Origin of the sequence: Aeromicrobium sp. Root495 (assembly GCF_001426755.1) — a bacterium.
Classification (GTDB): Bacteria; Actinomycetota; Actinomycetes; order Propionibacteriales; family Nocardioidaceae; genus Aeromicrobium.
Genome location: NZ_LMFJ01000001.1, coordinates 1,269,079 through 1,382,117, shown reverse-complemented (window position 1 = coordinate 1,382,117; position 113,039 = coordinate 1,269,079). Strand labels below are relative to the sequence as shown.

114 protein-coding genes and 1 riboswitch (2 of these 115 only partly in view) are annotated in these 113,039 nt (G+C 70.7%); of the genes, 64 read left to right on the top strand and 50 right to left on the bottom strand.

Annotated features, from left to right (window positions below):
- The 5 genes in view from ASD11_RS07005 to ASD11_RS06985 are tightly spaced (at most 46 nt apart) and all read left to right on the top strand, a layout consistent with a single transcriptional unit that may run on beyond the window.
- Positions 1-41, top strand: partial view of an alpha-1,4-glucan--maltose-1-phosphate maltosyltransferase gene (locus tag ASD11_RS07005; protein ID WP_327019522.1) — the end only. The gene continues 1,960 nt to the left of window position 1, outside the view; 41 of the gene's 2,001 nt are visible here — the last part of the coding sequence; its start codon lies beyond the left edge, outside the window; it ends in the stop codon at positions 39-41.
- A gap of 4 nt (positions 42-45) precedes the next feature.
- Complete coding sequence (treS, locus tag ASD11_RS07000; RefSeq protein ID WP_056285076.1) at positions 46-1,893, top strand: maltose alpha-D-glucosyltransferase; 1,848 nt, start codon at positions 46-48, stop codon at positions 1,891-1,893.
- Complete coding sequence (locus tag ASD11_RS06995; protein ID WP_056285072.1) at positions 1,890-3,284, top strand: maltokinase N-terminal cap-like domain-containing protein; 1,395 nt, start codon at positions 1,890-1,892, stop codon at positions 3,282-3,284. Before treS ends, ASD11_RS06995 begins: the two co-directional genes overlap by 4 nt.
- Positions 3,281-5,203 (top strand): 1,4-alpha-glucan branching protein GlgB, encoded by a 1,923-nt coding sequence (gene glgB / locus ASD11_RS06990; RefSeq protein ID WP_082554213.1) that lies wholly within the window; start codon positions 3,281-3,283, stop codon positions 5,201-5,203. Before ASD11_RS06995 ends, glgB begins: the two co-directional genes overlap by 4 nt.
- 46 nt (positions 5,204-5,249) lie before the next feature.
- Positions 5,250-6,557, top strand: a complete 1,308-nt coding sequence (locus ASD11_RS06985; protein WP_056285071.1) for a cation:proton antiporter domain-containing protein — start codon at positions 5,250-5,252, stop codon at positions 6,555-6,557.
- Positions 6,558-6,566: 9 nt separating this feature from the next.
- On the opposite strand, the gene ASD11_RS06980 is transcribed toward ASD11_RS06985, so the two are convergent.
- Positions 6,567-7,052 carry a PGPGW domain-containing protein gene (locus ASD11_RS06980; protein WP_056285068.1) on the bottom strand — a complete coding sequence of 162 codons (486 nt, stop codon included), beginning with the start codon at positions 7,050-7,052 and terminating at the stop codon, positions 6,567-6,569.
- 38 nt (positions 7,053-7,090) lie between these two features.
- A complete protein-coding gene (locus ASD11_RS18800; protein WP_268750680.1) occupies positions 7,091-7,219 on the bottom strand; it encodes a hypothetical protein in 129 nt (42 codons plus the stop codon).
- A gap of 209 nt (positions 7,220-7,428) precedes the next feature.
- Here ASD11_RS18800 and ASD11_RS06975 point away from each other — a divergent pair, with 209 nt between their 5' ends.
- The 4 genes from ASD11_RS06975 to ASD11_RS06960 are packed head-to-tail and all read left to right on the top strand — an operon-like array spanning position 7,429 to position 11,443.
- Positions 7,429-8,517 carry a ferredoxin reductase gene (locus ASD11_RS06975; RefSeq protein ID WP_056285065.1) on the top strand — a complete coding sequence of 363 codons (1,089 nt, stop codon included), beginning with the start codon at positions 7,429-7,431 and terminating at the stop codon, positions 8,515-8,517.
- Positions 8,518-8,531: 14 nt separating this feature from the next.
- On the top strand, positions 8,532-9,719 hold the full coding sequence (locus tag ASD11_RS06970) for a fatty acid desaturase family protein (RefSeq protein ID WP_056285062.1): 1,188 nt from the start codon (positions 8,532-8,534) through the stop codon (positions 9,717-9,719).
- Positions 9,720-9,729: 10 nt separating this feature from the next.
- On the top strand, positions 9,730-10,167 hold the full coding sequence (locus ASD11_RS06965; protein ID WP_056285059.1) for a hypothetical protein: 438 nt from the start codon (positions 9,730-9,732) through the stop codon (positions 10,165-10,167).
- A 43-nt stretch (positions 10,168-10,210) separates the two neighbouring features.
- Positions 10,211-11,443, top strand: coding sequence for an AGE family epimerase/isomerase (locus ASD11_RS06960; RefSeq protein ID WP_056285057.1), 1,233 nt, complete (start codon positions 10,211-10,213; stop codon positions 11,441-11,443).
- Here the strand turns inward: ASD11_RS06960 and ASD11_RS06955 are convergent.
- The 4 genes from ASD11_RS06955 to ASD11_RS06940 all read right to left on the bottom strand — a co-directional run bounded on the left by ASD11_RS06955 (position 11,425) and on the right by ASD11_RS06940 (position 16,297).
- Positions 11,425-12,909: a glycoside hydrolase family 16 protein gene (locus tag ASD11_RS06955; RefSeq protein ID WP_056285055.1), complete on the bottom strand. Its 1,485-nt coding sequence runs from the start codon at positions 12,907-12,909 to the stop codon at positions 11,425-11,427. The genes ASD11_RS06960 and ASD11_RS06955 overlap by 19 nt on opposite strands.
- Positions 12,910-13,245: 336 nt before the next feature.
- Complete coding sequence (locus ASD11_RS06950) at positions 13,246-13,971, bottom strand: DUF4184 family protein (protein ID WP_056285054.1); 726 nt, start codon at positions 13,969-13,971, stop codon at positions 13,246-13,248.
- A gap of 2 nt (positions 13,972-13,973) precedes the next feature.
- Positions 13,974-15,422: a VWA domain-containing protein gene (locus ASD11_RS06945; protein ID WP_056285049.1), complete on the bottom strand. Its 1,449-nt coding sequence runs from the start codon at positions 15,420-15,422 to the stop codon at positions 13,974-13,976.
- Positions 15,419-16,297 carry an AAA family ATPase gene (locus ASD11_RS06940; RefSeq protein ID WP_056285046.1) on the bottom strand — a complete coding sequence of 293 codons (879 nt, stop codon included), beginning with the start codon at positions 16,295-16,297 and terminating at the stop codon, positions 15,419-15,421. The genes ASD11_RS06945 and ASD11_RS06940 overlap by 4 nt, the downstream gene beginning before the upstream one ends.
- A 57-nt stretch (positions 16,298-16,354) precedes the next feature.
- On the opposite strand from ASD11_RS06940, the gene ASD11_RS06935 reads away from it, so the two are divergent.
- On the top strand, positions 16,355-16,753 hold the full coding sequence (locus tag ASD11_RS06935; RefSeq protein ID WP_056285042.1) for an SRPBCC family protein: 399 nt from the start codon (positions 16,355-16,357) through the stop codon (positions 16,751-16,753).
- A 9-nt stretch (positions 16,754-16,762) separates the two neighbouring features.
- The gene (locus tag ASD11_RS06930; RefSeq protein WP_056285039.1) at positions 16,763-18,058 is read left to right on the top strand and encodes a M20/M25/M40 family metallo-hydrolase; all 1,296 of its coding nucleotides are present in this window, start codon (positions 16,763-16,765) and stop codon (positions 18,056-18,058) included.
- 82 nt (positions 18,059-18,140) lie between these two features.
- Here the strand turns inward: ASD11_RS06930 and ASD11_RS06925 are convergent, their stop codons facing one another.
- Positions 18,141-18,326 carry a DUF5703 family protein gene (locus ASD11_RS06925; RefSeq protein WP_056285036.1) on the bottom strand — a complete coding sequence of 62 codons (186 nt, stop codon included), beginning with the start codon at positions 18,324-18,326 and terminating at the stop codon, positions 18,141-18,143.
- A 2-nt stretch (positions 18,327-18,328) separates the two neighbouring features.
- Positions 18,329-19,300, bottom strand: a complete 972-nt coding sequence (locus ASD11_RS06920) for an aldo/keto reductase (protein WP_056285033.1) — start codon at positions 19,298-19,300, stop codon at positions 18,329-18,331.
- A gap of 49 nt (positions 19,301-19,349) precedes the next feature.
- Between ASD11_RS06920 and ASD11_RS06915 the strand changes: the two genes are divergently transcribed.
- A complete protein-coding gene (locus ASD11_RS06915) occupies positions 19,350-20,186 on the top strand; it encodes an undecaprenyl-diphosphate phosphatase (protein ID WP_056285030.1) in 837 nt (278 codons plus the stop codon).
- 3 nt (positions 20,187-20,189) lie between these two features.
- Here ASD11_RS06915 and corA read toward each other — a convergent pair whose 3' ends face one another.
- On the bottom strand, positions 20,190-21,149 hold the full coding sequence (gene corA, locus ASD11_RS06910) for a magnesium/cobalt transporter CorA (RefSeq protein ID WP_056285026.1): 960 nt from the start codon (positions 21,147-21,149) through the stop codon (positions 20,190-20,192).
- A gap of 31 nt (positions 21,150-21,180) precedes the next feature.
- Between corA and mshC the strand changes: the two genes are divergently transcribed.
- Positions 21,181-22,380 (top strand): cysteine--1-D-myo-inosityl 2-amino-2-deoxy-alpha-D-glucopyranoside ligase, encoded by a 1,200-nt coding sequence (gene mshC / locus ASD11_RS06905; protein ID WP_056285023.1) that lies wholly within the window; start codon positions 21,181-21,183, stop codon positions 22,378-22,380.
- Positions 22,381-22,453: 73 nt separating this feature from the next.
- Here the strand turns inward: mshC and ASD11_RS06900 are convergent, their stop codons facing one another.
- Together ASD11_RS06900 and metH are read right to left on the bottom strand one after the other, a co-directional pair.
- The gene (locus tag ASD11_RS06900; RefSeq protein WP_327019521.1) at positions 22,454-23,308 is read right to left on the bottom strand and encodes a PAC2 family protein; all 855 of its coding nucleotides are present in this window, start codon (positions 23,306-23,308) and stop codon (positions 22,454-22,456) included.
- Positions 23,309-23,376: 68 nt separating this feature from the next.
- Positions 23,377-27,117, bottom strand: coding sequence for a methionine synthase (metH, locus tag ASD11_RS06895; RefSeq protein WP_056285016.1), 3,741 nt, complete (start codon positions 27,115-27,117; stop codon positions 23,377-23,379).
- A 164-nt stretch (positions 27,118-27,281) separates the two neighbouring features.
- On the opposite strand from metH, the gene ASD11_RS06890 reads away from it, so the two are divergent.
- Positions 27,282-27,968, top strand: coding sequence for an HAD family hydrolase (locus ASD11_RS06890; RefSeq protein WP_056285012.1), 687 nt, complete (start codon positions 27,282-27,284; stop codon positions 27,966-27,968).
- Here ASD11_RS06890 and ASD11_RS06885 read toward each other — a convergent pair.
- A complete protein-coding gene (locus ASD11_RS06885; RefSeq protein ID WP_082554211.1) occupies positions 27,965-28,840 on the bottom strand; it encodes a RecB family exonuclease in 876 nt (291 codons plus the stop codon). The genes ASD11_RS06890 and ASD11_RS06885 overlap by 4 nt on opposite strands.
- 159 nt (positions 28,841-28,999) lie before the next feature.
- Between ASD11_RS06885 and ASD11_RS06880 the strand changes: the two genes are divergently transcribed.
- From ASD11_RS06880 to ASD11_RS06865, 4 genes are all read left to right on the top strand, one after another.
- Complete coding sequence (locus ASD11_RS06880) at positions 29,000-29,857, top strand: M50 family metallopeptidase (protein WP_156464625.1); 858 nt, start codon at positions 29,000-29,002, stop codon at positions 29,855-29,857.
- Entirely contained in the window at positions 29,854-30,753 is a 900-nt protein-coding gene (locus tag ASD11_RS06875) for a tRNA (adenine-N1)-methyltransferase (RefSeq protein ID WP_056285005.1), read from the top strand. Before ASD11_RS06880 ends, ASD11_RS06875 begins: the two co-directional genes overlap by 4 nt.
- 98 nt (positions 30,754-30,851) lie before the next feature.
- On the top strand, positions 30,852-32,576 hold the full coding sequence (gene arc / locus ASD11_RS06870; RefSeq protein WP_056285002.1) for a proteasome ATPase: 1,725 nt from the start codon (positions 30,852-30,854) through the stop codon (positions 32,574-32,576).
- 5 nt (positions 32,577-32,581) lie between these two features.
- Positions 32,582-33,070 carry a GNAT family N-acetyltransferase gene (locus ASD11_RS06865; RefSeq protein ID WP_235503262.1) on the top strand — a complete coding sequence of 163 codons (489 nt, stop codon included), beginning with the start codon at positions 32,582-32,584 and terminating at the stop codon, positions 33,068-33,070.
- 15 nt (positions 33,071-33,085) lie between these two features.
- Here the strand turns inward: ASD11_RS06865 and ASD11_RS06860 are convergent, their stop codons facing one another.
- The gene (locus ASD11_RS06860; RefSeq protein ID WP_056284998.1) at positions 33,086-34,261 is read right to left on the bottom strand and encodes a glycosyltransferase family 4 protein; all 1,176 of its coding nucleotides are present in this window, start codon (positions 34,259-34,261) and stop codon (positions 33,086-33,088) included.
- Between the two features lie 111 nt (positions 34,262-34,372).
- On the opposite strand from ASD11_RS06860, the gene dop reads away from it, so the two are divergent.
- Genes dop through ASD11_RS06790 form a run of 14 tightly spaced genes read left to right on the top strand, consistent with a single transcriptional unit; the run spans position 34,373 to position 48,608 of the window.
- Complete coding sequence (gene dop / locus ASD11_RS06855; RefSeq protein ID WP_056284995.1) at positions 34,373-35,875, top strand: depupylase/deamidase Dop; 1,503 nt, start codon at positions 34,373-34,375, stop codon at positions 35,873-35,875.
- Between the two features lie 60 nt (positions 35,876-35,935).
- A complete protein-coding gene (locus ASD11_RS06850; protein WP_056284994.1) occupies positions 35,936-36,130 on the top strand; it encodes a ubiquitin-like protein Pup in 195 nt (64 codons plus the stop codon).
- Positions 36,131-36,141: 11 nt separating this feature from the next.
- Positions 36,142-36,960, top strand: a complete 819-nt coding sequence (prcB, locus tag ASD11_RS06845) for a proteasome subunit beta (RefSeq protein ID WP_056288539.1) — start codon at positions 36,142-36,144, stop codon at positions 36,958-36,960.
- Positions 36,961-36,976: 16 nt separating this feature from the next.
- On the top strand, positions 36,977-37,687 hold the full coding sequence (gene prcA, locus ASD11_RS06840) for a proteasome subunit alpha (RefSeq protein WP_056284991.1): 711 nt from the start codon (positions 36,977-36,979) through the stop codon (positions 37,685-37,687).
- Between the two features lie 39 nt (positions 37,688-37,726).
- Positions 37,727-38,533: a fused MFS/spermidine synthase gene (locus ASD11_RS06835; RefSeq protein ID WP_156464624.1), complete on the top strand. Its 807-nt coding sequence runs from the start codon at positions 37,727-37,729 to the stop codon at positions 38,531-38,533.
- Positions 38,534-38,585: 52 nt separating this feature from the next.
- A complete protein-coding gene (pafA, locus tag ASD11_RS06830; RefSeq protein WP_056284986.1) occupies positions 38,586-39,947 on the top strand; it encodes a Pup--protein ligase in 1,362 nt (453 codons plus the stop codon).
- 42 nt (positions 39,948-39,989) lie between these two features.
- On the top strand, positions 39,990-40,946 hold the full coding sequence (locus ASD11_RS06825) for an FKBP-type peptidyl-prolyl cis-trans isomerase (RefSeq protein WP_156464623.1): 957 nt from the start codon (positions 39,990-39,992) through the stop codon (positions 40,944-40,946).
- A gap of 51 nt (positions 40,947-40,997) precedes the next feature.
- Positions 40,998-42,008, top strand: coding sequence for a helix-turn-helix transcriptional regulator (locus ASD11_RS06820; protein ID WP_082554210.1), 1,011 nt, complete (start codon positions 40,998-41,000; stop codon positions 42,006-42,008).
- Positions 42,005-42,976 (top strand): helix-turn-helix transcriptional regulator, encoded by a 972-nt coding sequence (locus tag ASD11_RS06815; RefSeq protein ID WP_056284980.1) that lies wholly within the window; start codon positions 42,005-42,007, stop codon positions 42,974-42,976. The genes ASD11_RS06820 and ASD11_RS06815 overlap by 4 nt, the downstream gene beginning before the upstream one ends.
- Before the next feature lie 26 nt (positions 42,977-43,002).
- Positions 43,003-43,257: a Sec-independent protein translocase subunit TatA gene (gene tatA / locus ASD11_RS06810; protein ID WP_056284978.1), complete on the top strand. Its 255-nt coding sequence runs from the start codon at positions 43,003-43,005 to the stop codon at positions 43,255-43,257.
- 57 nt (positions 43,258-43,314) lie between these two features.
- Entirely contained in the window at positions 43,315-44,076 is a 762-nt protein-coding gene (tatC, locus tag ASD11_RS06805) for a twin-arginine translocase subunit TatC (protein WP_235503260.1), read from the top strand.
- On the top strand, positions 44,073-44,993 hold the full coding sequence (locus ASD11_RS06800) for a diacylglycerol/lipid kinase family protein (protein WP_056284974.1): 921 nt from the start codon (positions 44,073-44,075) through the stop codon (positions 44,991-44,993). Before tatC ends, ASD11_RS06800 begins: the two co-directional genes overlap by 4 nt.
- A gap of 9 nt (positions 44,994-45,002) precedes the next feature.
- Positions 45,003-47,714 carry a DEAD/DEAH box helicase gene (locus ASD11_RS06795; protein ID WP_056284971.1) on the top strand — a complete coding sequence of 904 codons (2,712 nt, stop codon included), beginning with the start codon at positions 45,003-45,005 and terminating at the stop codon, positions 47,712-47,714.
- Positions 47,715-47,717: 3 nt separating this feature from the next.
- Complete coding sequence (locus ASD11_RS06790) at positions 47,718-48,608, top strand: DUF817 domain-containing protein (protein WP_056284968.1); 891 nt, start codon at positions 47,718-47,720, stop codon at positions 48,606-48,608.
- On the opposite strand, the gene ASD11_RS06785 is transcribed toward ASD11_RS06790, so the two are convergent.
- Positions 48,592-49,518: a 5'-3' exonuclease gene (locus tag ASD11_RS06785; RefSeq protein ID WP_056284965.1), complete on the bottom strand. Its 927-nt coding sequence runs from the start codon at positions 49,516-49,518 to the stop codon at positions 48,592-48,594. The two genes, ASD11_RS06790 and ASD11_RS06785, sit on opposite strands and share 17 nt — an antisense overlap.
- Before the next feature lie 65 nt (positions 49,519-49,583).
- Complete coding sequence (locus ASD11_RS06780) at positions 49,584-51,188, bottom strand: M20/M25/M40 family metallo-hydrolase (RefSeq protein WP_056284963.1); 1,605 nt, start codon at positions 51,186-51,188, stop codon at positions 49,584-49,586.
- Positions 51,189-51,330: 142 nt separating this feature from the next.
- Between ASD11_RS06780 and ASD11_RS06775 the strand changes: the two genes are divergently transcribed.
- The 3 genes from ASD11_RS06775 to ASD11_RS06765 are packed head-to-tail and all read left to right on the top strand — an operon-like array spanning position 51,331 to position 54,763.
- The gene (locus ASD11_RS06775) at positions 51,331-52,413 is read left to right on the top strand and encodes a M24 family metallopeptidase (RefSeq protein WP_056284962.1); all 1,083 of its coding nucleotides are present in this window, start codon (positions 51,331-51,333) and stop codon (positions 52,411-52,413) included.
- On the top strand, positions 52,410-53,990 hold the full coding sequence (gene lnt, locus ASD11_RS06770) for an apolipoprotein N-acyltransferase (protein ID WP_156464622.1): 1,581 nt from the start codon (positions 52,410-52,412) through the stop codon (positions 53,988-53,990). Before ASD11_RS06775 ends, lnt begins: the two co-directional genes overlap by 4 nt.
- Positions 53,987-54,763, top strand: a complete 777-nt coding sequence (locus ASD11_RS06765) for a polyprenol monophosphomannose synthase (protein WP_200940097.1) — start codon at positions 53,987-53,989, stop codon at positions 54,761-54,763. Before lnt ends, ASD11_RS06765 begins: the two co-directional genes overlap by 4 nt.
- A gap of 27 nt (positions 54,764-54,790) precedes the next feature.
- On the opposite strand, the gene ASD11_RS06760 is transcribed toward ASD11_RS06765, so the two are convergent.
- The 6 genes from ASD11_RS06760 to ASD11_RS18380 form a co-directional block, all read right to left on the bottom strand.
- Positions 54,791-55,168: an RNA polymerase-binding protein RbpA gene (locus tag ASD11_RS06760; protein WP_056284953.1), complete on the bottom strand. Its 378-nt coding sequence runs from the start codon at positions 55,166-55,168 to the stop codon at positions 54,791-54,793.
- A gap of 112 nt (positions 55,169-55,280) precedes the next feature.
- Positions 55,281-56,606, bottom strand: coding sequence for an MFS transporter (locus ASD11_RS06755; protein WP_056284950.1), 1,326 nt, complete (start codon positions 56,604-56,606; stop codon positions 55,281-55,283).
- Positions 56,607-56,610: 4 nt separating this feature from the next.
- Positions 56,611-57,396 carry a glycerophosphodiester phosphodiesterase family protein gene (locus tag ASD11_RS06750; RefSeq protein WP_056288532.1) on the bottom strand — a complete coding sequence of 262 codons (786 nt, stop codon included), beginning with the start codon at positions 57,394-57,396 and terminating at the stop codon, positions 56,611-56,613.
- Positions 57,396-58,931 (bottom strand): UDP-N-acetylglucosamine 1-carboxyvinyltransferase, encoded by a 1,536-nt coding sequence (locus ASD11_RS06745; protein ID WP_056284947.1) that lies wholly within the window; start codon positions 58,929-58,931, stop codon positions 57,396-57,398. The genes ASD11_RS06750 and ASD11_RS06745 overlap by 1 nt, the downstream gene beginning before the upstream one ends.
- 34 nt (positions 58,932-58,965) lie before the next feature.
- On the bottom strand, positions 58,966-59,943 hold the full coding sequence (locus ASD11_RS06740; protein WP_056284944.1) for a DMT family transporter: 978 nt from the start codon (positions 59,941-59,943) through the stop codon (positions 58,966-58,968).
- Positions 59,940-60,593, bottom strand: a complete 654-nt coding sequence (locus tag ASD11_RS18380) for an MBL fold metallo-hydrolase (RefSeq protein ID WP_056284941.1) — start codon at positions 60,591-60,593, stop codon at positions 59,940-59,942. Before ASD11_RS18380 ends, ASD11_RS06740 begins: the two co-directional genes overlap by 4 nt.
- A 38-nt stretch (positions 60,594-60,631) precedes the next feature.
- Between ASD11_RS18380 and ASD11_RS06730 the strand changes: the two genes are divergently transcribed.
- From ASD11_RS06730 to ASD11_RS06705, 6 genes are read left to right on the top strand one after another with little or no spacing between them, the layout of a single operon-like run.
- Entirely contained in the window at positions 60,632-61,555 is a 924-nt protein-coding gene (locus tag ASD11_RS06730) for an alpha/beta hydrolase (protein WP_156464621.1), read from the top strand.
- A 29-nt stretch (positions 61,556-61,584) separates the two neighbouring features.
- Positions 61,585-62,139: a maleylpyruvate isomerase family mycothiol-dependent enzyme gene (locus ASD11_RS06725; protein WP_056284934.1), complete on the top strand. Its 555-nt coding sequence runs from the start codon at positions 61,585-61,587 to the stop codon at positions 62,137-62,139.
- Positions 62,140-62,172: 33 nt separating this feature from the next.
- Positions 62,173-62,823 (top strand): 4a-hydroxytetrahydrobiopterin dehydratase, encoded by a 651-nt coding sequence (locus ASD11_RS06720; protein ID WP_056284931.1) that lies wholly within the window; start codon positions 62,173-62,175, stop codon positions 62,821-62,823.
- Positions 62,824-62,852: 29 nt separating this feature from the next.
- Entirely contained in the window at positions 62,853-63,653 is an 801-nt protein-coding gene (locus tag ASD11_RS06715; RefSeq protein ID WP_200940096.1) for an alpha/beta fold hydrolase, read from the top strand.
- The gene (locus ASD11_RS06710) at positions 63,650-64,012 is read left to right on the top strand and encodes a hypothetical protein (RefSeq protein ID WP_056284926.1); all 363 of its coding nucleotides are present in this window, start codon (positions 63,650-63,652) and stop codon (positions 64,010-64,012) included. Before ASD11_RS06715 ends, ASD11_RS06710 begins: the two co-directional genes overlap by 4 nt.
- Positions 63,997-64,809, top strand: a complete 813-nt coding sequence (locus ASD11_RS06705; protein WP_056284923.1) for a GNAT family N-acetyltransferase — start codon at positions 63,997-63,999, stop codon at positions 64,807-64,809. Before ASD11_RS06710 ends, ASD11_RS06705 begins: the two co-directional genes overlap by 16 nt.
- A gap of 83 nt (positions 64,810-64,892) precedes the next feature.
- Here ASD11_RS06705 and ASD11_RS06700 read toward each other — a convergent pair whose 3' ends face one another.
- A complete protein-coding gene (locus ASD11_RS06700) occupies positions 64,893-66,647 on the bottom strand; it encodes a GNAT family N-acetyltransferase (RefSeq protein WP_056284920.1) in 1,755 nt (584 codons plus the stop codon).
- Positions 66,648-66,694: 47 nt separating this feature from the next.
- On the opposite strand from ASD11_RS06700, the gene ASD11_RS06695 reads away from it, so the two are divergent.
- Genes ASD11_RS06695 through ASD11_RS06670 form a run of 6 tightly spaced genes read left to right on the top strand, consistent with a single transcriptional unit; the run spans position 66,695 to position 71,910 of the window.
- A complete protein-coding gene (locus tag ASD11_RS06695; RefSeq protein WP_056284917.1) occupies positions 66,695-67,471 on the top strand; it encodes an alpha/beta fold hydrolase in 777 nt (258 codons plus the stop codon).
- Between the two features lie 41 nt (positions 67,472-67,512).
- Positions 67,513-67,956, top strand: a complete 444-nt coding sequence (locus tag ASD11_RS06690) for a helix-turn-helix transcriptional regulator (protein ID WP_056284913.1) — start codon at positions 67,513-67,515, stop codon at positions 67,954-67,956.
- Between the two features lie 5 nt (positions 67,957-67,961).
- A complete protein-coding gene (locus ASD11_RS06685; RefSeq protein WP_056288529.1) occupies positions 67,962-68,372 on the top strand; it encodes a VOC family protein in 411 nt (136 codons plus the stop codon).
- A gap of 34 nt (positions 68,373-68,406) precedes the next feature.
- Positions 68,407-70,761, top strand: coding sequence for an ATP-binding cassette domain-containing protein (locus ASD11_RS06680; protein WP_056284910.1), 2,355 nt, complete (start codon positions 68,407-68,409; stop codon positions 70,759-70,761).
- Positions 70,754-71,263, top strand: a complete 510-nt coding sequence (locus tag ASD11_RS06675) for an AAA family ATPase (protein WP_200940094.1) — start codon at positions 70,754-70,756, stop codon at positions 71,261-71,263. The genes ASD11_RS06680 and ASD11_RS06675 overlap by 8 nt, the downstream gene beginning before the upstream one ends.
- Positions 71,260-71,910, top strand: a complete 651-nt coding sequence (locus ASD11_RS06670; protein WP_056284907.1) for a maleylpyruvate isomerase N-terminal domain-containing protein — start codon at positions 71,260-71,262, stop codon at positions 71,908-71,910. The genes ASD11_RS06675 and ASD11_RS06670 overlap by 4 nt, the downstream gene beginning before the upstream one ends.
- A 22-nt stretch (positions 71,911-71,932) precedes the next feature.
- On the opposite strand, the gene ASD11_RS06665 is transcribed toward ASD11_RS06670, so the two are convergent.
- From ASD11_RS06665 to ASD11_RS06655, 3 genes are all read right to left on the bottom strand, one after another.
- A complete protein-coding gene (locus ASD11_RS06665) occupies positions 71,933-72,640 on the bottom strand; it encodes a VOC family protein (RefSeq protein ID WP_056284904.1) in 708 nt (235 codons plus the stop codon).
- A gap of 18 nt (positions 72,641-72,658) precedes the next feature.
- The gene (locus tag ASD11_RS06660; protein WP_056284900.1) at positions 72,659-73,324 is read right to left on the bottom strand and encodes a DUF6989 domain-containing protein; all 666 of its coding nucleotides are present in this window, start codon (positions 73,322-73,324) and stop codon (positions 72,659-72,661) included.
- 160 nt (positions 73,325-73,484) lie between these two features.
- Positions 73,485-74,294 carry a DUF3626 domain-containing protein gene (locus ASD11_RS06655; protein ID WP_082554207.1) on the bottom strand — a complete coding sequence of 270 codons (810 nt, stop codon included), beginning with the start codon at positions 74,292-74,294 and terminating at the stop codon, positions 73,485-73,487.
- 122 nt (positions 74,295-74,416) lie between these two features.
- Between ASD11_RS06655 and ASD11_RS06650 the strand changes: the two genes are divergently transcribed.
- On the top strand, positions 74,417-74,860 hold the full coding sequence (locus ASD11_RS06650) for a hypothetical protein (protein WP_156464618.1): 444 nt from the start codon (positions 74,417-74,419) through the stop codon (positions 74,858-74,860).
- A 38-nt stretch (positions 74,861-74,898) separates the two neighbouring features.
- The gene (locus tag ASD11_RS06645; protein ID WP_082554206.1) at positions 74,899-75,675 is read left to right on the top strand and encodes a DUF4241 domain-containing protein; all 777 of its coding nucleotides are present in this window, start codon (positions 74,899-74,901) and stop codon (positions 75,673-75,675) included.
- A gap of 20 nt (positions 75,676-75,695) precedes the next feature.
- Here the strand turns inward: ASD11_RS06645 and ASD11_RS06640 are convergent, their stop codons facing one another.
- The gene (locus ASD11_RS06640) at positions 75,696-76,940 is read right to left on the bottom strand and encodes an FAD-binding protein (protein ID WP_156464617.1); all 1,245 of its coding nucleotides are present in this window, start codon (positions 76,938-76,940) and stop codon (positions 75,696-75,698) included.
- Between the two features lie 129 nt (positions 76,941-77,069).
- On the opposite strand from ASD11_RS06640, the gene ASD11_RS06635 reads away from it, so the two are divergent.
- Entirely contained in the window at positions 77,070-78,056 is a 987-nt protein-coding gene (locus ASD11_RS06635) for a hypothetical protein (protein ID WP_056284888.1), read from the top strand.
- Here the strand turns inward: ASD11_RS06635 and ASD11_RS06630 are convergent.
- Positions 78,037-78,681 (bottom strand): LysE/ArgO family amino acid transporter, encoded by a 645-nt coding sequence (locus ASD11_RS06630; RefSeq protein ID WP_056288521.1) that lies wholly within the window; start codon positions 78,679-78,681, stop codon positions 78,037-78,039. The genes ASD11_RS06635 and ASD11_RS06630 overlap by 20 nt on opposite strands.
- A 72-nt stretch (positions 78,682-78,753) precedes the next feature.
- Here ASD11_RS06630 and ASD11_RS06625 point away from each other — a divergent pair, with 72 nt between their 5' ends.
- The gene (locus tag ASD11_RS06625; protein WP_056284885.1) at positions 78,754-79,644 is read left to right on the top strand and encodes a LysR family transcriptional regulator ArgP; all 891 of its coding nucleotides are present in this window, start codon (positions 78,754-78,756) and stop codon (positions 79,642-79,644) included.
- Positions 79,645-79,647: 3 nt separating this feature from the next.
- Here ASD11_RS06625 and ASD11_RS06620 read toward each other — a convergent pair whose 3' ends face one another.
- Positions 79,648-82,134, bottom strand: a complete 2,487-nt coding sequence (locus tag ASD11_RS06620) for a penicillin acylase family protein (protein WP_056284880.1) — start codon at positions 82,132-82,134, stop codon at positions 79,648-79,650.
- Between the two features lie 55 nt (positions 82,135-82,189).
- Positions 82,190-83,824, bottom strand: a complete 1,635-nt coding sequence (locus tag ASD11_RS06615; protein WP_056284878.1) for an AMP-binding protein — start codon at positions 83,822-83,824, stop codon at positions 82,190-82,192.
- Between the two features lie 47 nt (positions 83,825-83,871).
- On the opposite strand from ASD11_RS06615, the gene ASD11_RS06610 reads away from it, so the two are divergent.
- Genes ASD11_RS06610 through ASD11_RS06600 form a run of 3 tightly spaced genes read left to right on the top strand, consistent with a single transcriptional unit; the run spans position 83,872 to position 86,496 of the window.
- On the top strand, positions 83,872-84,411 hold the full coding sequence (locus tag ASD11_RS06610) for a J-domain-containing protein (RefSeq protein ID WP_056288517.1): 540 nt from the start codon (positions 83,872-83,874) through the stop codon (positions 84,409-84,411).
- Positions 84,404-85,324 carry a DNA-3-methyladenine glycosylase family protein gene (locus ASD11_RS06605; RefSeq protein ID WP_056284874.1) on the top strand — a complete coding sequence of 307 codons (921 nt, stop codon included), beginning with the start codon at positions 84,404-84,406 and terminating at the stop codon, positions 85,322-85,324. The genes ASD11_RS06610 and ASD11_RS06605 overlap by 8 nt, the downstream gene beginning before the upstream one ends.
- Positions 85,325-85,353: 29 nt before the next feature.
- Entirely contained in the window at positions 85,354-86,496 is a 1,143-nt protein-coding gene (locus ASD11_RS06600) for an MFS transporter (RefSeq protein ID WP_162246466.1), read from the top strand.
- Here the strand turns inward: ASD11_RS06600 and ASD11_RS06595 are convergent.
- Positions 86,477-87,163: an alpha/beta fold hydrolase gene (locus tag ASD11_RS06595; protein WP_056284867.1), complete on the bottom strand. Its 687-nt coding sequence runs from the start codon at positions 87,161-87,163 to the stop codon at positions 86,477-86,479. The two genes, ASD11_RS06600 and ASD11_RS06595, sit on opposite strands and share 20 nt — an antisense overlap.
- A gap of 1 nt (position 87,164) precedes the next feature.
- Positions 87,165-87,785, bottom strand: a complete 621-nt coding sequence (locus ASD11_RS06590) for an L-threonylcarbamoyladenylate synthase (RefSeq protein ID WP_056284864.1) — start codon at positions 87,783-87,785, stop codon at positions 87,165-87,167.
- A 137-nt stretch (positions 87,786-87,922) separates the two neighbouring features.
- Here ASD11_RS06590 and ASD11_RS06585 point away from each other — a divergent pair, with 137 nt between their 5' ends.
- The 5 genes from ASD11_RS06585 to ASD11_RS06565 all read left to right on the top strand — a co-directional run bounded on the left by ASD11_RS06585 (position 87,923) and on the right by ASD11_RS06565 (position 93,130).
- The gene (locus ASD11_RS06585; protein ID WP_056284860.1) at positions 87,923-88,729 is read left to right on the top strand and encodes a phosphoadenylyl-sulfate reductase; all 807 of its coding nucleotides are present in this window, start codon (positions 87,923-87,925) and stop codon (positions 88,727-88,729) included.
- Positions 88,730-88,769: 40 nt separating this feature from the next.
- Positions 88,770-89,693 carry a sulfate adenylyltransferase subunit CysD gene (cysD, locus tag ASD11_RS06580; protein WP_056284858.1) on the top strand — a complete coding sequence of 308 codons (924 nt, stop codon included), beginning with the start codon at positions 88,770-88,772 and terminating at the stop codon, positions 89,691-89,693.
- Positions 89,693-90,994: a sulfate adenylyltransferase subunit 1 gene (locus tag ASD11_RS06575; RefSeq protein ID WP_056284855.1), complete on the top strand. Its 1,302-nt coding sequence runs from the start codon at positions 89,693-89,695 to the stop codon at positions 90,992-90,994. The genes cysD and ASD11_RS06575 overlap by 1 nt, the downstream gene beginning before the upstream one ends.
- 4 nt (positions 90,995-90,998) lie before the next feature.
- Positions 90,999-92,207 (top strand): uroporphyrinogen-III C-methyltransferase, encoded by a 1,209-nt coding sequence (cobA, locus tag ASD11_RS06570; protein WP_056284852.1) that lies wholly within the window; start codon positions 90,999-91,001, stop codon positions 92,205-92,207.
- 98 nt (positions 92,208-92,305) lie between these two features.
- Complete coding sequence (locus ASD11_RS06565) at positions 92,306-93,130, top strand: hypothetical protein (protein ID WP_056284848.1); 825 nt, start codon at positions 92,306-92,308, stop codon at positions 93,128-93,130.
- Between the two features lie 10 nt (positions 93,131-93,140).
- Here the strand turns inward: ASD11_RS06565 and ASD11_RS06560 are convergent, their stop codons facing one another.
- The 3 genes from ASD11_RS06560 to ASD11_RS06550 form a co-directional block, all read right to left on the bottom strand.
- Positions 93,141-94,334, bottom strand: a complete 1,194-nt coding sequence (locus ASD11_RS06560) for a fibronectin type III domain-containing protein (protein ID WP_056284845.1) — start codon at positions 94,332-94,334, stop codon at positions 93,141-93,143.
- Positions 94,335-94,395: 61 nt separating this feature from the next.
- Positions 94,396-94,788 (bottom strand): hypothetical protein, encoded by a 393-nt coding sequence (locus ASD11_RS06555; protein ID WP_056284842.1) that lies wholly within the window; start codon positions 94,786-94,788, stop codon positions 94,396-94,398.
- Positions 94,781-95,146: a hypothetical protein gene (locus tag ASD11_RS06550; RefSeq protein ID WP_056284838.1), complete on the bottom strand. Its 366-nt coding sequence runs from the start codon at positions 95,144-95,146 to the stop codon at positions 94,781-94,783. Before ASD11_RS06550 ends, ASD11_RS06555 begins: the two co-directional genes overlap by 8 nt.
- A 180-nt stretch (positions 95,147-95,326) precedes the next feature.
- Here ASD11_RS06550 and sigK point away from each other — a divergent pair, with 180 nt between their 5' ends.
- From sigK to ASD11_RS06535, 3 genes are read left to right on the top strand one after another with little or no spacing between them, the layout of a single operon-like run.
- Positions 95,327-95,926, top strand: a complete 600-nt coding sequence (sigK, locus tag ASD11_RS06545) for an ECF RNA polymerase sigma factor SigK (RefSeq protein WP_056284834.1) — start codon at positions 95,327-95,329, stop codon at positions 95,924-95,926.
- A complete protein-coding gene (locus tag ASD11_RS06540; RefSeq protein WP_056284831.1) occupies positions 95,923-96,630 on the top strand; it encodes an anti-sigma factor in 708 nt (235 codons plus the stop codon). Before sigK ends, ASD11_RS06540 begins: the two co-directional genes overlap by 4 nt.
- Before the next feature lie 18 nt (positions 96,631-96,648).
- Positions 96,649-97,956, top strand: a complete 1,308-nt coding sequence (locus tag ASD11_RS06535; RefSeq protein WP_056284824.1) for a hypothetical protein — start codon at positions 96,649-96,651, stop codon at positions 97,954-97,956.
- Here the strand turns inward: ASD11_RS06535 and ASD11_RS06530 are convergent.
- Genes ASD11_RS06530 through ASD11_RS06520 form a run of 3 tightly spaced genes read right to left on the bottom strand, consistent with a single transcriptional unit; the run spans position 97,899 to position 99,819 of the window.
- The gene (locus tag ASD11_RS06530; protein WP_056284821.1) at positions 97,899-98,555 is read right to left on the bottom strand and encodes a hypothetical protein; all 657 of its coding nucleotides are present in this window, start codon (positions 98,553-98,555) and stop codon (positions 97,899-97,901) included. The two genes, ASD11_RS06535 and ASD11_RS06530, sit on opposite strands and share 58 nt — an antisense overlap.
- Positions 98,552-99,196, bottom strand: a complete 645-nt coding sequence (locus tag ASD11_RS06525) for a hypothetical protein (RefSeq protein WP_156464616.1) — start codon at positions 99,194-99,196, stop codon at positions 98,552-98,554. Before ASD11_RS06525 ends, ASD11_RS06530 begins: the two co-directional genes overlap by 4 nt.
- Positions 99,193-99,819, bottom strand: a complete 627-nt coding sequence (locus tag ASD11_RS06520) for a hypothetical protein (RefSeq protein WP_056284813.1) — start codon at positions 99,817-99,819, stop codon at positions 99,193-99,195. Before ASD11_RS06520 ends, ASD11_RS06525 begins: the two co-directional genes overlap by 4 nt.
- A 62-nt stretch (positions 99,820-99,881) precedes the next feature.
- On the opposite strand from ASD11_RS06520, the gene ASD11_RS06515 reads away from it, so the two are divergent.
- Positions 99,882-100,631 (top strand): alpha/beta fold hydrolase, encoded by a 750-nt coding sequence (locus ASD11_RS06515; RefSeq protein ID WP_056288514.1) that lies wholly within the window; start codon positions 99,882-99,884, stop codon positions 100,629-100,631.
- 1 nt (position 100,632) lies between these two features.
- Here the strand turns inward: ASD11_RS06515 and gcvP are convergent, their stop codons facing one another.
- The 10 genes from gcvP to ASD11_RS06465 form a co-directional block, all read right to left on the bottom strand.
- Positions 100,633-103,509 carry an aminomethyl-transferring glycine dehydrogenase gene (gene gcvP / locus ASD11_RS06510; protein WP_082554201.1) on the bottom strand — a complete coding sequence of 959 codons (2,877 nt, stop codon included), beginning with the start codon at positions 103,507-103,509 and terminating at the stop codon, positions 100,633-100,635.
- Between the two features lie 75 nt (positions 103,510-103,584).
- A riboswitch (glycine riboswitch) is annotated at positions 103,585-103,672 on the bottom strand.
- 21 nt (positions 103,673-103,693) lie between these two features.
- Entirely contained in the window at positions 103,694-104,290 is a 597-nt protein-coding gene (locus tag ASD11_RS06505; protein ID WP_056284810.1) for a MerR family transcriptional regulator, read from the bottom strand.
- Positions 104,291-104,477: 187 nt separating this feature from the next.
- On the bottom strand, positions 104,478-104,945 hold the full coding sequence (locus ASD11_RS06500) for a bifunctional nuclease family protein (RefSeq protein ID WP_056284807.1): 468 nt from the start codon (positions 104,943-104,945) through the stop codon (positions 104,478-104,480).
- A 4-nt stretch (positions 104,946-104,949) separates the two neighbouring features.
- Positions 104,950-105,672, bottom strand: a complete 723-nt coding sequence (ftsR, locus tag ASD11_RS06495; protein WP_056284804.1) for a transcriptional regulator FtsR — start codon at positions 105,670-105,672, stop codon at positions 104,950-104,952.
- Positions 105,669-106,091: an FHA domain-containing protein gene (locus ASD11_RS06490; RefSeq protein WP_056284801.1), complete on the bottom strand. Its 423-nt coding sequence runs from the start codon at positions 106,089-106,091 to the stop codon at positions 105,669-105,671. The genes ftsR and ASD11_RS06490 overlap by 4 nt, the downstream gene beginning before the upstream one ends.
- 102 nt (positions 106,092-106,193) lie before the next feature.
- Positions 106,194-106,571, bottom strand: a complete 378-nt coding sequence (gcvH, locus tag ASD11_RS06485) for a glycine cleavage system protein GcvH (protein WP_200940093.1) — start codon at positions 106,569-106,571, stop codon at positions 106,194-106,196.
- A 24-nt stretch (positions 106,572-106,595) separates the two neighbouring features.
- Positions 106,596-107,291: a DUF881 domain-containing protein gene (locus tag ASD11_RS06480; protein WP_056284798.1), complete on the bottom strand. Its 696-nt coding sequence runs from the start codon at positions 107,289-107,291 to the stop codon at positions 106,596-106,598.
- The gene (locus tag ASD11_RS06475; protein ID WP_056284795.1) at positions 107,284-107,616 is read right to left on the bottom strand and encodes a small basic family protein; all 333 of its coding nucleotides are present in this window, start codon (positions 107,614-107,616) and stop codon (positions 107,284-107,286) included. Before ASD11_RS06475 ends, ASD11_RS06480 begins: the two co-directional genes overlap by 8 nt.
- Positions 107,613-108,428 carry a DUF881 domain-containing protein gene (locus tag ASD11_RS06470; protein ID WP_056284792.1) on the bottom strand — a complete coding sequence of 272 codons (816 nt, stop codon included), beginning with the start codon at positions 108,426-108,428 and terminating at the stop codon, positions 107,613-107,615. Before ASD11_RS06470 ends, ASD11_RS06475 begins: the two co-directional genes overlap by 4 nt.
- A gap of 2 nt (positions 108,429-108,430) precedes the next feature.
- The gene (locus ASD11_RS06465) at positions 108,431-109,009 is read right to left on the bottom strand and encodes a CDP-alcohol phosphatidyltransferase family protein (RefSeq protein WP_056284790.1); all 579 of its coding nucleotides are present in this window, start codon (positions 109,007-109,009) and stop codon (positions 108,431-108,433) included.
- Between the two features lie 211 nt (positions 109,010-109,220).
- On the opposite strand from ASD11_RS06465, the gene ASD11_RS06460 reads away from it, so the two are divergent.
- Positions 109,221-109,838, top strand: a complete 618-nt coding sequence (locus ASD11_RS06460) for a superoxide dismutase (protein WP_056284786.1) — start codon at positions 109,221-109,223, stop codon at positions 109,836-109,838.
- A 66-nt stretch (positions 109,839-109,904) separates the two neighbouring features.
- Here the strand turns inward: ASD11_RS06460 and ASD11_RS06455 are convergent, their stop codons facing one another.
- The 3 genes in view from ASD11_RS06455 to ASD11_RS06445 are tightly spaced (each overlapping or abutting the next) and all read right to left on the bottom strand, a layout consistent with a single transcriptional unit that may run on beyond the window.
- Positions 109,905-111,896 (bottom strand): cytochrome c oxidase assembly protein, encoded by a 1,992-nt coding sequence (locus ASD11_RS06455; protein ID WP_056284783.1) that lies wholly within the window; start codon positions 111,894-111,896, stop codon positions 109,905-109,907.
- Positions 111,893-112,405, bottom strand: a complete 513-nt coding sequence (locus ASD11_RS06450; RefSeq protein WP_056284780.1) for a copper resistance CopC family protein — start codon at positions 112,403-112,405, stop codon at positions 111,893-111,895. Before ASD11_RS06450 ends, ASD11_RS06455 begins: the two co-directional genes overlap by 4 nt.
- On the bottom strand, positions 112,398-113,039 hold the 3' portion of the coding sequence (locus tag ASD11_RS06445; RefSeq protein WP_056284777.1) for a YcnI family copper-binding membrane protein. Its footprint extends 54 nt past the window's final position; 642 of the gene's 696 nt are visible here — the last part of the coding sequence; its start codon lies beyond the right edge, outside the window; it ends in the stop codon at positions 112,398-112,400. Before ASD11_RS06445 ends, ASD11_RS06450 begins: the two co-directional genes overlap by 8 nt.

Below are 113,039 nucleotides of genomic sequence, written 5' to 3'. Positions count from 1 at the left end.
CGGTGGCGCACATCCTGACCATCCGACGCAGGGAGGACTGATCCCATGGACGACCCCACCACCCGGAGCAGCAACACCGAGAGCCCCGCTCCGGACCACGCGCTCGAGGGACTCGACGACACGCCTCACACCGGCGAGTCGGTCGAGGCCGACGGCACCCTCGTCGAGCCGCAGGCCGGGGACTTCGAGCACCACCAGCAGGACGCGCCCCAGCCGGACTGGTTCAAGAGTGCCGTGTTCTACGAGGTGCTCGTGCGCGCCTTCGCGGACTCCAACGGCGACGGGACGGGCGACCTCAAGGGACTCACGAGCCGGCTCGACTACCTCCAGTGGCTCGGTGTCGACTGCCTGTGGCTCCCGCCCTTCTACGCCTCACCCCTGCGCGACGGCGGCTACGACATCAGCGACTTCCGCGCCGTCCTGCCGGAGTTCGGGACGGTCGACGACTTCGTCGAGCTGCTCGACGAGGCGCACGCCCGCGGCATCCGCGTCATCACCGACCTGGTCCTCAACCACACCTCCGACGCCCATCCCTGGTTCCAGGCCTCCCGCAACGACCCCGACGGCCCGTACGGCGACTTCTACGTCTGGAGCGACGACGACTCCAAGTACCCGGACGCGCGCATCATCTTCGTCGACACCGAGACGTCCAACTGGACGTACGACCCCGTCCGCGGACAGTTCTTCTGGCACCGGTTCTTCAACCACCAGCCCGACCTGAACTTCGAGAACCCGGCCGTGCGCGAGGCCATGATCGACGTGCTGCGCTTCTGGCTCGACCTCGGCATCGACGGCTTCCGGCTCGACGCCGTGCCGTACCTCTTCGAGGAGGAGGGCACCAACGGCGAGAACCTGCCGCGCACCCACGAGTACCTCAAGGAGGTGCGCGCCACGGTCGATCGCGAGTACCCGGGCCGCATCCTGCTGGCTGAGGCCAACCAGTGGCCGTCCGACGTCGTCGAGTACTTCGGCGACCCCGCGGTGGGCGGCGACGAGTGCCACATGGCGTTCCACTTCCCGCTCATGCCGCGCATCTTCATGGCGGTGCGCCGCGAGTCCCGCTTCCCGATCTCGGAGATCCTGCAGCAGACGCCAGAGATCCCTGACGGCACCCAGTGGGGCATCTTCCTGCGCAACCACGACGAGCTGACGCTCGAGATGGTCTCCGACGAGGAGCGCGACTACATGTACGCGGAGTACGCCAAGGACCCGCGCATGAAGGCCAACATCGGCATCCGTCGTCGGCTCGCCCCGTTGCTGGAGAACGACCGCAACCAGCTGGAGCTCTTCACCGCGCTGCTGCTGAGCCTCCCGGGCTCACCGGTCCTGTACTACGGCGACGAGATCGGGATGGGCGACAACATCTGGCTCGGCGACCGCGACGCCGTCCGTACACCCATGCAGTGGTCACCGGACCGCAACGCCGGCTTCTCCCGGGCCGACCCGGGCCGGGTCTACCTGCCGCCGATCATGGACCCGACGTACGGCTACGAGGCCATCAACGTCGAGTCCCAGCAGGGCAGTCCCACGTCTCTCCTCAGCTGGACCCGTCGCATGCTCGCGGTGCGCAAGCAGCACGAGGCCTTCGCGCTGGGGGAGTTCGTCGACCTCGGTGGCTCCAACCCCAGTGTGCTGTCGTACAAGCGGGTCTGGACCCGGCCCAACGGCGACGAGGACGTGGTCCTGTGCGTCAACAACCTGTCCCGCTTCCCCCAGCCGGTCGAGCTGGAGCTCGCCGACCACGAGGGAGCCACGCCGGTGGAGCTCACCGGTCGGGTGCGGTTCCCGCGCATCGGTGAGCTGCCCTACCTGCTGACACTGCCCGGTCACGGCTTCTACTGGTTCCAGCTGAGCGAGCTCGGCGACCAGGGCGAGCGAAGGAGCATGTCATGAGCGAGCCCCTGACCACGAGTGCCGACGACGTCCTGACCGTCGTCGCCGAGGCCCTGCCCGCGTGGCTGCCTTCCCAACGATGGTTCGGAGGCAAGCACCGCGAGATCACGGGCGTCCGTCCCGTCGCGGCCACGACGCTGCTCGACGGAGACCCGTTGCTCGTCCACCTCGTGGTCGACGTCGAGCAGGGCGACCACAGCTCGGTCTACCAGCTGCTCGTCGGCAGCCGCCGGGACCAGCTCCCCGACGTCGCGGCGTCGGCGTCGATCGGCGCCCTGGGCGAGCACACGCTCTACGAGGCCAGCGGCGACGCCGACCTCACGGCCACGCTGCTCGACCTCGTGGTCGATGGCGCCGACCTGGGCGACCTCTCGTTCCGCACCGAGCCCGGTGCCGAGGTGGAGAAGGGACTGCGGGCCCACCCCATCACCTCGGAGCAGAGCAACACCTCCCTCGTCTACGGCCAGCAGTACATCCTCAAGCTCTTCCGCAAGCTGGTGACGGGCGACAACCCCGACCTCCGACTGCACCGGGCGTTGCGCGAGGTGGGCTGCACCCACATCGCCGAGCCGCTCGGCTCCGTGACCGGGACCCTCGACGGTGAGCCCGCCACGATCGCGCTCCTGCAGCGGTTCCTGCCCGACGCCGCCGACGGCTGGGTCATGGCCACCACGAGCGTGCGCGACTTCATGGCCGATCCCGGCTCCGACCCCGGCGAGCTCGGTGGCGACTTCGGCGGCGAGGCCGAACGGCTCGGCGCCGCGATCGCCACGGTGCACGCCGACCTGGACCGCGCCCTCGGCACCGAGAGCGTCGGACAGGACGACCTCGACGCCACGGTGTCGGCCATGGCCGAGCGACTCGCGCGCGTGGCCGCCGAGGTGCCCGAGCTCGCCGACCACGTCCCGGCGCTCGAGCAGATCTTCCAGCAGGTGGCGGACCTTCCCACGCCGCTCGACGTGCAGAACGTCCACGGCGACCTCCACCTGGGCCAGGTGCTGCGCACCCTCTCGGGCTGGATCGTCCTGGACTTCGAGGGCGAGCCCGCTGCGAGCATCACCGAGCGTCAGGAGCTGCGCTCCACCCTGCGCGACGTCGCAGGCGTGCTGCGCTCCTTCGACTACGCCGCGCAGCAGATGCTCGTCGGCGAGGAGCCCGACGAGAGCATGGCCGAGCGCGCCATGGTGTGGGCCGAGCACAACCGCTCCGCGTTCTGCGACGGCTACGCCGCCGTGGCCGGCTCCGACCCCCGGGACCAGGAGGTCCTGCTCCGTGCCCTGGAGCTCGACAAGGCCGTCTACGAGGTCGGCTACGAGCACGCCAACCGGCCGGACTGGCTCGGCGTGCCGCTCGCCTCCATCGCCCGACTCGTCAGCCAGGAGGACTCATGACCACCGCCACGACCAGCTGGCCCGTCGGCGAGCTCGACCTCCACCTCATCGCCGAAGGTCGCCACGAGCGGCTCTGGGACGTGCTGGGAGCCCATGTCACCTCCGTCGACGGCACCGAGGGCACCGCGTTCGCGGTGTGGGCGCCGAACGCCCGGACCGTCCAGGTCGTCGGTGACTTCAACGGCTGGGACGGCAGCGCCCACGCGCTCCAGTCCGTCGGGTCGGGCGTGTGGAGCATCTTCGTGCCCGGTGTCGAGGCCGGCGCCGTCTACAAGCTCAAGATCCAGGGCCCCGACGGCACGTGGACCGACAAGGCCGACCCCATGGCCTTCGGCACCGAGGTCCCGCCGGCGACCGGGTCCGTCGTCACGGCCCCCCGCCATGTCTGGAAGGACGACGCGTGGCTGGCCGAGCGTGCGCGCCGTTCTCCGCACCAGTCGCCCGTCAGCATCTACGAGGTCCACCTCGGCTCGTGGCGACCCGGGCTCGGGTACCGCGAGCTGGCCACGGAGCTGGCCGACTACCTCGAGCTCACGGGCTTCACCCACGTCGAGCTCATGCCGGTCGCCGAGCACCCCTTCGGCGGTTCGTGGGGCTACCAGGTCACGTCGTACTACGCCCCCACGTCGCGCTTCGGCTCGCCCGACGACTTCCGCTGGTTCGTCGACGAGCTGCACCAGCGTGGGTTCGGCGTCATCGTCGACTGGGTACCGGCCCACTTCCCACGGGACGCGTGGGCCCTGGCCCGCTTCGACGGCACGCCGCTCTACGAGCACCCCGACCCGCGCAAGGGCGAGCAGCCCGACTGGGGCACGTTCGTCTTCGACTTCGGCCGCCGCGAGGTGCGCAACTTCCTGGTGGCCAACGCGCTGTACTGGCTCGAGGAGTTCCACCTCGACGGTCTGCGCGTCGACGCCGTCGCATCGATGTTGTACCTCGACTACTCCCGCAACGACGGCGAGTGGGTGCCCAACGAGCACGGCGGGCGCGAGAACCTCGAGGCGGTGCAGCTGCTCCAGGAGCTCAACGCCACGGTCTACAAGCATCACCCGGACACCATGATGATCGCCGAGGAGTCCACCGCATGGCCCGGCGTGAGCCGGCCGACGAGCGAGGGCGGTCTGGGCTTCGGCTTCAAGTGGAACATGGGATGGATGCACGACACGTTGTCGTACCTGGGCAACGAGCCCGTGCACCGCTCGTACCACCACGGCGAGATGACCTTCGCGATCGACTACGCCTACACCGAGAGCTTCATCCTGCCGCTCTCCCACGACGAGGTCGTCCACGGCAAGGGCTCGCTCTGGGGTCGCATGCCCGGTGACGACTGGAACAAGGCGGCCGGCGTGCGGTCGCTGCTGGCCTTCATGTGGGCCCACCCGGGCAAGCAGATGCTCTTCATGGGCGGCGAGTTCGGCCAGGAGGGGGAGTGGGCGGAGTCCCGCGGCCTCGACTGGCACGAGCTCGAGCAACCTCTCCACCGCGGCGTGCAGGACCTCGTGGCGACCCTGAACGGCATCTACCGGGAGACCCCTGCGCTCTGGACCGCCGACCACGAGCCGGCGGGCTTCCGCTGGATCGACGCGAGCGACACCGCCGGCAACGTCATCGGCTTCCTGCGCATCGGCACGGACGGCTCCCAGGTGGCGTGCCTCGCCAACTTCTCCGGCGCCCCGCACCACGACTACCGCATCGGTCTGCCGGTGGGAGGCACGTGGCGCGAGGTGCTGAACACCGACGCCGAGGTCTACGGCGGATCGGGCGTGGGCAACCTGGGGTCGGTCGACGCAGAGCCCGTGCCCCACCACGGTCTCGAGCACTCGGCGCTCGTGCAGCTCCCGCCCGCAGGCGTGCTGTGGCTCGTCCCCGACACCTCGCGGCACCGCGCCCCGCTCGATCCGTCCGGTTCGACGCACTGACGAGGGGTACTTCCTCCGCAGACCTTCCCCCACCCCCAGGAGCACCATGAACGCCGCTGGCGTCTACGCGCTGGCGGGAGCAGCGCTGCTGCTCGCCGTCGTGCTGCCGCACGCCCTGCGCAGCGTCGCCCTGTCGGCGCCCGCCGTGCTGCTCGGTGTCGGCGCGCTGGCCGGGTTCCTCCCGCTTCCCGACGCGCTCATGATCGACCCGGTCCGCGACCGGGAGGCCGTGCAGCACCTCACCGAGTTCACGGTCCTCGTGGCGCTCATGGGTGTCGGGCTGTCCCTCGACCGGCCGCTCAGCCTGCGCTCGTGGCGCGCCTGGCGGCGTTGGGGGACCACCTGGCGTCTGCTCCTCGTCGCCATGCCGCTCACCATCGCAGCCACGGCGGCGCTCGGGGTCGTCGCAGGTCTGGCGCCGGCCTCGGCCCTCCTGCTCGCGGCCGTCCTGGCGCCCACCGACCCCGTGCTCGCCTCCGACGTCCAGGTCGACGGGCCGACCACGGAGCAGGACGAGCCCGACGAGATCGACGAGGCCGACGAGGTGCGGTTCGCGCTCACCTCCGAGGCGGGTCTCAACGACGGCCTGGGGTTCCCTTTCGTGCACCTCGCCGTGCTGGCCGCGGGGGGCTTCGCCCTCCACGACGGCATCGTCTGGGTGGGGTGGGACCTCCTCGGCCGCACCGGCCTCGGGGTGGTCGTCGGGGTCGTCGCGGGCTGGGTCCTGGCCAAGGCGGCGTTCAGGGGACTGCGTCCGTCGATGCGCACCGCCGAGACAGGCGAGCCGCTGCTGGCGCTCGCAGCCGTGATGCTCTCCTACGGTCTCGCCGAGCTCGTCGGCGGCTACGGGTTCCTCGCCGTCTTCGCGTGCGCCATGACCATCAGGTCGGCCGAGCGCAACGACGAGTACCACGCGCTCATGCACCAGGTGGTGCAACGGCTGGAGCGGCTCCTGACGCTCGTGGTCCTGCTCCTGCTCGGGGTGGCGCTCTCCGGCGGCCTGCTCGGAGCGCTCACGTGGCAGGCCGCCCTCGTGGCCGTCGCGCTGGTGCTGGTCGTGAGGCCGGTGACGGCCTGGGTCGCCCTCAAGGTCGGCGCGCCGCCCAAGGACCGGGTGGGCGATCACCACCTCGGACCTCGCGAACGACTCGTGACGGCGTTCTTCGGCGTCCGTGGCGTGGGCTCGTTGTTCTACCTGGCCTGGGCCACCGGGATGGCCACGTTCTCCGACACCGACGTCCTGTGGGCGACCGTGGGTCTGGCCATCACGGTGTCCGTCGTGGTGCACGGCGTCCTGGCCACGCCCGTCATGCGCTGGCTCGACACCCGCCGCGGCGAGTGGGCTGCAGGTTGAGCCGAGTCCTCAGTCGCGGGCGGCGGCCTCGGCGGCCGCCTCGGGGTCCTCGACACCGCGGAAGTGACGGAAGCTCCACACGATGAGCGCGTAGGCGATGAGGGAGGAGGCGATGAGGGTGACGCCGGTGGGCCACCCGCCCACGAGCCACCAGCTGTCGCGCACCGGCCACCACGAGGGAACGTCGGGACGCACGATCCAGAGCACGCCGAAGGCAGCGATCGCTGCCGCTCCCAGGCAGCTCGCGACGATGCGGGGCCAGGTCTGGACCCCGTCGGCGGCCGCCTTGAACGCTGCCACCTTGACCGGCTCGAGTCGGCGCTCGGCCCACTCGTACTGCTGGGACAGCACGGCCAGCCCGGCCGCCAGGCCGAGCAGCCCCGGGCCGGGGAGGATCAGGGCGGCGAGGCCCGCCACCACGAGCGTCCAGCCGAGCGTCTCGAGGGCCACACGGCGCACGAGACCGTGCGACCGGCGTCTGTCGTCATCCGTCATGGGAACCAGGGTCCCAGACGCCGGCCGGCCGTGCCGACCTAGAGCGACGTGAGCGGCTCGTCCTGCCCCGCGCCGTCGGGGTGCGGGTCGTTGACGTCGGGCTTGGGGTGCTCGTCGGGCGCCGTCTCCTGCTGGGGGTCGGGCATCTCGGGATCGTGCTGCTCCATGGGGGATCCTCTCGGTGGTCCGGGTCCTTCCCATGGTCCGGGCGACACGCCGTGCGCGCACCTCGGCGGCACGTCTTCGCAGGTCAGGAGGGGTCCGGAAAAAGACTTGTCCCTTCGAGGTGTGCTCGGCTCCAAAGCAACGTACCGTCGCCGTGACGGACGACACATGCCGACGGTATGTGTGGGGAGCGAGTGGACGGGAATGATGCATGGCTGACTCACTCATCGAGAGGTCGACGCTGCTGCGGCGCGTCCGCGCGGCCAGCAAGGCGCTCACCACTCCGCTGCACCCCGACGACTACCTCAAGCTCATCAACCCGCTGTGGTCGGCGCGCGAGCTGCGCGGCCGGGTGGAGCGGGTCGAGCCTGTCACGGACCGCTCCGCCACCCTCGTGATCCGCCCGGGCTGGGGCTGGTCCTTCGACTTCCAGCCGGGGCAGTACATCGGGATCGGCGTGGAGCTCGAGGGGCGCTTCCACTGGCGTTCGTACTCCATCTCCTCCGCCCCCGTCCGCGAGGAGGGGACGGTCGCGATCACCGTCAAGGCCATGCCGGAGGGCTTCCTCTCCGAGCACCTCGTCAACGGTCTCGAGCCCGGCACCATCGTGCGTCTCGACGTGCCGCGCGGCGAGTTCGTGCTTCCGGACCCCCCTCCGGCCCGCATGCTCATGATCGCGGGTGGCAGCGGCATCACGCCCGTCATGTCGATGCTGCGCACGCTGAACCGTCGCGGCTCCGTGCCCGACGTCGTGCTGCTCTACTCGGCCACCGACGAGGACGACATGATGTTCGCCGACGAGCTCCGCGCCCTGGCTGCCGAGCACGAGTCGTTCAGGCTGGTCGAGCGCTTCACCGACACCGACGGCTTCCTCACCCCGGACCAGCTGGACGACGTCGTCCAGGACTGGCCTCGTCGTGAGACGTGGGCGTGCGGTCCCGCGCCCATGCTCGACGCCCTCGTGGAGCACTACGAGGAGCACGGCCGTATCGACCGGCTCCACGTCGAGCGCTTCTCGCTCGCCCCGGCCGCCGGCGACGCTGCCGGTGGCACGGTCACCTTCGGCGAGGGTGGCCCGACCATCGAGGTCGACGGGGCCACCACCCTGCTGGAGGCCGGCGAGCAGGCCGGGGTCAGCATGCTCTTCGGCTGCCGCATGGGCATCTGCCACACGTGCGACGTGCCCCTGGCCGCCGGGCGCGTGAAGGACCTGCGCAGCGGCGAGGAGCACGACACCCCCGGCGAGTACATCCAGACCTGCATCAGCGTCGCCACCACCGACTGCACCCTGAACGTCTAGAGGATCGAGAAACCATGGCATACGCAGACGTCCGCGAGTACACGCACCTCACCGACGAGGAGGTCGAGGAGATCGGCCGCGAGCTCGACGCGATCCGCGCCGAGGTCGAGGCCTCACGTGGTCAGGCCGACCGCGACTACGTGCTCCGCATCATCACCCTCCAGCGCCGGCTCGCCGCCGCCGGCCGGATCACCCTGTTCGCGAGCCTCTTCCCGCCGGCCTGGCTGCTCGGGACGGCCCTGCTCTCGTCAGCCAAGATCCTCGAGAACATGGAGATCGGCCACAACACCATGCACGGCCAGTGGGACTGGATGAACGATCCGGAGATCCACTCGAGCAACTGGGAGTGGGACACCACCCAGCCGGCCGAGCAGTGGAAGCACTCGCACAACTACATCCACCACCAGTTCACCAACGTGCTCGGCCACGACAACGACGTGGGCTACGGCATCCTGCGCATGAGCCGCGACCAGAAGTGGACGCCGTACAACCTGGGTCAGCCGGTGTACAACGCCCTGCTGGCGATGTTCTTCGAGTGGGGCGTGGCGCTCCACGACCTCGACATCGAGTCCATCCGCAAGGGCGAGAAGGACCCCAAGCTCCTCAAGAAGCAGCTCAAGCAGATCGGCGACAAGGTCGGCAAGCAGGCCCTCAAGGACTACATCGTCTACCCGGCGCTCACGGGACCGGCCTTCGTCAGCACCCTGACGGCCAACTTCACGTCGAACATCGTCCGCAACTTCTGGGCCTACATGATCATCTTCTGCGGCCACTTCCCCGACGGTGCGGTGCACTTCAGCGAGGAGGAGCTCGAGGACGAGACGCGGGCCGAGTGGTACCTGCGCCAGATGCTCGGGTCGGCCAACTTCGAGGGCGGCAAGCTGCTGCACGTCATGAGCGGCCAGCTGGGCTACCAGATCGAGCACCACCTCTTCCCCGACCTGCCGAGCAACCGCTACGCGGACATCTCGGTGAAGGTGAAGGACCTCTGCCAGCGCTACGGGATCCCCTACACGACCGGACCCCTGCACAAGCAGTACGGCCAGGTGCTGCGCACGGTCATGAAGCTGTCCCTGCCGAACCGTCGCACCAAGGACAACCCGGCTCCGCCGTCGGCCCGCGAGCGTCGTCTGCGTGACGACGAGCGTCCCGGTCGTCGTTCCGAGCTGGGTCGGTGGACCAACACCGCGCCCGTCGGATGAGTCGTCACCCATGAGCAACCCGCCCGACCTGTCGGACCGGCCCCTCGTGGGCGGCTCGGTCGTGCCGTTCGCGTGCGTCGACGACGACGGCCACGCGGCGCACGAGCGCGTCGTCAAGGCGCGCGCCATCCAGTGCGCGCTGAGCCGGATCTGTGGCATCTGTGGGCGGGTGCTCACCCGACCGGTGGCCTTCCCGGGAACTCCGGACGAGGCCATCGACGGCGAGTTCCTGTTCCCGCCGTGCCATGAGTCGTGCGTCCGGGAGGCTGCGGCGGACGCGCGGCAGCTCCTGGGCCACGACCGGCGCCCGCGCCGCTGGGTCCTGGTGACCACCGGTGGGTTCGACCTCGTGCGACCGACCCGCCGCGGCGGACCGGTCTCGTTCCGGCCCAACTCCGTCCTCGATCGCGAGACGCTCCTCGAGCGGGAGTCCGCTCCGCACTCGTGACCTGGCCCGAGGGCTGAGCCACGGGATCGGCCATGATGGGACGGTGGCCGATCTTCCTGGTGGTGCTTCCTGGCGTGAGACCCGACGACGCGAGCTGCTGACCTTCGCGAGGCGGTCCGTCCGTCCCGAGGGCGGGTTCGTCTGGCTCGACGCCAGCGGCCGGCCCGAGCCGGGCAAGGGGCTCGAGCTCTGGATCAACGCGCGCATGACCTACGTCTTCGCGCTGAGCGCCCTGCTGGGGGAGTCCGACGACCTCCGGCTCGCCGACCACGGGGTACGGACCCTGCGCACGCTGCTCCACGACGACGACCACGGCGGCTGGTTCGACGCGGCCGGTCTGGACGGCTCGGTGCCCGACACCACGAAGCGCTGCTACGGACACGCCCACGTGGTGATGGCGGCTGCCACGGCCGCGAGCGCCGGTGCCGAGGGCGGCCAGGAGCTCCTGGCCGAGGCACTCGAGGTGCACGGGACCCGGTTCTGGGACGACACGGCCGGCCGATGCCGTGAGGAGCTCAGTCGCGACTGGTCCCTCGTGGATCCGTACCGCGGCGCCAACAGCAACATGCACACCGTGGAGGCCTACCAGATCGCCGCCGACGTGACGGGCGACCAGGTCTGGCGCGACCGCGCACTGTCGATCTGCGCGGGCATCATCGACCGCAACGCCCGCGAGCAGGGATGGCGCATCCCCGAGCACTTCGACGCAGCCTGGGTGCCGCTGCCGGGCTACAACGAGGACCGGCCGGCCGATCCGTTCCGCCCCTACGGCGCCACACCGGGTCACGCGTTCGAGTGGTCACGGCTCCTCCTGCAGCAGGCGGCCGGGATGCTCGAGCCACCGGTGTGGATCGAGGAGGCGGCCGAGGCGCTGTTCCAGCAGGCGGTCGCCGACGCCGTGGAGCCGGACCGTGCGGGGCTCGTCTACACGACGGACTGGGCCGGCCTGCCGAGCGTCCGGGAGCGATTCCACTGGGTCATGGGGGAGGCGGTGCTGGCGGCCGAGGCGCTCAGCAGCCGGACGAACCGCCCTGGCCACGCCGCCTGGGCCCGGCGCTGGTGGAGCGAGATCGACGAGCACTTCATCGACGACGCCAACGGCTCCTGGCGTCACGAGCTGTCCCCGGACCTGGCTCCGTCGAGCCGCACCTGGACCGGACGCCCCGACGCCTATCACGCGTTCAACGCGCTCACCCTGCCTGGACTGCCACTCTTCCCGAGCCCTTCCGCGGCCGCTGGGGACGCTCGTCCACGGGGTCAGGAGCCCGGACGGTAGACCCGTACGTAGTCCACGACGTAGTCGAACGCGTCCTTCGTGTTCTGCCGGTCGGGCATGCCCCAGTACGACGAGCCGACCTGCATGTTGAGCCGGATGTTGAACGGCCCCGAGAACGCGGTGGACATCCAGGGGACGTCCTTCGTGCTGACGGTCGCGAAGACGGTGTCGTCGATCGTGAACTGCAGGCAGTCGGCCATCCAGTTCACGCCGTAGACGTGGTAGCCCTCGTACACGGCTGGGGTGTGGGTCTGCCAGTCCTGGTGGGCCCAGGCCGTCCACTTGCCGGCCTTGGGTCCCAGGTTGGTGTCCTGCCACAGGGTGGCCTGGTAGGAGCTGGACGGGTTGTACCGCGTCTGGGTCGACGGTGATCCGTACGTCTCCATGATGTCGATCTCGCCGGCCGTCCGGTCGCCTCGGAGCCAGAAGGCGGGCCAGACCCCGCGGGTCCTGGTCCCGTCGGTGGGGAGCTTGGCGCGCATCTCCCAGCGGCCGTGCTCCTGGGAGAACTTTCCGATCGTGTCGAGGTAGCCCGTGGAGTACCAGCGCTGGGACTGCCCGCCGGAGACCGTCTTGGCCTCGCTCATGCGCCGTCCCGCGATCGTGAGCGCGCCGTTCCTGACGGTGACGTTCTCCTTCTTCAGGTACGCCGCGTCGAAGGAGAGGTGGTCGTCGTCGCGCACGCGCCACTTGCTCGCGTCGACGGACGAGCCGTCGAACTCGTCGGCGAAGGTGAGCACGCGCTGCGAGGGGTCGTTGAGCGAGGAGCAACCGACGCCGGGCGCCGGAGCGGTGGGCGCGCTCGCAGTCGGCTCGGTGGGGGTGGCCCCGGGATCAGGCTCCGTGGGACCGGGACTCGAGGCCGCGGGCGGGACGACGCGATAGGTGATGTTGCGGAACCTGATCGACTGGTCCCTCCGCGCCCCGCGCACGAACAACCTCACCGAGACGCGCCGCGTCGCACTCGGGATCGTGATGGACGTCCGCACCGTCCGGTAGCCGGAGTAGACCCGCTTGCTCGGCGCGCTGACCGAACGCAACGCCGTCCCGGACGCCGAGCGCTCCACGAGGTGCAGTCCCGCCACCCCGCGGCGCCTCGAGCTGCTCACCTCGGCCCGGACGACGACGGTGGAGCCGGCCACGAAGCCGGTGGACCCCGGGACGGAGCTGAGCGCCAGGGTGCGCTTCGCGGCGGTGGAACGGTTCTTGAGCCGCATGGCGTGGTGCGAGCCCCGGGTGATGATCGTCGACTCGGTGCGGGTGGACACCCGCCAGGACCGGTGACCGGCGGAGAAGTCGGCGTTGGGGATCGCCGTGGGGGAGACCGTCGTCCCGGCCAGCCCTGCGGCGCCTGCCCCCACGGGCGCCACGCCCGCGAGCAGGCCCATGACGACGACGGCACCCGAGGCGAGTGCCCGACGGCGCGTCCGCCGGGCGCTGCTCGAGGCGTCGGTGCGGTCTCCCATGCCGATCCACCCCATCGTGAAGCGGGTGCCCGGTCTCCCTCCGTGCATCCCTTGTCCGGATCCCACCACAGAAGCGCTTCCGGCAACAGGGGTTTGGCCGATCGAATTCGGGTCGTGTCAATCCCTCGTAGGTCCTGACATCGCGGCGCAGAGGTCCCGTCCGATCCTGGGCGGATCAGGCAGGGGCGGGCACAACGGCGGAGTCTTCCGCCCAGGGACTGCGATGATGGGCTATTCTGGGTCCTGGCCAGCGCGGTTCACCCCCCGAGACCGCGCTGGCCACTTTCATGCCCACGGGCTGGTCATGCCCACGGGCTGGTCATGCCCGGGGGCTGGTCATGACCGGGCGCGGGCGCCGTGCCAGAGGCCCACGAGGCAGCCCACCGTGACGGCGCCGGCGACGATCGCGCCGACCACCGTGTCGAAGGCCATGGCGTGCAGGCCGTCCGGCAGCCGGGTGACGAGCAACGCCGCGCCCACGACCACCGGGACGAGCACGATGCCGAACCAGGTCGAGCGGGGGAGCCGGCGAGCGGGTCGCCGGCCGCCGACCACGTCCTGCCGGGCGAACCACGTCGCGAGGAAGCCCAGGACCGCGAGGGTTCCCAGCAGTCCCGACGCGTACTGCAGCCACGTGGCACCGATGAGCGGGCCGTGGCGCTCGGCCAGGACGGCCACGTGCTCGGTACCCCAGCGGCCCGGGTGGGTCAGCTCGTCCCAGAGCACGTGCGTCAGTGCCCCGACCGCACCCGCAGGCAGGACCCAGGCCCATTCCGCTCGATCGAGCCGAGCCGACGCAGGAAGCCTCGAGCGCAGGAAGTCTGGCAGGAGGTCGACCAGCGGGTCACGTACCCAGGCGAACCAGACAGCGAGCACGACGACCGTGAGCACCGGGTCGACCAGCAGGACGCCGACGACGGAGTGGGTCCAGCCGTACGCCCCGAAGGCCTGGGCGAAGACCGGGAGGTCGGGGACGGTCGAGCCGGCCAAGAGCGCCGAGAGCGGCAGTCGCGTCCTCCGCAGCGGCAGCACCAGCAGCGGGTGAGCGGGGGTGAACGGCATGCTCAGACGGGCAGGAGCCGGGTCACGAAGGCGGACAGCTGGTCCACCGTGCAGCACTCGTGCATCTCCACCACGTCGGCGTACTCCGGCGCCACCGAGTCGCCGAGGCCCCACCGGGTGGAGTGCTCGGGGTTGAGCCAGAAGGTCCGCCGGGACCGCGCGGCGACGTCGTGCAGGGCACCGAGGTTGAGGCCCTGGTTGTTGTTGCGGGCGTCGCCGAGCACCAGGACCGAGGTCCGCGGGCCCACGGCGGAGAGATACTTCTCGGCGAAGTCGCCGAGCGCCTCCCCGTAGTCGCTGCTCGTGTGCCACTTCGTGATGCGGGCCTCGTCCGCGATGCGTCGGCTCAGGTCTCCTGCGTACGTCGGGTCCTTCACGAGGTCGGTGACCTCGTCCATGGCGTTCACGAAGGCGAACACGCGGACCTTGCTGAACTGGTCGCTGAGGGCCTGGACGAGCAGCATGGTGAAGCTGGAGAACCCTGCGACCGAGCCGGAGACGTCGCACAGGAGCACCAGCTCCGGCCGGGCCGGGTGCGGGGGAGCGTAGGCGGGTCGGATGGGCACCCCTCCGGTACCCATGGAGCGCCGCAGCGTGCGGCGGATGTCGATGCGTCCCCGACGGGCTCGACGGCGGCGGATGGCCAGGCGCGTGGCGAGCTTGCGGGCCAACGGGCGGACGGTCGCACGGAGCTCGTCGAGCTGCTGCCGGTTGGCGGAGAGGAACTCCACCTGGCCGGTGCCCTGGCGCACGGCGTGGCGGGTCACGACGTCGCGTCCGCGTACCTCCGCGGTGCGCCGGCGGGCCTCGGCGGCCACCATCTGACGGAAGGCCTCCACGCCCCGTCGGACCTCGTCGCGGGCGAGCCGCTCGGTGACGGAGCCCTGCGTCGGGCCTTGTCCCTGGCCGGTTCCCTGACCCTGGGCGCTGCCCGCCCCGCCGGAGCCCCGCTGCTGCTGTGCGCGCGCGATGAGCGTCTGGGGCTGGAGCCGGTCGAGGGTCTGGTACGCCGACCAGCCGGCCGTGTTGGTCCCGGGCGTCCCCACCTCGCCGAGGGCGTCCACCGCGAGCTCGGCCACCTGCTCCATGGTGCGCAGGTCGAGCTCGGCGAGCGCCATCGCGAGGAGGTCTCGGATGTCCTCGAGGTCGAAGAGCCCGTCCTCGGACCCGTCGAGCACGGCCTGCTCCAGGACGGACTGCCGCGCACCGGTGCCGGCGGGGAAGAAGAGGTCGAACGTCATGTCGAAGACCTCGCGCTGGCCCCCGCGTCGCACGAGCGCAGCGGCGAGTCCCTCGCGCAGCTGCGTGCGGTCGTCGAGGCCCAGGACCTCGACCACGGCGGCCGCGTCGACCGTCTCGCTCGTGCCGGCGGGGATCCCCTTGTTGCGCAGGGCCCCGACGAACGACACGAGCCGCCCGGCGAGGTCCTCCGACGTGGGGGCCGGGCTCACGGGGCCAGGACCTGGTCCAGGTCGAGGCCCGTCCGCGCCTTGGCGATGTCGTCGTTGTGCTTCAGGATCACGCCGAGCGTGTCGCGGACGACCTCGTCGTCGAGGATGTCGGCACCCAGTGCGAGGAGCGTCCGGGCCCAGTCGATCGTCTCCGCCACCGACGGCTCCTTGCGCAGCGGCAACGCACGGAGGGCGTTCACCACCCGGACCACCGAGCCGGTGAGGGTGGCGTCCAGCTCCGGGACCTTGAGGCGGACGATGCGCTCCTCCAACTCGGCCTCGGGGAACCCGATGTGCAGGAACAGGCAGCGGCGACGCAGGGCCTCGGACAGCTCACGGGTGGCGTTGGAGGTGAGGACGACGAACGGCCGCTGCTTCGCGACGATGGTGCCGAGCTCGGGCACGGTGACCTGGAAGTCGCCGAGCACCTCGAGCAGCAGGCCCTCGATCTCGACGTCGGCCTTGTCGGTCTCGTCGATCAGCAGGACGGTGGGGTGCTCGTTGCGTATCGCCGTGAGGAGTGGGCGGGGAAGGAGGAACTCCTCGCTGAAGATGTCGGTGCGGGCCTCGTCCCACGACTCGTCGCGCCCGGCCGTGATGCGCAGGAGCTGCTTGGCGTGGTTCCACTCGTAGAGGGCGCGGGCCTCGTCGACCCCCTCGTAGCACTGGAGACGGACGAGCTCGGCCTCGCCGGCCTCGGCCACCGCGCGGGACAGCTCGGTCTTGCCGACCCCGGCGGGCCCCTCCACGAGCAGTGGCTTGCCCAGGGTGGCGGCGAGGTAGACGGTCGTGGCCACCGCGTCGGAGGCCAGGTAGCCGACGTCGGCCAGCCGGGCCTTGACGTCGTCGACCGACGTGAACGGACCAAAGCCCATGAACAAGCTCCTTCACCTCGGCGTGCCCGGGCGGGCCGCACTCCCTACCATCGTGCCGTGAGACCCGTGACCGTGACGCAGGAGGTGCCCTCGGCGCCTGACGACGCCTTCGCGGCCCTCACGGAGTGGCAGCGGCACGGCGACGTGGTTCCCTTCACCTCGGTCCGCATCACCGACACCGGCTTCATCGCCCGCACGGCCGTGGGGCCGCTGGGCTTCGACGACGTCATGGACGTCGTGGAGTGGGCGCCGCCGCACGCCTTCCGCATCGAGAAGCGCGGGCGCATGGTGAAGGGCTGGGCCACCGTGACCGTCGTGCCGCACGGCTCGGGCTCGCTCGTGTCGTGGACCGAGGCCGTCCACGTCTGGGGTGTCCCGCGCCTCGGTGCCGGCGTCGAGGCGTTCTTCGCCCGGCTGCTGGTCCGCCGCCTGCTGGGTCGCCTGACCCGGTCGTAGGCTGGCGTCATGTCCTACCGACCGGAGTCCGAGACCCTCGAGATCTGTCGCGATCTCATCCGCATCGACACGTCGAACTACGGCGACGGGTCCGGTCCGGGGGAGCGGGTCGCGGCCGAGTACGTCGCCGCCTCCCTCGCCGAGGTCGGCATCGAGTCCGAGCTCGTGGAGTCGGCGCCGGGGCGGACGAGCGTCGTGGCCCGCTGGGGCAACCAGGACAGCAGCCGTCCCGGGCTGCTGCTGCACGGCCACCTCGACGTCGTCCCGGCACAGGCCCACGACTGGAAGACCGATCCCTTCGCCGCCGAGATCGTCGACGGCTACGTCGTGGGGCGCGGTGCCGTCGACATGAAGGACTTCGACGCGATGCTGCTGTCGACGGTCCGCGCCCGTCAGCGCGCCGGCGTCATCCCCGACCGTCCCATCACGCTCGTCTTCACCGCCGACGAGGAGGCCGGCGGCGTCATGGGCGCACACTGGATCGCCGACCACCGGCCCGACCTGCTCGAGGGCTGCACCGAGGCCATCGGCGAGGTCGGCGGGTTCTCCACCGAGATCGGCGGCAAGCGGCTCTACCTCATCGAGTCGGGGGAGAAGGGCATCGCCTGGATGCGCCTGCGCGCCACCGGCACGGCCGGCCACGGCTCCATGCGCCAGCCCGACAACGCCGTCACGCACCTCGCCGAGGCGCTCGTGGCACTGGGCCGGCACGAGTGGCCCCAGGAGCCCGGTCCGTCGATGAAGCTGCTCCTGGACAAGGTCCGCGAGCTCACCGGCTCGGACTCCCAGGACCCCGAGGTCCTGCTCGAGCACTTCGGGCCCGCCATCCGCATGATCGGCGCGGGGATCCGCAACACCACCAACGCGACGATGCTCCAGGCCGGCTACAAGCACAACGTGGTGCCCGGCGAGGCCGTGGCGTACGTCGACGGCCGGTACCTCCCGGGCCATGCCGACACGTTCATGCCGGCCGTCCAGGACGTCGTGGGCGACCGGGTGATGGTGGAGCCGTACATCACCGACGCCGCGCTGGAGTTCCCGCTCGAGGGCGACCTCGTCGACGCCATGACCGTGGCCCTGCATGCCGAGGACCCCGAGGCGCACATCGCCCCGTTCCTGATGTCGGGCGGCACGGACGCCAAGGGCTGGAGCAAGCTCGGCATCACGTCGTACGGCTTCACGCCCCTGCGACTGCCCGGCGACCTCGACTTCACCGCCCTCTTCCACGGCGTCGACGAGCGCGTCCCCATCGACGCCCTGGAGTTCGGCTCGCGCGTGTTCGACCGCTTCCTCGACCTCGTCTGACCCGCCCCCGCTGAGTGTGACGTTTCCGGGGTGAATGGCCCCATCTCACCCCGAAAACGTCACGCTCAGCGGCGGACGAGGGTCAGAAGGTGGCGCGCATCCGGATGATCTTGCGGCGCAGGCGGACGGTGCGGTGCCCCGAGGGGTCGCGGCGGAGGTGGTCGAGCTCCCAGCCCTGGTACTCGGCTGCCTCGGTGAGCATGCGACAGACGGCGTTGCGCGACTTGGTGCGCGGGATGTTGAGGTTCCAGAACTCGTACTCGACCACGGTCAGCTCTCCTGTCTCGGTGTCGTGGGGTCATGGGGGGCGGAGACGTCGTCGAGTGCCGCGAGGATCTCGGCGGGCACCTCGACCTGCTCCGAGCCCAGGTTCTCGGCCAGCTGTGCCGTGGTGCGCGCTCCGACGATGGCCGACGCCACCCCTGGACGGTCGCGCAGCCACGCGAGCGCCACCTGGGCCGGTGAGACCTTCAGGCCGTCAGCCGCCCTGGCCACGGCGCCGATCACACCGGCGCGGCTCATGTACGGCGCCATGAACTGCTCGTAGTCGGGGTTGGCGCCGCGGGAGTCCGACGGGATCCCGCCGCGGTACTTGGCCGTGAGCACGCCTCGCCCGAGTGGCGACCACGCGAGGATGCCCATGCCGTGGTGCTCCACGGCCGGCACCACCTCGACCTCGACGCCCCGGTTCACGAGCGAGTACTCGACCTGCGCGCTCACGAGGGGCACGGCGGCTGCTCGACCGGCGAGCCACGTGTGCGCGAGCGACGTCTGCCAGCCGGCGAAGTTGGAGATCCCGACGTAGCGCACCTTGCCGCTCGCGACGGCGTGCTCGAGCGCGGCGAGGGTCTCCTCGACCGGAGTCTCCTCGTCCCAGTAGTGCACCTGCCAGAGATCGAGGTGGTCGGTCTCGAGCGCGCGCAGGGACTGGTCGAGCTGGTCGAGCAGCGTGCGACGCGAGGTGTCGGCGACGAAGGTGCCGGCCCGGAAGCCGACTCCCGCCTTGCTGGCGAGAACCACCTGGTCGCGCGCCCCCAGCGTGGAGAGGGTCCGGCCGAGTGTGGCCTCACCGTGACCGTCGCCGTAGACGGGCGCCGTGTCGATCAGGGTGCCACCGGCATCGAGGAAGGCCTTCACCTGCTCCTCGGCCACGAGGTCGTCGACCGCAGCGCCGAACGACATGGTGCCGAGCGCGAGCCGCGAGACCTTCAGGCCGGAGTGACCAAGGCGACGTTCCTGCATGGCGCAAGGCTAGCCAGCAGGCCGTGAGCGCGCCGGTAGGCTCGCGGGCGTGGATCTTCTGCGTGCCGTCGTCCTCGGCCTCATCCAGGGCCTGACCGAGTTCCTCCCGATCTCGTCGAGCGCCCACCTGGCGATCTTCCCGAAGCTCTTCGGATGGGACGACCCGGGTGCGGCCTTCACCGCCGTCATCCAGATCGGCACCGAGCTGGCGGTCCTCATCTACTTCTGGCGGGACATCTGGACCATCGCCACTGGCTGGCTGCGCGGACTGGTGTCGGCGCAGGCCCGCCAGGAGCACGCCTGGACGATGGGCTGGTTCGTGATCATCGGCTCGATGCCCATCGTGCTGCTGGGGCTCCTCCTCGAGGACGCCATCGACAGCAACTTTCGCAACCTCTGGGTCATCGGCACGATGCTCATCGTCCTGGGCCTCGTGCTCGGCATCGCCGAGAAGGTGGGGCGCAAGTCCCGGCCCATCGAGGAGCTCACGTGGGGCCACGCGGTGCTGTTCGGCGTGGCCCAGGCCGCCGCCGTGGTGCCCGGTGTCTCCCGCTCCGGCGCCACCATCAGCATGGGCCTGTTCCTGGGCTACGAGCGCGCGGCCGCCACCCGGTACGCGTTCCTCCTCGCCATCCCGGCCGTCGTCGGCGCCGGGGTCTACAAGCTCAAGGACGTCCCCGGCGGCGAGAACACCTACGGCTGGGGTCCCACGATCCTGGCCACGGTGGTGTCGTTCGTCGTGGGCATCGCCGTGATCCACTGGCTGCTGGAGTACGTGAGCAAGCGCTCCTACGCACCGTTCGTGGCCTACCGCGTGGCGCTCGGCAGCATCGTGCTGATCCTCGTCGGCACGGGCGCCATCACGGCGAGCGTCGCCGTCTCCTGACCGTCAGAGCCAGCCGGCCTTCTTGAAGCGCAGGTAGACGTACCCACAGATGGTGCCGATGAGCGCGAGGCAGAGCGGGTAGCCGAAGGTCCAGGACAGCTCGGGCATGTGCTCGAAGTTCATGCCGTAGATCCCCGCGATGGCCGTGGGGACGGCGAAGATCGTGGCGCCCGCGGTGAGCTTGCGCATGTCCTCGTTCTGCTGGACGCTCAGCTGCGCGAGGTGGGCGTTGAGGGCGTTGTCGAGCAGGTGCTCCACGGAGTCGATGGCCTCCGCCGCCCGGGCGAGGTGGTCGGCGATGTCGCGGAAGTACGGCTGGGAGTCCTCCGGCATGGAGCCCATCGAGAACCGCTTGATCGGCTCGCGCAGGGGCATGACGGCCCGGCGGAACTCCAGCGTCTCGCGCTTCAGGCGGTAGATGCGGGTGGAGTCGCTGGTGCGGGCGGGGGAGAAGACCGACTCCTCCACCTCCTGGACGTCCTGCTCCAGCTCCGCGGCCACCGTCTCGTACCGGTCGACGATCGTGTCGACGACCGCGTACAGGGCAGCAGTCGGCCCGTGGGACATCGGCTCGATGAGACGCTCCGCGCGCTTGCGGGCCTCACGCAGGTCCTGGCCTCCGTGCCGGACGGTGAGCAGGTACTTCTCGCTGAGGAACGCGTTCACCTCGTGCGTGCGGATGTCGTCGTCGCTGTACTCCACCGTGCGCAGCGAGATGAAGAGGTGATCCTTGTACCGCTCCACCTTGGGTCGCTGGTGCGCCTCCAAGGCGTCCTCGACGGCGAGCGGGTGGAGGTTCAGCGCCTGCCCCACGCGGACGAGCTCGTCCTTCGTGGGGTTGTTGATCCCGATCCACAGGAAGTCGTCCTCCCCGAGCGCCGCGAGCGACGCGTCGAGACTTCCCCGGTCGCTCTCGGTCTCTTCACGAACCCCGTCGCGGTAGACAGCGCAGTCGATGATCACGTCGCCATGGTGCCACCGATACGCTCAGTCCATGCGTAGCTGGTCCGGTCCTGAGGTTCCATCCGTCGAGGGGACCGCACCGGTCCTCCGCATCCACGACAGCTCCACCCGGAGCCTCGTGCAGTCGACGCCCGAGGGGACCGCGCGGCTCTACGTCTGCGGCATCACGCCCTACGACGCCACCCACCTCGGCCACGCCGCCACCTACCTCGCGTTCGACCTGCTCCAGCGCCAGTGGCTCGACCGCGGCCTCGACGTCGTCTACACCCAGAACGTGACCGACGTGGACGACCCGCTCCTGGAGCGGGCCACGGCCACCGGCGTCGACTGGGTGGAGCTGGCCGAGCGTGAGACCGAGCTCTTCCGCACCGACATGACGGCGCTGCGCGTGCTCCACCCGGCGCACTACATCGGCGCCGTGGAGTCCATCGACCTCGTGGTCGACCTGGTCGAGCGGCTCGGCGACGCGGTGTACGCCGTCGACGACGACCTCTACTTCGAGGTCGGTTCCGACCAGACGTTCGGCTCGGTCTCCGGCTTCGACACCGACACCATGCGCCAGCTCTTCGGCGAGCGCGGCGGCGATCCCGAGCGACCCGGCAAGCGCGACCCGCTCGACTGTCTCGTCTGGCAGGCCGAGCGACCGGGCGAGCCGGCCTGGGACTCGCGCCTGGGCCGTGGCCGACCCGGCTGGCACATCGAGTGTGCTGCCATCGCGCTGCAGCACCTCGGCACCGACTTCGACGTCCAGGGCGGCGGGTCCGACCTGGTCTTCCCGCACCACGAGATGTCGGCCTCCGAGGCCCGCGTCGCCACGGGCGAGCCCTTCGCCCAGGCCTTCGTGCACGCCGGCATGGTGGGGTACGAGGGCGAGAAGATGAGCAAGTCCAAGGGCAACCTGGTGCTGGTCTCACGCCTGCGCGAGAACGGCACCGACCCCATGGCCATCCGCGTCGCGCTGCTCGGACACCACTACCGCAGCGACTGGGAATGGACCGACGCCGACCTCGCGCAGGCCGAGGAGCGGCTCGCCGCCTGGCGCTCCGCCCTCGCCACGGGAGGTCTGGCGTCGTCCGAGACCGTCGTGCAGGCCTTGCGCGACGTCCTGTCAGCCGACCTCGACGCACCGGCGGCGCTCAGCGTGCTCGACTCGTGGGCCGCCAGCGAGGGCGACGACGACGGCACGCTCGTGGCCACGGCCGTCGACGCACTCCTCGGCGTCCAGCTCTGAACCGCTGAGCGTGACGTTCGGGGGGTGTCTCGGGCCTCAGAGGCCCTGAGACGTCACACTCAGCGGGCTGGGGCTAGCGGGTGGGCGGGTCGGTGTCGCGCCGACGCAGGTAGCGCTCGAACTCGCGGGCGATCGCGTCGCCGCTCGCCTCGGGAAGCTCGTTGGCGTCGTTCTCGTTCTCCAGCTCCTCGACGTACTCGGAGATCTCCGGATCGGACGACGCCACCTCGTCGGCCCCGCGCTGCCAGGCCTCGGCCAGCTCCTCCAGGTCGCCCTGGGGGAGCGCGACGCCCACGGCGTCCTCGAGCGAGCCCAGCAGGGCGAGCGTGGCCTTGTGGCACGGCGGCTCGGCCAGGTAGTGCGGCACGGCGGCCCAGAGCGAGATGGACGGGATGCCCTGGAGCGCAGCCGTCTCCGACAGGACCGAGTTGATGCCGACCGGCCCCGAGTACGTGGAGGGGCGGAGCGCGAGCCGCTCGCTCAGCACAGGATCCGACGAGGACCCGCTCACCGGTACCGGTCTCGTGTGCGGCGCGTCCGCCAGGAGCGCGCCCAGCGTGACGAGCTCGGTGACGCCGGCCAGCCTGGCGATGCCCATGATCGTGGAGCAGAAGGTCTTCCACCGCATGTTGGGCTCGGGGGCCCGCAGGAGCAGCACGTCGCGCTCGGAGTGGGGCACACGAGCGTGGTACAGCGTGGGCGTGGGCCAGATCAGGACCCGGGTGCCGTCCTCGTCGGGATGGATGTGCGGACGGTGGACCTGGAAGTCGTAGAAGTCCTCGGGGTCCAGCTCGGCCAGCACCTCGGCGTCCCAGGCCTCCACCAGGTGCTCGACGACCGACGACGCCGCATCCCCGGCGTCGTTCCAGCCCTCGAAGGCGGCGACCATCCATGGATCGTTGAGCGGCGGGATCGAGACGTCAGGCACGACCCAAGCCTACGCAGGCACCCACGCCCCGGGACCCCGGCGGGGGTCCCGGGGCGCGGGCGGGAAGGTCACTCGGAGTCGGGCCGGTAGCCGAGGTTGGGCGAGAGCCACTTCTCGGCCTCCTCGACCGACCAGCCCTTGCGCTCCGCGTAGTCGGCGACCTGGTCACGGCCGAGGCGGCCCACCACCATGTACTGCGACTGCGGGTGCGAGAAGTACCAGCCGCTCACCGAGGCGCCGGGCCACATGGCCATGCTCTCGGTGAGCTCGATGCCGGTGTTGGCCTGGACGTCGAGGAGGTCCCACAGCGTGGTCTTCTCGGTGTGCTCCGGGCACGCCGGGTAGCCCGGCGCGGGACGGATCCCGACGTACTTCTCGGCGATGAGGTCGTCGTTCTCGAGCGACTCGGTCGGCTGGTAGGCCCAGATCTCCTGGCGCACACGTTCGTGCAGGCGCTCGGCGAAGGCCTCGGCCAGCCGGTCCGCGAGCGACTCCAGCAGGATGGCGCTGTAGTCGTCGTGGTCGGCCTTGAACTCCTCGATCTTGTCGCGGATGCCGAGTCCCGCGGTCACCGCGAACGCTCCGACGTGATCGGGGAGCCCGGTCTCCTGCGGGGCGACGTAGTCGGCGAGGCTGCGGTGCGGCACGCCCGCTCGGTGCTCGGTCTGCTGACGCAGGTGGTGCAGGCGCGTGAGCTCGGTGGAGCGCGACTGGTCGGTCCACACGACGGTGTCGTCGCCGTCGGCGTTGGCGGGGAACAGCCCCACCACGCCGGAGGCCTTGATCCACTTCTCAGCGATGAGGCGGTCGAGCATCTCCTGGGCGTCGTCGTAGAGCTTGCGCGCGGTCTCGCCCGACGTGGGGTTGTTGAGGATGTCGGGGAAGCGCCCCTTCATCTCCCACGCGTTGAAGAACGGCTGCCAGTCGATGTACTGGCGCAGCTCGGCGAGGTCGTAGTCGTCGAGGAGGTGCGGCTTGCCGACCTCCCACGCGGGCTGCGGCGGCTCGTAGCCGGCCCAGTCGACGGGCGTGGCGTTGGCGCGCGCAGCATCGACGCTGAGCATCTTGCGCGTGTCCTGGCGGGCCGCGTGACGCTCGCGCAGCGAGTCGTAGTCGGTCTTGACGTCGTCGAGCAGCTTGACCCGCTGCTGCTCGTGCAGCAGCTGCGAGACCACCGGCACCGAGCGCGAGGCGTCCTTCACCCAGATGACCGGACCGTGGTACTTCTCGTCGACCTTCACGGCCGTGTGGGCGCGCGAGGTGGTGGCGCCGCCGATGAGCAGCGGGATCTCGAAGCCCTGACGCTCCATCTCGCCGGCCACGTTGACCATCTCGTCGAGCGAGGGCGTGATGAGGCCCGAGAGCCCGATGACGTCGGCGTTCATCTCACGAGCGGTGTCGAGGATCTTCTGCACGGGCACCATGACGCCGAGGTCGACGACCTCGTAGTTGTTGCACTGCAGCACCACGCCGACGATGTTCTTGCCGATGTCGTGGACGTCGCCCTTGACGGTGGCCATGATCACGAGGCCATTGCTCTGGTTGCCACCGCCGCCGCCGGCAGCGACCTTCTCCTCCTCGATGAAGGGGATGAGGTAGGCGACGGCCTTCTTCATGACGCGGGCGCTCTTGACCACCTGGGGCAGGAACATCTTGCCGGCGCCGAAGAGGTCGCCCACGACGTTCATGCCGTCCATGAGCGGACCCTCGATGACCTCGATGGTCTGACCCCCGCGCTCCTTGATCTCGGCGCGGAGCTCCTCGGTGTCGGACTCGGCGTACGCGTCGATGCCCTTCACGAGGGCATGCGTGATGCGCTCGCCCACGGGCAGCGAGCGCCACTCCTCGTCGGCGACCTCGGCCTTCTTGCCGTCGCCGGCGAAGTCGTTGGCGATCTCCAGCAGGCGCTCGGTGGAGTCGGACCGACGGTTGAGGATGACGTCCTCGATGCGCTCGCGCAGCACCTCCGGCACCTCGTCGTACACCTCGAGGGCGCCCGCATTGACGATGCCCATGTCCATGCCCGCCTGGATGGCGTGGAACAGGAAGACGGCGTGGATGGCCTCGCGGACCTTGTTGTTGCCCCGGAACGAGAACGAGACGTTGGAGACGCCGCCCGAGACGAGCGCCCCGGGGAGGTTCTGCTTGATCCAGCGCGTGCCCTCGATGAAGTCGATGCCGTACTCGGCGTGCTCCTCGATGCCCGTGGCCACGGCGAACACGTTGGGGTCGAAGATGATGTCCTCGGCCGGGAAGCCGACCTCGTCGACGAGGATCCGGTAGGCGCGCTCACAGATCTGCTTGCGTCGCTCGAGGTTGTCGGCCTGGCCGTCCTCGTCGAACGCCATCACCACGACGGCCGCGCCGTACTTGCGACACAGGCGGGCGTGCTCGACGAACGGTTCCTCGCCCTCCTTGAGCGAGATGGAGTTCACGATGGCCTTGCCCTGCAGCGTGCGCAGACCGGCCTCGATGACCTCCCACTTGGAGGAGTCGACCATCACGGGGACGCGGACGATGTCGGGCTCGGACGAGACCAGCTTGAGGAAGCGGTCCATCGCGGCCACGCCGTCGATCATGCCCTCGTCCATGTTGACGTCGATGACCTGCGCGCCGTTCTCCACCTGCTGGCGGGCCACGGCGAGCGCGGCGTCGTAGTCGCCGTCGCGGATGAGGTTGCGGAAACGGGCCGAGCCGGTGATGTTGGTGCGCTCGCCGACGTTCAGGAAGAGCGAGCTCTCGTCGACCACGAGGGGCTCGAGGCCCGACAGGCGCAGGGCGGGCTTGATCTCGGGCCGCTCGCGGACGGGCAGGCCGTCCACGGTCTTGGCGATGCTGGCGATGTGCGCCGGGGTGGTGCCGCAGCAGCCGCCGACGAGGTTCACGAAGCCGCTCTCGGCGAACTCGTGGATGATCGCTGCGGTCTGGTCGGGCTCCTCGTCGTACTCACCGAACGCGTTGGGCAGGCCGGCGTTGGGGTAGCAGGACACGAAGCAGTCGGCGAGGCGCGAGATCTCGGCGATGTACGGACGCATCTCCTGGGCACCGAGGGCGCAGTTGAGTCCCACGAGCAAGGGCTTGGCGTGCCGCACGGAGTACCAGAAGGCCTCGGCCGTCTGGCCGGAGAGCGTCCGCCCCGAGGCGTCGGTGATGGTGCCCGAGATCACGATGGGCCAGCGACGGCCGTACTCCTCGAAGACCGTCTCGACCGCGAAGATGGCGGCACGGGCGTTGAGGGTGTCGAAGATCGTCTCGATCATCACGAGGTCGGCGCCGCCGTCGAGGACACCGCGCGTGGCCACGGAGTAGGCCTCCACGAGCTCCTCGTAGGAGACGTTGCGCGCCGCCGGGTCGTTGACGTCGGGGGAGATGGACGCCGTGCGCGTGGTGGGGCCGAGCGCTCCCGCCACGAAACGGGGCCGGTCGGGCGTGGCCACGGCGTCGGCCTCGCGCCGGGCGAGCCTGGCGGCCTCGTAGTTGAGCTCGTAGGCCAGCTCGACCATCTCGTAGTCGCGCAGCGAGATGGCGTTGGCGTTGAAGGTGTTGGTCTCGATGATGTCGGCGCCGGCCTCGAGGTACTCGCGGTGGATGCCCGCGATGATGTCGGGCTGCGACAGCGTCAGGAGGTCGTTGTTCCCGCCGACGTCGCAGGCCCAGTCGGCGAACCGCGTGCCGCGGTAGCCGGCCTCGTCGGGCCGGTCGCGCTGGATGGCCGTGCCCATCGCTCCGTCGAGCACCATGATGCGCTGCTCGAGCAGGGCGGTCAGGGTGTCGGTGGCGTCGGGGCGCCAGTCCCGCTGCTGGTTCACGTGATCCTCCAGGGTCGACGTCTACGTCAGTGTCTGGTGGGGACCTCCAGCCGTCAGCGGGCTCGCATGGGCCTGTCGGGAGAACCACCTCCAGTATCGCAGATGACTCAACGCACCAGAGGCACCTCAGGTCACGCGAGACGGCTCTCACTAGGCTGCTCGTCGTGTCCGAGACCTCCACAGCCCCCGCGACCACGCTCAAGGCCGTCCTCTGGGACCTCGACGGGACCCTCATCGACAGCGAGCCGCTCTGGATGCAGGCCGAGCACCGCATGGCCGCGGAGCACGACACGGAGTGGACCGAGGAGGACGCGATGGCCCTCGTCGGCAACGCGCTCATCGTCTCGGGCGAGTACATCCGTCAGCGGCTGGGGAGCGAGCTGTCGGCCGCCGAGATCGTCGACGTGCTCGTGGAGCACATGGTGGACTCCCTGGGCCAGGACGTCCCGTGGCGCCCAGGCGCCCTGGAGCTCGTGACCGCCCTGGACGAGGCCGGGGTGCCGCAGGCGCTGGTGACGTCGTCGTACGCGAGCATCGCCTCGGTGGTGGCGGCGCACCTGCCCCTCGCCTCGGTGGTCGCGGGCGACACCGTGACGCACCCCAAGCCGCACCCCGAGCCCTACGCCACGGCGGCGGCCGCGCTGGGCGTCGACCCGACCGAGTGCCTCGCCGTGGAGGACTCCAACACCGGGGCCCGCTCGGCGGAGGCGGCCGGCTGCGTCGTGCTGGTGGTCCCGCACATGGTGCCCGTGGAGGCCTCTGTCCGACGGGTCGAGCGTCCGAGCCTCACCGGCCTGGGCGTCGCCGACCTCGTGGCGCTCCACGACCAGGTGTCGGGGAGCGGTTCCTAGCCCGGAGGGACGGCTGGCTCCACCGGCACGATCCTGACCTCGGGGAAGGGGAGCAGGGTGCCGCCGACCTCGGGACAGTGCTGGGTGTGGGCGCACCAACGGCACAGCGCGCTGGGCCGTGGCTGGAAGTCCTGACGATCGTAGGAGGCCGAGATGGCGTCCCACAGGGCCTGCACCTTGCGCTCGACGCCCCGGAGGTCGTCCTCGGTGGGCTCGTACTGCAGGACCGTGCCGTCGGCGAGGTAGAGCAGCTGGAGCAGCGTGGGCACGACGCCACGGGTGCGCCACAGGACGAGCGCGTAGAACTTCATCTGGAAGAGCGCCTTGTCCTCGTACCGAGGGTCGGGGCTGCGGCCGGTCTTGTAGTCCACGACGCGGATCCGACCGTCGGGGGCGACGTCGACCCGGTCGACGATGCCGCCGAGGCCCAGCCCGGACTCCAGCACGTGGTCGACCCGGAGCTCGCGGTCGGCAGGCTCCAGCCAGCGCGGGTCCTCGAGCCGAAAGTACGTGCCGAGGAGCTCGACCGCCGACGACAGCCACGCCGTCTCCTCGGCGGCCTGCTCGGGTGTGAAGAGGCCGGCCAGACGCGGTTCCTCCTCGAGGAGCTCTGCCCACTGACCAGGAAGCATGGCGACCGCCCTCTCCAGCGTTCGCTCGGTGGCCGGCGCGTCGAACAGGTCCTCCAGGACGGCGTGCACGAGAGTGCCGCGCGCTGCCGCCGGCGACGGCGGCTCCGGCAGGCGGTCGACGGTGCGGTAGCGGTACAGCAGCGGGCAGGTCTGGAAGTCGCCCGCACGGCTGGGGGAGAGGCTCATGCGGACCTCGCGCACCTCGGCCGCCGGGTGGGTGATCGCTTCGGCAACGTCCATGGCCGCCACGCTAGCGAGTGGCTCGGACATGCTCGGGGTCGATCGCGGATAGGATCCTGAACCGTGCCCGGCAAGGAGAAGGATCGCCCCAGGACCGGAGGCTGGCGCCTCGGTCGTCTCGGGCGTACTGACGTCCTCGTGAGCCCCTCACTGGTGCTGATGGGAATCGTCCTGGTCTTCGCCGCGGCCCCCTGGTTCGAGGACTCGTCCGACCACCCGCACCTGCTCGCGGCCGTGTTCGCCGTGGGTCTGTACGCCTCGGTGTTCGTGCACGAGCTCGCCCACGTCTTCACCGCGCGTTGGTACGGCATGGAGGTCCCGACCGTCACCCTCCACCTGCTGGGCGGCGAGACGGCCATCGAGGGCGAGAGCCGCACCGCAGCCCAGGAGCTCGTCACGGCCGGCTCCGGTCCGGTCGCGTCGGCACTCATCGGGCTCGCGGGACTGGTCGCGTCAGGCACGAGCAGCGGCTCGGCCGGCGACGTCCTGTGGGCGTTCGGGTGGGTGAACGTGATCGTGGCCGCGTTCAACGCCCTGCCCGGGCTCCCGCTCGACGGTGGCCGGGTCTTCCGTGCGCTCGTCTGGCAGGTCACGGGCGACCAGGCCAAGGGTGTCCGGTGGGCGGCCTGGCTCGGACGTCTCACGGCCGTGGCCGTCATGGCGTTCGTGCTCCTGCGCGACGACGCGTTCTCCCGCGAGCACCTCGTCGACATCGCCCTGGCGCTGCTGATCGCCTTCTTCCTGTGGACCGGGGCCGGCGCGGCCCTGCGCTTCGGTCGCCGCACCGCCCAGGTGCAGGGACTGTCCGTGGCGGGGCTCGTCGACCGCACCGAGACGTCCGGGCTCGACCTGCCGCCGGACCTGCCCTCCCTCCCGCTCGACCTCGCCGGTGCGCCCCTGCTGCGCGCCATGGCCGCCCGTCCGGCCGACACGTACGTGGTGGTCGACCCCGCCGGCGACGTCGTCGGCCTCCTGCACGCGCGTCACGTCGACGACGCCTATCGAAGGAACTCATGACCACGTGGATGCGATCCGGACCGTTCGTCGAGGGTGAGTGGGTGCGCCTGAGCGATGCCAAGGGCCGCAAGCACAACATCCGGCTCGAGGTAGGCAAGGAGTTCTCCACCAAGCGGGGCCAGCTGCGCCACGACGACATCATCGGCCACCCCGAGGGCATCGTCATCACCTCGACGCTCGACGGCAAGTACCAGGTGTTCCGACCCCTGCTGTCGGAGTACGTGGTCTCGATGCCCCGCGGCGCAGCGATCATCTATCCCAAGGACGCCGCGCACATCATCACGATGGCCGACATCTATCCGGGCGCCCGTGTCGTCGAGGCGGGTGCCGGCTCCGGCTCGCTCACGGCGTACCTGCTGCGCGCCGTGGGCTCCGAGGGCACCCTCGGCTCGTACGAGATCCGCGAGGAGTTCGCCGACACCGCCCGCGCCAACGTGGAGCAGATCCTCGGCGGCGAGGTCCCGCAGTGGACGCTCACGGTCGGCGACGTCCGCGAGGTCATGACCGAGCCCGAGGTAGACCGCCTCGTCCTCGACATGGTCGACCCCTGGACGTGCGTCCCCCTCGCGGCCGAGCGCCTCGTCCCCGGCGGCATCATCTGCGCCTACGTCGCCACCACCACGCAGCTCTCGCTCTTCGTGGAGACCCTGCGCGCCGACGGCGGCTTCACCGAGCCGCACGCGTGGGAGACGCTGCAGCGCGACTGGCACCTGGAGGGCCTGGCCGTCCGGCCCGACCACAAGATGATCGGTCACACCGCCTTCCTCGTGACCGCCCGCCGCATGGCTCCGGGAGTGCGCTCGCTCGAGAAGACCCGTCGGCCCGCGCCCGGTGCGTACGGGCCCGACTACCACGGTCCTCGCCCGGCCGGCATGACTCGGCCCGAGGACGACTGAGCGGCGAAACCGGATCGTTACCCGAGCCGTTGCACGACGGGCTTTGCTGCAACGACTTCGGGGGTAGGGTCGGTTTCATCCCTGCAGGAGGTGCCGACATGAGCGACAACGATCAGTCCCGCACGACCGGTTCCGAGCACGAGCTCGCCTACTTGCGCGCGGAGGTCGAGCACCTCCGTCGGCGCCTCGGGTCCGAGGGCGGGACCGACCACCGGCTCTCCGACATCGAGGCCCGTCTCGCGGCCACGTCGTCGCAGAACGAGCGGCTCACCTCCACCCTGCGCGAGGCCCGCGACCAGATCGTGGCCCTCAAGGAGGAGGTCGATCGCCTGGCGCAGCCGCCCACCGGCTTCGGCACGTTCCTGCAGCTCAACGACGACGAGTCCGTCGACGTCTTCATGGGCGGGCGCAAGCTCCGCGTCAACGTGAGCCCGGCGGTCGATCGCTCCGCCCTGCGCAAGGGCCAGGAGGTCATCCTCAACGAGGCCATGAACGTCGTCCTCGCCCTGGAGTTCGAGACCACCGGCGAGGTCGTGATGCTGAAGGAGATCCTCGCCGACGGCGAGCGCGCCCTCATCCTGGGCAACACCGACGAGGAGAAGGTCGTCCGGCTGGCCGAGCCGCTGCGCGAGCTCAAGCTGCGCGCGGGCGACTCCCTGCTGCTCGACAGCAAGTCCGGCTACGTCTACGAGCGGGTGCCCAAGAGCGAGGTCGAGGAGCTCGTGCTCGAGGAGGTCCCCGACATCGACTACACGAGCATCGGCGGCCTCGCCGGGCAGGTCGAGATCATCCAGGACGCGGTGGAGCTGCCGTACCTGCACCCCGAGGTCTTCGTGGAGCACGAGCTGCGCCCGCCCAAGGGGATCCTGCTCTACGGCCCTCCCGGCTGCGGCAAGACCATGATCGCCAAGGCCGTTGCCGCGTCCCTGGCCAAGAAGGTCTCCGAGCGCACCGGTGAGGAAGGACGCTCGTTCTTCCTCAACATCAAGGGTCCCGAGCTCCTCAACAAGTACGTCGGCGAGACCGAGCGGCACATCCGGCTCGTGTTCCAGCGCGCTCGCGAGAAGGCCAGCGAGGGCACGCCCGTCATCGTGTTCTTCGACGAGATGGACTCGCTCTTCCGCACGCGAGGCTCGGGCGTCTCCTCCGACGTCGAGAACACCATCGTCCCGCAGCTCCTGAGCGAGATCGACGGCGTCGAAGGCCTGGAGAACGTGCTCGTCATCGGTGCCTCCAACCGTGAGGACATGATCGACCCGGCCATCCTGCGCCCGGGCCGGCTCGACGTGAAGATCAAGATCGAGCGGCCCGACGCCGAGTCCGCCCGCGACATCTTCAGCAAGTACCTGACCTCTCGGCTCCCGCTGCACGAGGACGACCTGGCCGAGTTCAGCGGCGACCGCGAGGCGTGCGTCGCCGGCATGATCCAGCGCACCGTGGAGCGGATGTACACCGAGACCGAGGAGAACCAGTTCCTCGAGGTCACGTACGCCAACGGCGACAAGGAGGTCCTGTACTTCAAGGACTTCAACTCCGGCGCCATGATCCAGAACATCGTCGACCGCGCCAAGAAGATGGCCATCAAGGACTTCCTCTCCCAGCAGTCGCGCGGCATCCGCATCCAGCACCTGCTGCAGGCGTGCGTCGACGAGTTCAAGGAGAACGAGGACCTGCCCAACACCACCAACCCCGACGACTGGGCGCGGATCTCGGGCAAGAAGGGCGAGCGGATCGTCTTCATCCGCACGCTCATCTCGGGCAAGAGCGGCAACGAGCCCGGGCGCTCCATCGACACCGTGGCCAACACCGGCCAGTACCTCTGAGCACGTTGGACGGACTGTCTGCGGAGCTGCGCGTCGTCAGCTACGGGAGCGACGACGCGCAGCTCCTCACCCGTGAGGTGCAGGAGGAGTACGGACGCCGGTACGGCGGAGAGGGCGACATCTCGCCCATCGACGTGCACGAGTTCGACGCTCCGCGCGGCCACTTCGTCATGGTCTACGTGGGGCAGGAGCCGGCCGCCATGGGCGGCTGGAGGCGTGGCGGGCCGGCCGGCGACTCCGACGGCGAAATCAAGCGCATGTACGTGCGCCCGGCGTTCGCCCGGCAGGGCCACGCCCGTCGGGTCCTGGCCGAGCTGGAGCGCTCGGCCGTCGAGGCCGGCCTGACGCGGCTGGTGCTCGAGACGGGCACGGCGCAGCCGGAGGCCATCGCCCTCTACCTGTCCGCGGGCTACGACCACGTCCCGGCGTTCGGCTTCTACGCCGAGTACGACGACTCCGTCCACCTGGCCAAGCGGCTCACGCCCCTGGCCTGAGCCGGATCGCGCTGCTCAGCGACGGGCTGCGCGACGGGTGCGCCAGTGCACCAGGCCCACGTCGATGGGCTCCAGCTCGTGGTGCTGCTCGATCGCCGTGGCGTAGTGACCCACGAGCTCGGAGCAGATGGGTCGCCACCCCCGCAGGACCACCTTGGCCCGGGCGGCGCGGGAGAACGCCCGGCGCTTGGACTCGTCGCCGACGAGGTCCTGCACGTGGCCGACCATGGCGTCGAGGTCGCCGGCCTCGTAGAGCCAGCCGGTGCGGCTGTGGTCGACGAGGTCGCGCGGTCCACCGACGGCGGCCGCGACGACGGGCACCCCGCTCGCCATGGCCTCCTGGATGACCTGGCAGAAGGTCTCGGTCTCGCTCGTGCTCACGAGGACGTCGAGCCCGGCGACGGCACGGGCGAGCTCCTCGCCGTGCAGCATCCCGGTGAACGAGGCCGACGGCATGAGCCGCTGCAGACGCTCACGCTCCGGCCCGTCGCCGATGATGACGAGCTTGATGCCGGGGACGCCCTCCAGGCGGGCCAGATCGTGGACCTGCTTCTCGGGCGCGAGCCGGCCGACGAAGCCGACGATCCGCTCGCCGCCGGGGGCCATGCGCGTGCGCCAGCCGTTGCTGCGGCGGGCCGGGTCGAAGAGCTGGCTGTCGACGCCACGGCGCCAGAGACGGATGCGGTCCACGCCGTGCTTGCGCAGCGAGCGGACCGACGCGACCGACGGGGCGAGGGTCAGCGTCGCGCGGCCGTGGATGTCGGTGACCCTGCGCCACAGTCGCTTCGACGCCCACGCCATGCCGTAGCGCTCGGCGTACTGCGGCACGTCGGTCTGGTAGACCGCCACGACCGGCAGGTCGAGCGCCCGCGCCGCGAGGGTGGCGCGCCAGCCCAGGACGAAGGGCGAGGCGAGGTGGACGACGTCGGGCTCGAACTCGCGGAGCAGCGCCTCGACGGGTGCGGAGCGACCGGTGGACACGCGGACGTCGGAGTAGCCGGGCAGCGACCACGACGCGACGGTGCGCACCTCGGCGCCCAGCACCTGGCTCGGCACCCCCTCGCGGGCGTCGGGGCAGATCACGAGGACCTGGTCACCGCGACTCACGAGGTGCTCGATGACCCGGAGCACGGAGTTCACGACCCCGTTGGTCTGGGGGAGGAAGGACTCGGACACGATGGCGACCTTCATGACCCTCAGGCTGCTCGCCCGAGGAGACCCCGCCATGACCGGCGGGCGACGTGTCGGTGACCAGCACGCATCGAGTCCGTGACGTGGGTCGTGCCCCCGTAGGGTGGCGTCATGACGGTCCGCCGGGTCCAAGGCAGCGAGGTCGAGTACGGCATCGCCGTGCAGGGCCAGCCCCACGCCAACCCCATGGTCGCCTCCACGCACGTGGTCAACGCCTACGCCTCGGCGCACGGCCTGACCCGGCGCGCCCGGTGGGACTTCGAGGAGGAGAGCCCGCTGCGCGACGCGCGCGGGTTCGACCTGAGCCGCGAGGTGGCCGACCCGTCCCAGCTCACCGACGAGGACCTGGGCCTGGCCAACATCATCCTCACCAACGGTGCCCGGCTCTACGTCGACCACGCGCACCCGGAGTACTCGAGCCCCGAGGTCACCAACCCCCTCGACGTCGTGCGGTGGGAGAAGGCGGGGGAGCGCGTCATGCTCCGCGGGGCGGAGCTGGCGGCCCAGATCCCCTCCACCGCGCCGATCGTGCTCTACAAGAACAACATCGACAACAAGGGCGCCTCGTACGGCTCGCACGAGAACTACCTCATGCGCCGCGACGTCCCGTTCGAGTCGATCGTCAAGCACCTCACGCCCTTCTTCGTCTCGCGGCCCGTCATCTGCGGAGCCGGACGCGTGGGCCAGAAGCAGGACGGCAGCGTGCACGCGTTCCAGCTCGCCCAGCGCGCCGACTACATGGAGGTGGGGGTCGGCCTGGAGACCACGCTCAAGCGGCCCATCATCAACACCCGCGACGAGCCCCACGCGGATGCCAAGAAGTACCGGCGGCTGCACGTCATCATCGGCGACGCCAACTGCTCCGAGGTGGCCATCTACCTCAAGCACGGCACCACCTCGCTCGTGCTGGCCATGGTCGAGGCCGGCTTCCTGGGCCGGGGCATCGCGCTCGCGCGGCCGGTGGAGGCCCTGCACGACATCTCCCACGACCCGACGCTCCAGGCGCTCGTCGAGCTCGACGACGGAAGCACCATGACCGCGCTCGACATCCAGGAGCACTACCTCGAGAGGGCCCGCGCCTTCGTCGAGCAGAACGGCTCCGACGAGCAGACCGACGACGTCCTCGCCCGCTGGCAGAGCATCCTCGACCGGCTGCGGCGCGACCCCGCCGAGTGCGCGCGCGAGCTCGACTGGGTGGCCAAGCTCCAGCTCCTCGAGCAGTACCGCGAGCGCGACGCGCTGGACTGGGACCACGCCAAGCTCCACCTCGTCGACCTGCAGTACCACGACATCCGTCCCGAGAAGGGGCTCTACCACCGCCTCGTGGCCCGGGACCGCATCGATCGTCTGCTCACCGACGACGCGGTCACCGAGGCCATCGGCGAGCCGCCCCACGACACGCGCGCGTTCTTCCGGGGCCGGTGCCTGTCGCGCTTCGCCACCGACGTCGCAGCGGCCTCGTGGGACTCGGTCATCTTCGACCTGCCCGGGCACGACTCGCTCCAGCGCATCCCCACCATGGAGCCGCTTCGGGGCACGGCGGAGCACGTCGGGGCGCTCTTCGACACGTCGGCCACCGCCACCGACCTGTTCCGCGCCATCACTCGACGCTGAGCCCGCGCGCGCCGTCCAGATGTGACGTGCACGCAACCTGAGGAGGGCTAGGGTTGCTGCATGGCCGAGCAGCAGCACAAGAGCACCAAGAAGTCCACCGAGGACGAGACCCCGGTCGAGCCCACGGCGGTCGACTCCGAGCAGAAGGCGAAGCTCGACGACGACGTCGACTCGATCCTGGGCGACATCGACGACGTGCTCGAGGAGAACGCCGAGGAGTTCGTCCGCAGCTTCGTCCAGAAGGGCGGCCAGTGACTGGCGCCGGCATGCTCCCCGAGGGGTACCTGTCCACCGGCGGCACCTCGTTCGCGGACTTCCTCGCCCAGCAGGCCCCCCAGCTCCTGCCCTCCCAGGGCACGAACGGCGCGGGCACCGACCTGAGCGGTGTCACCCACGGCACCACGATCGTCGCGGCCACGTTCGCCGACGGCGTCGTGATGGCCGGCGACCGCCGCGCCACCATGGGCAACGTCATCGCCCAGCGCGACATCCAGAAGGTCTTCCCCACCGACGAGTACTCGTGCGTGGGCATCGCCGGCACCGCCGGACTCGCCGTCGAGATGACGCGTCTGTTCCGCGTCGAGCTCGAGCACTACGAGAAGATCGAGGGCGCCACCCTCTCCACCGACGGCAAGGCCAACCGACTCGCCACGCTCATCCGCGGCAACCTCGGCATGGCCATGCAGGGCCTGGCCGTCGTGCCGCTCTTCGCCGCCTACGACCTCCACCAGGGCGCGGGTCGCATCTTCGCCTTCGACGTCACGGGCAACAAGAACGAGGAGCGCACCTTCCACTCCGTGGGCTCAGGCTCCACGTTCGCGCGCGGGTCGCTCAAGAAGCTCTACCGCGAGAACATGAGCGAGACCGATGCCGTGACGGCCGTGGTCCAGGCGCTGTACGACGCCGCCGACGACGACTCCGCCACGGGCGGCCCCGACGTCGCACGACGCATCTTCCCCCTCATCTCGGTCATCACGGCCGACGGCTACCGCGCCTGGCCGCAGGAGCAGACCGCCCAGGTCGCCGACACCGTGATCGCCGCCCGCATGAGCGCACCCGACGGCCCCACGGCCCCCTTGAGCTGACCGGACAGGACCTGACATGACGCAACCGTTCTACGTCTCGCCCGAGCAGCTCATGAAGGACCGGGCCGACTTCGCGCGCAAGGGCATCGCCCGCGGCCGCAGCGTCGTCGTCCTGCAGTACCGCGACGGCATCGTCTTCGTGGGCGAGAACCCGTCGCAGGCGCTGCACAAGATCAGCGAGATCTACGACCGCATCGGCTTCGCAGCCGTCGGCAGGTACAACGAGTTCGAGAACCTGCGCATCGCCGGCGTCCGCCTGGCCGACATGCGCGGGTACGCCTACGACCGTCGCGACGTGACCGGCCGAGGACTCGCCAACGCCTACGCCCAGACGCTCGGCACCATCTTCTCCTCCGGCGGCGAGAAGCCGTACGAGGTCGAGATCTTCGTGGCCGAGGTGGGCGACGACGCGTCCTCGGACCAGGTGTACCGACTCACGTACGACGGCTCGGTGGCCGACGTGCAGGGACACGCGGTGATGGGTGGACAGAGCGACAAGGTCGACGCCTATCTCTCTGAGCACTACACCGCGGGGCTCGAGCTCGACGCCGTCATCCGGCTCGCCACCACGGCGCTGGGCCAGGACACGGTCACCGACAACGGGGGAGTGGCGCGCACCGTCGAGGCGTCCGCCCTCGAGGTCGCGGTGCTCGACCGCACCCGGTCCCAGCCACGCAAGTTCAAGCGCCTCCCCGACGGCGCCGTCGCGGCCTCGCTGCAGGGCTGAGCCATCGCCGTCTCGCCCGAAGGACGTCCCGAGGTCGTCCTGGAGGCGGACCGGTCGCGTCCCAGCGCCTTCACCCTCGTGGTGTCCGGCACGGAGCAGTCGTACGTCGACCTCGACGATCCCGGCCGCATCGAGTTCGACTACGTGCAGCGCATGGCCGACGTCCTCGACCTGCACCTGTCACGACCCCGCGACGACGAGGAGGCCCGGCGCGTCGTCCACGTGGGCGGCGCAGGGCTGAGCCTCCCGCGTTTCGTGGCCTCGCGGCACACCCGTACGCCCCAGGTCGTCCTCGAGCCCGACACCGTCCTCACGGGCTTCGTGCGTGAGCACCTGCCCCTGCCGCCGCGATCGGGGATCAAGGTGCGCGACGTCGCCGGCCGTCCAGGCCTGGAGGCCATGCGCGACGACTTCGCCGACGTCGTGGTGCTCGACGCGTTCGACGGGGCGCAGGTCCCTCCCGACCTCACCACCGCGGAGTGCGTCGCGACGGTGCGGCGCGTCCTCACGTCCGACGGACTCTTCCTGCTCAACCTCACCGACACGGCCCCGTTCGCCTACGTGCGGCGGGTCGTGGCGACCCTCGGGCGATCGTTCTCGCACGTCGGGCTCAGCGCCGAGCCGGCCACCCTGAAGGGCCGCAGGTTCGGCAACGTCCTCGCCGTGGCCTCGGGCGAGGCGCTGCCGGTGGAGGAGATGACGAGGGTCGCGGCCCGCTCCATGTTCCCCTACCGGGTCATGGGACCCGCCGACGTGCGCCGGACGTTCCACGGCGGCGCCGTCCTGACCGACGCCGATCCGCAGCACTCACCGGCCCCACCGGGCGGACCCGGCGTCTTCCGCTGAGACGCGCACCGAAGACCGGGCCGGACGAGGACCGCACGACTAGAGTGAGTCCATGGACCGGCGGATCTTCGGGATCGAGAACGAGTACGGCGTCACCTGCTCGTTCAAGGGCCAGCGACGTCTGTCACCCGACGAGGTGGCCCGGTACCTCTTCCGACGTGTCGTGTCGTGGGGTCGCAGCAGCAACGTGTTCCTGCGCAACGGCTCACGGCTGTACCTCGACGTCGGCAGCCATCCCGAGTACGCGACGGCCGAGTGCGACGACATCGTCGACCTCGTCACCCACGACCGCGCCGGCGAGCGCATCCTCGAGGGCCTCATGCTCGACGCCCAGAAGCGGCTGGCCGACGACGGCGTCGAGGGCGACATCTACCTCTTCAAGAACAACACCGACTCCGCGGGGAACTCCTACGGGTGCCACGAGAACTATCTCGTCGGACGCGGCGGGGAGTTCAGCCGCATCGCCGACGTCCTGATCCCGTTCCTCGTCTCCCGCCAGATCATCTGTGGCGCCGGAAAGGTCCAGCAGACGCCGCGCGGCACCATCTACTCCGTGAGCCAGCGTGCCGAGCACATCTGGGAGGGCGTCTCGAGCGCCACCACCCGCTCGCGGCCCATCATCAACACGCGCGACGAGCCCCACGCCGACGCCGAGCGGTTCCGCCGCCTGCACGTCATCGTGGGCGACTCCAACATGAGCGAGACCACCACGATGCTCAAGGTCGCCACCACCGACCTCGTGCTGCGGATGATCGAGACCGGCGTGTCCATGCGCGACATGACCCTCGACAACCCCATCCGCGCCATCCGCGAGATCTCGCACGACATGACGGGGCGGCGCAAGGTGCAGCTGGCCAACGGCCGCGAGCTGTCGGCCCTGGAGATCCAGGCTGAGTACTTCGGCAAGGCCGCGGAGTTCATCGACCGCCACGGCCTGCGCACGCCCACCATCGACCGCACGATGGACCTCTGGGAGCGCACGCTCAAGGCGGTCGAGTCCGAGGACCTCTCGCTCGTCGAGCGCGAGATCGACTGGGTCATCAAGTACCGCCTGCTCGATCGCTACCGCGAGGCGCACGGGATGAGCTGGGCCGATCCGCGCATCGCCCAGATCGACCTGGCGTACCACGACATCCGGCGCGACCGCGGCCTCTTCTACCTCTTGGAGAACCGGGGCGCCGTCGCCCGCGTGACGCGCGACCTCGACGTCTTCCGGGCCAAGTCGGTCCCGCCGCAGACCACGCGGGCCAAGCTGCGCGGCGACTTCATCAAGCGCGCGCAGGAGCGTCGTCGCGACTTCACGGTCGACTGGGTGCACCTCAAGCTCAACGACCAGGCGCAGCGCACGGTGCTCTGCAAGGACCCGTTCCGGGCGGCCGACGAGCGCGTCCAGCGCCTCATCGACGGCATGTGAGGCTCCTCAGCCTGCTCTTGGCCGCAGCGGTTAGTGTGGCCCGTGCTGCTGTCTCCGATGAAAGCGTTCCTCGTGCCCGGTCTTGCTGCTCGTTCCTCCCGTCCACTGCAGATCGCCCTCGTCGGCGTCGTGAGCGCCCTCGTGCTGAGTGCCTGCGGCTCGGACTCCTCGGGCCTCGGCTCGGTGAAGGTCTCGTCGGGCAAGACCCCCACCGTCACGGTGGCGAAGGACTACACCACCACGGCCACGGAGACCAAGGTCGTGGCCGAGGGCAGCGGTGAGAAGCTCGAGACCGACGACGTCGTGAAGCTCAACTACGTCGCGGTGAACGGCCGGACCGGCAAGCAGTTCGACAACTCCTTCAAGACCGGGTCACCGATCTCGATCACCCTCAAGGAGGGTTCGATCCTCGACGGGTTCGTGAAGGGCCTGACAGGTCAGAAGATCGGCAGCCGCGTCCTCGTGGCCATCCCGCCCAAGGACGGCTTCCCCGACGGCCAGGAGCAGCTGGGCGTCAAGAAGACCGACACTCTCGTCTTCCTCTTCGACATCGTCGCCAAGGTGCCCTCCGAGGCCTCCGGCCAGGCCAAGAAGCTCCCCGCCGACGTCCCCGAGCTCGTGCTGAAGGACGGCAAGCCCTCGGCGTTCAAGAAGACGTCGTCGAGCCCGAAGATGGTCAAGAAGGCCTCCTCCCACGTCGTGATCCAGGGCACGGGCCCCGCGGTCAAGGCGGGTCAGACGCTCAACGTGCAGTACCTCGGACAGGTCTACCCCGGCGGCAGCACGTTCGACAGCAGCTGGGACCGAGGCCAGTCCGCCTCCCTGTCGCTCGACAGCGTCATCGAGTGCTGGAAGACCCAGCTCCCGGGCCAGAAGGTCGGCAGCCGCGTGGTCCTGGAGTGCCCGTCGGCCACCGCGTACGGCAAGCAGGGGTCGGGCGAGAAGATCAAGGGCGGCGACGACCTGCTCTTCGCGATCGACATCCTCGACGCCTCCTGATCGCTGTGTGCGGCGTCGCGCCCGGTGCGCGGCGTCTGCCATGCTCTGACCATGGCTGACCGCAAGACCGAGAGGTTGATGAACCTCATCTTCACCCTCCTGTCCACCCGTCAGTTCCTGAGCAAGGAGCAGATCCGGCAGTCCATCGCGGACTACCGGGACTCCACGCAGGCGGCGTTCGAGCGCAAGTTCGAGCGCGACAAGGAAGAGCTGCGCGAGCTCGGCATCACGGTCGAGATGGGCAGCAACGACAAGTTCTTCGAGGACGAGCCGGGCTACCGCATCCCGCGCGACCAGGCCGAGCTGCCCGAGCTCGACCTCACCCGCGAGGAGGCAGCCGTCGTCGGGCTCGCCGCCCAGGTGTGGGAGCACTCGAGCCTGGCGGGGGAGTCCACGACCGCCCTCGTGAAGCTCAAGACCGCCGGGGTCCAGGTGGATCCCGAGGGCCTGCGGATGGCAGAGCCGCGCATCGCCACCACCGAGCCGGCGTTCGAGAGCATGTGGGAGGCCACCACACGCCGGGTCCCGGTCACCTTCACCTACGAGGCCCCGGGCCGCGACGCCATGCTCCGCCACCTCCAGCCCTGGCGCATGATCTCCTGGCGCGGGCGGTGGTACGTGGGCGGGCACGACCTCGACCGCGGAGCCACCCGCGTGTTCAGGCTCTCGCGCATCACCGACGACGTCGTGCACGACGGCCGTCCCGGCTCGTACGAGATCCCCGCCGACGCCGACGTCGCCTCCCTCGCCCGCTCGCTGTTCCCGGCCGAGCCCGACCGCTCCGCCGTGCTGCTCCTGCGCACGGGACGCGCCCAGTCGTTGCGCCGCACCGCCACCACGGTGGTTCCTGAGGGCGACGGCTTCGACCGCGTCGAGGTGCCCTACTCGTCCACGCGCGACTTCGCCTCCGAGATCGCGTCCTACGGCCCCGACGTCGTGGCCGTCGAGCCCGCTGAGCTGCGCGACCTCGTGGTCCAGCGTCTCGAGGCGGCGCTCGTGCCCCTGCACCGCGGGACCACCGGGCAGGACCCCGCCGCGACGGCGGAAGGAGCAGCCTCGTGAACCGCACCCGGGCCCAGGTCCTGCGCATGCTCGCGCTCGTGCCCTACCTGCAGGACCACGACGGCATCCCCGTCGACCGGGTCGCACAGGAGTTCGGCGTGCGTCCCAAGCAGATCGAGGAGGACCTGCGCCTGCTCATGTTCACCGGTGTGGGGGAGTTCCCCGGTGAGCTCATCGACTTCGACCTCACCGCCCTGGAGGACGACGGCATCATCTCCATCCGCGACGCGGAGGTGCTGTCGCGCCCGCTGCGGCTCACCACCAACGAGGGAGCGGCGCTCATCGTGGCGCTCCGCACGCTGCGCGCCGCCGCGGGGGAGACCCAGCTGCCCGTCATCGACGCTGCCCTGGCCAAGCTGGAGACCGCCGTCAACGGCGCGCCGGGCGCCGGCGCCGCGGTCGACGTCCACGTGGGACAGGTGGACTCCGGGACCCTGCGCACCCTCACCCAGGGCCTGGAGTCCGGGCGACGCCTCGAGATCGAGTACGCCACGGCCTCGCGCGACGACCACACCACGCGGCAGGTGGACCCGCGCCGTCTCTTCGTGGAGCAGGGACAGCACTACCTCGAGGCCTGGTGCCTCCTGGCCGAGGACCTCCGGTTCTTTCGGGTCGACCGCATCACGGCCGCCCGGGTCACCGACCACTGGGCCGAGCAGCACGAGTCCACGCCCCGCTCGGTGTCCGACGGCTTCTTCACCGTGGGACCCGAGACCCCGTCCGCCGTCCTCGAGCTGCGGCCGCACGCGCACTGGATCGTCGAGTACTACGAGGCAGAGGTCCTGGAGACCTTCGAGCGCGACGACGAGCAGGTCCTGCGCGTCCAGGTCCACGGCAGCGACGAGTCATGGCTGCGCCGGTTGGTGCTGCGCAACGCCGGTGCCGCACGGGTGGTCGAGCCGGCCAGCCTGGCCCAGGCCGTGCGGGATGCCGCGGCGTCGGGCCTCGCGGCGTACAGTGGCCAGTGAAGTCACCCCGACCCAGGAGTCAGCTCATGCGAAACCTCGGACCCACGGAGATCCTCGTCATCGTCGGTGTGGTCGTGCTGCTCTTCGGCGGGCGCAAGCTTCCCGAGCTCGCCCGCGGATCAGGCCGCGCGCTCCGCATCTTCAAGTCCGAGGTCAAGGGCATGGAGGACGACGACAAGAAGCGTGAGCTCGAGCGCGAGGTCGGCGGGGACGCCACGCTCAACAGCGAGACCCTGCAGGCCAAGGCCGACGAGACGTCGCGCCGCACCGAGCAGAGCTGACACTTGGCCGACCCGGCTCGACCGTCCTCACCGACGGTCGGCGGCACCATGCCGCTCATGGACCACCTGCGTGAGTTGCGCTCACGCATCGTCAAGGCCGTGCTCGCGATCGTCGTGGGCATCATCGTGGCGCTCGTCTTCTACGACGAGATCCTGAACTTCCTGGCGCACCCCTACGACCAGATCCGCCCCGACCTCGAGGCCAAGGGCATCGACACCACCCTGGCCATCACCGGCGTCGGCGGAGCGTTGCAGTTCCAGCTCAAGATCGGGCTCATCGTCGGGCTCATCGGCACGTGCCCGCTCTGGTTGTGGCAGCTGTGGGCCTTCGTGCTGCCGGCCCTTCACCGCAACGAGAAGCGCTGGGCGCTCCTGCTCACCGGCGTGGGCGCGCCGTTGTTCCTGGCCGGCGCGGCCCTGGCCTACATCGTCCTGCCCAAGGCGATCCTCGTGCTGATCGGCTTCGTGCCGTCGGGCTGGGAGTCCATCGTCACCGGCAAGGACTACCTCGACTTCGTGGTCCGCATGATGCTCGTGTTCGGGGTGGCCGCGGAGATCCCGCTCGTGGTCGTGCTGCTCAACCGGCTCGGCATCGTCTCGGCTCGACAGCTCGTCCACGCCCGACCGTGGATCGTGGTGGGCATCTTCGTGTTCGCCGCCATCGCCACGCCCACCACCGACCCGCTCACGATGCTGTTCCTCGCCGCACCCATGACGATCCTCTACTTCGTGTCCGAGGTCATCGCCCGGCTGACGGACCGCCGTCGCGGACGACGGAAGGCCGACGAGGCTGCCGACGACGAGGCCTCCGAGCTGTGACCGGCCCGCTCGAGCTCGACCCCGAGACGTCCCACGTCGCGCTGGTGGTGAACCCGGCCTCCGGCAGGCGCCAGGGTGAGAGCGTGGCCACGCAGGCACTCGAGCGGCTCCGGGCCCACGGGCTCGAGGTCACCCGGGTGACGTCGCACGACGCCCCGAGCGCCGCCGCGGGCCTCGCGGAGCTGCTGGACCAGGGCGTGAGCCAGGTGGTCGTGGTGGGCGGCGACGGCGCCCTGCACGCCGTGCTCCCGCAGCTGCTCGCCGCCCAGGCCACGGTAGGTCTCCTCCCGGCGGGCACGGGCAACGACACCGCCCGCGCCCTCGGGATCCCGCACGGCGACCCGGACGCGGCCATCGACGTCCTGCTGGCCGGGAACGTCCGCGCGCTCGACGTCATCGAGACGCCGGACGCCCCGGTGCTCACCGTGGTGGCCTCGGGCTTCGACTCCCGGGTCAACGAGCGGGCCAACGCCATGACGTGGCCCCGAGGACAGCTCAAGTACAACATCGCGATGCTGGCCGAGCTGCGCTCGTTCACGCCCATCCCGTTCACCATCACGCTCGACGGCCGGCGCATCGAGCGTGAGGTCATGCTGGTGGCCGTGGGCAACGGCCCGTCCTTCGGCGGGGGACTGCGTATCTGCGAGGGAGCCGTGATGGACGACGGCCTGCTCGACGTCGTCATCATCAACCCCGTCAGCAAGGCCAAGCTCGTGCGCGTCTTCCCCCGGCTCTACCGGGGCACCCACGTGGGGCTTCCCGAGGTCGAGATTCACCAGGTGCGGCGCGTCGAGCTCGAGGCCCAGGACGTCGTCGCGTACGGCGACGGCGAACGCCTCGGACCCCTGCCGCTCACGGCCGAGGTCCGGCCAGGGGCCCTGCGCGTCATCGTGCCCGCTCCAGGGTCGCCTGCGTAGTCTGGGTGCATGTCCAGCCCGGCTGAACGCTTTGCCGCCTCCCGCGCCGACCGGGTCCACCCGCACCTCGCGGAGTTCCGGGACCACCACCCCTTCGCGCTCGATCCCTTCCAGGTGGAGGCCTGCCGGGAGGTCGAGGACGGTCGTGGCGTGCTGGTGGCTGCTCCCACGGGATCAGGCAAGACCATCGTGGGTGAGTTCGCGGTGCACGTCGCGCTCGCCACGGGTCGCAAGTGCTTCTACACCACCCCCATCAAGGCGCTCTCCAACCAGAAGTTCCACGACTTCGCGGAGCGGCACGGCGAGGAGAACGTCGGGCTCCTGACCGGTGACACGTCGGTCAACGGCGACGCTCCCATCGTCGTGATGACCACCGAGGTCCTGCGCAACATGCTCTACGCGGGCTCACGCACCCTCGACGGGCTCGGCTACGTCGTGATGGACGAGGTCCACTACCTCGCCGACCGCTTCCGTGGGGCGGTGTGGGAGGAGGTCATCATCGGTCTGGCCGACTCGGTGAGCATCATCTCCCTCTCCGCCACCGTGTCCAACGCCGAGGAGTTCGGCGAGTGGCTCACGGAGGTCCGCGGAGACACCGTCACGATCGTCGAGGAGCGCCGGCCGGTCCCGCTGCACCAGCACGTGCTTGTGGGCCGCAAGCTGTTCCCGCTCTTCGAGGACGGACCGGACCAGCAGGTCAACCGCCAGCTCGAGCGCATGGCTCGCGAGGACTTCCTCCTCGTGCGCGGCAACGGACGCGGTCGGCCGCCGCGCGGAGGAAAGCGTCCCCGCAGCAACCACCGCACGCCCGGACGCGTCGAGGTGGTCGAGAAGCTCGAGTCCGAGGGGCTGCTCCCGGCCATCGTCTTCATCTTCAGCCGCGCCGGCTGCGCCGCGGCCGTCCAGCAGGTGCTCGACGCCCGCATCAACCTCACCACCCCGGAGGAACGGGCCGAGATCGAGGCGTTCGTCGACGAGGCGTGCTCCCACCTCCCGCAGGACGACCTCCACGTGCTCGGCTTCCACGAGTTCCGCGACGGCCTCGGCCGCGGGGTGTCGGCCCATCACGCCGGCATGCTGCCCGCCTTCAAGGAGATCGTCGAGAAGCTGTTCAGCGCCAACCTCGTCAAGGTGGTCTTCGCCACCGAGACCCTCGCGCTCGGCATCAACATGCCGGCCCGCTCGGTGGTCATCGAGAAGCTCACGAAGTGGAACGGCGAGGCCCACGTCGACGTCACGCCGGGCGAGTACACCCAGCTCACGGGTCGCGCCGGGCGCCGCGGCATCGACGTCGAGGGTCACGGCGTGGTGCTCTGGCAGCCCGGCCTGCAGCCACGCCAGGTGGGCGGTCTCGCCTCCACCCGCACCTATCCGCTCAACTCCTCGTTCCGCCCGTCGTACAACATGGCGGTCAACATGGTCGACCAGGTGGGCCGTGAGAAGGCGCGCGAGCTCCTGGAGCAGTCGTTCGCCCAGTTCCAGGCCGACCGCGCCGTGGTGGGCATGGCCCGACAGATCCACAAGGCCGACGACGCGCTGGAGGGGTACCGGGAGTCGGCCTCCTGCCACCTCGGAGACTTCATGGAGTACGCCGCGCTCCGACGCGAGCTGAGCGACGTCGAGGCCTCCGGGTCCCGCAAGCGTCGTGCCGCCGACCGCGCCGAGGTCGTCGAGTCGCTCGTGGGACTCAAGGTGGGCGACGTCATCAACGTCCCGGCCGGCCGCTGGGCCGGGCTCGCCGTGGTGCTCGACCCCGGCACGGCCGAGGCCGAGGCGCCGCGTCCCATGGTGCTCACCGCCAACCGGCACGCCCGTCGGCTCGCGCTCGTGGACTTCCCCACGCCCGTCGAGCCGCTGCTGCGCATGCGGGTGCCCAAGACGTTCAGCTCGCGCAACCCCCAGGCCCGTCGCGACCTCGCCTCGGCGCTGCGCGACCGTGCCGAGGGCATCGCGTGGCGGCGCGACACCGCGTACCGCCCCGGCAGCGGGGGATCGGTCGACGCCGACCCTCGCATCGCGGAGATCCGCGCCGCGATCAAGGCCCATCCGTGCCACCAGTGCCCCGACCGTGAGTCGCACGCCCGCTGGGCCGAGCGCTACCTCAAGCTCGAGCGCGACACGCAGACGCAGCGCAGCCGCATCGAGCAGCGCACCAACACCGTGGCCCGCCAGCTCGACCGCGTGAACGAGGTGCTCGACGAGCTGGGCTACCTCGACGGCGACACCGTCACGCCCGACGGCCGACGTCTCCAGCGCATCTACTCCGAGCTCGACCTGCTCGTGAGCGAGTGCCTGCGGCGCGGTGTCTGGAAGGGACTCGCCCCGGCCGACCTGGCTGCCGTCCTGAGCGGCATGACCTTCGAGACCCGCAACGCCGACGACGCCCCGGCGCCGCGCTTCCCCAACCGGCGCACGCTCGAGGTCAGCGAGACCATGTCCACCCTGTGCGCCGACCTCCAGCTCCTCGAGCGCGAGCACCGCGTCAAGTTCCTGCGCAAGCCCGACTTCGGCTTCGCCCAGGCAGCGCACGACTGGGTGCTGGGATCCTCCCTCGACGACGCCCTGCACCTCACCGAGCTCGCGGCCGGCGACTTCGTGCGTTCCATGAAGCAGCTCATCGACCTCGTCGCGCAGGTCGCCCAGGCCACCGACGACGACGCCCTGCGCTCGACGGCACGCAAGGCGCTCGACGGCCTGCGCCGGGGCGTCATCGAGTACTAGGTCGTGGGGGACCAGCGGCACGGGGCAGGCCTCACCACGCTCGAGACCCGGATCGACGCCGTCGCCACGCGGTGGCTCGAGCACGCCCCTTCACGCGGGGTGCGGTCCTTCGTCGTCGAGCTCCTGGTCTTCGGCCTCAAGCAGGCCTGGGCCTGCGTGTTCGGAGCGCTCCTGCTGGCCGCGGTGATCGCTGCCCGGCTCTGGTACCCCGACGACGCCGACCTGGCCCGCAACGACGCGCTCGTGCTGGTCGCGGTCGCCATCCAGGTGGCGATGGTCTCGTGGCGCCTGGAGAGTCGACGCGAGCTCGCCACGATCCTCCTGTTCCACGTCGTGGGCACGGTGATGGAGATCTTCAAGACCGGCGTCGGGTCCTGGGAGTACGCCGAGGGTGGTGTCCTGCACGTCGGCGCCGTCCCGCTGTTCACCGGTTTCATGTACGGGGCCGTGGGCTCGTACCTCGCCCGGGTCATGCGGCTCTTCGACCTGCGGTTCACCCGCTACCCGCCGCTGTGGGCCACGGCACCGCTCGCCGTGGCCATCTACGTGAACTTCTTCAGCCACCACTACGTCGTCGACATCCGGTGGTGGCTCGTGGCCGCGGTGGTCCTGCTCTACGGTCCGTGCCGCATGCACGTCCGGGTGCTCCGTGCCCGCTTCTGGATGCCGGTCACGATGGCGTTCCTGCTGGTGGCGGTGTTCATCTGGTTCGCGGAGAACATCGGCACGCTCACCGGCACGTGGACCTACCCCGACCAGGCCGACGGCTGGCACCTCGTGTCGGTCTCCAAGCTCGTGGCGTGGTTCCTGCTGATGAACCTGTCGGTGGTCCTGGTGACGATCGCGCACCCGCCCCGCAGGCCGGACGGACCCGAGGTCAGCCCAGTGCGGTGACGAGCCGCTCCGGCACGCCACCCAGGCTCCACTGCTCGCCGAAGGCCGTGATGGCGTCGCGCTGCTCCCGCGAGAGCGGCTCGCGCACGAGCACCTCGGTGGGGACGGCGTCGTCCCGGACCCGGACCACCTGGCGCATGGCGGCCACGAGGTCGGCGGAGTCGAGCAGGTTCTGGCGGACCCGAGGCTTGACGGACGAGCCCGGGTCGGCTGCCGCGGCGAGGATGCCGTCGAGGTCGCCGAACTCCGCCAGCAGCACGGCCGCGGTCTTGTCGCCGATCCCGGCCACGCCCGGGATGCCGTCCGAGGTGTCGCCCCGCATCGTGGCGAAGTCGGCGTACTGGGCGGCGTCGATGCCGTACTTGTCCCTGATCCATGCGTTGTCGACGACGTCGTGGTTGCCCACGCCCCGCGCGGTGTAGAGCACGCGCACCGGCTGCGCGTCGTCCACGAGCTGGAAGAGGTCGCGGTCGCCCGTGCAGACGTCCACCGGACCGTCCCACGCCGGCGCGAGCGTCCCGATCACGTCGTCGGCCTCGGCACCGTGGGCGCCCACCACCGGGATCCCCACGAGGCCGAGGGCCTCTGCGATGAGCGGGACCTGGGGCGAGAGGAGGTCGGGCGTCTCCTCGGAAGCCTCCGACGAGCCCACGTCCTCGCCGTCGGCCAGACGGTGCGTCTTGTACGAGGGCAGCAGGTCCACGCGCCACTGCGGACGCCAGTCGTCGTCCCAGCAGGCGACCACGGCGTCGGGCTCGTACCGCGCCGTCAGCGTCGCGACGAAGTCGAGCAGCCCGCGCAGCGCGTTGACGACCGTGCCGTCCTGGGCCTTGAACGTGTCGGGCACGCCGAAGAACGCCCGGTAGTAGAGGCTCGCGCTGTCGAGCAGGAGAAGACGTCCGGAGGCCATGGCCCCACCCTAGGAGGAATGCTCCCGGCGGGCCACGACCTCCGGACGTCGGAGGAAGGTGTCGCTCAGCGCCTCAGCGAGTGCTCGCTGTGCGCCCGCGCACGAGCCCCCTTGGCCTTGACCGACGCCTTGCTCTTGGTGGCGCGGCGGGTGCCGGCGTCACCGTAGAGCCCGAGCTTGGACTGGGCGATCCGGACGGTGGCGTAGGCCGCGCCGTCACCCAGCTCGGACATGGCCTTCGTGCTGAGGTTGGTGATGTCGTCGCACGCCTGGTGGTAGCAGGCGTCGTACGCCTCGCCGGCCACACCGCCGTACGTGGCCGCCTCGGCCTCGGTCTTCACGCCTTCGGCGCCGCTGAACAGACCACCCGCCGGGATGCCGTACTCGATGAACGGTCCGTAGTCGGATCGTCCGTCGAACGCCGTCGGGGCCGTGGCCAGCTTCTTGGAGCCGTAGTAGTTCGTGAAGACCCTCTCGATCTGCGCCGACCCCGCCGGTCCGGCCTCGCCGCCGAGGTCGGAGGCCGAGCCGTTGCCGTCGTAGACGAAGCGGACGTAGTTGGGCGAGCCCAGCATGTCGAAGTTCAGGTTGGCGTAGATGCGCGAGCGCTGCAGGTCCGTGAGGGAGTCGACGTAGTACTGCGAGCCGAGCAGGCCGGCCTCCTCGGCGCCCCAGAAGGCGAACCGGACCGGACGCTGCAGCTTCTTGTCGATCTTGGTCCTGCGCAGCTGCAGAGCCGTCTCCAGGACGGCCGCGGTGCCCGTGCCGTTGTCGTTGATGCCCGGCCCCTCGGCGACGCTGTCGAGGTGGGCGCCCACCAGGACCGCCTGCCCGGGGTTCTTCGTCCTCGACGAGGCCGGGAGGTTGGCGATGACGTTCTCGGTCTTGCGGGCGGCGTCGTTCTCGGTCTTGGCGGTGACCTTCACCGTGGCGTTCTCGGTCTCGGCGAGCGCTGCGCCGTCCTCGAACGAGATGCCGACCGTGGGGATGCCGACAGCCTCGCCCAGCGTGCCGGTGAGCAGCTCGGTGCGTCCCTCCTGGCCCTCGTTGAAGATGATGGCCGCGGCGTAGCCGGCCGCCTCGGCGTTGGCCGCCTTGGCACCGAAGTCACACGTCCCGCGCTGCAGGAGCGCGACCGCGTCCTCCGACGGAGCCGCCGGGAAGTCCTCCGCCTCGCAGCCGGACGTGCTGCCCGGCTCCGCGAGCGGGGGCAGCGTGAGGTCGACGGGCACGACGGGCCCGGTCACGTCGCCGGAGCCGGAGTACTGGAAGGCCTGCGTGTCGATGTCCTTCGCAGTGGGCTCCACCTGGGCCAGCGTCGCGGGCTCCAGGTCGCGCGAGAACGGGAACGTGAACGTCTGGCGCTTCACGACGTAGCCGGCGTCCTTGAGCTTCTTGGCGACGTAGTCGGCCGAGGCCGTGTAACCGGGAAGGCCCGAGGCGCGGTTGCCGTCGTTCCGGTTGGCGATGACCTGCAGCTGGCGGAGGTGCCTGAGCTGTCCGTTGACCGTGAGCGCCGTGGCGAGGCGGTCGGCGTCCGTCGTGGCAGCGGCTGCCTTGGGCCTGGCCTTCTCCTGCCCGGCGAAGGCGGGCGCCGAGACCGTCAGGCCGGCGGCCAGGACGAGCGAGGCGGACAGTGCGATGGACCTTCGTGCAGGCGTGGTCCGCATGTGGGAACCCCCCGATTCCTTGAGAACGATGTGGGCCCACCTTGCTCGAACCGGGTGCTGACCGCAACAGGCCGTCGCATGGTGCAACCATCTCGGGATCAGCGCGTCGGATCGCTGGGGACGAGCCGACTATCCTCGCAGTGTGACCACGCGATGGAGCCGAGCCCAGTCCGAAGCCGCCCGCCAGGGACTCGACGCCCTGCTCATCACGCCGGGAGCCGACCTGCGCTACCTCACGGGGTACGACGCCAAGCCGCTCGAGCGGCTCACGTGCCTCGTGGTCCCGTCCGAGGGTGACCCGTTCCTGGTCGTGCCGGCCCTCGAGCGGGCAGCAGCGGAGGCGTCCGGCGTCGAGATCGCCCTCGAGACCTTCGGTGAGACCGAGGACCCGTTCCAGCTGGTCGCCTCCCTGCTTCCCTCAGCCACCTCGGTCGGGCTCGACAACCACATGTGGGCCGAGCGGGTCTTCGCCTGGCACGACGTCCTCCCCGAGACCGCCTTCACGACGGCCGGCACCGTCATCCGCGAGCTCCGCCTCCGCAAGGACGCCGCCGAGCTCGAGGCGCTCCGCGAGGCCGGAGAGACCATCGACCGGGTCCACGCCCGCGTGCACGAGTGGCTCCGACCGGGCCGTACCGAGCGCGAGGTCGGCGCCGACATCGCCCGCGCCATCGTCGAGGAGGGCCACGAGACGGTCGACTTCGTCATCGTCGGCTCGGGACCCAACTCCGCCTCGCCGCACCACGAGCTCTCCGACCGCGTCATCGAGGAGGGCGACCCGGTGGTCGTCGACCTCGGCGGCACCACGCATGCCGGGTACTGCTCGGACTCCACGCGCACCTACCTCGCCGGCGGCACCCCGGACCCGCAGTACGCCGAGGCCTACACGGTGCTGCTGGCCGCGCAGACGGCGCAGCGCGCCCACGCCCGGCCCGGCGTCACCGCCGAGTCCGTCGACGCCGTCGGACGCCAGATCCTGGCCGACGCGGGCTACGGCGACCTCTTCATCCACCGCACCGGACACGGCATCGGCATGGAGACGCACGAGGAGCCCTACATCGTGGAGGGCAACGAGCTCGTCCTCGAGGAGGGCATGGCCTTCTCCATCGAGCCCGGCTTCTACGTGTCCGGCGTGCACGGAGCGCGGATCGAGGACATCGCCGTCTGCACCGCCGACGGCCTGGCGGTCCTCAACGACCGCCCGCGCGAGCTCGTCGTGCTGTGACGACCCTTGAGTCGGCGCCGGCGCCGGTGGAGCCGCCCTCGCCGGTCACACCCCGCGCCCGGGTGGTCCTGCCCGTCGCGGCCCTGAGCGGGCTCCTGTGCGCTGCCGCGTTCGACCCCTGGAACGTCCCGCTCGCCATGGTGCTCGGCGTGGCCGTGCTGTTCGCGCTGCTGCGTCGGCTCGGTTCGGCCCGCAAGCGCCTCGTGCTCGGGAGCGGGTTCGTCTACGGCCTGGCGTTCATGGGGCCACTCATCTGGTGGATGCGCGCCGTGAGCGACGGCGCCTACGTGGGTCTCGTGATCTTCGAGGCCCTCTTCCTCGCCGTGATACTCTTCGCCCTCCGAGCCACGGCGAGGCTGCGGGCCTGGCCCCTCTGGACCGCGGCTGCCTGGGTCCTGGGGGAGTGGGCTCGAGGCACCTTCCCGTTCTCGGGGTTCCCGTGGGGCCGTCTCGTCCACACGAGCATCGACACCCCGTTCGCGCCGTTCGTGCGACTCGTGGGGATGCCGGCCACGTCGTTCCTGCTGGCCCTTCTCGCTGCATGCCTCGTGCTTGTCGTCACAGCGTCGTGGCGGACCCGGCTCACGGCCGCGGCCGTCGTCGCCGTGACCACGCTCGTGGGCCTCGTGCTTCCCACGGGCGTGGCACAGGCTCAGGGTGAACGAGTCTTCGCCGTCGTCCAGGGCGACGTCCCCGGGGAGTTCCTGACCTGGAAGCGTGGAGAGATCTTCCAGCTGCACGCCCAGGAGACCGCGCGCCTCGCGTCCGACGTCGCGGCCGGCAGGGTCCAGCAGCCCGACGTCGTGCTGTGGCCCGAGAACGCCACCGACACCGATCCCTTCCACGACGAGCCCGTCCGCACCCAGATCGAGGCGCTCTCGGCCAGCCTACGGGCCCCCATCCTCGTGGGCGGGATCTACGACGGACCCACGAGCAAGACAGCCCTGAACGCCGGTGTGGTCTGGTCCGCCGACGGCCCGGGGGAGCGCTACGTGAAGCGCAAGGTCGTGGTCTTCGGCGAGTACGTGCCGTTCCGCAACCTCCTGGGCCCGCTGGTGCCCATCCTCGACCGCGACATCCCGCGCGACATGCTGCCGGGAGACGAGAGCGGTGCGCTCTCCGTGGTGCCCGACTCGGGCCGCTCCGTCATGCTCGGCGACACCATCTGCTGGGACATCGCCTACGACGGCATCGTGCGGCAGGCCGTGGGCGACGACGCCGAGGTGCTCGTGGTCCAGACCAGCAACGCGAGCTTCACCGGCACCTCGCAGCCCGAGCAGCAGTGGAAGATCTCGCGTCTGCGCGCCATCGAGACCGGGCGGTACGTCCTCGTGCCGTCCACCAACGGCATCAGCGGCGTGGTCGACGCCGACGGCAACGTCGTCGAGCGGGCGCCGCTGCACGAGCCGGCCACCATCGTGAAGAAGGTGCCGCTCGCCCACGGGAGCACCCCGGCGCAGCACCTCGAGCTGCCGCTGCAGATCGCGCTCGTGACCCTGGGTCTGGCAGGATGGATTCTCGGCGTCCGACGAGGGACGGTGCGCCAGGACCACGCAGGGGAGGACGACGAGGCATGAGGACGCTCGTGATCATCCCCACGTACGACGAGGCCCAGAACATCGCCTGGATCATCGGCCGGGTCCGAGCGGCCACGCCCGAGGTCGACGTGCTGGTGGTCGACGACGCCTCGCCCGACGGCACCGGTCGCATCGCCGACGAGATCGCCTCCGAAGACCACCAGGTCCACGTGCTGCACCGCACCACCAAGGACGGTCTCGGCGGTGCCTACCTCCACGGGTTCTCCTGGGGGCTCGAGCGCGGGTACGAGCTGCTGGTGGAGATGGACGCCGACGGCTCCCACCTGCCTGAGCAGCTGCACCGCCTCCTCGAGGCGGCCGAGGGCGGCGCCGACCTCACCATCGGCTCCCGCTGGGTGCCGGGCGGCGAGGTCGAGAACTGGCCCTGGTACCGCAAGCTGATCTCGCGCGGCGGCACGCAGTATGCGCGCGTCATGCTGGCCCTGCCCATCCACGACGCCACGGCCGGCTACCGCGCCTACCGCGCGACGGCGCTGGAGCAGCTCCAGCTCGACCTGGTGGCCTCCCAGGGCTACTGCTTCCAGATCGACATGACGCGTCGGGCCCGGGCAGCCGGGCAGCACATCGTCGAGGTCCCCATCACGTTCGTCGAGCGCGTCCACGGCCAGTCCAAGATGAGCTCGTCCATCGTCCGTGAGGCTCTCTGGCGGGTCACGGGCTGGGGCATCCGGCGCCGACTCGGCCTCGGACCGGCCCGACGCGAAAGAGTGGCCGCGCCCCCCGGGGCACGACCACTCTCGTCCAGGCGCTGAGTCACTCCCAGCGCACGGGCTTCGCCGTCAGGCGGTCTTCTTCTTGCCACGGCGGTGCAGGTGCGGCGGACCGATCTCACCGGAGCGCAGCAGCTCGAGGCGCTCGGTGAGGATCTCCTCCAGCTCGGACTCTGAACGACGCTCGAGGAGCATGTCCCAGTGGGTGCGCACGGGCTTCTCCTCCTTCTTCTCAGGAGCGATGCCGTTCACGCGCTTGCCGACCTGTCCGGTGCGGGGGTCCTCCCACTCGTGCGGGACCTCGGCCTCGTCGGACATGACCACCGTGAAGGTGTGTCCGTCGTCGCACACGTACTCGATCTCCTGCCGAGGCGCCATCTCGACGCCCCGCTCGTCCTCAAAGCTCTGCGCACCCAGTCGGGCGCCGCGAAGTGCTCGTTCGGCCATGATGTCCTCCTGTCCCCGAAGCGAGCCCACGCTGGGGCTCACTATCACTCAACGTACGGGTCTCACATGAGATTCCCCTGAACCAGGACCCGCCGCATCCCGAGAACGCGCATCAGGCGCTGGTGCGCGCCCGGTCCTCCAGCTCGACCGGCACCTTGAGCAGAGCCAGGAGTCCGACCACGAGCACCAGGACGATGCCGAGGATGCCCCACCGGTCGTCGCCGCCGAGGAAGGCGAAGAGACCGAAGAGGACGGGGGAGAGGAACGAGACCGCACGACCCGTCATGGCGTAGAGGCCGAAGTGCTGGCCCTCCTTGCCCACGGGGGTCAGCCGGATGAGGTAGGTGCGCGATGCCGACTGCGCCGGTCCCACGAAGAGGCACAGCACGAGGCCCAGGGTCCAGAAGGCGGCCGGCCCGGACAGGAAGAGCAGCACGACCCCCGCGACGATCATGCAGGAGAGCGAGAACACGATGACCCGGCGCGGCCCGGCCGTGTCGTCGAGTCGGCCCGCGAACCAGGCGCCGACCGCAGCGATCACGTTGGCGACGACGCCGAAGATCAGCACGTCGTCCTTGGCGATGCCGTAGACGCTCACGGCGATGATGGCGCCGAAGGTGAAGACTCCGGTGAGGCCGTCGCGATAGAGCGCGCTCGCCGCCAGGAACAGGGCCGTGCCCCGCTCGTCGCGCCACATCGTGCGCAGGTCGGCGAACAGGATCCGGTAGGACTCGAAGAAGCCCGCGGCCGGGACCGGGCTCGCCGAGGCCGGGAGCTCCGGCACGCTGCGGAAGAGCGGGATGGCGAAGATCGCGAACCAGCCGGCGGCCAGCAGGGCGATGAGGCGGATGTTGAAGCCGTCGTCGGTGGGGAGACCGAGCAGACCGCCGTCGCCGACGACGAACCCGGCGTAGCAGATCAGCAGCAGCACGATGCCGCCCAGGTATCCGAACGCCCACCCGATGCCGGAGACCCGACCGACGTCGTCGGGGGTGGAGACCTGGCGCAGCATGGCGAAGTACGGAACCTGGGCCAGCTCGAACAGGACCGTGCCGGCGGCGAACAGCGCCAGCCCGAGCCAGAGGTAGTGGTAGTCGTCCTTCACGAAGAACAAGCCGGCCGTGATGACGATGACCCCGGCTGTCAGGAGCCCGAGGGTGCGCTTGCGCCGACCTGTGGCGTCGCCGCGCTGGCCGGAGACCGGCGCGAGGACCGCGAGCACGAGGCTCGCCGCGCCGATGGACCAGCCCAGCCACGAGCTGGCCGAGACCGGACCGGGCAGGTCCTCGCCCACCGCGTCGGTGAGGTAGACCGAGAAGACGAAGGTGACGATGACGGCGTTGAACGCCGCGGAGCCCCAGTCCCACAGGCTCCAGGCCAGGACCTGGGAGCGACGCGACTGTGCGGCGACCGCGGGGGAGACGGGGGTCTCGGTCATGAGGTCACGATGACACAGCGGGGGGCCATGGTGCGCCCCGCTCCACCAGGACGTCGCGCAGGACGTCGGGACGGTCGGTCACGATGCCGTCGACCCCCAGGTCGAGGAGCCGGTGCATGTCGACCGCGCTGTCGACGGTCCACACGTGGACGAGGATCCCGGCGGCGTGCGCCCGCTCGACGAAGCCTCGCGTGACGACGCGGACACGGCCCCGTCGCTCGGGAACCTGCGCAGCGACCGCCCCGCGACGAGCCCCGCACGCCTGGAGACGTCGCAGGGGAGCGAGGCGCAGCAACGCCACCTCCACGGGGGAGAGCGCAGTGGCCAGTCCTGGTGCGAGCTCTCGGATGCGTCTCATCCGGGCGTCCGAGAACGTGGCCAGGCAGACCCGGTCCTGCGCGCCGGCCCGTGCGATGACGTCGAGCGTGGGCTCGACGGCCGCGTCGGACTTCACGTCGATGTTGAACCGGGTGGCGGGCAGCGCCTCGAGCACGGCGGACAGCCGCGGGATGGGCGCTCGGCCACCCATGACGACAGCGTCGACCTGGTCGCCCGTCAGTGTCTCGATGGCAGCCTCGTCACCCGTCATCCGCGAGAGTGAGAGGTCGTGGAAGGCGTAGACCACGCCGTCGGCCGACACGTGGACGTCGGTCTCGACGTACGCGTACCCGAGCTCGACGGCACGGCGAAAGGCCTCCAGCGTGTTCTCGACCTGCTCGTTGCCCGCGAGCAGCGCACCACCGCGGTGCGCGAGCGCGTGCGGGACGGGCGGCTCGAGGTACGGGTGGATCAGATGTCCCGGAAGGTCTCGATCTCGGCGCCGAGCGCGTTGAGCCGCTCGGCCAGGTCCTCGTACCCGCGCGCGATGACGTAGATGTTGCGCAGGACGGACGTGCCCTTGGCCGCGAGCATGGCGAGCAGGATGACGACGGCCGGCCGGAGCGCCGGCGGGCACACGAGCTCGGTGCCGCTCCAGTGCGTGGGGCCGTCGACGAGCACGCGGTGCGGGTCGAGGAGCTTGACGCGTGCTCCCAGCTTGTTGAGCTCGGTGAGGTAGATGGCCCGGTTCTCGTACACCCAGTCGTGCAGCAGGGTCTGGCCCTCGGCCGTGGCCGCGATGACCGCGAAGAACGGCAGGTTGTCGATGTTCAGCCCGGGGAACGGCATGGGATGGATCTTGTCGATCGGCGCCTTGAGCGACGAGGGGTGCGTCGTGATGTCGACCAGACGGGTCTCGCCGTTCTCGGCCGGGTACTCCTCGCTGCGGTCGTAGACGAAGCCCATCTCCTCGAGCAGCGCCAGCTCGATCTCCATGAACTCGATGGGGACGCGCCGCACGGTGATGCTCGACTGGGTGACGATGGCGGCCGCGATGAGGCTCATGGCCTCGATGGGGTCCTCGCTGGGGGCGTAGTCGACGTCGCAGTTGATCCGCGTCTTGCCCGTGATCCGCAGCGTGGTGGTGCCGATGCCCTCGACCCCGACGCCGAGCTTCAGCAGGAAGAAGCACAGGTCCTGGACCATGTAGTTGGGGCTGGCGTTGCGGATGACCGTGACGCCGTCGTACCGGGCGGCTGCCAGGAGAGCGTTCTCCGTGACCGTGTCGCCGCGCTCGGTGAGGACGATGGGGCGCTCCGGGCCCACACCGCGGGCGGCGTCGACGCGGTAGCTGCCCTCGGTGGCGACGACCTTGAGGCCGAACGGGCGCAGGGCCGTCATGTGCGGCTCGACGGTGCGCGTGCCGAGGTCGCAGCCGCCGGCGTACGGGAGGTCGAAGGAGTCCACCCGGTGCATGAGCGGGCCCAGGAACATGATGATGCTGCGGGTGCGGCGCGCGGCCTCCTCGTCCATGGCGGCGAGGTCGAGGTCGGCCGGGACCACGAGCTCGAGGTCGTTCTGCTCGTTGAGCCAGCGGGTGCGGACCCCGATGGAGTCGAGCACCTCGAGCAGACGGTTGACCTCCTCGATGCGCGCGACCTTGCGGAGCACGGTGGTGCCCTCGTTGAGCAGGCTCGCGCACAGCAGTGCGACGCCGGCGTTCTTGGAGGACTTCACGTCGATGGATCCGGAGAGCGTGGTGCCGCCCTTGACCCGGAGGTGGCTGGGACCCGACGTGCCGACGCTGACGAGCTCGGAGTCGAGCGCGGCGCCGATGCGGGCCAGGGTGTCGAGGGTCAAGTTCTGCTGCCCCTTCTCGATGCGGTTGACGACGCTCTGGGTGGTGCTGAGCTCGGTCGCCAGCTCGGCCTGGGTCAGGCCGCTGTGCTGACGTGCGTCACGGATCAGTGCCCCGATGCGGGCGAGGTAATCGTCTCGGTTCGACATGGCTACACGTTATCGCATATATGCGATAACTCAATCAACCCGCCGCGGTGGCCGTGGCTGCCGGCTGACGCGGTCGGATGAGGAGCGCCACCGCCACGCCGACGACCGTGAGCAGCCCCGCGACGATGCCGAGGACGCCCACGTGCGGGTCGTCGCTGAGCAGCTCGATGATCTCAGCGGTGATGATCTGCCCGGCGATCATGCAGAGCCCCAGGACGAGGACGCCATGGACCCGCACCAGGAGCGCCGCCAGGCTGATGAAGCCCACGCCCATGACTCCGCCGAGGTACATCCACCACGTGCCCGGGAGCCCGTCGAGCTGTCCGGGGACCAGCAGGCTCAGGACGAGGACGACGAGCAGGGCCGACGTGCCGACGACGAAGTTGTTGACCGTCGTGACCCACGGGCCGCCGACGTGGGAGACCCGGCCGTTCATGCCCTGCTGCAGGGCGGCACCGGCTCCGGCCACGAGGGGGAGCAGCGCGAGACCGGCGGTCGTGAGCGAGAACTGGTCGACGAGGCGCTCGCCGGCGGCGAGCAGCACCGCGACGACGGCGAACAGGGCGGCGACGAGCCGGGGCGGCGTGAGGTGCTGCTTGCCCGAGGGTCCGATGCCGAGGTGGTCGACGAGCAGACCGCTCGTGGCCTGCCCGGCGGTGACGGCGACGCTGAACAGCGCGACGCCGATGGAGGCGATCGTGAAGCCCTGCGTCGCGACGAGGAACGCGCCGAGCAGGCCGCCGAGGGTCCAGATCCACGGGAGCTCGCCGCTGCGACGGGCCTCGAGGAAGCGTCGGGCACCGGCGCGGGCCGAGGGCATGAGCGCCGCGATGATGCACACGACGACGAGGCCTGACCCGAAGCTGACCGAGGCGGCGGCCAGCCCGGCGCGCGGCCCGTCGCCCAGCTCGTGGGCGAGTCGGCCGTTGATCTGGGACTGGCCGGCGACCAGCGCCCCACCCAGGAACATCAGGGGGACGGCTGCGGCGCGCTGGGCCCGGGAGCTGGTCATGCGACGGACGTCGCGTCGCTCTGGCCGAGCAGACGTGCGTCCTGGGCGCCGCTGTGACCCACGACGTGGCCCCAGTACATGCCGTGGGCGACGTCGGAGACGGTGCAGTCGTGGATGGGGAGGATCGTGCGAGGCCCCACGCGACGGACGAACTCCACCGTCTCGCTCACCTTGGCCCACGGCGCCGAGAGCGGGACGGCGAGCACGTCGACGTCGTCGGGGGCGTACTCGTACGTGTCGCCCGGGTGGAACAGCGTCGTCCCGGCGTTGGTCGTGATCGTGACGCCCACGTTGGTGACGCGGGGGAGCGAGGGCAGGATCTCGGCGTGCGTGCTGCCCACGCCGCGCACCGTGAGCGAGCCGAGGACGTGCTCGTCGCCGTCGAGGTGCACCTCCCAGGAACCGGGGAGGTCGGCCGTCAGCGTCGCCGTCTCGGGGTCGGAGAGCAGGAGTGCGCCGCGGTTCCGCTCCACGAGGGAGGCAGCCCGGGCGGGGTCGAGATGGTCGGGGTGCTGGTGCGTCACGATGATCGCGTCGAGCCGCTCGAGCTGGAACGTCGCGTCGGGGCTGAAGACGCCCGGGTCGATGAGCACACGGGTCCCGTCGTGCTCGACGAGGAGTGATGCATGGCCGAAGCGCGTGATGTCCACGTCTCCATCGTGCAGCACGGCTGGCCGAGCCGCTCCGCGTGGTGTCTCATGTGGCCATGGCCCTGCTCGCCGACACCCGCGCCCTCCTGATGGGCCTGTCCGCACCCCTCGTCGTCCGCCACGGCGCGGGCCTCGACTTCCACCCCGACGCCGCGGAGGAGCCGGACGTCTGGAAGGTGCCCACACGCCACGGGACGGTCCGCTGCCTCGTGCACCGTCCGCGCTCGACCGGTCGGCACGCCGCCGACACCCTGGACGCCCGACTCCCCGCCTACGTGCACCTCCACGGCGGGGGGTTCCTGATGCGTTACCCGCAGATGGACGACTTCTTCGTGCACCACGTCGTGGCCCGGACCGGCGCAGCCGTCGTGAACGTCGACTACGGCGTGGCGCCACGCCACCGCTACCCGGTGGCCCAGGAGCAGGCGCACGACGTCGTCGCGTGGCTCGCCGAGCACGGGGCGGAGGAGGGCGTCGACGGCACGAGGATCGCCGTCGGCGGGTTCAGCGCCGGCGGCAACGTGGCAGCGTCGGCCTGCCTGCAGCTGCGGGACTCGGGTGCGGCCACTCCGCGCTTCCAGCTGCTCACGGTGCCCTCGCTCGACATCACGACGATGCACAAGCCCACCTCCAACCCTCGACCGATGATCGACGCGCGCCTGCTGCGGCTCGTGCGCTCGACCTACTTCCGGGACGAGAGCCGGCGCTCCGAGCCGTACGCCTCACCGGTCCGCAGCGACGACCTGCACGGACTGCCGCCCACGATGATCGTGACCGCGGGCCTCGACGCGCTGCGCGCGGAGGGCGACGCCTACGCCGCCCAGCTCGCCGAGGCCGGGGTGCCGGTCGAGCACGTCATGGTGCCGGGGCGCGACCACTACGTGCTCGACGGCCCCGTGGACGACGCGCGGGCGCTCATGGACCGCATGGCCGACGCCGTCGGTGACCACCTCGTCGCCTGAGCGTCAGCGTCCTGCGAGAAGGTGGTCGGGTGCACGCACTCGTCGACGCCCTGGGCACCCTGCGTCACGTGGTGGACGGGGTCCAGGACTCCGACCTCGGCCGCCCCACCCCGTGCGACGGGCTCGACCTCGGCGCGGTGATCTCGCACGTCATCGGCTGGCAGCAGGTCTTCACCGCAGCCCTCGACGGCAGGCCTCTGCCGTGGGACGGCAGCTCGCCGACCTATGTGGCAGGCGAGTCCCGACGAGACGACCTCGACGACAGCAGCGCGCGGCTCGTGGCCGCCATCGAGCGGTCCGGCGACGACATCGACCTGCCGTTCCGTGGGAGCACCACGCGCGAGGTGCTCACGACCGAGCTCACCGCCGAGACGGTCCTGCACACGTGGGACGTCGCCCAGGCGCTCGGCCGCACCATCGCCTACCACTCCCGCGTGGTCATGACGGCCGGCCGCGGCCTGACGCTGCTGCGGGCCGAGTCCTTCGGTCCCGAGGCCTTCGCCCCGGCGCTCAACGAGCGGACGAGCGACCCCCTGCTGCGGCTCGTGCGGCGCAGCGGTCGAGGACCCTGGCCGCAGGACTAGGCAGCACACCCGCAACGAGGGCATGGTGGTCCCATGGGCCGCCTCACCGTGCAGCAGATCCTCGACGCCGACCTCGCCGACTGGACGAGGCTGGCCGTCGCGCTCCACGCCCGGTTCGACACGGGTGACTTCGCCACCGGGACGGACTTCGTCACCGCGATCTCCGAGGCGGCGGAGGACGCCGACCACCATCCCGACCTCACCTTGACGTACGGCGCCGTCGACGTGCAGCTCCACAGCCACGACGTCGGGGGAGTCACCGACCGCGACGTCGACCTGGCGCGCCAGATCTCCGACATCGCCGTCGAGCTCGGCATCGAGTCGGTTCCAGGTGCCCCCACGCTCGTGGAGATCGGGCTCGACACCGCCCGGCCCGAGCTGCTGGGACCCTTCTGGTCCGCGGTGCTCACGGGCTCGGTCGACGCCTGGAACGGCGACGAGGAGGTCAAGGACCCCACCGGGCAGACCCCGCTCATCTGGATGCAGGACACCACGCCGCACACGGAGCCGCGCCAGCGCTTCCACCTCGACGTGTGGATCCCGCCGGAGGAGCTGGAGGCCCGCACGGAGGCCGTCCTCGCGGCCGGCGGCACCCTGTTCGACGACTCCGAGTCGCCGTCGTTCGTGGTGCTCGCTGACCCCGACGGAAACAAGGCCTGTCTCTGCACCCTCCTGGACCGCTGAGGTCGAAGCACCTGGCTAGGCTGGCCGACGTGGTCGATCTCCTGCACACCCGTCGCATCGGCGAGGTCGGTGACCGTGTGGTCTTCCTGCACGGGCTGTTCGGGCAGGGCCGCAACTTCACCCAGGCTGCCAAGGCGCTGCAGCCGGAGCTGCAGTCGCTCCTCGTCGACCTGCCCAACCACGGCCGCTCGCCCTGGGTGGATCGCGTCTCGTACGAGCAGATGGCCGACGCCGTGGCCGAGACCGTCCGGGCCGAGTTCGCGCCCGAGGGACGGGTCCACGTCGTGGGTCACTCCATGGGTGGCAAGGTCGCCATGGTCCTGGCCCTGCGCCATCCCGAGCTCGTCGACCGGCTCGTGGTCGTCGACATCGCGCCCTCGAGCCACTCCAGCGGGGGCGAGTTCGAGCACCTCCTCGGCAGCCTCGCGGCCGTCGACCTCGCGGGGCTCAGCCGGCGCGCCGACGCCGACGCCCAGCTGAAGGGCCCCATCCCCAACGCGACCACGCGCGGCTTCCTGCTGCAGAACCTGCGGGCCGACGGCAGCACGTTCGCGTGGCAGGCCAACCTCGAGGTCCTGCGGCGCGACCTGAACGTCATCGGCGACTTCCCGAGGATCGACGCCACCTTCGACCAACCGGTCCTCTGGATCGCCGGTGAGCGGTCCGACTACATCCTTCCCGAGCACCACGAGGCGATGCGCCGGTACTTCCCGCGCACCCGCCACGTCACCATCAAGGGCGCTGGGCACTGGGTGCACTCCGAGGAGCCGGAGTCGTTCGTCTCGGCCCTCACGGTCTTCCTCGCCCACCACGCCGAGGACGCCGCGTGAGCTTCCTCCACGTCGTGCCCACGGTCTTCTACGAGGACGTCGAGGTGGGCGTCGACCTGTTCGTCGGCGGCATCGGCATGGAGCTTGTCCACCGCGACGGAGGTCTGGTGGTGCTCCAGCGCGACCGCGCCAAGCTCAACCTGGTGGAGGACGCCGACCAGGCCGCGAAGGACCGCCCGCAGCTGAGCATCGAGACCGACGACATCGACGGCGTGCACGCCGACATCGAGGCGCGCCGGCCCGACCTGCTCCACCCCAACCTTCCTCGGGTCCGGCTCCGCGAGTGGGGCGCCCGCGAGTTCGCCGTGCTCGACAGCACCACGGTCTGCGTGGTCTTCCGGGAGTGGCCCGCCCCGTGACGACCCGCGACGAGCTGCTGCGCGTCTACGACGAGCAGCTGCGCACCGACGCCGAGACGCCCAGCCAGGAGTCCGTGCGGCTCCTCGGGCCGCTCCGGCTCGTCACGTTCCCGCACGGCCGCGGCTTCGTGACCTACCAGGACCTCGACGGAGCGGATGCGTCCACGATCCGCGCCTGGGTGGGGGAGGCACTCGAGCACTACCGAGCCGACCCCGCCATCACCCGCGTGGAGTGGAAGACCCGCGGCCACGACGCCGCACCGGGCCTGCACGACTCGCTGCTGGCGCACGGGTTCGTGGCGGACGAGACCGAGTCGGTCATGATCGGCGAGCCCGGACCGCTCGACGTCGACGTCCCGCTGCCAAACGGCGTGACGCTGCGATCGGTGCGCGACGAGCCGGACGTGCGTGCCATGGCCGCCATGCAGGACCTTGCCTTCGACGGACACGTCACCGAAGGATCGGCCGAGCCGCTCCTGCGACGGCTGGCGCTCCAGGACGGCATGGAGCTGTGGGTCGCCGAGCACGGCGGCGTGATGGTGTCCGCCGGCCGGCTCGAGCCCGTCGCAGGCACCGCGTTCGCCGGACTGTGGGGCGGCGCGACCCTGCCGGAGTGGCGCGGCCGCGGGATCTACCGCGCCCTCACCGCGGCGCGGGCGCGATCAGCCCTCCGTGCCGGGAAGACGCTGCTCCACAGCGACTCCACCGAGTACTCACGGCCCATCCTGGAGCGCAACGGCTTCGTGAAGGTCACCACCACGACCCCCTACCGCTGGACCCGCCCCTCCGGGCAGTGACTCCGCATGCGCGGCGTCCCCGTCGGGCGGTGGATCTGCCACCGAACAGGTCCTCATACGGTGGCAGATCCACCGCTCGGCGGTCAGAGGTGCTTCTTGAACCCGACGTGGGTGGGCTCGTAGCCGAGACGGGCGTAGAAGCGGTGTGCGTCGGTGCGTGAGCTGTCGGTCGTGAGCTGGGACAGCACAGCGCCTCGGGCACGTCCGTACTCGTGGACCCAGTCCAGGAACGCCGAGCCGAGTCCCCGGCTGCGCCACTCCTCGGCCACGCGGACGGCCTCCACCTGCAGGCGCGTGGCACCCGTGCGAGCGAGACCGGGGATGATCGTCAGCTGGGCCGTGGCCACGATGTGCCCGGCGTCGTCGCGCACCACGGCGAGGAACTGCGCGGGGTCCCGGTCGAGCGCATCGAAGGCCTCGTCGTAGTCGGCGACGTCGGCCGACTCACGCGTCGCACCGATGGCGTCCGAGGCCAGCATGGCGACGATGGCTCGCACGTCGGAGCGTCGGGCCCGGTCAACCCGCAGGCGCTCGCCCGACACCTCGAGCACCGTGCCCGTGCTGCCTGCCAGTGAGCGGACTCCGCGCACGAGCGCGTCGAGCCAGCTGCCGACGCTGCGCCGGGCCTCGTCCGTGTCGGGGTAGCGGCACCTCAGGTGAAGACCGGACTCGTCGAGGATGAACCAGACCATCACGCCGTCGGCGCGGCCTGCGGCGCTCACGTACTGCGCCTCGAGGCCCACGTGGTCCACCCGCACGGGCAGGCGCCGCAGGTCGAGCCACGAGATGGCGAACATGCCGGGTCCCTCGGGCATGTCGCCCCACGGTTCCAGCACGTCCTCCAGCGGCCAGGAGCCGAGCCGCACGGCCTCCTTCACGGCTGCCGCGGCAGCCGGGGGGAGCGGGTCGTCGGACTCGAGCACGGAGTTCGTGATGAACCACCCGACGGAGTCGTGCCAGGCCTCCTCGTACCGGCTGTGCACCGGGAAGACGGCGCGCAGGGGAGCGCGGGCCAGCCGCCACGTGACGTCGGTCATCACAGAGACGACGAGCGCGAGGGCCGAGACGCCCTGCTCGGCGGCGTGACGTGCCAGGAAGGCGTTCTCGTCGACGTCGAGGAGGTCGCGCACCTCGACCCGCTCCAGGACCGGGAGCGCGATGTCGCCCAGGGGCATGGGGAAGACAGGCATGACGTCGCCGCTCGCCGCGATGATGTCGTGCCAACGCTGCCGGACCTCGTCGGGCGCGGGCTCACGTGCCCTCAACGCGGCGGTGTGGTCGGCGAAGGGACGCACCGGTGGGGCCGCGGCGGCGCCTGCGGGGTCGGCGAGGGATCGCAGCAGGTCCCGCACGACGACCAGCAGTGACCACATGTCGACATGGGCATGGTCGGCAGCGATCACGAGCGTCGGTCGGTCGTCGCTCAGCAGCACGCACAGGCGGTGCGAGGGCCGCGCGGTGGAGCCGCAGAACGCGTCGAGGACGCTGCGCAGCGCCTCGTTGACGGACTCACCGGTCTCCACCCGGTGCTCCACCCAGGACCCCGCCGACATCGCGTGGTCGTGCAGCAGCGGTCCGTCGCGGCCGGGGGAGAAGACGGTGCGCAGCGTGCCGTGCCGGGCGACGACGGCGAGCCAGGCGTCGGCCAGCTCGTCGAGGTCGACGGTGGGGAGGCGGACGGTGATGGCCATCCACGAGCCGGGTCGCGACCCGCGGGCGACGTGCCTGCGCTGGTCGAACGAGACGGGTACGGAGTCCTGCCGGGGACCCACCGTGAGGTCGTAGCCGAGCAGCCGCCCGAACGGGAGCCGCAGGTGCGCCACGTTCGTCAGCCGCATGGTCGTACTCTATGGCCCACCGCCGAGGTCGAGGAGGATCGCGCACCGTGTCACTCTTCTCGGTCCCCGGCGCACGGATCTCCTTCGACGTCGTGGGTGACGACGGGCCCGCAGTCGTCGCGCTGCACGGCCTCACCTCCAGCCGACGCCGCGAGGAGCTCATGCAGCTCGACGTCGCCAACCACGTGCCGGGCGTCCGCCTCCTGCGGTACGACGCGCGCGGGCACGGCCGCTCCACGGGACGCGCGCGACCCGAGGACTACCGCTGGCCGAGGCTCGCCGAAGACCTCCTGGCGCTCGTCGACGACGTCTTTCCCGGTGAGTCGGTGCACGGCGTCGGCCCGTCCATGGGCACGGCCACGCTCCTGCACGCGGCGCTGTCCCGGCCCGACCGGTTCCGCACCTTGACGCTCATGGTCCCGCCGACCGCGTGGGCCAGCCGTCGGGCGCGGGCCGCCGGGTACGAGGAGGCGGCGTCCCTCGTCGAGACCGAGGGGGTGGCGGCCTTCGTGGGCGCGGACGACGCTCCCCGTCCACCGGCCGTGGCTCACACGCCGGTGGGTGTCCCCGACGTCCCGACCGGTCTCCTGCCCGCCGTGATGCGCGGAGCGGCCTCCTCCGACCTGCCACGCCCACAGGTCGTCGCGACGATCCGGGTCCCGACGCTCGTCCTGGCCTGGACGCACGACGAGGGCCACCCGCTCTCCACCGCCGAGACGCTCACCTCGCTGCTGCCCGACACCACCCTGCGCATCGCAGAGACACCCGACGACCTCGCCACGTGGCCGTCCCTGGTGGCCCGGCACGTCCTCGCCCAGGGCTGAACGGCGTGACTCTGGGCAAGGTCGCATGGGACGATGTGCCCGTGACGAGCACCTCCGAGTCGCAGCGACTCCGCGACCTGGCCCTGCTGCGCCGCGTGCGCGACCGGATCGACCGGGAGTACGCGCAACCGCTCGACGTGGAGGCCCTCGCACGTGATGTCCACCTCTCGGCGGGCCACCTCAGCCGTCAGTTCCGGCTGGCCTACGGGGAGCCGCCGTACGCCTACCTCATGACGCGCCGGGTGGAACGGGCCATGGCGCTGCTGCGCCGAGGCGACGTGAGCGTCACGGACGCGTGCTTCGCCGTCGGCTTCTCGTCACTCGGGACGTTCAGCACCCGCTTCAGCGAGCTGGTCGGTGTCTCACCCAGCACGTACCGCGCGCAGTCCGGTGGAGGCGCCGAGCCACCGTCGTGCGTCGTCAAGCAGGTCTCGAGACCGATCAGGAATCGAGAAGCAGGCCTCGCACCGACGGCCCTAGCGTGACGTCCATGAACCTCACCATCCACTCCAGCTTCCTTCCCCACCTCAACCCCGAGGCCTCGCTCGCCTTCTACCGCGACCTGCTCGGCTTCGAGGTACGCCTCGACGTCGGCCAGGGCACCATGCGCTGGATCACGGTCGGTCCCGTCGACCAGCCCGACACCGCCATCGTCCTGGCGCCGCCCGCGGTGGACCCCGGCATCACCGAGGAGGAGCGTCGCGTGGTGACCGAGATGATCGCCAAGGGCACCTACACGATGCTCAGCCTCGCCACGCCCGACCTCGACGCCACCTTCGAGACGCTGCAGGCCGCCGGCGCCGAGATCGTGCAGGAGCCCATCGAGCAGCCGTACGGCCTGCGTGACTGCGCGGTCCGCGACCCCGCAGGCACGCTCGTCCGCATCAACGAGAAGCGCTGAGCCGCACCCGAACCACGAGCCGACGGAGACCCGCATGACCCCGCACGCAGCCGACGTCCACGACACGATCCGCGTCCAGGGTGCGCGCGAGAACAACCTCAAGGACGTCGACCTCGAGATCGCCAAGCGTCGCCTGACCGTCTTCACGGGGGTGTCGGGATCGGGCAAGAGCTCGCTGGTCTTCGGCACGATCGCCGCGGAGTCCCAGCGCATGATCAACGAGACCTACAGCAGCTTCATCCAGGGCTTCATGCCGACGTTGGCCCGCCCGGACGTCGACGTGCTGGAGGGCCTGACGACTGCCATCCTCGTGGACCAGGAGCGCATGGGGGCCAACATCCGCTCGACCCTGGGCACCGTGACCGACGTCAACGCGCTCCTTCGCATCCTGTTCAGCCGCATCGGCGACCCCGCCATCGGCTCGCCCAACGCGTTCTCGTTCAACGTGGCCACCATCAGCGGCAAGGGTGCGGTCACCATCGAGAAGGCCGGCGGCAGCACCACCGAGCGACGCAGCTTCAGCGTCAACGGCGGCATGTGCGCGCGGTGCGAGGGCACCGGCAAGGTCTCGGACTTCAACCTCGCGGCGCTGTACGACGAGGACAAGTCGATCAACGACGGCGCCATCACCATCCCCGGCTACTCCATGGACGGCTGGTACGGCCGGATCTTCAACGGCTGCGGGTTCTTCGACTGCGACAAGCCGATCAAGGACTTCACGAAGAAGGAGCTCGACGACCTGCTCCACAAGGAGGCGACGAAGCTCAAGGTCGAGGGCATCAACCTGACGTTCCTCGGCCTGATCCCGCAGATCCAGAAGTCGTTCCTCTCCAAGGACCGCGAGGCCATGCAGCCGCACGTCCGTGCCTTCGTGGACCGGGCCGTGGTCTTCGCCGCCTGCCCGGAGTGCGATGGGACGCGTCTCAACGAGGCAGCGCGCTCGTCCAAGGTCAACGGCAGGAGCATCGCCGACGTCTGCCGGATGCAGATCAGCGACGTCGCCCAGTGGGTGGCCGAGATCGACGACCCGTCGGTCGCGCCACTGCTGCGCGCCCTCGGGGCCACTCTCGACGCGTTCGTCGAGATCGGCCTCGGCTACCTCTCGCTCGATCGGCCCTCGGGAACCCTGTCCGGCGGGGAGGCGCAGCGCACCAAGATGATCCGTCATCTCGGGTCGTCCCTCACCGACGTCACGTACGTCTTCGACGAGCCCACGATCGGCCTGCATCCCCACGACATCGCGCGGATGAACCAGATGCTCCTGCAGCTGCGCGACAAGGGGAACACGGTGCTCGTCGTGGAGCACAAGCCCGAGACCATCACGATCGCCGACCACGTGGTCGACATCGGTCCGCGCGCCGGCACCGAGGGCGGACAGATCGTCTTCGAGGGCACCGTCGACGAGCTCCGGAAGGCCGACACCCTCACGGGGCGTCACCTCGACGACCGGTCGTCGCTCAAGGAGTCGGTGCGCGAAGCCACGAGCGCCCTCGAGATCCGGGGCGCGTCCACCAACAACCTCCAGGACGTCGACGTCGACATCCCGCTCGGGGTGCTCACCGTCATCACCGGGGTGGCCGGCTCGGGCAAGAGCTCCCTCGTGCACGGCTCCGTCGTGGGGGAGGGCGTCATCGCGATCGACCAGGGCGCCATCAAGGGCTCGCGTCGCAGCAACCCCGCCACCTACACGGGGCTGCTCGAGCCCATCCGCAAGGCGTTCGCCAAGGCCAACGGCGTGAAGCCGGCGTTGTTCAGCGCCAACTCCGAGGGCGCGTGCCCCACGTGCAACGGTGCGGGCGTGATCTTCACCGACCTCGGCCCCATGGCGTCGGTCACCACGACGTGCGAGGACTGCGAGGGCAAGCGCTTCCAGGCCTCGGTCCTCGAGTACACGTTCGGCGGCAAGAACATCAGCGAGGTCCTGTCGATGCCGGTCGCCGAGGCCCGAGACTTCTTCGCCGACGGCGAGGCCAAGACACCGGCCGCGCACAAGGTCCTGGAGCGGCTCGTGGACGTGGGGCTCGGGTACGTGAGCCTCGGCCAGCCGCTCACCTCCTTGTCGGGCGGCGAGCGCCAGCGCCTGAAGCTCGCCACCCACATGGGGGAGAAGGGCGACGTCTACGTGCTCGACGAGCCCACCACCGGCCTGCACCTTGCTGACGTCGAGCAGCTCCTGGGGCTGCTCGACCGTCTCGTCGACGCCGGGAAGTCGGTCATCGTCATCGAGCACCACCAGGCCGTCATGGCCCATGCGGACTGGATCATCGACATCGGACCGGGCGCCGGTCACGACGGCGGCACGGTCGTCTTCGAGGGCACCCCGGTCCAGCTCGTCGCGGACGGGAAGACGCTCACCGGCCAGCACCTCGCCGAGTACGTCGGTGCCTGAGGCGGCAGGCCCGCGCGTCGTCACACCGCGTGTCGTCATGATGTGCGGGCCGGCCGGGTCCGGGAAGTCGACCTACGCGCGCCGGCTCGAGACCGATGGCATGGTGCGCCTGTCCTTCGACGTCGAGACCTGGGCGCGTGGCTACACCGTCGCCCATCCGGCGCCCCGCTCCGTGCTGCTCGAGATCGAGGCGGAGCTGCAGGAACGCCTGCTCCAGCACGTCGCGGGCGGCGAGGACGTCGTGCTCGACTTCTCGTTCGCCACGCGGGAGGTCCGCGACGCCTACCGGAGGCTGCTGGCGCCGGCCGGCGTCGTGCCGGAGACCGTCTTCATGGCGACCGACCGCGACACCGTCGCTCGGCGCGTGCGCGACCGGCGTGACGAGCACGCCGACGACCTCCATATCGACGACGAGCTCGTCCTGGCGTACTTCGACGACTTCGAGGTACCCACGGCCGACGAGGGGCCGCTGACGGTCCTCGGCAGCACACTGGAGCCATGACCTCGCGCGACCAGGACCTCCTCGCCGCCGCAGCGGTGGCGGGCACCCTGCTGCACCGACCCGAGATCTCGAGCTGTTGGGACGCCCCGAGCGTGCTCGACCAGATGTCCGTGGGGATGCTGGCTTGCCACCTCGCGCGGCAGGCCAGCCACGTCGCAGCGCTGCTCGACCCCTCGACCGCCGGGGGAGGGGAGGGGTCGGTGGTCCTGCCGGAGGCCGCCGACCACTACCGCCGAGCGGCGTGGGTCTCCGCCACCGACCTCGACGACTCCGCCCTCGACCCTTCGTCGGACGCCGAGGACGCAGCCCAGGGGAGCGACGCCATGCTGGCGCGCTGGGACGCGGCACTAGCCGACGTCCGGCACGTGCTCGAGCGGGGCACGGCCCGCGACGTCGCCGACCTTCCGTGGCAGGGATGGAGCCTGCGCCGACCCGACTTCCTGCTCACGAGGATGGTCGAGCTCGTGACGCACACCGACGACCTCGCTCGCAGCGTCGACGTCCTGACGCCCGACTTCCCCAGCGACGTCTACACACCGGTCGTCCACCTGCTCACCACGCTGGCCGTCGAGCGGCACGGTCAAGCAGCCATGACGAGTGCCCTCACGCGGCGCGAGCGCATGCCCAGCACCATCAGCGCCTTCTGACTCCCGGCAGTCGGCGCACCGCTCAGCGCGGCGTCAGGACGCAGAGCTCGTTGCCGTCGGGATCGGCCATGACGACCCAGCTCACGTCGCCCTGCCCGATGTCGATGCGGCGGGCACCCAGCGACTCCAGCCGCGCGACCTCCGCCTGCTGGTCGGCTCCTGCAGGGGGAGCGACGTCGAGGTGGAACCTGTTCTTGGCCAGCTTGGGCTCGACCGGCGGACCGCCCCACGTGATCTTGGTGCCGCCCGCCGACGACTGGATGGCCGTCTCCTCGTCCTGGTCCCACACGAGGGGCCAGCCGAGGACGGCGCTCCAGAAGTACCCGACGGCCTGCGTCCCGTCGCTCGAGAGCGCTCCGATGCGCGGACAGCCCGCAAGGAAGCTGTTCCACGGCTCGATGACACAGAGCTCGTTGCCCTCGGGGTCGGCCATGACCACGTGGTCGACGTCGCCCTGGCCGATGTCGAGGTGGCTCCCCCCGAACCTCAGGACCCGTTCCACGACCGCCTGCTGGTCCTCGACCGAGGAGCTCGTGAGGTCGAGGTGCATCTGGTTGGGTCCGGGCTTGGGAGCCTCGGAGGGCCAGATGTCGATGGGGAAGTCGTGCGGTCCCGCGGGCGCGAGGGTCGTGCCGTCGACGACCTCACGCTCCAGGACGCCGCCCCAGAAGTGCAGCAGGCGCTCGGGATCTCGTGCGTCGATGGCCAGGGCTGCCAGGTTGCTGGTCATCCACCCATCCTGGGCCGCTCAGGTGGTGATGCGCCAGTCCGCGACGTCGATCACGAAGTACGACACGACGAGGGCGCCCGTGTAGAACACCGACACCGCGGCGGCTGCCGCGACCTTCGTGCCGACGCCTCGGCCGGTGCTGGCCCGATGACCCATGGCTGCGGCCCAGCCCAGCGCAGCCTCGGCGGGCAGCACGTACAGCGCAACGCCCAGCAGGCGGGTCGTGGAGCCCGTCGGCTCCCACAGCCCGACGACGGGCGCCAGCAGCTCCGACCCGGCGAACACGATCACTGCGGCCACAGCAGAACGTCCAGGGCTGAGTCCTGCCACGGCCAACGCGATGAACAGCGGCGGCACCCACATGAGGCCCATGGCGACCGGGATGACGTCGTCGAACCGTGGTCCGCCCTGGTCGGGGAACGACAGGATCCCCAGGACGTCGGAGAGGATCCAGTCCGGGACCACCTGGAAGGCCGAGACGAGGCAGAGGAAGCCCACGAGCGACAACCAGGCCGTGTGGCCGGTCGAGCGGCACGCAGCGGCCAGCGCGACGACGTAGACGATGACGGTGGCCAGCACCGCCCAGCCACGTGCCGGTGCATCGATGGACAGCGCCACAATGCCCACGACCGCGAGTCCGACGTGCACGAGCAGGACGCGAGTCAACGTGGAACGGTCGGTCATCACGCCGCGAGCCTAGTGGGGTCCGACCGCTTCCGTCCGCACTTCCAGACATGTCCGATAATGTACATTATGTCAAGTTAAACGTGTACGTGGCTGTCGACGACGGCCAGCAGGTCCGACCCACTGCCCCGCCGGCGACGGCATGGCGTCGATCGATGCACTACTGGTCCACTCGGCCGAAACGTGCCAAGCAGTGCCAGACCTGCTTGAGCGACTGCGGCGGGTGCAGGCCGGCCCGGGCTGCGTCGCCGATGACCTTCGGTGTGAGCTCGTCGGCCAGCGAGCGAGCCAGGTCGACGATGTGAGGGCCGCGGTACTCGGGGTCGAATGACTCAGGAGATGCTCGGAACCCGGGATGGAACTCGATCGGACAAGACCATCGCTCGGCTTCGGCCTCGACATCCGTGCCAGCGAAGCACGGATCAAGGACGAGCGCTTCGACATCCGTGTCGAACCGGACCGCCCGATGAACGTGGGCCTCGACGTACCCGTCAAGCTCGTCGAAGCCTGACTCGTCAGCCATCCGGCACAGATGAGGGAGCAGCGCAGCGTCACCGACATCGATCGGTTCCGACACCGAGTCGGGAAAGCAGAAGGTCGATCGACTGACGGCTTCCGCGCGGAGGCGGACGTAGGACGATCCGAAGCGGATCGCGCCACCGTACGGATCAGCACGTCGATTCCACGCTCCGTAGACCGGGCGCGCCGACCCTGGTCCCCCGTCATACCTGCCCGAGAACAGTCGGCTCTCCCACCGCCAACGATCCCCGCCGGGGAACGCGGTCAGCCCGCCGTTCGAGATTCCAGTCGCGAACTGCGAGCGGTAGTGCCCCTCGACGGACATCGACCCGATGACCGTGGCGCCCCGGTGCGGCCAGTCCGGGTGGAACTGGAGAGTGATGGCTTGAACGCGCGCGGCGGATGACCGACCCTCGGCGCAGTGCCGATGCTCGTCCGCCGCCCCGCTCATGCGGTGATCCTACGAAGGTCTCTCGCCGACCGACAGGACCAGTGACGGGTCGCTCGGCCGGGTAGGCGTCATCAGCGCCTCTGGTCGTCAGTGGTGGACCGCGGGCGTGCCACAGTTCTGGGGTGAGTACAGGCACTGCGTGGTCATCGGAGGTCGATGCGTGGTCGCGCGCCCTCGTGGTCGTGCACAGCGTCCTGCTCGGCGTCCTGGTGCTCGCGCTGGGTTTCTGCGGCTTCATGGTGGTGTCCGACGAGCTGTCCCACGAGGACGCGTGGGACGGCCTGGGAACGGCGCTGGGCCTGTGGGGCGGGGCCCTGACTCTCGTGGCCATCGGCGTCGCGGCACTGCTGCTCTCGGTGTCCCGTCGCGGACGGCGCGAGCGCGACCGCAGCCGGGTGGCCTGGTCCTCGACGGTCACGATGCTGATCGCGGGCGTCTGGCTCGTGTGCGCGTGGCCGAGCCTGCGGCCCGGCGAGACCGGCTCCTGGGTCCTGGCCCTGTCCCCTGCACTGGTGGCGCTTCCCGTGGCGGGCGGAGCCCTGACGTCCGCGCTGCGCGCACGATGATCACTCTCCCCTGCTGCAGCTGCGCCTAGGCTCGCCGCATGACGATGCTCCCGGACGACGCGGCCGACGTCGGCGACGACGCCACGTGGTGGCTGCGCCGTGCGGCGTGGACGTACGCAGCGCTGCGCTCCGGCGAGCTGGTCGACTCCGACGGTCAGGTCGAGAAGGCGCGCCACCCGGTCGAGATCCAGATCCTCGGAACCCTGACGTTCCCCGACGGGCAGCTCGTCCTGGGTGACCCGTACCTCCTCGACGACCAGCCCACGCCGATCACCCGACGACTGCGAGCGACGCCCTACGACGTCCTCGTGGCGATGGCCACCGTGGGACCGGACCATCGCCGGGTGGCGGCCTCCTTGCTCGTCGACGGCTCAGGCCCCGTGGAGCGGTGGACCATGGCGCACCTGCCCTCGCAGCAGCCGCGCTCGCTGACCGAGCACGAGTTCTTCGGCTACCCGGTCGATGCGGGCACCGGGTGCTTCGCCGGACTCGCCGCAGCGACCGTCACGGCCGAGGTCATGCTGCAGGACGCCGGGATGCTCGAGGACCCTCTGTCACTCGCCCTGTTCGAGGACGAGCCCGCCCCCGGCGCTGTGCTCCTCTCCCCTGCCCCGGGCTCCGACTCGGTCGCGGCCTTCTCCTCCGGCTGGGGCGACGGCTACTACCCCACCTGGATCGGCCTGGACGCCCACGAGGAGGTGGTCGTGGTCCTCACCGACTTCCTGCTCACCAACGAGCCCTTCGCTCCCCCGACGCCCGCGACGGCGCCCCCCTCGGCACCGCGCGGCTGGCGCAAGCTCTTTCGTCGTCACTGACGACCGTCAGCGACAGCCGGTCAGCGACCGAGGGCCTCGTCCGTGAAGACGTTGCGGAAGATGCCGCGCGGGTCGAGCCGGTCGGCGAGCGCTCCGAAGTCGGCGAGACGCGGGTAGGCGACACCGAGCCGCTCCGGTGTGGTGCGGAAGAGCTTGCCCCAGTGCGGGCGGGCACCGAAGGTGGTCAGCTGATCGTCCAGCACGGGCAGCAGCGCGAGGACTTCGTCGGCATCCGGTCGCCAGGTGAAGTGCAGCGCCAGGCAGTCGGTCGTGTGGCTGGGGCTGAGCCACAGGTCGTCTCCGGCGACGGACCGGATCTCGGAGACCAGAAGCAGGGGGCGGACCTGGTCGGCCATCCCTCGCACGGCCTGCACCGCTGCCAGACCCTGCGACCTGGGCACCAGGTACTCGGTCTGGAGCTCGTCGCCGGCGCTCGGTGTGAACTCGCGCCGGAAGTGCGGGAGCCGGTCCCACCAGGCGCCGGTCCCTGACTGCGACGTGGTCCACTCGGGGTCGGCGCCGGGGATGGGGTGACGGGCCGAGGTGGCACGGGTCGCCCCGTCGAAGCGTCGATCGGGGTCCTCGTCGTCGACCGACTTGACCCAGATGCTCGGGCCCGCGTCCGACCAGTCGGTGAAGAGGCTCACGCTGTACGCGGCGCTCATCACGGCGTCGAGGTCGTGCTCGAGCCGCTCCCACCCGAGCCCCTCGTGCACCGACTGCATGACCTGGAAGGTCGGCACCACGTCGAGCTCGAGCGAGGTGACGACCCCGAGCCGACCCAGCGAGACGACAGAGCCGTCGAAGTCAGAGTCGCCCCGCCGGAGGTGGAGCAGCGAGCCGTCGGCCGTCACGAGCTCCAGAGCGGCCACCGACCGCGCCAACGAGCCGTTGCGGTCGCCCGATCCGTGGGTCCCCGTGGCCACGGCGCCACCCACAGAGATGTGAGGGAGCGAGGCGAGGTTGGACAGCGCGAGACCGGCGGAGTCCAGCCGCTCTGCCAGCTCCGCGTAACGCATCCCGGCCGAGACACGCACCCTGGAGGCAGCGGTGTCGACCTCCACGACCTCCGGGAGGTCCGCCACGGAGACGTGGACCCCGGTGGTGTCGGCCACCGCGCTGAACGAGTGCCGGCTGCCGAGCGCCTTCACGCTGGACTCGCGACTGACGACGGCCTGCAGCTCCGCCACCGACCGCGGCCGCTCGACGCGGGTCGCTCCGTAGGTCAGGTTGCCGGCCCAGTTCCGGTGGTCAGAGCTGCTCATGGTCTCGATCATGTCCCAGTCCCGGCTGGGGGTCGCGGCCGCACCGCCTCGCGGGACGCCGCCGAAAGTCGCTCGTCGCCGGCCGGACGGCTGATGCGATGGAGCCGGGAGCCGCTCTACGGTCGATCCATGGCCCGGTCGCCGCTCGTACCCGTCGCCCTGGTCCTCCTCGTCGCCCCCGTCACTGCGGAGTACCTCATCGGGTACGACGACATCCTGATGCGTCCGGCCGCCCTCGTGTTCGGGCTGGTCTTCTTCGCGCCGCTCTACGGAGCTCCCGCCCTTCTGATCCGAGAGACGGCGCGTCGGCGCGGGCTCGGGTGGCCGTCCATGCTGCTCATGGCGACGGCCTTCGGGCTCGTCCAGGCAGGTCTGGTCGACCAGAGCCTCTTCGACCCCGACTACCGGGCGATACCCTACTGGGACTCCTTGCGCGGGCCGACCTTCGTCGCGCCCTGGGGAACGAGTGCCTACATGGTCCTGACCTTCGTGTCCGGACATGTCCTCGGCAGCATGGCCGCACCCATCGCGCTGGCGGAGTCCTGGTCGACGACCCGGGGTCCTTGGCTTCGCCCCCGCGGTCTCGTCCTGGCAGCACTGGCCTGGGCGGCGGCGTCGGCCTTCATCCTGTTCGACCACCTGGGCTCCACCGACGCCAGGATCACGTGGGGTCAGGGACTGGGGACGGGAGCTGTCGCGCTCCTCCTCGTGCTCGTGGCCCTTCGCCTGTCCCCCGTCGCGCCTCGGCGCGGAAGGGTGCCCTCGCCGTGGATCGTCCTGGCGGTCACCACGGCCCTGCTCGCGACGGGAAGCCTCGTGCAGACGGGTTGGCTGTCGACAGCAGCGCTCGCCGCGGCCTTCGCCGTGGCGCTCGGTCTGCTCTGGAGATGGGGAACCCGTGACGGCTGGACCGGCCGTCACACGGTGGCCGCCGTGACGGGCGACCTGCTCTCGATCGGCGTGCCCGCATTCTGGGTCGAGCCGCTCGGAGGTGCTTCCCTCGGTCCCAAGCTCGTCACCAACGCGGCCCTGCTCGCCATCGTGCTGGCCGTCGCTGCTCGTGGGCTCGTCGTCCAGCGTCGACTGCCCTCGCCGCTCAGCCCAGAGCGAGCTTGAGTGCCATCAGCACCATGACGCCGGCGATGGCCGCGTCGAGCACGCGCCACGACGTCGGTGTCCGCAGCAGTCGCGTGGCGGCCCGCGCGCCGAGTCCCAGGGTCGTGAACCAGGCGGTGCTGGCGAGGACCGCTCCCCCGGCGAAGAACCAGCGGTCGTCGCCGTGGGTCGATGCCAGAGAGCCGAGCAGGAAGACGGTGTCAAGGTAGACGTGCGGGTTGAGCCATGTGAGCGCCACGGCCGTGGCGGCCACGGGAGCCACGCGCGTCGCGGTCGACGTCCGGCCGGCCACCGGTCCACCAGCCGCCTCTCCCCCGGACGGCTCGGGCGCGAGTCCCTCGGCGTCCGCATCGGCCGCACGTCGCACAGCCAGGACGGCGTAGCCGAGGAGGAACGCCGCACCGGCCCAGCGGGCCGTGTCGGCGATCCACGGAGCAGCCGACTCCAACCGGTCCAGGCCGCCCACGCCCACCAGGATCAGGACGGCGTCGGAGACGACGCAGATGGCCACCACGACTCCGACGTGCTCCCTGCGCAAGCCTTGGCGCAGGACGAACACGTTCTGGGCACCGATGGCGACGATGAGGGAAAGGCCCAGCAGGAACCCTGGAATGACAGCAGACATGATGATCACGCTAGAGACGCGGCGTCATGAGCACCAGCGAATATTCGTGATCTTGCATTAGCGTTGCTTCACATGAGGATCGACCCGACCCTGGCCATGACCGTGGCCGCCGTGGTGGAGGAGGGGACGCTCGACGCCGCCGCCCGTCGCCTGCACCTCACGCCGTCCGCCGTGAGCCAACGGATCAAGCTCGTCGAGGAGCAGCTCGGCCAACGCGTCCTGGTGCGCAGCAAGCCCGTGCGCGCGACACAGGCCGGCGAGGTCGTGACGAGGTACGCCCACCGCGTCGCCCTCGTCGAGCACGACGCGACCCAGGCCCTGGGGCTGTCAGAAGACGTCGGCCGCCGACGGCTCGCCCTCGGTGTCACCTCGGACTCGCTGGCCACGTGGCTGCTGCCGCCGCTCGCACGATTCGCGGACCGGCACGACGTCGAGCTCGACCTGGTCCGACGAGACCAGGAGCAGACCGCGGGCCTCCTGGAGGACGGGCAGGTGGTCGCGGCCGTCACGTCGCGTCGCGACCCTGTGCCCGGGTGCCGGATGGTGGAGCTCGGTGCCATGACGTTCGAGGCCATGGCCTCGCCGGCCTGGGTCGCGCGCTGGGCGCCGGACGGCGTCACCTCGACGTCACTTCAGGACGGCCCGCGGATCGACTTCGACCGGAGCGACACCCTCCAGCTCGAGTGGTTGCGCCACCACGGTGTCGACGGGAGCACGTCTCCTCACCACCTCGTGCCCTCCACCCACGACATCACCCAGGCGGTGGAGCTCGGGCTCGGGTGGGGCGTCATTCCCACCGACCAGGCCACTGACCTGGCCGACCAGGGCCGTCTGGTCCGGCTCGGAGGACCCCAGGTCTCCACGGCCCTCTACTGGCAGTGCTGGAAGGACGAGGTGACGCTCCTCGCTGCCCTGACCCAGGAGGTGGTGGCCGCAGCGAGGAGCGAGCTCTCGGAAGCCTGAGGCTCAGCGCCGAGCCGTGACGGTGCGCGCCGAGATCTTCTGCGCCTTCACCTGCGTCGGCGTGAACGGGAAGCTGACCCACCCTCCCCTCCCGAAGATGGCCGTCTGGTCACGGCTCCACGGCGACGACGTGTCGCCCGACTGTCCGTAGGTGAGGATCGTCGAGGCCTTCACGCCGGTCTTCGTGAACGAGACCACCTGGACGTGCGAGGACCCGAAGTTCACCGGGTAGAGACCCGCCTTGGGGTTCTCCGCCGGCTCGGAGGCCTCCACGACGTTGACGAAGCCCAGCTCGTGCGGGCCGCCGGGGACACCGATGGGGCGGCCCGGCTTGTCGGCGACCTGTTGGGAACCCAGCGGCGCGTCGAGCGCGACGCCCTTCGCTCGCAGGTGGGCGATGGCGTCCTTCATGGCCTGGACCGTCGCACCGTCGCCTTCCTTGAGGTCGCGCGGCGTGTTGAGCGGGTCGTTCGCGTCGAAGGGGACGTTCCAGCGGGCCGCGGGCAGGCGCAGGAAGAACTCGCGGAACAGGATGGTTCCTCGGCTGCTCACCTTCCCGCGTCCGTCCCAGGCCTTGAGGACCCTGCAGGCCTCTCCCCCACCCGCAGCGGTGCACACCGTGTCGAGGTCGCCGTTCTCCCGCGTCAGGATCGCCGCCATGTTCTGCTCGGTGTGCTCGATCGCCTCCAGACGCGCGTGGGTCATCCGGGTGGTCCTGAGGGAGTCCGAGACCGAGGAGTAGACCATGCGTGAACGCAGGCTCCGCTCACACTTCTCGCAGCCGATGATGTTGGCGAAGCCCTCGAGCCGGGTCGTGGGGTTGGGGAGCCAGTACGAGTCGTTGGCGTTCATGACCCAGCCGCGGGTGAAGAGGGACGGCATGTTCTTGCTGCCGAAGATGCCGGGACGAGGAGCGTCGGCGTCGCTGCGCCACCGGCAGGACGACGAGGCGCGCGTGCCGTCGAGGATCGGCAACCCGGCCAGCTGGCGTGTCAGCAGGCCGATCGGCGTGATGCACGAGGCCACGAGGTCGTTCGGGACGTTGGGCACGACCGCGTGGTCGGCGTAGAGGGCCGTGCCCCTGCGGTCGGCCGCGATGGTGTTGACCCACGGGATGCCACCCGCCCGGTCGCTGGCGGCGAGCAAGGACCTCGCGTCCTTCGCGCGGCTCATGGCCAGGAAGGAGTCGAGCGTGCGCAGCTGCTCGGCGTTGGCGTCGCGCATGGCCACGAAGCTCAGCGGGGTCCAGCCCATGAGCGTCGCAGGGTTGTCCATGACGTAGCCCTCGTCGGTGCGGTAGAGCGTCTTGGTGACCTTGGACAGCGATCCGTCCTTGTTCTTCACGGTCACGACGACGGGCCGCTCCTCGAGGTCCTTGACCCCCTGGTCCGTCAGGTACTTCTTGGGGAACCCGGGGATGGTGCGGTACTCGTACGGCGTGAAGCGGTAGCCCGTGGACACGGTGTGGCTCCACGCCACGTCCTTCGTGAACCCGATGTTGATGACGGGCGAGCCCATGAGGCTGGCGCCCGCGGCGTCGTACTTGCCGGGGATGGTCAGCTGCACCTGCTCGAAGCGGTACCGGCCGAGCCACGGGAAGTGCGGGTTGCCGAGCAGCATGCCTCGGCCGTCGGCCGTCTTGTCGCCACCCACCGCCACCGCGTTGGAGCCGAACGGGGAGCTCGGGTCCTTGCCCAGGGCGGCCTTCAGCTCCTGCGACGTGGGCAGGGCCTTGGGCGCGGAGCCGAACGGCAGCAGCCTGGAGAGATCGAGGAGCGGGAGGTCGAGCGCGTCGGGGAGGTCGAGGCTCGGCAGCGGCAGCCCGGGGTCGTTGAGCGACGGCGGGTCTGCATCGGCGATCGAGCCGATGAACGGGCCGGCGGACGCGAGGAGGTTGGCGGCGTAGAGGCCGTACCAGAGGTCGTTCGTGGAGGCGGTGCGCACCCACGCCGCACCCCGGCACGCCTTGTCCTTCACGCCGGACGCTCCCCCGACGGACGCGAGGTAACGGTTGACGCCCTTGATGTAGCCCTCGACCATCGCGCGGGTCTCGGCACCGGGTCCGCGCACCGGGTCGGCGAGCAGCTTCTCCACGACCTTGCGGCCGCGCGCGTCGGTGAAGAAGGCGTCGGTCTGGAGGTTGGTGGCATCGAGCGTGACGCGGTCGTTGTAGCGCGCCTCCGGGCCGAGGTAGCGCGACCGCTCACCCCGTCCTGTCAGGAGGGTGTCTGCGAGGTTGCAGATCGACGTCTCCGCCGTCGCGTACCCATGACCGAACCCGAGGGAGCCCCAGTCCTTCGCGACGACGTGCGGGATGCCGTGCTTCGTGCGCGTGACCGACGCGTCGTACTTCCCGCCCGCCGGGTTGAGCGGGATGCCCGAGGAGGCCTCGGCCGGGGCCGGCGTCGTGCCGGGTCCCCCGAGAGCCAGCACCGAGAAGGCGACGGCGGAGGCGGCGATCAGGGCCAGGACGCTGCGGGGACGGCGCACGAGGGATCCTTTCGAGGTGAGGTACGTCACTCTCAACGATCCGACGGAGTTGGGGTTATCGTCCAGGTTCTTCCTGCTCGGCCCTCTCGACGAGCTCCTTGCGCAGGATCTTGCCCGTCCCGTTCCGCGGGAAGTCCTCGAGAACCTCCACGCGCCGCGGCGCCTTGTACCGCTCGAGCGAGCCCCGGACGTGGGCGCGCAGCTCGTCGAGCGTGGGCTCCCTGGTACCCGGACGGACGAAGGCGACGAGCTCGTGGCCGAGCTCGTCGTGAGCGGCTCCCACCACGATGGCCTCGGCGACGTCGGGGTGCTGCTCCAGCACCCGCTCGACCTCCTGCGGGAAGACGTTCTCACCGCCGGTCACGACCATGTCGTCGTCGCGACCGTCGACGTAGAGCCGACCTCGCTCATCGAGGTGACCGACGTCGCCGGAGGACACGAAGCCGTCCACGACCTCCTTGCCCTCCGGGGTGTGGTCACCGTCAGGGGTGTAGCCGTCGAAGACCATGCCGCCGCGCACGAAGATCGTGCCCCGCTCCCCCGGTGCGGCCTGGGTGCGGTCGTCGCGCAGGATGCGGATCGTCACCCCGATAGCGGGTTGGCCGACGGTGTCAGGCGCCTCAGCCAGGTCGCGCGGCGACGCCATGGTGACGATGCCGGTCTCGGTGGCCCCGTAGACGTTCACCAGCACGGGGCCGAAGGTCTCGAGGAAGGCCGTCACGGTGCGAGGCGAGATGGCCGAGGCACCGGTGAGGACGACGCGCAGGGACTCGGTCCGGGCCTTCACCGTGGGCTGGGCGTCGACCATGCGCTGCACCATGAGCGGGACCGCGACCACGAGGGAGGCGCGGTGCTGCGCCACGTCCTGCAGGGTCTGCTCGGCGTCGAAGCGACGGTGGGCGACGAGCGTGCCGCCCACGCCCAGGGTCCCGAGCAGCACCGCGAAGCCGAGGGCGTGGAAGAACGGCGGCGGCACGACTGCCACGTCTCCGTCGCGGAGCTGCAGGACGCCCAGGCCGGTGGCTGCGGACTGGACGACGGCCACCGGGGCCACCTGGCGCGACACTCCCTTGGCCAGGCCAGTCGTCCCCGAGGTGAGGAGCGTGACCTTCGCGGCGCCGTGCCGAGCCGGCGCCCGTCCGCCCTCGGCCGCGAGGTCGTCGAGACTCAGGCCCTCAGAGCCGGGCTCGGTCCAGGCCCGGACGGCCAGGACGTGGTCGGGCAGGTCGGCCAGCGCCGGGCCGTACTCGTCGTCGTGGACCAGGACGTCCGGCGCGTGACGGGCCAGCACCTTCGCCAGCTGGTCGGGGGTGAGCTCGGTGTTCACGAGCACCACCTCCGCGCCCAGCCGGGAGCCGACGAGCACGCCCTCCAGGAAGTAGCGGTGGTTGCGGCAGAGCACGGCGACCTGGCGCACCCGTGGGCCTCGGGCGTGGAGAGCGCCGGCCACACGCTCCACGCGCTCAGCAGCTTCGGCGTAGGTCGACGCGCCGAGATCGTCGTGCACGAGGACCCGTGAGCCGTGGCGCGCCGCCGTGACGGCCACGAGCGTGGAGGGAGTGAGGCCACCGCGCCACAGTCCGGCCGCCATGCCCGCCGCGGCCCGAGGGCTCACGGGACGCACGAGCCCCGACCGCGCAGCAGCCACGGCTGCGTCCCGCCAACGTCCGAGGTCCGAGGAGATGCCCATCGGCGCATCGTGCCATGTCGGAGGAGGTTCCTAGAATGGGACGGACCATGAGCCGCCCCGATCCGCATCGCGACAGCAGGCGTCGGGCCGCCCACTACCGGACCTCACCGGACGAGACGGGCGCCGACGACGCTCCGTCGCGGCCGCAGCTCACGCCCGAGCAGCAGATCGAGGCGGCCATACGCCGCGGAGACTTCGACGACCTGCCGCTCGCGGGCAAGCCACTGCCCCACCTGGGCACCTCGTACGACCCCAGCTGGTGGATCAAGCGCCTCATCGAGCGCGAGCAGATCAGCGGCGTGCTCCCTCCCGCGCTCGCGCTGCGACGCGAGGACGCCGAGCTCGACACGTACCTCGACACCACGGGCTCGGAGGAGCGGGCGCGAGAGATCCTCGAGGACTTCAACCGGCGGGTGATCGAGGCCCGTCGCCAGCTGCAGGGCGGGCCGCCGGTCATCACGGCATTGCGCGACGTCGACGCCGAGGTCGAGGCCTGGCGCGAGCGACGCCGGGTCCGAGCCGCGGCACGAGCCGTCGAGGAGCCGCCTCCCCGCAGGCGTCGCTGGTGGGGTCGCCCCCGTGGCTGAGGCGCAGGAGCGCACCGTCACCTTCGACGCCCCGGTCGACGTCCGGCGCACGCTCTCCACCATCCGTCGTGGCCCGGCCGATCCCGCCTTCCTCTTCGACGGACCCGTCATCTGGCGCACCACCCGCGAGGTCAGCGGCCCCGTCACCGTCCGCATCCACCAGGTCGGTGCCGAGACCGTCCGTGCGCAGGCCTGGGGTCCCGGGGCGCAGGAGCACCTCGAGCTGCTGCCCGCCGTCCTCGGCGCCCACGACGACGTCTCCGGGTTCCGACCCGAGCACCCTCTCCTCCTCGATGCGCTGCGCCGGTTCCCCGGCCTGCGGGTCCCGCGCACCGGCCGGGTGCTGGAGGCGCTCGTCCCCGCCGTACTGGAGCAGAAGGTCCTCGGCACCGACGCCTTCCTCTCCTGGCGCCAGCTGCTGCGCCGGCACGGCTCCCCCGCTCCTGGCCCGGCCCCGGAGCGCCTGCGCGTGGTGCCCACCGCCGCGGAGTGGGCTGCGCTCCCGTCCTGGGAGTGGCACCTCGCCGGGGTCGACCCCAAGCGGTACCGCACCGCCCAGGCGTGCGTCCGCGTCGCCGACTCCGTCGAACGGCTCGCCGCGGCCGGGGATCTCGAGGCCACCTACCGCGGGCTCCGGAGCATCCACGGCGTGGGCGCGTGGACGGCCGCCGAGGTCGGCTCCCGGGCGCTGGGCGACGCCGACGCGGTGCCCTTCGGCGACTACCACCTGGGCAGCACGGTCGGCACGGCCTTCCTCGGACGCAAGGTCGAGACCGATGCCGAGGTGGCCGCGCTGCTCGAGCCGTTCCGGCCTCACCGCGGGCGAGCCCTGCGCCTGCTCCAGCTGAGTCCCCTCACCCGCGTGGAGCGGCGCGGACCGCGCATGTCGCGGGTCGACCACCGCACCATCTAGGCATCGCTCCGGCCCCTACAGTGAGGGGCGTGCCAGCCTGGACGCGAGCCGCTCTCGCCCTCTTCGTCGTCGGGTTCGGAGCCAACCAGTTCGCCGCCCTGCTGCCCGTCTACCGCGTCGCCGACGGCGCCTCCGCGGCCGAGGTCAACGCACTCTTCGGGGCGTACGCGCTCGGACTCATCCCGGCGCTCCTGGTCGTCGGCCCGCTGTCGGACCGGCTCGGCCGCCGCCGCGTCATCCGCCCGGTGCTCGTTCTGTCGTTCGTGGCCACGGTCGTGCTCCTGCTCGGCGGGCACCACCTGGGCCTGCTGCTCGTGGGCCGGTTGCTGGCCGGCGTCGCCTCCGGCGCGGCCTTCGCCCCAGGCACGGCCTGGGTCAAGGAGCTCTCCGCCGGGCCTGCCGGGACAGGCGCCCGCCGCGCCGCCATCGCGCTCTCCGCCGGGTTCGGGACCGGTCCACTCGTCACTGGCGTCGTGGCGGAGTGGGTGCCGCATCCCACGGTCGTGCCCTACGTGCCGCACCTGCTGCTCACCGTGGCCGTCGCGGTCGTCGCCTGGAGCACGCCCGAGCCGGCCCACGCTCCGCCCGGCGACGTGGAGGCCGAGCCGGGCCGTGTGGGCCGCACCCTCCGCTCGCGCACGTTCCTCCTGCGCGTGGTCCCCACGGCCCCCTGGGTCTTCGGCTGTGCGTCGTTCGCCTTCACGACCATTCCCCAGATCCAGTCCGTCCCCGGACCCGACGTCGCTGTGGGCGGGGCTCTCGTGGCCCTGACCCTCTGGACCGGCGTGCTGGTGCAGCCGCTCGGGCGCCGCTGGGCTCCGACGACCACGATCCTGCTCGGGCTCGCCAGCGGCTCCGCGGGGTTCCTCGTCGCGCTGCTGGCGGCTGAGCTCGACACCGGACTGCTCGTGCTCGTCGCCGCCATGCTGCTGGGTGCGGCCTACGGCTGGATCCTCGTCGGCGGGCTCACCACCGTGGAGGAGGTGGCGGCCCCGGCCGACCTTGCCGCCGTGAACGCCGTCTTCTACAGCCTCACCTACATCGGGTTCGCGGCCCCGTTCCTCGGCACGGTGCTGCTCGAGCACGTGAGCGGGCCGTCCGCGCTGCTGCTGCTCGCCGGCCTCGTGGCGGTCTGCGCCGTCCCTGCCGGCCTCAGCCGTCGGTCAGGCTGAGCAGCGCCGCGGCGACGTCGACCGGTCGGGTGAGCGCGTTGAGGTGGCCCCCGGGCACGACAGCGACGGGGAGACCGAGCCGTTCCTGCGCGACGCGCTGCTGGAGCGCGAGCGGGAAGAGCCGGTCGTCGTCGCCGGCGAGGACAGCGGTGGGGACGTCGGGCCAGGACTCCCCGGGCCACGGCGCGTGGAACGCGGCCTCCACCTCGTCGCGCTCGTGCTCGGCAGCCTCCGCGAGGACGTCGTCGGGGGCGTCGTGGAAGAAGACCTCCAGCACGTCGAACCCCGCCTCGGGGTCGCGTCCTGCGTCCCGCTCCGCGTCGCGACGTGCCTGAGCCTGCCCGACGGCCTTCCACCAGCCGGCGCCGGACTCCCCCGGCGCCGGGATCATGGCGTTGAGCAGCACGAGCCGCTGGACGGGGACCCGCAGGGCGGCACCCGCGGCACTGAAGCCGCCGAAGGACTGCCCGACCAGCACGACAGGTCCCTCGCACCCCTGGACGGCCCGCACGACGAGGTCGATGTAGCCCTCGAGGTCGACCTCGGGGTCGTCGCCGGGCAGGTCGACGGCGACGGCGCGGTGGCCGGCATCCTCCAGCCGTGGGACGAGCCTGCTCCAGAACCAGGGGTCCCCGCCGGCCCCCGGCACCAGCACGAAGGTGCTCATGTCAGACGAACCGGCTCGTGTCGCCGGCACCCTCGCGCACGATCTCGGGCACGCCGTCGACGAAGTCGATCACGGTCGTGGGCTCGGCCGTGACCTCGCCCGACTCCACGATGGCGTCGATCTCGTGGTCGAGCGCGTCCTGGACGAGCCAGCCCTCGGTCATGGCCTCGGTCTCCCCCGGCAGGATCAGCGTGCTCGTGAGGATGGGCTCGCCCAGCGCGTCCAGGAGCGCCCGCACGACGGCGTGGTCGGGGATGCGCGCACCGACGGTCTTCTTCTTGGGGTGCAGGAGGCGCCGCGGCACCTCCTGCGTCGCCGGGAGGATGAACGTGTACGGCCCGGGCGTCACGTTCTTGACCGCACGGAAGATCGCGTTGTCGACGTGCACGAACTGGCCGAGCTGCGAGAAGTCCTTGCACACCAGGGTGAAGTGGTGCTTGTCGTCGAGCTTGCGGATGGCGCGGATCCGGTCGAGCGCGTCCTTGTTGCCCAGCTGGGCGGCCAGGGCGTAGCCGGAGTCCGTGGGGATGGCCAGGAGCCCCCCGTCGGCCAGCAGCCGCACCGCCTGGTCGACGGAGCGTTGCTGCGGGTTCTCGGGGTGGATGTCGATGAATCGGGCCATGGACCGACGATATCCCTCACCCGCAGACGCGCTTGTCCATGATCCGGACCTCGGTCCATGGGATGGGATCGCTCGATAAACTTGTTGCTGCCAGAGTCGCGACTCTCGTCGCGGCACGTCGATCGGAAGGGGAGCTCATGAGCACCGACCTGACCCTGGCCGAGCGCCGCGAGCGCCAGCTGGCGCACGACGCCGCCAAGACCGAGCACGAGCAGCAGCGCGAGGAGCTCCTCTCCCGACCGCGCCGCGACGAGGCAGCGCTCGAGCGGATCGCCCACGAGGCCGAGGAGCGGTTCGGCAACGACCCGTCCGTCGGCACCGACGACGTCCTCGCCTGGGTCTCGCAGGAGTTCGGCTATCGCACCGCCGTGGCGTGCTCGATGGCCGACGCCGTCCTGCCCCACGTGGTCGCCCGGCACATCCCCTGGGTCGACACGCTGTTCCTCGACACCGGCTACCACTTCTCCGAGACCATCGGCACGCGCGACGCCGTCGAGTCGTCCATGGAGCTCACCATCGTCGACGTCCTGCCCAAGCGCACCGTGGCCGAGCAGGACGCCGAGCTGGGCAAGGACCTGTTCGCCCGCGACCCCGCCCTGTGCTGCCAGCTGCGCAAGGTCGAGCCGCTCAGCGACTCCCTCTCCGGCTACGAGGTCTGGATCACCGGCGTGCGCCGCGACGAGGGCCCCACCCGCGCCGACACCCCGTGGGTCACGTGGGACGCCAAGAACCGACTCGTGAAGGTCAACCCGCTCGCCGACTGGACCTTCGACGAGGTCCTGGCCTACGCCGACGAGCAGGACGTCATCGTCAACCCGCTCGTCACCGACGGCTACCCCTCCATCGGTTGCCTGCCCTGCACCCGCAAGGTCGCCGAGGGCGAGGATCCCCGAGCCGGCCGCTGGGCCGGCTTCAACAAGACCGAGTGCGGCCTGCACACCTGAGCCGCTCCCCCATCTCCGCACTCCCCTACCGAAGGAACGCATGAGCGTGATCGACCCTGCCCGGGCGACCTACCGTCTCAGTCAGCTCGACTGGCTGGAGTCCGAGGCGATCCACATCATCCGCGAGGTCGTCGCGGAGTTCGAGCGCCCCGTGCTGCTCTTCTCCGGCGGCAAGGACTCCGTCGTCATGCTGCACCTCGCGGTGAAGGCCTTCTGGCCCTCGCCCGTGCCGTTCCCGGTGCTGCACGTCGACACGGGCCACAACTTCCCCGAGGTGCTGGCCTACCGCGACGCGACGGTCGAGCGCCTGGGCCTGCGGCTCGAGGTCGCCAGCGTGCAGGACTACATCGACGACGGCCGTCTGCGCGAGCGCGCCGACGGCACGCGCAACCCGCTGCAGACCCAGCCGCTCCTCGACGCCATCGAGGGTCACAAGTTCGACGCCGTCTTCGGCGGAGGACGCCGCGACGAGGAGAAGGCGCGCGCCAAGGAGCGGGTCTTCAGCCTGCGCGACGAGTTCGGCCAGTGGGACCCCCGCAACCAGCGTCCCGAGCTCTGGAACCTCTACAACGGCCGCCACACCCCGGGCCAGCACGTGCGGGTCTTCCCGCTCAGCAACTGGACCGAGCTCGACGTCTGGCAGTACATCGGTCGCGAGAAGATCGAGCTCCCCGAGCTCTACTACGCGCACGAGCGCGACGTCTTCGAGCGCGACGGCATGCTGCTCGCCGTCGGCGAGTTCGCGCAGCCCCGCGACGGCGAGACGGTCGAGAACCGCCAGGTCCGCTACCGCACCGTGGGCGACATGTCCTGCACGGGAGCCGTCGAGAGCCCCGCCGTCACTGTCGAGGACGTCATCGCCGAGGTGGCTGCCACCCGCGTGACCGAGCGCGGCGCCACGCGCGCCGACGACCGGATCTCCGAGGCCGCCATGGAGGACCGCAAGAAGGAAGGCTACTTCTGATGGGCATCGCCACTCCCCTCCCCACCTCCACGCTGCTGCGGCTGGCCACGGCCGGCTCCGTCGACGACGGCAAGTCCACGCTCGTGGGCCGCCTCCTCTACGACTCCAAGTCGGTGCTGGCCGACCAGTTCGACGCCGTCGAGCGCGTCAGCCGCGACCGCGGCCTCGCCCAGGCCGACCTCGCCCTCCTCACCGACGGTCTGCGCTCCGAGCGCGAGCAGGGCATCACCATCGACGTCGCGTACCGCTACTTCGCCACGGCGGAGCGGTCCTTCATCCTGGCCGACTGCCCCGGCCACGTGCAGTACACGCGCAACACGGTCACCGGCGCCAGCACGGCCGACGTGGTGGTCCTCCTCGTCGACGTCCGCAAGGGCCTGCTGGAGCAGACCAGCCGGCACCTCGCGGTGGCGTCGCTGCTGCGCGTCCCGCACGTCGTCGTGGTGGTCAACAAGATCGACCTCGTCGACTACGACGAGGCCACGTACGACACGGTCTCCGCCCAGGTGAAGGCCACGGCCCACTCCCTCGGGCTGAGCGACGTCACCACGGTGCCCGTCTCCGCGCTCGCCGGCGACAACGTCGTCACGCGTTCGGACCGCACGCCCTGGTACGACGGTCCCAGCCTGCTCGAGCACCTCGAGCAGCTCGACCCCGTGGGTGAGCCGCACTCCGAGCCGCTCCGGTTCCCCGTGCAGCTCGTCATCCGCCCGCAGAGCGCCGCCGAGGACCGGTTCCGCGACTACCGCGGGTACGCCGGTCAGGTGGCCTCCGGGCTCGTGCGCGTGGGAGACCCCGTCACCGTCCTGCCGAGCGGCCGCACCAGCACCGTCGTGGGCATCGACACCGCTGACGGCGAGCTCACGGAGGCCTTCTCCCCGCAGTCGGTCACGCTGCGCCTCGCCGACGACGTCGACATCTCGCGGGGCGACCTCATCGTCACCTCGCGCAGCGTCCCGTCCGTCACGCAGGACATCGACGGCACGGTGGCGTGGCTCGCCGAGCGCGACCTCCGTGCGGGCTCCAAGGTGCTGCTCAAGCACGGCACCCGCACGGTGCAGGCTCTCGTCAAGAACGTGGGCGGACGCCTCGACCTCGACCGCGCCGAGCTGCTGCCGGCCGACACCCTGGGGCTCAACGACATCGGCCACGTGACGCTGCGACTCGCGGCCCCCATCGCCGCCGAGGAGTACCTGCACTCACGGAGCACGGGCGCCTTCCTGCTCGTCGACCCCCACGACGGCACCACGCTCGCCGCCGGCATGGTGGGCGACGCCCTGTTGTCCACCGCTGCGGTCTGACGCCGTGACGTCGGGCAGCTACCCGCTCACGCTGCGCCTCACGGGGCGACGCGTGGTCGTGGTGGGCGGCGGCCACGTCGCCACCCGGCGGGCGCACGCCCTGGTCGACGCCGGCGCCGACCTCGTGGTCGTCGCGCCCACCGTCACGGCGCGCATCGGCGAGCTGGCCGCCCAGGGCCGCATCACGTGGCTGGCCCGCGGCTACGAGACCGGTGACCTCGTCGGCGCGTGGCTCGTCCAGACCGCCACTGACTCCCCCGTCGACGACCAGGTGGCCGCCGACGCCGAGGCGCAGCAGACCTGGTGCCTCAAGGGCGGCGATCCCGAGCACGCCACCGCCTGGGCACCCGCGGTCGCCCAGGTCGACGACGTGCTCGTCGCGGTGAGTGGCGGCGGCGATGCCGGCCGGGCGTCCAGGCTCCGCGACGGGGTCGCCGCCGCTCTGCAGTCCGGCGACCTGCCTCTGCGCCACCGCACGCACCACCCCGAGGGCCGCGTGGCCCTCGTCGGCGGCGGTCCCGGGGACTCCGGCCTCCTCACGGCCCGCGGTCGTCGCCTGCTGGCCGAGGCCGACGTCGTCGTGGTCGACCGGCTGGCCCCGCTCACGGTGCTGGCCGAGCTCTCCCCCGACGTCGAGGTGATCGACGTCGGCAAGCGTCCCGATCACCACCCCGTGCCGCAGGACGAGATCAACGAGGTCCTCGTGCGCCACGCGAAGGCCGGGCAGATGGTCGTGCGGCTCAAGGGCGGCGACCCCTACGTCCTCGGCCGCGGGGGCGAGGAGCGGATCGCGTGCGAGGCAGCGGGCATCCCCGTCGAGGTCGTCCCCGGCGTGACGAGTGCCATCTCCGTCCCCGCGGCGGCCGGCATCCCGGTCACGCACCGCGGGCTGGCCACCGGGTTCAGCGTCGTCACGGCCCACGAGTCGCTCAGGGACCTGCCCACAGGAGGCGACCACACGCTCGTGCTCCTCATGGGGGTCAAGCGGCTGGCGGAGACCACGGCCGAGCTCGTCTCGGCAGGACACGACCCGGCCACCCCGGCCGCCGTCGTGGAGCGGGGCTGGACCGCCGAGCAGCGCACGACCCTCGGCACCCTCGGGACCATCGCGGAGCGCTGCGCCGCCGCGGGAGTGGGCTCGCCGGCCGTCACCGTCATCGGCGACGTCGTGACCCTCGCCACCGACTGGTCGACGGCGCGCCTCCCGGACTGACCGCTCCGCTCGGTGGACGATGGGGCTGACCCCGTGCGGTATGAGCGCGCGGGGTCCAAACACGTCCGGGGTGCCCCCAGCCGCCCTACGATCGTCCCGTGCGCAGCTGTCTGGTCGTGGCCACGGCCCTCGTCATGATGCTCCTCGTCGGCTGCTCGCCCACGATCGAGGAGGTCCCCGCCCCCGACGGCATGCAGGTGCACCTCGACCAGTCGCGGATCAAGCGACAGACGCGCGAGGTCTTCCTCCTGGTGAACAACCCCACGAGCAGGCCGCTCCACGTCGGCGCCTTCCGCCTCACCTCGGCGCGCTTCGACCCCGTCGAGGAGTCGACGGACGTCACGATCGATGCCGGTTACGAGCGCGTCCTCGCGCTGCGGCTCCCCCGGTCGCGCTGCGGCACGGACCTCGACGGCCGGGTCCAGCTCGTCTACCGGGTCGGCGACGGCGCCGAGGTGCGCTCGAAGCTCCCCGTGGACGACCAGTACGGCACGGTGGGGCTGGCCATGGACCGGGACTGCGCCCGGTCACGGCTCGACGAGGCGGCCGACCTCACCATCGGGCGGGCCACGACGGCCGAGGTGGACGGACGACTCACCCTCTCGCTCCCCGTCACCCTGACCCCCCGGGGAGCCGACTCCGGCGTCTCCTTCGACGGCTACGAGTCCACCGTCCTCTTCAACGTCGAGCCGCAGCCCGGGCGACCCGTGCCGCTGGACGGCGAGCCTCGGGACGTGCCGCTGACCCTCGTGCCGGCGCGCTGCGACGCCCACGCCCTCGCCGAGGACAAGGTGGGGACGCTCATCGGCGTCCGCGTGAAGGCCGAGGGGCTGCCGGAGGGCACCTCGTTCTACCTGCCGGTCGACGCGTCCACCCGGACCGCGCTGCACGCCTTCTACGCCGACGCCTGCGGCCTGCGCTGACCGGGCCCGTCTACGGCAGGTAGAGGGTCACCCGCACCGGGCTGTGGTCCGACGCGACGGGCGTGACGTACTTCCCGTCGGCGACCTTCACGACCACACGCCACTGCGTGGATCCGACGGCGTCGGAGAGGAAGACCCGGTCGACGTGGTCGCCGTACCGGACGGACCGACGCGGCGTGGTGTCCCAGCCGTTGTAGCTGTTGAGATAGGGCCGGGTGAAGCTGGCGGAGCGGTCGTAGGCGTCGTGCCAGCCGTACTTCTCCAGCTCCCACCGCGGTGTGTCGCTCGGCCGGTTGCGCGTGGAGTTGAAGTCCCCGGCCAGGACCACGCGGGACCGGGGCAGGCCGTTCTCGCGGGCCACGAACCGCGCCTTGGCCACGAGCCGGCGCGTCTCGATGCGGCGCACCGCCGACGCGCTCTCGGTCTTGCCGTTCTTGAGGTGGACGCTGCCCACCACGACCGCGTGGCCCGTCCGGGTCTCCTTGAGCAGGGCCCAGGCCGCCGTGCCGCTCTCGCTGAGCGTCCAGGTCCCTGCCACGGGCGCGAGCTCGCCCGGGTCGCCGTCGGCGACGGGCTTCTGGCTCAGCCGGAACCGACTGGTCCGGTAGAACAGGGCCTCGCTGCCGCTCGCCGACGCGAGGGCGAAGCCACGGGTCTCGAGGTGGGCGGCCAGCTGCTCGATCCGTCCCGAGGCCTCCTGCAGTGCCACGAGGTCGGCGTCGGACTCGTCGATGCGCTTCATGATGGGCGAGAGCCGGGGGTCCCAGCGGTGGCAGCCGCTGGCCCGGGCGCACAGGTTGAAGGTCACGATTCCGGCCGTGCGGCGGTCGGTGTGGTTGGCCACGCGCATGGTCATCTTGCAGTGCCGCTGCGACCGGGCGCCCGTGCCGCTGCCGCTGACCGCGGCGACCATGAAGCAGTACATCGTGCCGGACCTCAGTCCAGAGACCCGGAGCGACGTCTGTCGTCCCGACGTCCGCCTGACCCTGGCCGACGACGCCTTCACGCCGCTGTACGACGTGGCGTACGAGACGCGGTAGTGCGTCGCGCCCGCCTTGGCGAGCCAGGACAGGGTGATCGAGGAGGGCGACGAGGCCGAGACCCACGGCGGGTCCACCTGGCCGGGGCGGGCCTCCGCCGGGCTCGCGAGACCGGCGGCGAGGCAGGCCGCGGCGAGCAGGACGAGGACGGAGCGTCGAATCACGCCGTCGAGCGTAGGTGGCCCGAGGGTCACGCCGCCCGAGCACGTGTCGAGGTCCTCGCCCTCAGGAACGCGCCCGCCGCACCCACCACAGGCCCACGAAGGGCAGGACGAGCGGGACGAAGCCGTACCCGGCGCCGAAGTCGCTCCAGACCGTCTGGTCGGGGAAGAGGTCGGCGTCGACGATCGTGAGGAGCCCCACCACCAGCACTCCGGCCAGCTCGAAGCCGATGGTGGCCGCGGCGAGCGCGCGCCGGTCGGTCGCCAGGGCGTACGTGGCCACGACATAGACCACGCCGGCGAGCGCCGAGAGGGCGTAGGCCACCGGGGCCTCGTCGGCCTTGGCCACGAGCTGGTAGATCGAGCGCGCCGCCGCAGCCAGGGCGAAGACCGCGTAGACGGCCACGAGGGCCCGTCCGAAGCCGCCGGAGGTCGATGTCTTCTGAGCGTCAGACATAGGTGCCCTTCCAGATCTGCAGGGACCGCAGGGACAGCACGGCCACCGAGAGCATGGCCACGACGACGACCCCCGAGCCCCAGCGACTCTTCTCTGCGATCCCCCACAGCACTGCGGCAGGAGGGATCACGACCATCGTGACGAGGTAGGACACGAAGAGACCGCCCTCGACGTCACGGCTGGTGGTGGTCAGCGCCACGACGCCACCGACGAGGACGGCCAGAAGCACCAGCTCCAGCACGATGACCGCATAGAACAGCGGGTTGCTGAAGGGCAGGTCACGCCACAGGTGCCAGCCCGCGAAGGCGGCCACGGCCACGGCGACGACGAGGACGCCGTACGCGATCGGATCGTTCAACTCGTGCCCCTCGGTCCAGGACGCCTCGCGGCGCCCGTCCGAGTGTTCCACGTGCGCCGCCGCGCCCTGCAACCGCCGCGACTATGGTGAGGTCCGACGCGAGAAGTTTCGCGATCGACCCATCCTGACGACAGGCGGCCACGAATGACTCGTAGGACCCTCTTCGGAAAGGAGCGCAGCATGAGTGAGCAGACCCTCGCGTCCGTGACGTCGATCGGCGATCTCGAAGCACCACCGGCACCTGATGCCGGAGCACTGCTGCAGCGCACCGCCCTGGGCGACGAGGCCGCCTTCGCGGCGCTGTACGACACGCTGTCGCCCTCCGTGTTCGGCATGGCCAAGCGCGTCATCCGGAACCCGGCCCGTGCCGAGGAGGTCACCCAGGAGGTCTTCCTCCAGGTCTGGCAGACCGCCCCGCGATTCGACCCCAGCAAGGGCAGTGCCAAGAGCTGGGTCCTGACCCTGGCTCACCGCCGGGCCGTCGACGCCGTGCGGCACGACCAGTCCGCCACCAACCGCGACCTCGCCTACGACTGGTCCCCCGGGATCGATCACGACGAGGTCGTCGAGACCGTCACCGTGCGGCTCGAGCACGAGCAGGTCAAGAAGTGCCTGAGCGGGCTCACCGAGCTGCAGCGCGAGGCCATCACCCTCGCCTACTACCAGGGGTACACCTACGCCGAGGTCGCACAGGCCCTCGACGCCAACCCCGCCACCGTCAAGACCCGGATGCGCGACGGCCTGATCCGTCTGCGCGACTGCCTGGGAGTGGAGTCATGAGCAACGACCTGCACGGCCTTCTGGCCCCTTACGCGCTCGACGCGCTCGACGCCGACGAGCGAGCGACCTTCGAGGCGCACCTCGACCAGTGCGAGACGTGCCAGGCCGAGCTGCCCGGTCTCGTCGAGACGTTGAGCCGCGTCGGCGAGGCGGAGTCCGCCACCCCGCCCCCCGCGCTGCGCGCCTCCGTCCTGGCCGCCGTGAGCACCACGACGCAGCAGCGTCCCGTCGTCTCCCTCGACTCGCGCCGACGTCTGCGTCGCTCCCTGCCGCAGCTCGTCGCGGCCGCCGCCGTGGTGGCCGCCATGGTCGGCGGTGGGTTCGCCGTCATCGAGCACGACAACGTCAGCGACATGCGGGCCGACCAGGAGCGCGTCACCGCGATCATCAGTGCGGCCGACGCCACCACCACCTCGGGCAACGTGTCCACGGGCGGGACCCTGCGGGTCATCTCGTCCAAGAGCCACAGTGCGGCCGTCGTGTCGGGCTCCTCCCTCAAGGAGCTGCCCGGCGACAAGGTCTACCAGCTTTGGACGATGCATCACGGGATCCCCAAGGACGCCGGGCTGCTCGGGACGAAGGACGGCATGGTCTACGTCCCCAAGCTCGGCGACGCCGTGGCCGTCGCGGTGACCGTCGAGCCCCAGGGCGGCTCCAAGGAGCCGACCGGCGAGCCCGTCGCCGTCACCGACCTGGCCACCTGACCCCTACACTCGTCCCCCATGGGGACGGTGCGGGGTGCTCTGGGCGATGCGCTCAGCGTGGTCCTCACGGGGCTGAGGCTTGCGCTCGCGCACCTGCCGGTGCTGCTGGCCCTCTTCCTCCTCGGCTCGGCGGGGCGCAACGGCGTGCTCTGGGGCGCCGTCACGGTGAGCGAGAACCACTCCACGCTGGCCGGGTTCATGCTCCCCTTCGCGCCGTTGTCCACCCTGGTGGCCTTCGTGCTCATGCTGCGGGTGGTGGCCGCATCGCTGCCCCACGCCGGGTTCGGCGTGGTGCAGCGCGAGGGTGAGGACGCCGGGCAGACCCGGGCCGCCGCGCGCCTGCAGCTCCTCGCCTCCACGCTCATCCCGTTCTTGACGGTGTACGCGGCTCAGGGATACCTGCGTCAGGACGTCCAGGTGTACGTCAACGCGGCGACTTTCGACGAGATCTTCGGCAACGCAGGATCCTTCTACGACGAGACCGCCAACTTCGACCGCACGGCGATCGCCACCGGGACGTGGCTCGTCGCCCTGGTCGTGATCGCCTTCGTCCTCCGGTGGCTCCTGTCACGGTTCGACCTCCCGTCCCGGCACCTGGCGTTCGGAGCCGGCGCGGCCTACATCGAGGTGCTCTGGCTGCTCGCGCTGGCCACGCAGTTCACCCGGTACCAGGACCGCGTCTGGCAGTGGTTCCTCGACCGCCGCTTCACGCACGGCGTCCAGGCCCGGTGGTCCGACCTGGTCGACGTCCTCGGGCCGGTCGGACAGCCCCTCGCCTCGGCGATGCGTCAGGTCGGCTCGCTCATCGACAGCTCGGACGACATCCTGCTCATCCCGATCGCGTGGCTCACGGTCGGCGCCGTGGCGCTCGGGCACACGCTGAGCACGCCGGCCCGGGAGAAGCGTCGCCGCCCCTGGGAACCGGTCGTGGCGCGCGTCCCCCCGCGGGTCCGGGGCTGGGGCGCCGAGCTCACCTCCGACGTCGGCTCGCGCTTCCGCGGTCTCGCCGACGGCGTGAGGCTCCTGGCGATCGGCGGCCTGCTGCCGATGCTGCTGTTCTGCGTCGTCTTCGTGCTCGCCCGCCAGGGCGGCCTGGCGGTGGGCGAGCTCTGGCGTCTCCTCGTCGGCCCCCAGGAGCAGTCCACCGGGCTGGCCTTCGCCCCCTGGCAGGACGTCCTGGTGAGCGCCACCTACAACATCCTGCTCGTGGGGCTCCTGGCTGCCGCCGTGGACCGCGTCGTCATGCACGCGCAGGAGCGCGCCGATGCTCAGGCCGAGGGCGAGGTCGACCCCACGTCGGACGCGTCGATCGGCAGCTCGACGTAGCGTGGCAGGAACCACCACACCCGAACGGTCTCCGGTGCCGCGTCGTCCGGCGTGACCACGTAGAGCTCGACGTCGTAGGCGGGGGGCCGGGGGTTCTCGCCGTCGCCGGACGTGGGCTTCTTCTGACCGGGGAAGAAGCTCGGCCCCGGGGCGTCCGGCGGGACGCACGAGCCGGCACCCCGGTCGGGTCCCTCGAAGTCCGAGGTCTCCAGGTCGTAGCGTCGTCCGTCGCGGTCCACGAGTGCGAGCGAGCAGCCCGTGAGCACCACGTCGGGGTCGGCCTCGACGTGGAGCGCCACCTTCCACAGCACCGACGAGGTCGGCAGCGTCAGGCCTCCCTCCCCGAGGTCGGCGTCACCCGAGCCGGCCACCCGCGTCACCCCGTCCAGACGGAGCTTCCCGCGGATCGGGTACGTCACGAACCCGTCGTCGTAGCGGTCGGAGAACGCCGCCGACGACCCCGCGGCGGTGGTGCCGTCACGGAACCCCTGGGACCACCAGTAGTCGTGCAGGCGTGCGCTGGAGGCGGCGAACGCGAGCACCAGGAGGAGCGGAAGCGCCGCCAAGGACACGATGGTGGTGCGTCCGGGACGTCTCATGAGAGCCCCTCCACCACGGCGACGCCGGCCGGGAGAGCCAGCGAGCTGGCTCGCCACTGCGTGACGTCGGAGCGCGAGATCTCGAGGTCGGCGACGAGCATCGAGTCGAACCGTTGGTCGTTGGGGCTCACCGCGATGCGCACCGACGACCCCGGCAGCGTCAAGGGGTCGGCCTCGAACGTGGCCGTGCAGAGCTGACGGATGTCGGTCTGGGTGGCGGGGCACGAGATCGTCGTGCGGTCGCCGAAGGGCCCCGCCTCCGTGACCCGGCCGCTGCCGTCGTGGAGCTCGGCGTAGGACAGGCCGGACGGCTTCCCGTGCGGGACGTAGGTGAAGTCGATCCGGACGAAGAGGCCCGAGGTGACGAGCGGGTCGGAGGCGAGCCGCTCCTTGGCGCGTGAGCCGCGCACCGCGGTGACCTGCACGGTCCCGCTGCGCAGCTCGGCCTTGTCATCGAGTCCGGAGTGCACGAGGAACGGGCGGGTGGTGACCTCGTTGCCCGGAAGCACCTGGTTCAGCAGCTGGCCCAGGGCCAACGCGGCCACGACGAGGGCGCCGACCCCGAGCTGGGCCGGGCTGGGCCGAGGGACGTGGGGGCGAGACAGGCGTGAAGCCGGCCGCCCGGCAGCGTGACGGCTCACGAGACCTCCTCCACCGCCACGGAACCGCGGCGGACGGCCGTGGGGTCGAACCAGCCCTGCTGCCCGTCGATCGTGCTCTTTCGCCGGGTGTGGCTGCGGATCTCGACGCCGACCGAGGAAGGTGGCTCGGAGTCGACCGCCTGGTCCCAGACGAAGGCCACCTCGTACGTGACTCCGGGGACGACCGTGCTGAGGGCGGAGCCGTCCGCTGGGAGGAGGACCTGCGGGCGCACGTCGGCACCCTTCTTGGCGCGCCGGCCGTCGTCGAGCAGCCCCGCGACGCCGCTCAGTCGGACGGAGTCCCGCAGCGTCGCGGCCGACACCGAGCGATCACTCCGGTTGCGCACGGTGGCCACCACCACGACCGAGCGCGCGGGCGGCGCGGAGGGGAAGGCGGACGACTCGATCTCAGTCGTGTGACGACCCCGCTCGACGGTCAGGTCGAAAGGGCCCGTGTCGACGGCGCGTCCGACCTTGAGCGCCTCGATCTCAGTGGTCTCCGCGCGCTCCAGGCCACCGAACAGGCCGGAGGCCAGGATCACGGCTGCGACGGCGACGAGGAGGAGCTGCTTGAACGAGACCCGCGCCAGCAACGCCACGAGCCGCGCCCCGATCCCCGACATGGACGAGATCGTAGCGACATCCGGCTGCACGAACCCACGGACATACCAGGAGAATGGTCCTCATGACCTCTCCCGTGGTGCTCGTCAGCCCGGCCATGGCCGTCCCGTCCTGGTACTACCGACCCCTCCTCGAGGCGTTCGAGTCGGTCGGCTGGGAGGCTGCCGTCGTTCCGCGTCGCGGGTTCGACGACGCCTCGCCCGTGGCCTCGCGTGCGCACGACTGGAGCTACGCCGACGAGATCCAGGACGTCGCCGACGCCGTCGTCAAGGCGCGGGCCGAGGAGCCGGACCGGCCCGTCCTGCTGCTCGGGCACAGCCTCGGAGGCCAGGTCAGCACCTTCCACGACCTGCTCAACGAGCCGGTCGACGGACTCGTCCTCGTGGGTGTCTCCACGCCGCACTTCCGGACCTATCCGTACGGCGGACTCCCCGTCCTCGCCATGGGCGGCATCGTGCCCCTGGCCACCCGGGCGTTCGGATACCTGCCCAAGCCCGCGTTCGGCGCCCCCGGCGCCCGCACCCTCATGCGGGAGTGGGCTCGCTGGGTCCGCACGGGCCGTCCGCCGGTCCGGGTGGACCGCAAGGTCGAGACACCGAGCCTCGTCGTGAAGCTGCAGGCCGACGCCTACGCCGTCTCCGCCGCCACCGACGCCTTCGTCGACCTCGCGCTCGACACCACGCACGTCACCCGGTGGACGTACACCCGGGACCAGGCCCCGGACGGCGGATCCACCGACCACGTCCAGTGGGTCAAGCGCCCCCAGGCGGTCGTGGACCGAGTCCTCACCTGGTGGGCCGACACGGCCCGCTGAGCTACTCGGCGAAGGCCTCGAGGGGCGGGCAGGCGCACGTGAGGTTGCGGTCGCCGTACGCCTGGTCGATGCGGGCCACGGGCGGCCAGTACTTGTCCTGCGTGGAGCCGCTCGGGAACACGCCGGCAGCGATGCTGTAGGAGTGCTTCCAGTCCAGGAGCTCACGCGCCGTGTGCGGTGCGTTGACGAGGGGGTTGTCCTCGGCGGAGAGCTCTCCGGCTGCCACGGCGTCGATCTCGGCACGGATGGCCAGCATGGCCTCGCAGAACCGGTCGAGCTCGGCGAGGTCCTCGGACTCCGTGGGCTCGACCATGAGCGTGCCCGCCACGGGGAAGCTCATCGTGGGTGCGTGGAAGCCGTAGTCGACGAGACGCTTGGCCACGTCGTCGACGCTGATGCCCGAGGACTTGGCCAGGGGCCGGACGTCGAGGATGCACTCGTGCGCCACGAGACCGTTCTCGCCGGCGTACAGCACCGGGAACGCGTCGTTGAGCCGGTCGGCCACGTAGTTGGCCGACAGCACCGCCACCGACGTGGCCTCCGCGAGGCCCTCGGCGCCCATCATGAGCACGTACGCGTACGGGATGGGCAGGATGCCGGCCGACCCGTAGGGCGCAGCGCTGATGGCGCCGATACCTTCGCGCTTGGCCTCCACGGGATGCAGCGGGTGGCTGGGGAGGAACGGGGCGAGATGAGCTGCCACGCCCACGGGGCCGACGCCGGGGCCGCCACCGCCGTGCGGGATGCAGAACGTCTTGTGCAGGTTGAGGTGCGAGACGTCGCCGCCGAACTGGCCCGGCTTGGCGTGACCGAGCAGCGCGTTGAGGTTGGCGCCGTCGACGTAGACCTGGCCACCGTGCTGGTGCACGACGTCGCACAGCTCGGTGATGCCGTGCTCGTAGACGCCGTGCGTGGACGGGTACGTGACCATGATGGCCGCGAGGTCGTCGGAGTGCTGCTCGCACTTGGCGCGCAGGTCGTCGAGATCCACCTCGCCGCGGTCGGTGGCCTTGACCACCACGACGCGCATGCCTGCCATCACGGCTGAGGCGGCGTTGGTGCCGTGGGCCGAGCTGGGGATGAGGCACACCTCGCGCTGGGCGTCGTCGTTGCTGCGGTGGTAGGCCCGGATGGCGAGCAGACCGGCCAGCTCGCCCTGCGAGCCCGCGTTGGGCTGCACGGAGACTGCGGCGTAGCCCGTGACCGTGGCGAGCCAGGACTCGAGCTCCTCGATGAGCTCGATGAAGCCGGACGCGTCCTCGGCCGGGACGAACGGGTGGAGGTCGGCGAAGCCTGGCCAGCTGATGGGCTCCATCTCGGCCGTGGCGTTGAGCTTCATGGTGCACGAGCCCAGCGGGATCATGCCGCGGTCGAGCGCGTAGTCGCGGTCGCTGAGCTTCTTGAGGTAGCGCAGCATCTGTGTCTCGCTGCGGTGTTCGGTGAAGACCGGGTGGGTGAGGATGGCGTCGGTGCGCAGCAGGCCGGCGGGCAGCGCGGGCTCGGCGGCGCCGAAGGCGGCACCCTCGAGACCGAAGGCCGCCAGGACGCGCGCGACGTGCTCGCCCGTCGTGGACTCGGAGGTGCTGACGCCCACGTGGTCCTCGTCGACGAGCAGCAGGTGGATCCCGTCGGCGCGAGCCGCCTTGACGATGCCGGCGGCCCGACCGGGCACGGCCGCCACGACGGTGTCGAAGAACGTGTCGGAGGTGAGCTCCACTCCCCCGGCCCTCAGGCCCGCGGCCAGCTGGACGGCTTGGGCGTGGGTGTGGTGCGCGATGCGCTGCAGTCCCTCGGCGCCGTGGTAGACGGCGTACATGGAGGCGGTGACGGCCAGGAGCACCTGGGCGGTGCAGATGTTCGACGTCGCCTTCTCGCGGCGGATGTGCTGCTCCCGCGTCTGGAGCGCGAGGCGGTACGCCGGACGACCCGCGGCGTCGACGGACACGCCGACCAGCCGACCGGGCAGGTGCCGCTCGAGGCCCGCACGGACCGCCATGAAGCCGGCGTGCGGCCCGCCGTAGAACATCGGCACGCCGAAGCGCTGGGAGGAGCCCACCACGACGTCGGCGCCGAGCGAGCCCGGGGAGGCCACCAGCACGAGGGCCAGGAGGTCCGCCACGACGACGGCGAGGCCACCGTCGGCCTGTGAGGCCGTGATGGCCTCACGCGGGTCGGTGAGGGCGCCGTCAGCAGCCGGGTAGGCGATGATCGAGCCGGCCACCCCTGCCGGGACCGGGTCCTGGCCCAGGTCGAGGTGGAGCAGGTCGATGCCCAGTGCCTCGGCGCGGGTGCGGACGACCGCCAGCGTCTGGGGCAGCAGACGGGTGTCGAGCACGATGGGCAGCTCGTCCTTGCCCTTGGTGGCGCGACGGATGAGCGTGAGGGCCTCGGCCGCCGCGGTCCCCTCGTCGAGCAGCGAGGAGTTGGACGTGGGCAGACCGGTGAGGTCCGACACCATCGTCTGGAAGTTGAGGAGCGCCTCGAGGCGTCCCTGCGAGATCTCGGGCTGGTAGGGCGTGTAGGCCGTGTACCAGGACGGGTCCTCGAGCACGTTGCGCCGGATCACCGGCGGCGTGATGGTGGGGTGGTACCCCAGGCCGATCATCGCGATGCCCGGGTTGTTGCGCTCGGACAGCTCACGCAGCCGGCTCAGGGCGTCCTGCTCGCTCTGCGCGGCGGGCAGACCCAGCAGCTCGGCGGAGCGGATCCCCTCGGGGACGGCAGCGGCCATGAGCGAGTCGAGCGACTCGTGACCCAGGCGCTGCAGCATCTCGCCCTGGTGAGAGGCACGCGGACCGATGTGCCGGTCCACGAACCGGTCGGCGCCGCTGGACGACGGAGTGGAGAGATCAGGGCCGGAGGGGGTGCTGGAGGTCACGGGCGCTCCTGGGAAGGGGTCTCGTCAAGGACGGCCCTCCCCTTCTGTCACCGCAAGGAACCGGCTTCAGAATTGCCTCGTCGCGTGGTCCTGGTGCCTGAGAGGTTCCGGGGAGGAATTGCCCCTTCGGCGCCGCCTGGGCGAACTCTCCCACGCGCGTTGACAGCGAGGCCCAGCCTATCAGTTAGCTGCTGAGACGAGCGCGACGACGAGCGGACAGCTCGTCGTCGGCCAGAGGTGCCTCGACGGTGCGCTCGCTGGGAAGATCGTGGAGCGTGCCCTCGATCTCCTTCCAGACACCGCCGATGGCGATGCCGAAGACGCCCTGACCGCCCTGGAGCAGATCGATGACCTCGTCGGCGGAACGGCACTCGTAGACCGAGGCGCCGTCGCTCATGAGCGTGACCTGGGTGAGGTCGTCGGTGCCCCGCTCACGCAGGTGCTCCACGGCGGTGCGGATCTGCTGGAGCGAGACGCCCGCGTCGAGGAGACGCTTGATGATCTTGAGGAGCAGGATGTCGCGGAAGGAGTAGAGCCGCTGCGTGCCTGAACCGGTGGCTGAGCGCACCGTGGGCTCCACGAGCTTGGTGCGGGCCCAGTAGTCGAGCTGGCGGTACGTGATGCCGGCCGCGCTGCACGCGGTGGGACCACGGAAACCGGTGTCCTGCGGGAGGGGTGCCAGGTCGTCGTCGAAGAGGAGCCCCTTCTCGTTGGCCTGTGCGGCCGCCTGGTCGGCGTCGTGCTGTGCCTCAGGAGTGGCGTCGTCGCGTCGCTCGATCATGTCGAATGTGCCTTCCAGACGGGTCAAGGGGAAGACTACCGCCACGAAACTACATCCGTGTCCATCTCGGTAGCAGTCTCAAGGTAAAGGTGAGACTTTGCCGGGTCAACGACCGACGCGCCGAACGAGGCGTCAAAGTCTCAAGTATTTCTTAAGGGTTGATGACTGCGGCGACGGACGCACGGCCTCATCGTTCCTCGAAGTCCTCGGGCTCGACCTCGTCGAGGAACTCACGGAACTTCTCGATCTCCTCGTCCTCCTGGTGCGTGGAGGTGATCCCGGCGGCGTCGAGGACGTCCTCGGAGCACACGATGCGAGCCCCGGCACGCAGGGCCAGGGCGATGGCGTCGGAGGGTCGGGCGTCCACCTGCGTGCCGGAGTCGAAGACGAGCAGGGCGAAGAAGACTCCCTCGTCGACGTCGACGATGCGGATCTCGGACAGCTCGTCGCCCAGCTCGGTGATGACCTGGTGCATGAGCTCGTGGGTCAGCGGACGCGGCGAGCGGGTCCCCTGCTGGGCGAACGCGATGGCCGAAGCCTCCACGGCGCCGATCCAGATCGGCAGGTACCGCGTGCCCTCCAGCTCGCGCAGCAGCACGAGCGGCTGGTTGGTGGGCATCTCCACACGGACGCCGACGACCTCGACCTCGCGCATCGGATCAGCCCTTGAGTCGGTCCCGCAGGAGGACCGTCTGGAGCTGGACGGACAGGGCTGCGAGCGACGCGACGGCCTGCTCCGCGGCCTCGGGGTCGTCGCGGCGGGCGCGCGGCGACACGACCTGGCCGAGCACCCCGGCCTCGCGATCGGCTGCCGTGGCGAACACCTTGAGGTGGCGGGGCTCGAGCCCCAGCTGTGCGAACTGCGCCGCGATGGAGGCCACCTGCAGGTGGGTGCCGTCGTAGTAGGTCTGGGACGGACGCCGGCGCAGCAGGCCGAACTCCTCGAGCGCAGCGAGCCCCTCGGCACCGAGACCCGAGGCGTCGAGGAGGTCGTCACGCGTGAGGCGCAGCTGGCTGCGTCGGTGGGTGAACGTCTCGGCCGTGGGCAGTCCCTCGGCGTCGAGGCCGAGGTCGGGAACCCTTACCACCGGCGAGACGACAGGGTCGGGGACGATGCCGCGATCCATCTCGTCGAGCACCTGACGGATGTGGCTCAGGGGCCAGAAGAAGGGCGCTGCCTGCTGGCGCAGGATGAAGCGCAGCCGCTCGATGTCGGCGAAGGAGAACTTGCGGTAGCCCGACGGCGTGCGCTCGGGGTCGAGGAGACCCTCCTCCTCGAGATAGCGGATCTTGCTGATCCGCAGCGTCGGGAACTCCTCCGTGAGCTCCTCGAGCACCTTGCCGATCCCGAGGCGCGTGAGCTCCGGAGACGGCTCCGTCACGCCCGGCCCGAGAAGTAGATGAGGCGGTACTTGCCGATCTGCACCTCGTCGCCGCCGGTGAGGACGATGTCGCCGTCGATGCGGTCGCGGTTGACGTACGTGCCGTTGAGGCTGCCGAGGTCGGAGACCACGTAGCCGGTGGCGTTGCGCGAGAACGTGGCGTGCCGCCGCGAGACGCTGATGTCGTCGAGGAAGATGTCGCTGGCGGGATGCCGCCCGACCGTGACGGCGTCGGTGTCGAGCAGGAAGCGCGCCCCTGCGTCCGGACCGCGCTGCACGAGCAGCATGGCGCTGCCCGGCGGGAGGTTCTCGACCGCCGAGATGTCAGAGGCCGACATCTCCTCGGTGTCGGCGTCGATCAGCGGGATGTGCCCGGTGAGCTCCGACGGCGGGACCTGTTCGTCATCGGACGACGACATCTTCGATCACTCCTGAGGATCGGACGGGCGAGAAATCAGGTCTCCACGCGAGGTGGAGACTTGAGTCAAACCTAGCAGCCGCCGGGTGGCAGCCGGACAGGATCAGGCCGAGACGAGCGCCGAGTACTCCGCCGACGACAGCAGGCCCTCGGTGGGATCTTCCGACGCCGGACGGATCTTGACGAGCCAGCCCTCGCCGTACGGGTCGGAGTTGATGACCTCGGACGCGCCGTCGAGCGCCTCGTTGACGGCCACGATCTCACCGCTCAGCGGGGAGAAGATGTCGCTCACGGACTTGGTGGACTCGAGCTCGCCCACGACCGACCCGGACTCGACGCGGTCGCCCACGGACGGCAGGTCGACGTAGACGATGTCGCCGAGCTGCTCCTGTGCGAAGTCGGTGATGCCCACGATGGTGACGTCGCCCTCGACGCGCACCCACTCGTGCTCCTCGCTGTAGTACAGGTCCTCAGGAATCACCGTTGTCGCTCCTTGTTGATGTTCTCACTCGTCCGACGTGGCACGAGAGTACTGGGGTCGGCGGGCGTCAGCCAGCGCCGTGATGGTGATCTTTCCACGCTTGTCGACCTCGGCTGCAGCCCCCCGGTTGGTGAACCGGTCGACGATGCCTCCGCGGAAGGTGGCGGCCTCCTCGAGCGTGGCCGCGTCACCGATGACGTCGATCGTGTACGGCGCCTTGACGAGGGTGCCGCTCACGCGGATCCCGTCCTCGTCGTCGAGGAAGTAGGTCTGGGCGACGATGCGCGCCGTGCCGTTCATGGCGATGACCTCGGCGCCGGCGTCGCGGAGCTCCTCGACCGTGTCGAGGACCAGCGCGGCGTCGACGACGCGCTGCGGGTCGGAGACGGTGATCTGGATGCCCGGGCCGCTGGCGGCGACGGTCCCGGCCAGGATGGCCAGCTCGGCGGCGCGCTTGCGGGCCTGTTTCGTGGCCTCCTCCGAGCTCTGGTTGCTCGACTGCAGGCCGTTGCGCGTCGCGGTGAGCTCGTCGATCTGGCGCCCGAGCCGCTGGTTGGCCGCGTCGATGGACTTGAGCAGCTCGACGAGCTCGACGCCGCGCAGGGTGGAGTAGTCGGACTCCTCGTCCTGGCGCACCTGGACCGTGACGGCGTAGGCGAGGGCGGCCACGAGCAGCCCGCTCACGACCCGCAGGGCGCGGCCGGTCCGGGGCTCAGGCATGGAAGATCCGGCGGCGGATGGCCGCCGCGTTGGCGAAGATGCGGATGCCCAGCACCACCACGACGCCGGTGGAGAGCTGCGACCCCACGCCGAGCTGGTCGCCGAGGAAGACCATGAAGCCGGCGATGACGACGTTGGAGAGGAACGAGATCACGAAGACCCGGTCGTCGAAGCGCCGCTCCCCCAGGGCCCGGAGACCGCCGATGACGGCGTCGAGCGCGGCGACGATGGCGATGGGCACGTAGGGCTGCAGCCACAGCGGGATGGTGGGCTGGAGGAACAGTCCGGCCACGACGCCGGCCACGATGCCGATGAGCGGGATCAACGGTCCTCCTTCACGACGGTCGCGTGGTCGGTGCTGGTGCGCTTCCTGGGTGCCGCCGGCACCTCGAGCTCCGACGATGGTGCCATGGAGAGGGTGACGTCGGTGCCCTCGGTCCGACGCTGCCAGTACTGGCCGCTCGGGGTGGCGTCGAACTTGGTCTCGAGCTGGTCGCCGTCGCCGAGCGCCACCACCGTGTACGGCGGCTCGATGCGCCGGTAGTCGATCGTGATGCCGCCCTCGAAGGGCCGGATGGCCGACAGCGCACCGAGCCGGCGTCCGTCGACCGCGATGGCCTCGGCCCCGGCGTACCAGAGACCGTTGACGAGGATCTGGAGGTCGGAGGCCGTGACCCGGCCGTCGAGGTTGCCCTGCGTGCTGGGGTAGATGCTCACGACGAGCCCCGATCCCTCGGCGCCCGACTCGGCCGTGGCCGCCCTGACGTCGTCGCTGAGGTCTCCTGTGCGCGAGGCGGCAGCCCTCAGTGCCTCCACCTGGTCGGCCAGCCGGTCGGCCGTGGCCTGGCGCTCGGCCAACGTCGCGCGACGCGCGGCGATGTCGGCCGCAAGGCTCTGCCTCTCGATCTCACCGGCCGGCCGGGTGGAGCGCGCCTGCACCGCCGCGACCGTGATGGCGGCCGAGAGGACCGCCACGCAGAGGCCGACGAGCAGGAGGCTGAGCCGTCCGCGACGGGCTCCACCGGAGCGCACGAGGTAGTAGTCGTCGTCGAGCGCGGACTCGGCGATCTGGTCGAGCAGGCTCTCCGCGGAACGCGGCGACTGCCCTCCGACGAAGGGACCCGTCCGGCCGGCCATGATCAGGCCGACTCGATGCGCTCGGTGGTGGTGAGCAGCCGGCGCACCTGCACCGCGTAGAGGACGCCGCCCCACCAGTACAGGCCCACGCCCCACACCGCGAACGCCCAGCCGAAGACGTCGGCGAGGTCGGCGATCGTGCCCTCTCCGTCGCCCAGGAGCAGCAGGGGGAAGGCGTAGAGCAGGCCGGCGGTGGCCGCCTTGCCGAGGAAGTGGACCGGCAGCGAGCTGTAGCCACGCGTGCGCAGGAAGGGCACGAGGCTGAAGAGGAAGACGTCGCGCAGCGGCAGGATCACGGCGAGCCACCACGGGATGATCTCGCGCAGGCCGAGGCCGATGACGACGGCCAGGATGAACAGACGGTCGGCGACCGGGTCGAGGATCGCGCCCACCTTGGACGTCTGGTTCAGCGAACGGGCGAGCTTGCCGTCGAGGTAGTCCGTGACGCCGGAGATGACGAGGACCAGCAGCGCGAGCTCGTCCTCCTCGGGCCCCAGCACGAGCCACAGGAAGACCGGGACGAGCAGGACGCGGACGACGCTCAGCACGTTGGGGACCGTGACGATCCTGTCCTCCACCACGTCAGTCCTCTCCCGCGGCCCCGCGAGTGCGGCCGGTGCAACCGTCAGCCTAGGACATCGACCGGATCCGACCGGGCACCGGCACGGCGGGCCGGGCGTCGGTCGCGCGGGGCACGGTGACCGGGGAATGGGACCGGTGTTGCATCCGTTGACGGTACTGACAGACTGACGAGGTCGACCTGACTGAAGAGACTGCATCCCAGGAGGACGCATGGCTGAGTACTCGCTTCCCGAGCTTTCCTACGACTACGGTGCGCTCGACCCGCACATCTCCGGCAAGATCATGGAGCTGCACCACAGCAAGCACCACCAGAACTACGTCGGTGGCCTGAACACCGCCCTGGAGAAGCTCGAGGAGGCGCGCGCCACCGACAACTACGGTGCGATCGCCGGCATCGAGAAGAACCTGTCGTTCAACCTCGGTGGTCACATCAACCACTCGATCTTCTGGAAGAACCTCTCCCCGGACGGCGGCGACAAGCCGGTCGGCGAGCTCGCTGCGGCGATCGACGAGAACTTCGGTTCCTTCGACAAGTTCCGGGCACAGTTCGAGCAGGTCGCCCTCACCATCCAGGGCTCCGGCTGGGCCATCCTCGCGTGGGACAGCCTGGGACAGAAGCTCCTCGTCGTGCAGCTGTACGACCAGCAGGCCAACATCCCGCCGACGCTGATCCCCATCGCCCAGCTCGACATGTGGGAGCACGCCTTCTACCTCGACTACCTCAACGTCAAGGGTGACTACGTCAAGGCGTGGTGGAACATCGTCAACTGGGCCGACGCTCAGGAGCGCTTCGCCGCTGCCACCACCGGCGGACAGATCATCTTCTGATCCTGCTCCATCCACGACCCAGCCCCCGGCCATCGGCCGGGGGCTTCGTCGTTCCCACCCCTGCGGTCAGGCGTCGGGGTCGCGCCGCTTGCCGTGGGTGGCCAGCTCCTGCAGTCGGGCGTTGTAGGCCTCGAGAGCGGCGCCGTCGTCGCGGTCGGCCTGCCGGTCGATCCGACGGGCCTCCCGCTGGTCGCTGCGGATCCACTGGACGAGCAGGGCGATCATGACGACCAGGAGCGGGATCTCACCGAGGGCCCACGCGATGCTGCCGCCCAGGTACTGGTCGTCCAGGAGGTTCGTCGAGTACGGGCGGTTGATGGTGGTCCAGTAGTCGCTCGCGAAGACCCGGTTGGAGGACATGATCGAGATCGCGAAGAACGCATGGAACGGCAGCGTCACCAGCAGCAGGCCGAACCGGGCGATGGGCGGGAGCGCGCGCGGCGCCGGGTCCACGCCGATGATGACGTAGTAGAAGAGCGTTCCCACGAGCAGGAAGTGCAGCTCCATGGCGCCGTGCCCCCAGTGGCTCGACATCAAGAACTCGAACGCCGGCGAGAAGTACAGGCCGTAGAGGGAGCCGACGAACAGGAGCGGCCCCACGAGCGGGAACGTCATGAACCGGGCGAAGCGGGAGTGCAGGAAGGCCGTCAGCATGGCGCGCGGGGAGCGCTCCCCCGGCTGACGCGGCCCGGGCAGGGTGCGGAGCGCGAGGGTCATGGGCGCACCCAGCACGAGGAAGATGGGCGCGACCATCGAGAGCATCATGTGGGAGACCATGTGGGCGCTGAACATGACGTGGGAGTAGACGCCCAGGCCGCCACACGTGGCCCACGCGACGATGAGCATCCCCACGACCCAGGAGATCGTTCGTCCGACCGGCCAGGTCACGCCGCGGCGCCGCAAGGTCCAGAGGCCGCGGAGGTAGAGCGCCGTGCCCAGCACGACGACGGCCAGGCCGACACCCGTGGGCGACCAGCCCCACAGCAGGCGGAGCACCGTGGGGGCGGGCGGCAGCGGCCCGCCGAGGAGGTCCTCGGCCGGCGTGTCGAGGACGTCGCCCACCGGCGTGGGCGTGCGACCGAGCGCCACCGAGAGCCCGATGACCCCGACCATCAGGAGCAGCTCCAGCATGGCCGCGCGGCCGAAGCCGGATCCGCCCCGCTGGAGGCGTCGGCGCTGGACCTGGCCGAAGCCACCGAGCGCGACCAGCGCGGCCAGCTTGACCAGGACGATGCGGCCGTAGTCGGAGCCGAAGAGCTCGGACCACGATCCGAGACGGACCACTGCGTTGACGACGCCCGAGGCGCCGACCAGGACGTAGGCCCACAGCGCGAGGTGGGAGAAACGGACGAAGGCCGGCTCGAAGCGCTTGCTGCCGCGCCAGGCCACCCAGCCGAGCGCGCCGAGACCGCCCACCCAGAGGCTCACGCCCACGAGGTGCAGGGTGAGGCTGACACCGGCCAGGTCGTGCGAGCCGCCTGACGCCGAGTGCCCGGAGAACGTGAGCGGCAGGAGGGCCGCACACACGATCCCGAGCCACATCACGACGACCTGCACCGACAGCGTCCAGCGCAGGAGGACGAAGGCCGTCAGCCCCAGGACGACGTGGAGCAGCAGGGCCTGGCCCAGCCCGGTGTCGAGGAGGAGCTGCCACAGCAGGGCACCGCTGAGGTCGCTCAGCGGGCGCCCGAAGATGGAGGACGCCGTGAAGACGTAGAGACCCAGGGCGCTGACCGCCCACACGAGGGCGGCCCACGAGCCGAGCCGCACCGCATCGACCGACAGGCCCTCGAGTGCCTTGCCCCGGTTGGGGAGCAGGAAGGCCGCGGCCAACAGGCAGCCGATGAGCGTGACGAGCGACGTGTCGAGCAGCAGGCGGGAGAGCGGGAGCGCCCAGCCCACGAAGGCGCCGGCGTCGGGGATGCCCTCCGGCACGGGCTCGGGGGCTCCGCCGCCGAGCACCAGGCCGAACGCCATGGCGGAGGCCGAGACGAGGAAGCTGCCCAGCAGGAGGCGGACGGCCTGCGAGCCGGAGACGGGTCGATCGGTGACGGTCATGCCTTGGGCCTGCGCACGAGAGGAGCCAGGATGAGGGCGAGTCCCACGACCGCAGCGATCGCGGCCCACACGAAGTGGGAGCGGTGCCGGTGGACGAACGTGGCCTCGTCGGACTTCTCGGTCTGGGAGGCGGTGACGGTCTTGCCGGTCGTGGAGGTGAACGTGGTCTCGCCCGCGATGGGGTGCCCGTCGGCTGAGACGACGCGGTAGGCCAGCGTGTAGCGACCCTTCTGGGCCTCGCCCTCCAGTGGCGCGGTGACCGTGGCGTCGAGGCTGCTCGCCTTCTCCGAGACCCGGGTGCCGTCGGGCGCGGTCACCACGATCGCCGGCTGGCCGACCGGCTCGTTGAACGTGAGGGTGATCTCCTGCGGCAGCGCCTCGAGCGTCGAGCCGTCCGCCGGGTCGGTGCTCACGAGGGCGGCGTGGGCCGCCGCCGGTCCTGCTGCGCCCACCAGGAGGCAGGGCAGCAGGACGGCGACGACGCCGAGGACGGCCAGGACTTTACGCACGTCGTCGATTCTCTCGCACGGCAAAAGCCAGCGAGACGACGGCGACCACGACCGCGACCGCGGCCGTGATGCGGGCGGTCTTGTCGGAGCTGTCGAACGCGTACGACACGCCCGACGTGTCCTTGTCGTCCGCACCGGACGCGCCACCGTGGTGGTCCTCGCTCGCCGCCGCGAGTGCGAGCACCGGGGCCGGGTGCTCGGGCTCCTCGTCGCCGGTCTGCTTCTCGTCCCAGTCCACGACCTCCCCGTCGGAGTACGTCTGGCGCGCGGCGAACGACACCGACTCGACATCGGGCAGCGGCCCCGCGGACACGGCGAACTCGTCGAACTCGCCGGGTGCGATGCCGTCGCCCGTGGCGGTCCACGTGACCTTGGAGACGGCCTCGCTGATGGTCGCGTACTCGGTCTTGACGGGCTTCGGGAGCTTGCTCTTGGTGATCTTGACCTTCCAGCCGGGCTTCACCTGGGTGGAGACGAAGGCGAACGGCTGCTCGCGCGGCAGGTCGATCTCGACCTTGGTGGTGCTGGCGGTGTCGGGCTCGGTGGGCACGCGGAAGACGACCTTCCCGAAGCCCTCACGGGCGGCGTCGGGCGACGACACCGAGACGTGGGCCTGGGCAGCGGTGGGGATGAG

Coding starts and splice junctions, on each gene's coding strand:
- treS (WP_056285076.1), top strand. CDS start 46: ATGGACGACCCCACCACCCGGAGCAGCAACACCGAGAGCCCCGCTCCG.
- ASD11_RS06995 (WP_056285072.1), top strand. CDS start 1,890: ATGAGCGAGCCCCTGACCACGAGTGCCGACGACGTCCTGACCGTCGTC.
- glgB (WP_082554213.1), top strand. CDS start 3,281: ATGACCACCGCCACGACCAGCTGGCCCGTCGGCGAGCTCGACCTCCAC.
- ASD11_RS06985 (WP_056285071.1), top strand. CDS start 5,250: ATGAACGCCGCTGGCGTCTACGCGCTGGCGGGAGCAGCGCTGCTGCTC.
- ASD11_RS06980 (WP_056285068.1), bottom strand. CDS start 7,052: ATGACGGATGACGACAGACGCCGGTCGCACGGTCTCGTGCGCCGTGTG.
- ASD11_RS18800 (WP_268750680.1), bottom strand. CDS start 7,219: ATGGAGCAGCACGATCCCGAGATGCCCGACCCCCAGCAGGAGACGGCG.
- ASD11_RS06975 (WP_056285065.1), top strand. CDS start 7,429: ATGGCTGACTCACTCATCGAGAGGTCGACGCTGCTGCGGCGCGTCCGC.
- ASD11_RS06970 (WP_056285062.1), top strand. CDS start 8,532: ATGGCATACGCAGACGTCCGCGAGTACACGCACCTCACCGACGAGGAG.
- ASD11_RS06965 (WP_056285059.1), top strand. CDS start 9,730: ATGAGCAACCCGCCCGACCTGTCGGACCGGCCCCTCGTGGGCGGCTCG.
- ASD11_RS06955 (WP_056285055.1), bottom strand. CDS start 12,909: ATGGGAGACCGCACCGACGCCTCGAGCAGCGCCCGGCGGACGCGCCGT.
- ASD11_RS06950 (WP_056285054.1), bottom strand. CDS start 13,971: ATGCCGTTCACCCCCGCTCACCCGCTGCTGGTGCTGCCGCTGCGGAGG.
- ASD11_RS06940 (WP_056285046.1), bottom strand. CDS start 16,297: ATGGGCTTTGGTCCGTTCACGTCGGTCGACGACGTCAAGGCCCGGCTG.
- ASD11_RS06930 (WP_056285039.1), top strand. CDS start 16,763: ATGTCCTACCGACCGGAGTCCGAGACCCTCGAGATCTGTCGCGATCTC.
- ASD11_RS06920 (WP_056285033.1), bottom strand. CDS start 19,300: ATGCAGGAACGTCGCCTTGGTCACTCCGGCCTGAAGGTCTCGCGGCTC.
- mshC (WP_056285023.1), top strand. CDS start 21,181: ATGCGTAGCTGGTCCGGTCCTGAGGTTCCATCCGTCGAGGGGACCGCA.
- ASD11_RS06885 (WP_082554211.1), bottom strand. CDS start 28,840: ATGGACGTTGCCGAAGCGATCACCCACCCGGCGGCCGAGGTGCGCGAG.
- ASD11_RS06880 (WP_156464625.1), top strand. CDS start 29,000: ATGGGAATCGTCCTGGTCTTCGCCGCGGCCCCCTGGTTCGAGGACTCG.
- ASD11_RS06875 (WP_056285005.1), top strand. CDS start 29,854: ATGACCACGTGGATGCGATCCGGACCGTTCGTCGAGGGTGAGTGGGTG.
- arc (WP_056285002.1), top strand. CDS start 30,852: ATGAGCGACAACGATCAGTCCCGCACGACCGGTTCCGAGCACGAGCTC.
- ASD11_RS06860 (WP_056284998.1), bottom strand. CDS start 34,261: ATGAAGGTCGCCATCGTGTCCGAGTCCTTCCTCCCCCAGACCAACGGG.
- dop (WP_056284995.1), top strand. CDS start 34,373: ATGACGGTCCGCCGGGTCCAAGGCAGCGAGGTCGAGTACGGCATCGCC.
- ASD11_RS06850 (WP_056284994.1), top strand. CDS start 35,936: ATGGCCGAGCAGCAGCACAAGAGCACCAAGAAGTCCACCGAGGACGAG.
- prcB (WP_056288539.1), top strand. CDS start 36,142: ATGCTCCCCGAGGGGTACCTGTCCACCGGCGGCACCTCGTTCGCGGAC.
- prcA (WP_056284991.1), top strand. CDS start 36,977: ATGACGCAACCGTTCTACGTCTCGCCCGAGCAGCTCATGAAGGACCGG.
- pafA (WP_056284986.1), top strand. CDS start 38,586: ATGGACCGGCGGATCTTCGGGATCGAGAACGAGTACGGCGTCACCTGC.
- ASD11_RS06820 (WP_082554210.1), top strand. CDS start 40,998: ATGGCTGACCGCAAGACCGAGAGGTTGATGAACCTCATCTTCACCCTC.
- tatA (WP_056284978.1), top strand. CDS start 43,003: ATGCGAAACCTCGGACCCACGGAGATCCTCGTCATCGTCGGTGTGGTC.
- tatC (WP_235503260.1), top strand. CDS start 43,315: ATGGACCACCTGCGTGAGTTGCGCTCACGCATCGTCAAGGCCGTGCTC.
- ASD11_RS06795 (WP_056284971.1), top strand. CDS start 45,003: ATGTCCAGCCCGGCTGAACGCTTTGCCGCCTCCCGCGCCGACCGGGTC.
- ASD11_RS06785 (WP_056284965.1), bottom strand. CDS start 49,518: ATGGCCTCCGGACGTCTTCTCCTGCTCGACAGCGCGAGCCTCTACTAC.
- ASD11_RS06780 (WP_056284963.1), bottom strand. CDS start 51,188: ATGCGGACCACGCCTGCACGAAGGTCCATCGCACTGTCCGCCTCGCTC.
- ASD11_RS06765 (WP_200940097.1), top strand. CDS start 53,987: ATGAGGACGCTCGTGATCATCCCCACGTACGACGAGGCCCAGAACATC.
- ASD11_RS06760 (WP_056284953.1), bottom strand. CDS start 55,168: ATGGCCGAACGAGCACTTCGCGGCGCCCGACTGGGTGCGCAGAGCTTT.
- ASD11_RS06755 (WP_056284950.1), bottom strand. CDS start 56,606: ATGACCGAGACCCCCGTCTCCCCCGCGGTCGCCGCACAGTCGCGTCGC.
- ASD11_RS06745 (WP_056284947.1), bottom strand. CDS start 58,931: ATGTCGAACCGAGACGATTACCTCGCCCGCATCGGGGCACTGATCCGT.
- ASD11_RS06740 (WP_056284944.1), bottom strand. CDS start 59,943: ATGACCAGCTCCCGGGCCCAGCGCGCCGCAGCCGTCCCCCTGATGTTC.
- ASD11_RS06720 (WP_056284931.1), top strand. CDS start 62,173: ATGGGCCGCCTCACCGTGCAGCAGATCCTCGACGCCGACCTCGCCGAC.
- ASD11_RS06700 (WP_056284920.1), bottom strand. CDS start 66,647: ATGCGGCTGACGAACGTGGCGCACCTGCGGCTCCCGTTCGGGCGGCTG.
- ASD11_RS06685 (WP_056288529.1), top strand. CDS start 67,962: ATGAACCTCACCATCCACTCCAGCTTCCTTCCCCACCTCAACCCCGAG.
- ASD11_RS06680 (WP_056284910.1), top strand. CDS start 68,407: ATGACCCCGCACGCAGCCGACGTCCACGACACGATCCGCGTCCAGGGT.
- ASD11_RS06670 (WP_056284907.1), top strand. CDS start 71,260: ATGACCTCGCGCGACCAGGACCTCCTCGCCGCCGCAGCGGTGGCGGGC.
- ASD11_RS06665 (WP_056284904.1), bottom strand. CDS start 72,640: ATGACCAGCAACCTGGCAGCCCTGGCCATCGACGCACGAGATCCCGAG.
- ASD11_RS06660 (WP_056284900.1), bottom strand. CDS start 73,324: ATGACCGACCGTTCCACGTTGACTCGCGTCCTGCTCGTGCACGTCGGA.
- ASD11_RS06655 (WP_082554207.1), bottom strand. CDS start 74,294: ATGAGCGGGGCGGCGGACGAGCATCGGCACTGCGCCGAGGGTCGGTCA.
- ASD11_RS06645 (WP_082554206.1), top strand. CDS start 74,899: ATGACGATGCTCCCGGACGACGCGGCCGACGTCGGCGACGACGCCACG.
- ASD11_RS06640 (WP_156464617.1), bottom strand. CDS start 76,940: ATGAGCAGCTCTGACCACCGGAACTGGGCCGGCAACCTGACCTACGGA.
- ASD11_RS06635 (WP_056284888.1), top strand. CDS start 77,070: ATGGCCCGGTCGCCGCTCGTACCCGTCGCCCTGGTCCTCCTCGTCGCC.
- ASD11_RS06630 (WP_056288521.1), bottom strand. CDS start 78,681: ATGTCTGCTGTCATTCCAGGGTTCCTGCTGGGCCTTTCCCTCATCGTC.
- ASD11_RS06625 (WP_056284885.1), top strand. CDS start 78,754: ATGAGGATCGACCCGACCCTGGCCATGACCGTGGCCGCCGTGGTGGAG.
- ASD11_RS06615 (WP_056284878.1), bottom strand. CDS start 83,824: ATGGGCATCTCCTCGGACCTCGGACGTTGGCGGGACGCAGCCGTGGCT.
- ASD11_RS06610 (WP_056288517.1), top strand. CDS start 83,872: ATGAGCCGCCCCGATCCGCATCGCGACAGCAGGCGTCGGGCCGCCCAC.
- ASD11_RS06595 (WP_056284867.1), bottom strand. CDS start 87,163: ATGAGCACCTTCGTGCTGGTGCCGGGGGCCGGCGGGGACCCCTGGTTC.
- ASD11_RS06590 (WP_056284864.1), bottom strand. CDS start 87,785: ATGGCCCGATTCATCGACATCCACCCCGAGAACCCGCAGCAACGCTCC.
- ASD11_RS06585 (WP_056284860.1), top strand. CDS start 87,923: ATGAGCACCGACCTGACCCTGGCCGAGCGCCGCGAGCGCCAGCTGGCG.
- cysD (WP_056284858.1), top strand. CDS start 88,770: ATGAGCGTGATCGACCCTGCCCGGGCGACCTACCGTCTCAGTCAGCTC.
- ASD11_RS06575 (WP_056284855.1), top strand. CDS start 89,693: ATGGGCATCGCCACTCCCCTCCCCACCTCCACGCTGCTGCGGCTGGCC.
- ASD11_RS06555 (WP_056284842.1), bottom strand. CDS start 94,788: ATGTCTGACGCTCAGAAGACATCGACCTCCGGCGGCTTCGGACGGGCC.
- sigK (WP_056284834.1), top strand. CDS start 95,327: ATGAGTGAGCAGACCCTCGCGTCCGTGACGTCGATCGGCGATCTCGAA.
- ASD11_RS06540 (WP_056284831.1), top strand. CDS start 95,923: ATGAGCAACGACCTGCACGGCCTTCTGGCCCCTTACGCGCTCGACGCG.
- ASD11_RS06535 (WP_056284824.1), top strand. CDS start 96,649: ATGGGGACGGTGCGGGGTGCTCTGGGCGATGCGCTCAGCGTGGTCCTC.
- ASD11_RS06530 (WP_056284821.1), bottom strand. CDS start 98,555: ATGAGACGTCCCGGACGCACCACCATCGTGTCCTTGGCGGCGCTTCCG.
- ASD11_RS06520 (WP_056284813.1), bottom strand. CDS start 99,819: ATGTCGGGGATCGGGGCGCGGCTCGTGGCGTTGCTGGCGCGGGTCTCG.
- ASD11_RS06515 (WP_056288514.1), top strand. CDS start 99,882: ATGACCTCTCCCGTGGTGCTCGTCAGCCCGGCCATGGCCGTCCCGTCC.
- ASD11_RS06505 (WP_056284810.1), bottom strand. CDS start 104,290: ATGATCGAGCGACGCGACGACGCCACTCCTGAGGCACAGCACGACGCC.
- ASD11_RS06500 (WP_056284807.1), bottom strand. CDS start 104,945: ATGCGCGAGGTCGAGGTCGTCGGCGTCCGTGTGGAGATGCCCACCAAC.
- ASD11_RS06490 (WP_056284801.1), bottom strand. CDS start 106,091: ATGTCGTCGTCCGATGACGAACAGGTCCCGCCGTCGGAGCTCACCGGG.
- ASD11_RS06480 (WP_056284798.1), bottom strand. CDS start 107,291: ATGCCTGAGCCCCGGACCGGCCGCGCCCTGCGGGTCGTGAGCGGGCTG.
- ASD11_RS06470 (WP_056284792.1), bottom strand. CDS start 108,428: ATGGCCGGCCGGACGGGTCCCTTCGTCGGAGGGCAGTCGCCGCGTTCC.
- ASD11_RS06460 (WP_056284786.1), top strand. CDS start 109,221: ATGGCTGAGTACTCGCTTCCCGAGCTTTCCTACGACTACGGTGCGCTC.
- ASD11_RS06455 (WP_056284783.1), bottom strand. CDS start 111,896: ATGACCGTCACCGATCGACCCGTCTCCGGCTCGCAGGCCGTCCGCCTC.